This is a genomic window from Rhizobium sp. L43, assembly GCF_002531725.1.
Taxonomy (GTDB): domain Bacteria; phylum Pseudomonadota; class Alphaproteobacteria; order Rhizobiales; family Rhizobiaceae; genus Rhizobium.
Genome location: NZ_NWSQ01000012.1, coordinates 54939 through 170281 on the forward strand (window position 1 = coordinate 54939; position 115343 = coordinate 170281).

Consider the following 115343-nt stretch of genomic DNA (forward strand, 5'->3'; position numbering starts at 1 on the left):
GGCCGTTTCGAACCGAAAGAAACGTGTCTGTGCTGAAGCTCAGAAAGACGCACAGCACGAGCAGTCCCACGAGTGGACCGGTCGCTCCCTTGAGCTTGCTCAACCACGCACCGGAGGAAAGCCTGTGTTCATTGATATCGAGCGCCACCATTGCTCCTCCCTCTGCGTAGGCTTGTATCCGATATTCGTTCAGGAGGGAATAAATATTCACACCTGCTGGAAAATTCATTAACAACTTGCTTTCCGGCTGTCAATAGGATTTGCTCTGGCGTCAGCTGCTGTCAGGCTCGCTTAAGGGCTTGACTAATCGGCTTCTTGTGCAAAAATATTGATGAATGAATATTTATGCAAGAGGAACTCATGGATACGACAGAACTTGAGCGCATCGCCCGCGAAATCCGATTGCGCGATCTTCAGGCGGTCTTCGAAGCGGGCGCCGGCCATATTGGCGGGGAAATGTCGGTCATCGACATTTTGACGGCGCTCTATTTCAGGGTGCTGAATGTCTGGCCGGATCAGCCCAAACATCCAGGCCGCGACAGGTTCGTTCTTTCAAAGGGACATACGGCATGCGCTCTGTATGTGACGCTCGCCAAACGTGGCTTTATCCCGGAGGAGGAGATTTCCACCTTTTTGCAGCCGCATTCGAGGCTGAACGGGCATCCAAATTGCAACAAGGTTCCGGGCGTCGAAACGAATACCGGGCCGCTCGGTCACGGTCTTCCGGTCGCCATAGGAATGGCGAAAGCCGCCAAGCTCTCAGGCGCGAAATATCACACCTATGTCGTCACCGGCGACGGTGAGATGCAGGAGGGTTCCAACTGGGAAGCGATCATGGCGGCCGCCCAGTTCAAGCTCGACAATTTGACGCTGGTCATCGACCACAACAGGTTCCAGCAGGGCGCGGCGCTGGCCGAAACCAATGATCTCGCGCCGCTGCGTCCGAAGCTGGAGGCGTTCGATTGGGAGGTCACCGAAATCAACGGGAACAATATGAGCGAAGTCGTTCCCGCTCTCGAACGCCGGGGGGCAAGACCACATTGCATCGTTGCCCATACCAACAAGGGCCATGGAATCTCGTTCATGCAGGACCGGGTCGACTGGCACCACAAGGTACCGAGCAAGGAACAATACGAAATCGCATTGGCAGAATTGTCGGAGGCCCTGTAATGAACGCGCCAATAAACCCACCCAAGCTTTACGATTGCCGCGATGCATTCGCTGCCACGCTTGAGCGGCTGGCTGCTGAAAACGAAACGATCGTTGCAGTCTGCAACGACTCGGTCGGTTCCTCCAAGCTCGGCGGCTTCAAGTCGAAATTTCCGGATCGCCTCGTAAACGTCGGCATCGCCGAGCAGAACATGGTCGGCGTTGGAGCAGGCCTTGCCAACGGCGGACGTCTTCCATTCGTGTGCGCCGCTGCTCCGTTTCTGACGGGGCGGTCCCTGGAGCAGATCAAGGCCGATATTTCCTATTCGAATGCCAACGTCAAACTGGTCGGCATTTCTTCCGGAATGGCCTATGGCGAACTCGGTCCGACCCATCACTCGATCGAAGACTTCGCCTGGACGCGGGTCCTGCCCAATCTGCCGGTGATTGCACCTTGTGACCGCATCGAAACCGCTGCCGCTGTTGCCTGGGCAGCGACCTATGACGGGCCCTGTTTCCTGCGTCTGTCGCGGGTAGGGGTGCCCGACCTCCTTCCGGAAGGCCATAAGTTCGAACTTGGCAAGGCAAATCTCCTTCGCCAGGGTTCCCAAGTCACCCTTATCGCCAACGGCACTTTGACTCATCGAATTTTGAAGGCTGCCGAAATCCTCGCAGGCCGCGGCATCGATGCCAGAGTGCTCAACCTTGCAACGGTGCGTCCGATCGACGAGGAGGCTATCATCGCCGCGGCGAAGGAAACCGGAGCGATCGTCACGGCCGAAGAACATTCGATCTTCGGCGGGCTCGGCTCCGCGGTCGCCGAAGTGGTGGTCGACAATGCTCCGGTTCCGATGAAACGTCTCGGCGTTCCCGGCGTCTACGCTCCGACCGGCTCGGCAGAGTTCCTGCTCGACGAATTCGGGATGGCGCCGTCCGCAATCGCCGACGCCGCACAGTCGCTGATCAAGCGCAAGTAACCGGGATCGCGTGACCAGCCGGGACGCTTTTTCGTCGTCCCGGCCGGCGCCCGATCTGAGGAGGATGGAATGCGGGCAATTCTGGCAATCGACCAGGGCACGACCAATTCAAAGGCAGTACTCGTTTCCGAAAAGGGAGAAATCGTCGGCAGAGGTTCGGCTCCTGTCGGCATTTCCTATCCGAAGCCGGGCTGGGTCGAACAAGACCCGCGCCGGCTCTACGCATCCGTCTGCGAGGCGATCGACGCCTGCCTGAAGGCCGCCCCCAACGTGGCTGTCGAGGCCGTGGCGATTTCCAATCAGCGCGAGTCGGTCACGGCCTGGGACGCCGACACGGGGGAGGCGCTCGGGCCGGTGGTGAGCTGGCAGTGCCGCCGAACGGCACCGGATTGCGAAGGTCTCATCGCCGAAGGCCACCTTGACCGGGTGCAGGCGCTGACGGGCCTGCCACTGGATCCGATGTTCCCGGGGTCGAAATTCCGATGGCTGCTCGACCGTATTCCGGCCGGACGATCGGTGCGGCTGGGAACGATCGACAGCTGGCTGGTCCACTGCCTGACGGGCGGGCGCCGGCATGCCTGCGATGCTTCCAATGCCGCCAGGAGCCAGTTGTTCGATCTCCGGGAGCAGCGATGGAGCGAGGAACTCGGCGAGATTTTCGGCGTCGACATCGCGCTGCTGCCCGAGGTGCTCGACAGCTCTGCCGATTTCGGCAGAACGCAGGGGTTGCCAGGGGTGGCGGATGGCACTCCCATCATGGCAGCGATCGGCGACAGCCATGCTGCCCTTTTCGGTCACGGTGCATTTAAGCCTGGCGACGGCAAGGTGACCTTCGGAACCGGCTCTTCTGTCATGACGACGCTTGCGCGATTCATTCCCCCACGCAACGGCGTCACCACCACCGTCGCCTGGCGTATCGGGGGAAAGCCGACTTTCGCTTTCGAAGGCAATATTCTCGTCTGCGCCGCCAGTCTGCCCTGGATGGCTGATATTCTTGGCCTTGCTGACGTGGCGGCCCTTGTCGAACTTGCGGCGAGCGCCGAGCCGGGCGGACCCGGCTTCGTGCCGGCATTCGTGGGACTGGGTGCACCCTATTGGAACTCCGACGCCCGTGCCCTGTTCTCGCAGATCAACTTCAACACGACACGCGCGCAAATGGCTCGGTCGGTCACCGACTCCATTGCCTTCCAGGTGCATGACGTGATCGCGGCCATGCGCACACAGAGCGGCGGCGCGCTCGGCGCGCTCTATGTGGATGGCGGACCGAGCCAGAACCGCTTCCTGATGCAGTGTGTCGCCAACCTCATCGACCATCCGGTGATCCAATGCGAAGCACCCGAGGCATCGGCTTTGGGCGCTGCTTATCTGGCGGGGCTGTCACTCGGCTTGTGGAGCGATCTCCACATGGTCGCGGAGCTGCCGCGAAACACGCAAACCTTCGAGCCGCAAGCCGTGGATCGCGCGGTCCTGCTCGATACCTGGAATGATGCGCTCGCCCGCTCGACGTCCCGCGAAACAACGGCTAAAGGTGAATAAAAATTCACTCTGGGATTAGCGATGACTCGCCTCAACGAACTCCGCCTCATTTCAAGGGTCGCCCAGATGTACCATATGGAGGGACGGCGACAGGCGGATATCGCCCAGCATCTTCGCCTGTCGCAGGCGACGGTGTCGCGCATGCTCAAGCGTGCCGAGGCTGAAGACATCGTGCGAACCAGCGTCATCCCTCCCGCCGGCACCTACAGCGAGCTAGAGGGCGCGCTTCGCGAGAAATACGATCTGCCGGAGGCGATTGTCGTCGAGTGCACGGAAGATCGGGACGGCGCCATCATGGCCCGTATCGGAGAGGCAGCGGCTCATCTCCTGGAGGTGACGCTTGCGCCGGGAGAGATCATCGGCGTTTCGAGCTGGAGCCAGACCATTTTCAAGATGGTCGAGAACATTCATCCCCAGAAGAGTGCTCAGGTGAAATATGTCGTCCAGACCCTTGGCGGCATGGGCGATCCTTCCGTGCAGACGCACGCGACGCAGCTGACCACGCGGCTTGCCCGGCTGACCGGCGCCGAGCCGAAACTGCTGCCTGTGCAGGGCGTTACGTCGTCCAGAGAGGCAAAACTTCTGATGCAGGCCGACCCGTTCGTGCGCGAGACGATGGACCTGTTCGGCAGCATAACGCTTGCGATCGTCGGAATCGGAGCAGTCGAACCGTCCGAACTTCTCGCACGATCCGGCAACATCTTTTCGTCTCGCGAACTGTCTGATCTCGCGGAAGCGGGAGCCGTCGGCGATATCTCGCTTCGCTTCTTCGATAAAAACGGCAAGCCGGTCAAGACACCCCTGGATGACCGGGTCATAGGGCTTCCGCTTGAGGATCTCGAACGGGTGGACCGGGTTATTGCGCTTGCCGGCGGATCCAAAAAGACCGAAGCCATCGCCGGCGCGCTCCGCGTGGGGGTCATCGACATGCTGGTTACGGACAAGTTTACCGCGCAGCGATTGATCGACTGACGGGTGGTTTTGCGGGCCTTAATGCGCCGTCCCATCCACGATAACATGATCGTGGTCCATCGAGCATTTCTCCACCCGCGCCTCGACCCTGTAGATCTCGCGCAGCATCTCGGCGGAGTGGGATGACGCTTGCCTTCGCCAAATGGGTGAAGAAGCAGCTAGCGCCTTCGGCCCGCTATCCGCTACTGGACCGGCATCAAGACGATCGAGCCGCTCGGCGGCTATTCCTGCCGGCGCATGAACAACAGCCGGCAGAAATACAATCCGATGTCCGAACACGCCCGTGGCAACCCCATCGACGTCGGCAAATTCGTGCTGAAAAACGGCCACGAGATCGACGTGCTCAAGAAGGGGCTGTTCTCCTACTACGAGGGCCGCCTGCTGAAAGCCGTGCGCACCGACGGCTGCCGGTATTTCAACACCGTGCTGGGGCCGGGCCGGGGAGCAATCCGGAGCATTGGAATCATTTTCACTTTGATTTGCGGTCGCGCAAGGGTGGGAAGATTTATTGTGATTAGGCTGGGTGTGGGAGGCAGGGAGCAGTGTTGAGGGGGGATCCTTCGAGGGATCGCACCTCAGGACAAGTTCTCGCGTCTTGAAGCTTCGGCAAACGAAGCCCATCTTCACCGTTACCTTGCCGAGTTCGATTTCCGCTACAATCGCCGCGCCGCGCTCAAAGTTTCAGATCGTGAACGGGCAGAAGAGGCCATTCGCGGTGCTTCTGGTAAGCGCCTTCCGTATGACCAACCTTACCAAGCCGCTCACGCCTAAGCAGAAAGCGCGGCGACTTATGGTCCTTAGCAAGCGTCAGCGCTTATCAACCGAGGATTGACTCTTTTCATTCTTTGGCTTCCCCTTCGCCCGTTGTTTGGGTGGACGGGTCTTCATCGCATGTCGCAAGGCATTGTCGCGTCGGCGCGCAGTCTCTTCTTCGCTCAACTCTTGCTCAGGAAGGGGCTTTGTTATCATGAGACCGGAACCTTTGTTTCTTGAACGGTGCGAGCAGGTTCAAGTTCTGCTGGAGTCGAACCGTGAGATCGAAATCTTAGACCTCGCTGCACGTCTCAGGCAACTCTTGCTCGATCAGCATTGCTTGGCAGGTGCCGCAAACACAAACAAGGTGAAGCTGCGATTCGAGGTCGGGCACTTCGATGGCGGACCAGACCCTTTTGAGGCCTACGTAACCTTTCGTTCTCTTGAGGATGGAGTTGATCCTCAGACCCGCGCGAGACCCCAAGAACCGCTGCGTCTAAACCTGGATGAGTTCATGGCGCACAAGGTGATGATCGTTTCAGGCGCGGCCATCTCTATAAAGGAAATCATTCGTCACGTTTCAAACGTGGCCGGCGGAGTTCACTACGACCCAAATCCTAAACAAGAATACAAACTACTTCAGGAGGTAGGCCAAATGTTCGGCATAGGCGGGCTTCCGGCGGGCGTTCGCGTATTGAAGGCAATGGCAAGAGTTGCATTGCGCGGATTGCAGCCGCTGATCGATGACGTTCGGAAGCGTCACCCGGCACCCTGACGATATTTTTCTGCCTCCATAGCCGGATAAATCTTACGGACCTGATCCTCCACAATCTATGGAGGTGATGGTGCTGTCCAAGCAGTCTTCACCCCAGCCTCTATCATTTCGGGCGTCATCACAATTCGAGTTTTATCGCGATATTTTCGGGTATCGTTCGTCTCTTCGGTAACTAGGTATATTCTCCTAACTTTGTCACGTATTCCAATAATATAGCAACAAAACGGTTATGCTAAGTAATAAGGATTTAATTCCTTTATTTTCGTTGAAGGAATGGCTAGGCCTAATTATTCTACCTCAGATACGCGAAGAAGATATGGCCGAGACATCGATAGAGTGGACCGACGCATTATGAGTGCCGGCTAGCGCAATGCTGCCTCAGTCATACATAATGCCGCCCGCGATGCGGAATTAGGACAACCCCAACTTTTTCGGCTGAACGCGACCCTGTGAATAAAGACTCCACAAACCAATTAAAAATTGTACATTTCTCTAAGTGCAATTGAATTGGAGCGGGGATGATGCCTGATATTGCGCAGGATAAGGAAGTACCTCTGGAGAAGCCGGTTCCTCCGCCACCAATCGAACAGCCCATTGGAGCTATAGGGTACGCGGTACTTGGTTTTTTGAATCTCTTCGTTGCAATTGCTATTGCAATTGGCATTTTCTACGCAGGACGCCAATTGACGGCTCAGCCGACTATGCATCTCTTTAACTATGTTTTGCTTGCCGTCCTCGGTATAACGACGGCTTTATTCTTGTTTGGCGCGATGCGCTCGGGAGCTGCCCTTACAAGCAAAAAATTGGATACATCCGTGGAGTTGGGCGGCCCAGTCGTCGTTGCCGTGCTGGTCGTAGTGGGAGGCTACTACTTCACAAAGGCGCCAAGCGTCGTGCCCTTAACCTTCCAGCTCCCGCCTGACAGCGCGCTAACTCCGAACCTGTCCTCAGACGTGAAATTGGTGGTCGACCTTCCGGGGAGACGAGAGACCCTGACCTTTAACTCCAACGGAGAGGGTACCATTCAACAGGTGTCCTACGGCGATGTCGGACGTCTGATGCAGATCACTCTCCAATCCAATGAGTATAAATTCGAGAACAACCAGAGAACCGTCGACGTTCCAATACCAGATAATTGGAAGGTCCCGCTAACTTTGATTCATATAAGTGAGGACGAGCGGAAGCAACAAAAGCTGAAGGCTATTTATCTCCAGCTTATCGAAGATATCAACCTTGAGCTCGTCCGCAAGGACGCGATGCTTTTCCCGGCTATCGAAGACTACCTGAATCATCCAAGTGTGCAGGGGTGGGAACGTGTGAAGGTTGCGGCAGGAGATTCCGAGCGACGCATCAACGCATCTTTGGACAAGGAGCTCGAAATCCGCTCAGAATCCGAGCTTATAGAGTCACGCCGCAGAATGGCCGCCTCAATCAACGACGCTCCGGAAGTTAAACTGCAAGGACATCAACCTGTCCTCAACGATCTGTTTCAACAACACCGCCAGCGGGCCGACATCCTAGAAAACATACCGACGGTGATACTACCTAGCCGCGAGCAGGTTATCATGTGGCGCGATCAGATGAAAATCCACTATCTCGAAATGAAGGATATGGTCCGCTCGATGACTGATAAGCCTGAGATTTAACGCTTCCGGTTTCTGAGCCACCGGTTTGATTAGTCCTCAAGGGACAAACCAACCTCCCAAAACCTCAATGCGCCGTCCCATCCACAATCACATGATCATGATCCAGCGAGCATTTCTCCACCCTAGCCTCGACCCGGTAGATTTCCCGCAGCATCTCGGCGGTGACGACATCTCTCGGGGCGCCGCAGGCGCGCATGCGGCCGTTGGCGATGACGAGGACCTTGTCGGCGAAGCGGAGTGCCTGGTTGATGTCGTGGATGGCGATGAGGACGAGCATGCCCTTGGCACGGGCCTGGCGCCGCATGAAGTCGAGGACTTCGACCTGGCGGTGCAGGTCGAGCGCGCTGGTTGGTTCGTCCATCAGCATGATCTCTGGCTCGCGCACCAGCGCCTGGGCGATCGAGACGAGCTGGCGCTGGCCGCCGGACAGCGCGCCGAGATCGCGGAAGGCGATGGCTGATATATCGAGCGCTGCCATGATCTGGTCGATGAAGCGCAGGTCGCTGTCGCCGACGGCCCAGGACTGGCCCTGCTTGCGGGCGAGCAGGATGGATTCGTAGACGGTCAGCACCGCATTGGCCGAAGTATCCTGCGGCATGTAGCTGATGGCGTTTTTCGCCTTCGAGCCCTCGACGACGACATGGCCCGGGCCCTTGAGCAGGCCGGTGATGCGCTTGAAGAGCGTCGACTTGCCGGCGGCGTTCGGGCCGATCACCGCCACGACCTCGCCTGAGGTCATGACAGGTGTCGTCACGTCCTCGACGAAGAGCTTGCGGCCGTGATAGGCGCCGACCGACTGCAACTGAAGCGCTACCATGACCGGCTCCTGTTCGAGAGGATGAGCGAGAAGAAGAAGGGTACGCCGACCAGCGCGGTGATGATGCCGATCGGGAAGACGACGCCGGGGATGATCGACTTCGAGACGATCGAGGTCAGCGACAGCAGCAGCGCGCCCGAGAGGATCGAACCCGGCAGAAAGAAGCGCTGATCCTCGCCGAGGATCATGCGCGCGATATGCGGCCCGACGAGGCCGACGAAGCCGATCGTGCCGACGAAGCTCACGGGGACGGCGGCAAGCAGCGAGACGACGAGCATGGTTTCCAGCCGGATACGGCGGACATTGACGCCGAAGCTGGCGGCCTTGTCTTCGCCGAGGCGGATCGCGGTCAGCGCCCAGGCATTGCGGGCAAAGAGCGGCAGTGCTGCCAGCAGAACGGCAAGCGTCACCCAGATCTTCGGCCAGGTGGCCTTGGTGAGGCTGCCCATCGTCCAGAAGACCACGGCCGACAGCGCCTGTTCGGAGGCCAGATATTGCAGGAAGGCGAGAGCCGCATTGAAGGTGAAGACCAGGGCAATGCCGAGCAGCACCACTGTCTGCACCGAGACGCCGCGGGCCTGCGAGATGAAATGGATGAAGAGGGTGGCGATCAGCGCCATGACGAAGGCGTTGACCGGCACCAGCAGCCCGGCCGCGACAGGCAGAAGCGGAACGCTGGTGACGATCGCCAGCGCCGCGCCGAAGCTTGCCGCCGCCGAAATGCCGAGCGTGAAGGGGCTGGCGAGCGGATTGGCGAGAATCGTCTGCATCTGCGCGCCGGCAACGGAGAGCGAGGCGCCGACGACGATCGCCATCACGGCGACAGGCATGCGGATGCCCCAGACGACGGCGCGGATCTGATCCGAAACGGAGGCGGGGTCAAGGAGGGCGGAGACGACCTCGCCGAGATTATAGCGGGCCGGCCCCCAGGCGAGATCGACGGCGAAGGACAGACAAAGCGCTGCCGTCATGGCAAACAGGATCAGAAGCTTGCGCCGGGCAAGCGCGCGGTAGCGCTCTCCCGGCTTCCACTTCGATCGATCGTGCGGCGATCTCGGCCATCCCGATTTACTGACCGGCCTTGGCGTCGACCCAGTAACCCGGCTGATAGGCGACCGGCAGGAATTTCTCGTGGAATTCCTTGAAGGTGGCATCGGGATCGAGATCGGCAAAGAGGTTCGGGTGGAACCATTTGGCCAGTTGCTGGACGGCGACGAACTGGTAGGGGCTGGTGTAGAACTGATGCCAGATCGCATGGACATTGCCGCCGGCAACCGCCTTGGAACCGGTGAAGGCGGGGTTTTCCATCAGCGTGTTCAGGACCTTGCGGCTGTCATCGAGGGTCGCGGCGGCGTTGGGGCCAACGTTCACATAATCCTTGGCGTTCTTGGTCTGGCTCCAGTTGGAACCGGTGACGACGATGACCTCAGGGTTGGAGGCGACGACCTGCTCGGCGTTGATCGAGCCGGTGTAGCCGGGCAGGAAATCGGAGCCGAGATTGTGGCCGCCGGCCCAATCGACCATCAGGCCGAAATTATCGGGACCGAAGGTGCCGCAGCATTCCACAAGACCGGCGGCGCGGTACATGAAGACGTTGGGCTTCGGCGGATTGGCGGCCTTCAGCCTGTCGGTCACCCGCGCCATCTGCTCTTTCCAGAAGGCGGCGACCGCCTTGGCGCGGTCCTCATGGCCGAAGAGCTTGCCGAGTATCTCCAGGCTCGGTTCGGTATTGGCGAGAATGTGCTCGCGGAAATCGATATAGACGATCTTCACGCCGATGCCGGCGAGCATTTCTTCGAGCTTCACCTCGTCGGCTGCGGTCTTGTTGCCGATCGGCAGCAGCAGCACGTCGGGATGCAGCTTGACGACCGTTTCTGTCTGCAGCGTGCCGTCTGTGAGGTTGCCGAGGAAGGGCAGGTCCTTGCCCTTGGGAAACTTCTCGACATAGGCGTTGAAGCCGTCCTTGTCGGTGGTCCAGAGATCGTTGCGCCAGCCGACGATCTTGGCGAAGGGATCTTCCTTCTCGATCGGTGCTACGGCGTAGAGCATGCGGCCTTCCCCAAGGATCACGCGCTCGACCGGCTTGTCGAAGCTGACTTCGCGGCCTGCCACATCCTTGATGGTGAAGGACTGCGCAAGTGCCGAAAGCGGCATCAAGCCGGCAATCGCAGCCGCGGAAACTGCGAGCATTTTCACGAAATTCATCTGGAAATTCCCCTGACGTCTGAATAATGTCCGCAGGCATAAGAAATATGACTTTATGAATCAAGTTATATGTTTTAGAGCATTTCCAAACTGATGTTGTGCCGGGGTGCCTGCGATGAATTCGATGAATACAAACTACTCCATCCGCGATGAAATTCGCGATTTCTGGTCGGAACGGGCCGCGACCTTCGACCAGAGCGTCGGCCATGAAATCTTTTCGGAAGCGGAGCGCAAAGGCTGGCAGCGGCTGATCAGGAAGCATCTCGGCGAAGGCCAGGGGCGGCCGCTGCTCGATCTTGCTTGCGGCACGGCCGTCATCTCGCATCTGATGCATGATGTCGGCTTCAAGGTGACCGGTCTCGATTGGTCGGATGCGATGCTGGCGCAGGCGCGCGCCAAGGCGAAGAAGCGCGGCACCGATATCCGCTTCGTTTCCGGCGACGCCGAAAACACCATGGAACCGAAGGACAGCTACGACGCCATCACCAACCGGCACCTCGTCTGGACACTGGTGGACCCGGCGTCTGCCTTCAAGGAATGGTTTTCGGTGCTGAAGCCGGGCGGCAGGGTGCTGATCGTCGACGGCAATATGGGCAGGGAAACCTGGGTCAAGGGCCTGCAGAAGTTTTGGACGAAGCTGACCGGCAGGCCGGCGGCGAGCCACATGTCGCCTGAAATGATGGCGCGGCACCAGAAGATCCGCTCGCGCGTGCATTTCTCCAAGCAGATGCCGGCCGAAGCGATTGTCGATCTTCTGCGCGAGGCTGGTTTTGTGGAGATCGTGGTCGACCGCAAGCTTGGCGACATTCATTGGGCGCAGGCGCGCAAGATGCCGTTTTTGCGCGGGCTCGAGCGGTTGGTGCAGGATCGGTTTGCGATTTGTGCGCGTAAGCCTGGGTGATGGGGTGGCGCGGCGTTGCGGCATACCTCTTCTCCCCAGCGGGGAGAAGTGCCGGAGCGATAGCGAGGCGATGAGGGGGTGAGCGGCGAAGCCGCGAATGCACAGAGCGTAAGCGAAGGGCAACATGAAGGTTGTGCCGTGCGGCCCCCTCATCCGACCCTTCGGGCCACCTTCTCCCCGCTGGGGAGAAGAGAAGAGGGAGTTTGCCGCACCGTATCCCGGCCCTTCGCTTGGGCTCAGGGCGTTCGGCCCTGCGATCGATTCACTGGATCGATCGCTCCCCGCTTTGCGGGGACCGGGCCTCACCCACCGGTGACACTCATATGCCTTGCCACCGCCGGACGGTTATGCGTGCGGTCGATGATGAAGTCGTGGCCCTTCGGTTTGCGGGTGATGGCTTCGTCGATGGCGGCGTGGAGGAGGGCGTCGTCTTCGGTGGCGCGGAGGCTCGCACGCAGATCGGCGGCGTCGTTCTGGCCGAGGCACATATAGAGCGTGCCGGTGCAGGTGAGGCGGACGCGGTTGCAGCTCTCGCAGAAATTATGGGTCATCGGCGTGATGAAGCCGAGGCGGCCGCCGGTTTCTTCGACCCTGGCGTAACGCGCCGGGCCGCCGGTGTGGTAGTCGATATCGGTCAGCGTGAACTGCTTCTCCAGATCGGCGCGCAGCTCGGAGAGCGGCAGGTATTGATCCGTACGGTCTTCTTCGATCTCGCCCATCGGCATGGTCTCGATGACGGTCAAATCCATGCCGCGGCCATGGGCGAAGCGCAGAAGCTCCGGCATTTCGGTATCGTTGAAATCCTTCAGCGCCACGGCGTTGAGCTTGATTTTCAGCCCGGCTTTCTGAGCGGCGTCGATGCCTTCCATGACCTTGGCGAAATCGCCCCAGCGGGTGATCCTGCGGAACTTGTCGGGATCGAGCGTATCGAGTGAAACGTTGATGCGGCGCACGCCGCAATCATAAAGCTCCTCGGCATGGCGGGACAGCTGCGAGCCGTTGGTCGTCAGCGTCAGTTCGTCCAGGCCGGAGCCGATCCTCTGGCCGAGCTGGCGGACCAGATACATGATGTTCTTGCGCACCAGCGGCTCGCCGCCGGTCAGCCTGATCTTGCTGACACCCTTGGTGATGAAGGCGGAACAGAGCCGGTCGAGCTCTTCCAGCGTCAACAGATCCTTCTTTGGCAGGAAGGTCATATTCTCCGCCATGCAATAGGTGCAGCGGAAATCGCAGCGGTCGGTGACGGAGACGCGAAGATAGGTGACCGCCCGCCCGAAGGGGTCGATCATCGGGTGTGCATCCGCCACCAGCGGCGATGCATTGCCTATCGTTCCGACTCTGGTGTTCACCTGTTTCTCCGTACTCTCATCAATGTGGGCATATGCTATTGTCGCGTCAAGGGAAACAGCCCGCGCGAGCATGCCAATTTCAGCTTGCGCTGAAAAAGATCAACGCCTACTCCTCGCATGAGAAGAGGACAAAATGATGAGCGATATCTGGCCGAGCGAACTTCGGGTCTCGAAAGACAGGCAGCGGCTGGCGGTGACTTTCAATGACGGCCAGAGCTTCGACCTGTCGGCCGAGCTCTTGCGCGTGCTGTCGCCCTCGGCCGAGGTGCAGGGCCATGGGCCGGGGCAGAAGGTAACGGTGCCGGGCAAACGCAATGTCGCGATTATCTCGATGATGCCGACCGGCAATTACGCGGTCCGGATCGGCTTCGACGACATGCACGATACCGGCATCTACACCTGGACCTATCTACGCGAACTCGGCGAACGGGGCGCTGAGCTGTTTTCCGCCTATGAGGACGAGCTCAGGGAAAAGGGCATGAACCGCGACACGGCGGAGAAGCCGCGCTGACGCTCACGAGCGCGCCGCTATCAGTTTCAATAGACCCATAATTCCAGCCATCGGGGGGCCATATGGCGAAGACGAACGGACAGAACTGGCTGCGCGCCAAGGGCAGCGCCGGCGGCAGCAAGGTAAGCTTCCTCGAACTGTTCTTCGACCTGGTTTTCGTCTTTTCGATCTCGCAACTTTCGCATGCGCTCGCCGCCCACTACACGCCGCTTGGCGCGGCCGAGGCGGCGCTGATGACCTTCGCCGTCTGGTGGGTGTGGATCTTCACCACCTGGGTGACGAACTGGCTCGACCCTGAGAAAATGCCGGTGCGCGGCATGTTGGTGGTGCTGATGATGCTCGGGCTGCTGCTGTCGGCCTCGATCCCCGAGGCCTTCGGCGACAAGGGGCTGCTGTTTGCCGGCGCCTACGTGGCGATGCAGGTCGGGCGCTCGCTGTTCACGACCTATGCGATGACCCGCGTCGACCGCGCCAACACCTTGAATTTCGTCCGCATCACCGCCTGGCTCGTGGCGGCAGGCGTCTTCTGGATCGCCGGCGGGCTGCTCGAGCACGAAGCCCGGCTGATCGCCTGGGTGATCGCGCTCGCAATCGAATATATCGGGCCGGCCGCGGGTTTTGCCGTGCCGGGGCTCGGCCGCTCGAGGCCAAGCGACTGGGATGTTTCCGGCGCACACATGGCCGAGCGCTGCGCGCTCTTCGTCATCATCTGCCTCGGCGAAGCGATCCTTGTTTCCGGCCGCACCTTTTCGGAGCTGCCGTTTTCGGGGCTGACCAGCATCGTCTTCGTCACCGCCTTCATCGGCACGGTCGCCATGTGGTGGCTGTATTTCCGCTTCGGCCACGGCCGCGCCGCCCGCCGCATCGAACATGAAGAGACGCCGGGGAGCTTGGCGCGGCAAGCCTTCACCTATGGGCATATTCCGATCCTCGCCGGCATCATCGTCCATGCGGTCGCCGTCGAGTTCATGTTCTCGCATCCGCATGAGACGGGCAACCTCGGCATCGCCGCGGCGGTGCTCGGCGGTTCCGGCCTGTTCCTGCTCGGCAATCTCTGGTTCAAGGGCGCAACCAGCGGCCAGCTGCCGCTGTCGCATCTCGCCGGCCTCGTTTTGCTGATACTGCTCGCCTTCGCAGCACCCTTCATCGAGATCTATCTGCTCGGCATTCTGGCGACGCTGGTGCTGATCATCGTCGCAGCTTGGGAATACCGTTCGCTGACCGGCACGGCGGCAGCGCCGACGCTGCATTGATCATCAAGCGCCTCGCATCGAACTGGGTTCATACGAGGCGCTTGATGTCTTGGTTTTATGCATGTCGTCCTCCCAAAACCGCTGCACACTTTTGGGCGACATGCATTAATCGTCGTCGCGCAGATCTTTCAGCAGCACGGCGATGATGCGCTCCATCGAAGTGGCGGTCGCCGTGCATTGTTCGATCGGCTCGTCGGAGAGTGTGCGTTCGATAAGATCGGTCTGGATGGCCATCGCCGCCTCGGTCAGCTTGCGGCCCTCCGATGTCAGAGAGAGGCGCAACACGCGCTTGTCGCGTTCGTCGCCGCGCCGCTCGATGAGGCCGCGTTTTTCCATCTGCGGGAGCAGCATGCTCATATTGGAGCGGCCGACCAGCAGCTTGCGCGCCAGCTCCTGCTGCGAGATTCCCTCAAAACGATAGAGATTGACCAGAATATCGAGGTGCGGCGGCTTGATGTCGAGATCGGCCAGCGAGCGGGATAGCGACTGCTGCATCAGCTGGCAGGCGCGCGCCACCGCAATCCAGCTGCGAAAACGCGGATGATCCCAGGGAAGGGATTGATTTTTGTTCATTGTTGTACTTTATTGTTCAGTGTTGAACAGTCTTTTGGATTCTCACTATGGCAAATTTTGCGCTTGAGGTCACCCGCCTCGGCTTCTCCACTTTGCAGGCGGTTTCGCCAGACCTAGCGGGCAGGGTGGCGTTCCGGCTGTTCTGCCGGACGCCGTCGCCGCGGCCGAAGGGAGCAAGGGCGAAGGCGGCGCATGCGGCGGGTGCGACCCGGCTTGCCGACGCTGAACGCTTCACCCTCAAGCTTGCCGGCGGCGCGAAAGCGCATGCCTATCGGCTGAATGGCGGGGCGCGGGGCAAACGCAAGCGCTTCCTGGTGACGCATGGCTGGGGTTCGAGCGCCGAATATATGGTCGCGCTTATTTCGATGCTTTCGGCAACGGGTGCGGAGGTGGTGGCGCTTGATTTTCCCGGTCACGGACGCGCGGGCGGACGCTTCCTGCATATGGGGCTTGCGGTCGGAGCGATCGCCGCGGCAGAGGCGCGCTTCGGCACATTCGATGCGGTTGTCGGCCATTCCTTCGGCGGTGCAGCGCTGATGGTCTCGGCCGCGGGTCTGCTGCCCGGCGTGGCGCCTGTCACCTGCGAGCGGCTGGTGCTGATCGGCGCGCCAAGCGAGATGCACTGGCTGTTTGCCGGTTTCGGCCGGATGATCGGCCTTCGCCCTGCCGCGCAGGCGGCACTCGAGGACAGGGTCCATCGCGTCACCGGCCGGAGACTTGACGAGTTCGACGCCGGCAATACGGTCGGCGCGATCGGCCGGCCGGTGCTCGTCATTCATGCCGAGGACGACAAGGAGGTATCGCCGGCCCATGCCAGGCGTTATGGCGCGGCGGGTAGGAGCGTGCGGCTGTTCTGGGCGAACGGCTTCGGGCATCGGCGCATCGTTGCCGCGGCCCCCGTCCTTGGCGCGATCGCGGCATTTCTCGAAGGAGATCGGGGCGAAGAGGGTGTTTCCGACGAAAACATCAAAAAAGATGCGGAGATCATTCCATTTTTTGAGCTTCCGGCGAGACGCGCGGCATTGTAGCGTCCGCCCGGATATCAGCCGCGGCGGGACGCCTCATGAAAATCATCAGCAGTATTGAAGAGCTCAACACGATCTATGGCGCCGGGCTGTCACCGGCCTCCGTCAGCAAGGTGACGCAGCGGCTGACGCCGCTCTACCGTGAGATGATCGAGATCTCGCCCTTTGCGGCGCTGGCGACCGTCGGGCCGGAAGGGCTCGACTGTTCGCCGCGCGGCGATCTCGGCGGCGTCGTGCGGGTCGTCGACGACGAGACGCTGCATCTGCCGGACTGGCGCGGCAACAACCGCGTCGATTCGCTTTCCAATATCGTGCGTGATCCGAGGCTGGCGCTGATGTTCTTGATCCCCGGCTCGAACACGACGATGCGCATCAACGGTCGCGGCGTCGTCTCCGATGACGAGGCGCTGCTTTCGAGCTTCGTGATGGACGGCAAACATCCGCGCACCGTCGTTGTCATTTCGATCGACGAGGTCTATTTCCAGTGCGCGCGTGCGGTGATGCGGGCCGAACTCTGGAATGCCGAACATTTCGCCGATCCGGCAGGTCTGCCGACGCCGGGGCAGATGCTGAAGGCGGCGACCGGCGATTTCGACCAGGAAACCTACGACCGGGAATGGCCGGGGCGGGCGGCCAAGACGATGTGGTAGGGCGGGGGGTCGAGAGGCGGACACCCACCTCTCTTCCCTCATTCCTGTGCTTGTCACAGGAATCCAGTGCGCCCAAGTCCTTGGGCGCGGAAGACATTTTCACGGTCGCAAAGAGTTATTCACCGCGCAGACGCGCGGTGGCTGGATTCCTGTGACAGGCACAGGAATGAGGGAGCAAGCGGCTACCTCGTCCGTTCCCTCGGACTCCTGGCGGACGAGAGAGCCATCGGCGCGAACCGGACAACAGTCTAAGCCGTCACCTTGTGGTGACAGCGTGCGCACGGCGACCGATTACCCTCACGTCTTATAAATCAGCCAACTCTTGGTGAAATCCTTCTGCATGCCGTCCTGATAGAGGATGGTGCAGTTGCGGCCGGCATTCTTGGCGCCGTAAAGGGCGATGTCGGTCTTGCTGTAGAGCTCCCCGGCATCCTCGGCGCTGGAAGCCATGCAGATGCCGATCGAGACGGTAATCGGGCCGTAGTTCACCCGCGTGCGGGAATTCTTGAACGGGGTCGTTTCCAGCGTCCGGCGGATGCGCTCGGCGATCGCCGTGATTTCCTCTGGTGTATTGCCGTCGATGATGAGAGCGAATTCCTCGCCGCCGGCGCGGGCGACGAAGACGTCGCGCCGGACGTTGCTGCGGATGACGGAGGCGACGGTGGCAAGGATCTTGTCGCCGACCGGATGGCCGTAGGTGTCGTTGATCTTCTTGAAGTTGTCGATGTCGGCGAGCAGCAGCGCCGTCACCGGCCGCATGCCGGGATTGTTGAAGACGGCGGCGAGGCGCTCGTCGAAGGCGCGGCGGTTGGAAAGGCGCGTCAGCGAATCGGTGTTGGCGATACGCTTGTATTCATCGAGTTCCTTGCGAACCTGGTCCATCTCCTGCGAGCGCTGGACAACATCCTCGACGGTGCGTTCGCCATGCGCCATGGTGTCGCCGGTCGCCTGGCTCAAAAGTTCGATGGCGTTTTCGATCAATTCGACGCTGGCATTGCTCTTGGAGGTGATGCGCTTATGAGTCTCGCCGAGCAGCCTTGTATAGCTTTCCAGCGAGCTCTGCTCCTGTCGCAGGATCCGCAACAGGCCATCCAGTTCGCCTGATATGCGCGAATGGGCGTCGTCGAAGACGCGGACCGGGCTGTTGGTGAAATATTTCGCGCCGAGCGCGTCGAGTTCGGCCTGCGTCACCTGAGCGCCGAGGGCTGCAAGTTCCCGAGTGAGCGCCGGATTGGAGCCGATATAGGCCTCGTAGAAGAGTTCGTAATTGCGGGGTATCGGCGCAACGCCCATCGAGCGCATGGCATAGGTGATCTGCCCCGCCACGTCGGGAACCTGCACCTTGGGCGCGACAGCCGTATTCATCCGGCGATACTCCTCATATATTCAAAGGCAATATTCCATTTGGTAGCTTAAATTTCTTGGGAAAAGATTAAAGCGACATATACCAAAGATTACATACGACAACTGCTCCAAGCGCCAATACCTCAAGCAGGCCTATGATTTTCCAAGGAAAAACGTATCTTTGGCGGGACAGTGCATGCTCGTTACGCGGGAGCGTTGTCTGAAAAACTTACAGTTCTTCTCTGCGCCGGGATCATATTCATCTTGTCGACAGTTGGTTTTGGCCGTCTCCTATTTCAGCCTGGGTATCTCAGAATGATAATTTCCAGTGGTAAACTCGACTGCTCTGAGAAAATCAGGGCGTGAGATCATGGAAAGGTCCCCTGCCATTTCTTTCACCATCCTTGCTTTCACCGTCCTCGCCGGCGGGCCCTTATTGCTGGAACATACCGGCCTCTTCACAGGCGCATTCCCGACGGAGATCCTGGCGCGGGTGGATGATGGGAACGTGGTAAGAGCTACCGATAGTCAATAACCACGCAAAATATCGGAAGTGCGTGCCGTGCACCCCCATCCGACCCTTCGGGCCACCGACCGGGGTTGAGCCACGGGTCTCAACCCGTCCTTCGGACCCCCGTTGGGGAGAAGAGGGAACAAGCCGCTTGCTTTTCATTTCCGTAGCGAGGGTGCAGGACGTTGCCTCACAGGCGGATGCAAGGGGGCCACGCGGCACGCCGTTTATTGCCCTTCATCTGCCTTCAATGCCAACATCAAAAAACTACCCCAGGTTGAGCTCCTGGAAGAAATCGTTGCCCTTGTCATCGATGACGATGAAGGCGGGGAAGTTTTCGACTTCGATCTTCCAGACCGCTTCCATGCCGAGTTCGGGATATTCGAACACCTCGACTTTGCGGATGCAGTCCTGGGCGAGGCGGGCGGCGGGGCCGCCGATGGAGCCCAAGTAAAAGCCGCCGTGTTTCTTGCAGGCTTCGCGCACGGCGCGCGAGCGGTTGCCCTTGGCGAGCATCACCATCGAGCCGCCGAAGGATTGGAACTGGTCGACGTAACTATCCATGCGGCCTGCCGTGGTCGGGCCGAAGGAGCCGGAGGCGTAACCGGCCGGCGTCTTGGCGGGACCGGCGTAATAGACCGGGTGGTTTTTCAGGTAATCGGGCATGCCTTCGCCCTTTTCCAGCCGCTCGCGGATCTTGGCGTGCGCCAGGTCGCGGGCGACGATGATCGTGCCGGACAGCGACAGGCGCGTCTTGACGGGATGCCTCGACAGTTCGGCAAGCACGTCGGCCATCGGCCGGTTGAGATCGATGCGCACCGTCGATTCCGACAGTTTCGCCTCATCGATCTCGGGCATGTATTTCGACGGATCGGTTTCCAGCTGTTCGATGAAAATGCCGTCGCGGGTGATCTTACCCTTGGCCTGACGGTCGGCGGAACAGGAGACGCCGAGGCCGATCGGCAGCGAGGCGCCGTGGCGGGGCAGCCGGATGACCCGGACGTCATGACAGAAATACTTGCCGCCGAACTGGGCGCCGACGCCCATCTGCTGCGTCAGCTTGTGAATTTCCTTCTCCATCTCGATGTCGCGGAAGGCGTGGCCGCTGTCCGAGCCTTCGGTCGGCAGCTGGTCGAGATAGCGGGTGGAGGCGAGCTTGACGGTTTTGAGATTCATCTCGGCCGAAGTGCCGCCGATGACGATCGCCAGATGGTAGGGAGGACAGGCTGCCGTCCCTAACGTCAGGATCTTCTCCTTGAGGAAGTCGATCATCCGGTCGTGGGTCAAGAGCGAGGGCGTGCCCTGGTAGAGGAAGGTCTTGTTGGCCGAGCCGCCGCCCTTGGCGACGAAGAGGAATTCATAGGCGTCGGTGCCTTCCTCGTAGATGTCGATCTGGGCCGGCAGGTTGTTCCTGGTATTCTTCTCCTCGAACATTTTGACCGGCGCGAGCTGCGAATAACGCAGGTTCTTCTTCTCGTAGGCATCCATGACGCCGCGGGCGAGCGCCGCCGTATCCTCGCCCTCGGTCCAGACCCTGCGGCCTTTCTTGCCCATGATGATCGCCGTGCCGGTATCCTGGCACATGGGCAGCACGCCGCCGGCTGATATATTGGCGTTCTTCAAGAGATCGTAGGCGACGAAACGGTCATTGTCCGTTGCCTCGGGATCGTCGAGGATCGAGGCGAGCTGCTTCAGGTGGCCGGGGCGCAGCAAATGGTTGATATCGGCGAAGGCGGTTTCGGCCAGCAGGCGGATGCCTTCCGGCTCGACGGTCAGGATCTCCTGGCCCTTGAACGTATCGACCGAGACATGGTCGTCGCTGATCTTGCGATAGGGGGTGGCATCCTTGCCGAGCGGGAAGAGATCGTCAGCCATCGAAGTGACCTTTCTGGTAGGGCGTCGCTAGATTGGAACCGGTCTAAATCCGCCGCGGGGTAAATGCAATCAGGATGCGCCGGAGTCCGGCCGGTTAAGCCGGAGTCGCGCGTGCTGCACCACGCGAAACGGGTGAAACTAGCGTAATCGCCTCGACAAAGACGACTCCAGGTTGCCTTCGGTTCGAGGCCAGTCCATATTCCCGGCAGCGTTAACCTGCCGGGGCTTCAAATGACAAATGCAAAGCCAACTGCTGTCGACGACCTTCTCGTTTTTTTCGAAGACAATTGGATCCGCGGGAATCTGCTCCGCCTCTCCAGCGATCCCGAGGGAGCGGACATGTATGTTCGCTTCGTCAATGGCGTGCGTATCGACGCCAAACATGGGCCTGACCACGAAACGATCATAAGGGGCGAGTACGGAACCTTCAAACTGAAACCTGACGGTCACTTCGAGTACGAGCTGGACTACACGCTCGACGTCGTGAAAAATTTAACGAAATACGATCAGCTCATCGAGAAGCTGAGCTTCAAGATGTCCGATGGCTCAGGGGGCACGGACCTCGGCGTGCTGACCCTTGCGATCGACGGCGTCAACGAAGGCGATAAATACCACGAAATCCTGGATTTCGACGATATGGGCGTCACATCGAGGGCCGATAATTTCTCTCTGCCTGACTATCGCAACTTTGCGCTCTCGGTGAACGGCGGTCACGAATTCACGCTTCTGAACGGGTATGTCTATGATACCATCCCGGGTGTCGACGCCATCACCGAGGACGGTTTCAGCGATACCGTTCTATCGCCGGGTTCTGCGCCCGTAAGCTTGAAAATGCTCAATGGCGGGGAATTCACCTTTCAGAGCGTTTCGATCGCCGAATTGTCGGCAGCGCCCTTTCACCTGACGCTCACCGCGCTGAACGACGGCCAGATCGTCTATCAGCAGGAGCTCGAGGTCACCGGCCCCACTCTCGAGGTCAATCTCGAAGACATCGAAGAAATCCGGTTCGATTTCATGGGCAATTCTGTCGTGATGGACAATTTTTCGCTGTTTGCCTTGCTATAGGCTGGAGGGAGTCGAGGCGTTGCGGCATATCCCCTTCTCCCCGCGAGCGGGGGTCCGAAGGACGGGTCGAGACCTGTGGCTCGACCCCGGTTGGTGGTGGCGGCAGCCGGATGAGGGGCAGCGCGACCTCCCTACTTCGGCCCGATCATCGTCTCCGGACGCACGATCTCGTCATATTCTTCCGACGTCACCAGGCCGCTGGCAAGCGCCTCTTCCTTCAGTGTCGTGCCGTTCTTGTGGGCAGTCTTGGCGATCTTGGCGGCTGCGTCGTAGCCGATCTTCGGGGCAAGTGCGGTGACCAGCATCAGCGAGCGTTCGAGGCCGGCCTTGATATTATCTTCGCGCGCCTCGATGCCGACGACGCAATTGTCGGTGAAGGAGACGGCGGCGTCGGCGAGCAGCTGCACCGACTGAAGGAAATTATAGGCCATCATCGGATTGTAGACGTTGAGCTCGAAATGGCCCTGGCTGTCTGCGAACGTCAGCGCGGCATGATTGCCGAAGATATGGATGCAGACCTGGGTCAGTGCTTCGCACTGGGTCGGATTGACCTTACCGGGCATGATCGAGGAGCCGGGCTCGTTTTCCGGCAGCGCCAGCTCGCCGAGACCGGCGCGCGGGCCGGAGCCGAGCAGGCGGATATCGTTGGCGATCTTGAAGAGGGCGGCAGCCGCCGCATTGATGGCGCCATGGGAAAAGACCATGCTGTCATGCGAAGCGAGCGCCTCGAACTTGTTCGGCGCGGTGACGAAGGGCATGCCGGTGATGTTGGCGATCTCCTGGGCGACCTTTTCGGCAAAACCCACCGGCGCATTGAGGCCGGTGCCGACGGCAGTGCCGCCCTGGGCGAGTTCGCAGAGGCCGGGCAGGGTCATCTCGATACGCTTGATGGCGGAGCCGACCTGGGCGGCGTAACCCGAAAATTCCTGGCCGAGCGTCAGCGGCGTCGCATCCTGGGTATGGGTGCGGCCGATCTTGATGATGTGGCTGAATTCGGTGACCTTCATGTCGAGGGCAGCATGCAGGTGCTTCAGCGACGGCAGCAGGTGATGGGCGATCCGTTCGGCGCAGGCGATGTGCATCGCCGTCGGATAGGTGTCGTTGGACGACTGGCTCATATTGACGTGATCGTTCGGATGCACCGGCTTCTTGGAACCCATGACGCCGCCGAGCATTTCTATGGCACGATTGGAGATCACTTCATTGGCGTTCATGTTCGACTGCGTACCCGAACCGGTCTGCCAGACCACAAGCGGAAAATGCTCGTCGAGCTTGCCGTCGATCACCTCCTGGGCGGCCTCGGTGACGGCTTTGCCGAGGGTAGGGTCGAGTTGGCCGAGCGACATGTTGGCGCGGGCCGCCGCCTGTTTGACGATGCCGAGCGCGCGCACGATCGACAGCGGCTGCTTTTCCCAGCCGATCTTGAAGTTGCCGAGCGAACGTTCGGCCTGGGCGCCCCAATATCGGTCGGCGGCGACGTCGATCGGGCCAAAAGTATCGGTTTCGGTGCGGGTTGCGGTCATCGGCTCAGCCTTCCCTTTACATGCTGTTTTCGGGCATTTTCACAAGATGAGGTCTTATAGGTTGGAAAGCCCGACAAGAAAACCGGATGCCGTGCGAAATATTGAAGATAACAGTCATGTTTGTGCGGGCTTTTCGGCGTGCCTTTTAGGCCACTTTCAAAATTTTATGCGTCCGGGCGTTTTCGCCTCACTGGTCTGGCGGCGAAAATTCGGTAAAAAATTAACTAATAATTTCATAATTTTGTGTGAACTGCTGCGCGGCGCCGTGCAGGATCTCCGTCACACAAAATTGAGTCCGCCGGCGCTGGCGGCGCAGCCCGGTTTCTGATCAAGGAAGGCCCTAGGCTGCTTGAGTTTCGCGGGATTTGATCTGAGAACAGCATGACCGGGACTGGAAGATATATATGACGTTCGTTTTGAAAAGCGCGGCATCCGCATTGGCAATTTCCTGCGGCGTGGCGGTTATGAGTGCCGCACCGGCGCATGCTTATACTCTGATGGACATGCTGCGCGGCGACAGGCAGCGGAGCCAGAGCACCATCTTCATGGATCAGGCGCCCGGCCGTCCGGTGCCGCGCGGCGCCGTCGGCGGTTCGCTCGGCGGGCTCGATCCGGAAGCGCCGCTGCCGAAGGTGAGCGGCCCGCGTTACTACACCTATAAAACCGAAACACTGCAGTTCGTCGATGCCGGCAAGTTCGCCGATCCCGTCGTCACCGGCGCGGTCGCCGACGTTTCGGCAAGCGGCGATGCCAGCGCCGAACCCGCGGTGCAGCGCCGTTTCCTGGCGCAGGCCAAGGTGCGTGCCAATGCGGACGTCGCAAAGGCACTCGAAGCCTATTACAGCGACAGCCGCAATCCGCTCGTCTGGATCGAGGGCAACCAGATCAACGAACGCGCAAAGGCGGCGATGGCGGCACTTGCCGATGCAGCCTCCGTCGGTCTCGATCCTGCTGACTACGCCGTCCAGGCGCCCGATATCGATCCGGCCAATCCCGATCCCGCCTTCCGCGACCGGGCGCTGACGCAGTTCGAGCTCGAACTCTCCGCCAAGGTGCTGGCCTTCGTGCAGGACACTGAGCGCGGCCGCATCGATCCGAACAAGATCTCCGGCTACCACGACTTCCAGCGCAAGACGGTCAATCTGGCGCCGGTGCTGAAGCTTGCCCGCATGAGCCCCGATGTCGGCGCCTACATCGCCAACCGTTCGCCCGATGGCCCGCAATTCCAGGGGCTGAAGGCGGAGCTTGCCAAGCTTCGCGCCGCCGACGGCGGCAATGAGGAGCGAATCGTTGTTTCGCTCGACAAGCTGCTGAAGCCCGGCGAAAGCTCGCCGGAGATCGCCAATATCGTCAAGGCGATCGGCAAGCACGGTTCCGAAACGCTGAAGACCGATCACGCGGCAACGCTTGCTGCTTATGCAGGCAGCATCGACTATTCGCCCGATATCGTTTCGCTGGTCGAGGATTTCCAGAAGGAGCGTGGACTGAAGGCCGATGGCGTCATCGGCCAGGCGACGGTGCGCGCCATGACCGGCGGCGATACCAATGCCTCGAAAATCGACAAGCTCGTCGTCGCCATGGAGCAGGCGCGCTGGCTGCCGGAGGATCTCGGTTCCCGCTACGTGATGATCAACCAGCCGGCCTTCATGGCCTATTACCACAATGACGGCAAGGAACAGCTGTCGATGCGCGTCGTGGTCGGCGGCAAGAACAACCAGACCTATTTCTTCGACGACGAAATCGAGACGGTCGAGTTCAATCCGTTCTGGGGCGTGCCGCAGTCGATCATCATCAACGAGATGCTGCCGAAGCTGCGCTCGGATCCGAACTATCTCGACCAGCTCGGTTATGAGGTCGAGGTGAACGGCCATGCCGTCGCCTCATCAAGCGTCGACTGGTATGGTTCGACCGACAATGTTTCGGTGCGCCAGCCGCCGAGCAGCGACAATGCGCTCGGCGAACTGAAGATCCTGTTCCCGAACAGCCACGCGATCTACATGCATGACACGCCGTCGAAGAGCTTCTTCAAGCGCGACATGCGGGCTCTCAGCCACGGTTGCGTGCGCCTGTCCAATCCGCGCGCCATGGCAGCCGCCGTGCTCGGCACGACGGTCGACGACGTCGCCAAGCAGATCGCCACGGGGCAGAACCATGCGGTGAAAGTGCCGCAGAAGATCCCCGTTTACGTCTCCTACTTCACTGCCTGGCCGAACAAGGATGGCGTGGTGGAATATTTCGACGACGTCTATGGTCGCGACGCCTATGTCGACAAGGCTTTCGACGCGACGAGCAAGGCGCGCGGCGCGCAGATTTGACGTAAGGTTTATTGGGTTTGGAGCGGGCGGTCTTCGGGCCGCCCGTTTTGTTTGGCGGTGTCTGCGTGCAAGAAATAAGAGGAGAGGACCACAATCGCAAAGGCATCGGCCTGGTCGTCTCAGACCGCGACCTTCGCCGCAAATTCCCGCAACAGTCTCTCCACCAGTTCCGGCGTCAACTCATCGTAATGCATAATGATCTTATCCGGATCGAGGCTTGAGACCGGCACATCCGAATAACCAAAGGGCACGGCAATCGACGGGACTCCAGCATTCCTGGCGACGGCGATGTCGTTGATGCTGTCGCCTATCATCACGGTGCGGGCGATGTCGGCGCCGGCGCGGTCGATGGTGCCGGTCAAGTGGCGGGCGTCGGGTTTGCGCACCGGGAAGGTATCGCCACCTGATATGGCGGCGAAATAGCCGGTGAGATCGAGCTTGTCGAGCAGGCCGAGCGCCAGGCTCTCCATCTTGTTGGTGCAGACGGCGAGGCGGTAGCCGGCAGATTTAAGCCGGTCCATCGCGGCGACCAGGCCGGGATAGGGCTCGGTACGGCCGGGCATGTTGCCGGCATAATGAGCGACGAAACGCTCGACCAGCGTCGGCAGGGCGTCGCCTTCGAGCGGATGGCCGCGCAGCCGGCAGGCGCGCTCGATCATCACGCGCGCGCCCTGGCCGACAAGATGGGTGAGGTCGTCATAGCTGACCGGTTCGAGGCTGAGGGCGGCAATCGTGTGGTTCAGGCTCTCGACCAGGTCCGCGTGGGTGTCGAGAAGAGTACCGTCGAGATCGAAGACGATGAGCGCCGGGCGAACGGGAGCAGGGGTCAAGGCTTGCCTCTTTGAGCGATGGGACGTCCTGGGGATAGATCGCCCCAGGAGGACGACGTGTCGTCCTTGGGAATGATCGTTTCTGAGGTAGGCGATCGCGGGCCGGAAAGCAACGTCCTGTGATGGCCGGGGAGGCTGCAGGCATGTGTTTCGGCTTTTCATTTTCCGTGATGATTTTGACTTTCGTTTGCCAGGCGAGCCGTGTAAACAGCACATCCAACGCAATAATTCGGAGCTGGCGGCGCATGGATGCCCGCGAAATGAAGATCAAGGCCGCCGAGGCCGCACTCGCCCATGTCGAAAGCGGGATGCGTCTCGGGATCGGTACGGGCAGCACGGCGGAAGAATTCGTTCGCCTGTTGGCGGAGAAGGTTGCCGGCGGCTTCCGGGTCGAGGGCGTTCCGACGTCGGAGCGGACCGCGCGGCTCTGTGTCGAACTCGGCGTGCCGCTGAAGTCGCTCGATGAACTTCCGGCACTCGATCTGACGATCGACGGCGCCGACGAGGTCGATCGGGCGCTTAGATTGATCAAGGGCGGCGGCGGCGCGCTGCTGCGCGAAAAGATTGTAGCGGCCGCTTCCGAGCGGATGATCGTCATCGCCGACGAGAGCAAGCTGGTCGACACGCTCGGCGCCTACGCGCTGCCGATCGAGGTCAATCCGTTCGGGCTGGTCTCGACGCGGATGGCGATCGAGAAGGTCGCGGCCCGGCTCGGTCTTTCCGGTGAACTCACCCTGCGCCAGTCCGGTGACGGAGAGTTTACCACGGATGGCGGCCATCACATTATCGATGCATCTTTTGGCCGCATTCCTGATGCAGAGGCGCTTTCGAGCGAGCTGAATTCCATACCCGGCGTCGTCGAACACGGGCTCTTTATCAATATGGCGGCACTTGCGATCATTGCCGGTCCTGCGGGTGCGCGCACGCTGCAGGCAAACAGATAACAGGAGCATACACTCATGATGAACATTGCAGGTCTTGGCCGTCTCGCCGCTGCGACCGTCGTTCTTTCCGGGCTTGCCTTCGGCTCCGCCGTCAAGGCGCAGGAGGTCTCCGAGGAGCAGCTGAAGGCGTCTCGCGCGGCGATCGACGCCATCGGCGCCACGGCCCAGTTCGACAACATCCTGCCCGGTCTCGCCGAGCGCCTGAAGGCCGGCCTGATCCAGGATTCGCCGAACTATCAGGACGTCATTTCCTCGACGGTCGACGCGCAGGCGCTAAAGCTGGCACCGCGCCGCGGCGATCTGGAGAAGGAGGCGGCACTCACCTATGCCAAGACCTTCACCGCCGACGAGCTGAAGGCGATCGCCGACTTCTACAATTCCGACGTCGGCAAGAAGCTGCTGCGCGACGGCCCGGTCGCCTCGCGCGAGACGGCGAAGGCTGCCGACATCTGGGCGCAGGGCATTTCCCGCGACCTGGAAAAGCAGAGCAATGCCGAGCTTTCTAAGGTCATCAAGGCGCCGCCGCCGGCAACCGACAGCCCGGCCGCTCCGGCTCCCGCACCGGCTGCCCAGCAGTAAGGCCTACCCCATCAAATTGCGAAAGCCCGGCATCGTCCGGGCTTTTTTGTTATGATGCGGCAAATGCTGTCGGCGAGGATTCAGGTGACTGCAGATATGCCCGATCGTTACAAGGCTGTCCGAGTGCGGATATCCGGCAAGGTCCAGGGTGTCGGCTTTCGCATGTGGACGCGCAACGAGGCGGTACGGCTTGGTTTGACGGGCTGGGTTCGCAATGAAGAGGACGGGGCCGTCGTCGCTTTGATCGCCGGACCCGATGCCGCGATCTCGACGATGATCGAACGTTTCGGCCGCGGGCCTGCGGGGTCATGGGTCGCAGGCGTCGAGACTGAGGCAGCCGAGTTTGAGAAGAACCTGACGGATTTCAGCATCACCGGTTGAAAGCGGCAATCCGCCAAGGATGCGCATCTTAGATGCGGCGGACGCTCAGCCCCAATCCTTCGAGCTCTTGGCCAATTGCCATACGCCCGTTTCATCCGGTTCCACGCGTTTGTTGCCGCGGTAGAAGATCGGCAGTCCTGTTTTCTTGTCCATCGCGAAGCGGCTCGGCGTGAATTTTTCGTCCTCATGGCCTTGGATGGCGAGGCCGAGCGCTTCCTTGAATTTGCCAGCCTTGCACAGGTTGGCGAAGAGAGTTTGATCCATCTTTTGCTCCGGCTTCTGTTCTACTCCGTGGATTGCCTGCCAGCCTGAGGCGACCGGGTCAACCGTTTGCCGGGAAGATTCGGCGAGGGGAACGGGATGAAGCAGGAGTGGGCTTTTGTTTTCAGGGCGATCGCCCCTATATCAAGGGCGTCTTTTCCTGCGATTCCCTTCCGGAGCTCCTCATGTCTTCCTACGACTACGACCTCTTCGTCATCGGCGGCGGTTCCGGAGGTGTGCGCGGCGCACGTGTCGCCGCCTCGCTCGGTAAAAGGGTGGCGATCGCCGAGGAGTATCGCTATGGCGGAACATGCGTCATCCGCGGCTGCGTGCCGAAGAAGCTGTTCGTCTATGCCTCGCAGTTCCATGAGCATTTCGAGGATGCCGCCGGCTTCGGCTGGACGGTCGGCGAAAGCAGCTTCGACTGGAAGAAGCTGGTGGCGGCAAAAGATGTTGAAATCGCCCGGCTGGAAGGCCTCTACAAGAAAGGGCTCGCCGGCGCCAAGGCCGAGATCCTCGAAACGCGCGCCGAACTCGTCGATGCTCATACGGTGCGGCTCGTGAAAACAGGTCAGACGGTGACGGCAAAGACGATCGTGATTGCCACCGGCGGACGACCGAACCCGCATGCAGCCCTTCCCGGCCACGAGCTTTGCATTTCCTCCAACGAAGCCTTTGATCTCGAAGAACTGCCGAAGTCGATCGTCATCGCAGGCGGCGGTTATATCGCCGTCGAATTCGCCAATATCTTCCATGGCCTCGGCGTCGAGACGACGCTGATCTATCGCGGTGCCGAGATCCTGTCGCGCTTCGACGAGGATCTCAGGCGCGGGCTGCACGAGGCGATGGTCGCCAAGGGCATCCGCATCCTCTGCCACGACACGCTGCAGAAGGTTTCTAAGGGTGAGGGCGGGCTCAATCTGGAGGCGCTGAACAACGGCACGCTGCAGGCCGATGTGGTCATGCTGGCGCTCGGGCGCGATCCGAATACCGAAGGCCTCGGCCTCGAAGCGGCCGGCGTCGCCGTCGACGAACGCGGCGCGATTATCGTCGACGAATATTCCCGCACCAATGTCGAGAACATCTATGCGCTCGGTGATGTCACCAACCGGGTACAGCTGACGCCGGTGGCGATCCACGAAGCGATGTGCTTCATCGAGACCGAGTACAAGAACAATCCGACCCGGCCCGACCACGAGCTGATCCCGACCGCCGTCTTCTCGCAGCCGGAGATCGGTACGGTCGGTCTTTCGGAAGAGGAGGCGGGCAAGCGTTACGCCGAGCTTGAGGTGTATCGGGCCCAGTTCCGACCGCTGAAGGCGACACTTTCCGGCCGGTCCGAGCGGATGATCATGAAGCTGCTCGTCGATGCGGCGAGCCGCAAGGTGGTCGGCGCCCATATCCTCGGCCATGATGCCGGCGAGATGGCGCAGCTGCTCGGTATAACGCTGAAGGCCGGCTGCACCAAGGACGATTTCGACCGGACGATGGCGCTTCATCCGACGGCGGCTGAAGAACTCGTCACCATGTATGCGCCGAGCTATCGCATTCGTGACGGGCAGCGCGTCTGACCCCTCTCGGCACGCTCAGCTGGTGATGCGCGGCGCGCGGATAACTTTGAGGAAAAGCGCCTTCATCGCATCGGTGATCCCTTGGGTCGGCGTCACCTCGAAATAGAGGCCGGGCGAGGCGCATTCCTGCATCTTCGTCGGGATCTGGCTTTGGAAGGGGCTGATCCACGTATTATACCAGCTGTTTTTCGGCAGAGGCAGGTAGGTGGTGTAGAGCACTGCGATCCTGATGCCCTTGTCCTTGATCGGCTGGCAGAAAGACGTGTCGATCGGTTCCTGGCAGCGGTTGCCGGTGAGCTTTTTGGTGCAGCCCTTCGGCTTCTCGCTGTCGCCGACGCCGTCCGAAACGAAGAACAGGATTTTCTGCGGGGTCGCCGACGTGCTGCCGTCGCCTGGCGTCGTGATGATGGTTTTCATCTGCGTCAGCGCGTTGTCGAAGCTCGTCTGCTGGTCGTTGTTATAGCCCTGCTTCGGGATCGTCATCAGGTCAACGGCGTCGGTATAGCTGCGCACCTGGTCGAGATCGTCCGTCGGATCGGATATGGTGGTCAGCCTGGCATCTTCGGCCTTGGTGCCGAAGGTATAAACGCCCATGCGGAACTGGTTGTTGGAAACGCGCGTGGACTTCGCAGTCAGCGTCAACTCCTTGGTCGCCTGGCGCACGACGTCGATGCGCATGCTGACGCCGAGCTTCTTGGCAAGATTGTAATAGTTGTTTTTGTTTTCCGTTTCGTGGCAGGCGAAGGCACAGCTATCGCTGGTGTTTTTTTCCATCGTCGCGACGTCGGTCGCGGTGGCGCCGACACCCATCGAGGGGGTGTTGTCGAGCAGGATGTAGAAATCCATGAAGGAGGCGGTCTGGTATTCGGCCGTCGCCGTGCCCGAGATGGTAATCGAATCCCTGCCGAGAACGCGCATGAAGGTGGTGGGCACGGTCGCGTTGAAGGAAACCTGCGAATTCAGTTTGTTGGCGGCCTTGGTGACGTCGATGCCGAGATCCACTTTGACGTCTGTCAGCTCCCCGGACATCTGAGACATGAAGATGCTGCGGGCATCGTCCTTGCCGAGCGAAATCGTGCCGTTGCCGCTCATCGTCATGGCGGCTGCAACCGCGCCGGATTTTTCGGCGATCGAACCGACGGCGGCGGCATCGGCGGCGGCGTAAAGCTGTGTCCGGAGGCTCAGCGCGTGGGCGAAATCCACCGCCAAGCCTGCCGTACCGAGGAGCGGCACCATCAGCAGTGCGGTCATGATACCGAAATTGCCCGAGCGGTCCGCTATGAAACCGGGCAGAAGCATCGCCATGACATGTCCCCACTGTTGAAACCCTTTTGCGGTTTTACATGCAAAGTCTAAAATATAGGGAAATCGACATAGTATATGCTGGTTTAATGGTAGAATTGACGGCTTTTGCTACCTATATGCGAGCTCTCGCCGACGGCGACAGCGCGGGCGATCGAGCTTTGGGTGATTGGCCTTTGCAAGGCCGATCTAAAGGTCTATAAGCCGCCGCAATTCAGGATAGGGGCATCCCGGGGACGGGTGCGAGTGAGGTGAGTGAAATGGCAGAGAATTGGACCCCGAGCAGCTGGCGGCAAAAACCGATCCTGCAGGTTCCGGAATATCCCGACGCAGCCGCTTTGGCGGCAACGGAAGCCACGCTCGCCAGCTATCCGCCGCTCGTCTTCGCCGGTGAGGCGCGCCGCCTGAAAAAGCATCTTGCCAATGTCGCCGAAGGCAACGGCTTCCTGCTGCAGGGCGGCGACTGCGCCGAGAGCTTCGCCGAACACGGCGCCGACAATATCCGCGACTTCTTCCGCGCCTTCCTGCAGATGGCCGTCGTGCTGACCTTCGGCGCGCAGCTGCCGGTCGTCAAGGTCGGCCGCATTGCCGGCCAGTTCGCCAAGCCGCGTTCGTCGAATGTCGAGAAGCAGGGCGATGTGACGCTGCCGGCCTATCGCGGCGACATCATCAACGGCATCGAGTTCACCGAGGAGTCGCGCATTCCGAACCCGGAACGCCAGGCCATGGCCTATCGCCAGTCGGCCGCGACGCTGAACCTTCTGCGCGCCTTCGCGATGGGCGGCTACGCCAATCTCGAAAACGTCCATCAGTGGATGCTGGGCTTCGTCAAGGACAGCCCGCAGGGCGAGCGCTACCGCAAGCTTGCCGACCGCATCAGCGAAACCATGGATTTCATGAAGGCGATCGGCATCACCTCGGAAAACCATCCGAGCCTGCGCGAGACCGATTTCTTCACCAGCCATGAGGCGCTGCTGCTCGGCTACGAGGAGGCGCTGACCCGCGTCGATTCCACCTCGGGCGACTGGTATGCCACATCAGGCCACATGATCTGGATCGGCGACCGCACCCGCCAGGCCGACCATGCGCATGTCGAATATTGCCGCGGCATCAAGAACCCGATCGGCCTGAAATGCGGCCCGTCGCTGCAGGCCGACGATCTGCTGCAGCTGATCGACATCCTCAATCCGGCCAACGAAGCCGGCCGTCTGACGCTGATCTGCCGCTTCGGCCATGAGAAAGTCGCCGAGAACCTGCCGCGGCTCATCCGCGCCGTCGAGCGCGAAGGCCGCAAGGTCGTCTGGTCCTGCGACCCTATGCACGGCAACACGATTACGCTCAACAACTACAAGACCCGTCCCTTCGAGCGGATCCTGTCGGAAGTCGAAAGCTTCTTCCAGATCCACCGCGCCGAAGGAACGCATCCCGGCGGCATCCATATCGAGATGACCGGCAAGGACGTGACGGAATGCACCGGCGGCGCCCGCGCCGTCACCGCCGACGACCTGCAGGACCGCTACCACACCCATTGCGACCCGCGCCTCAACTCCGACCAGGCGCTCGAGCTCGCCTTCCTGCTTGCCGAGCGCATGAAGGGCGGCCGCGACGAGAAGCGGATGGTCGCCAACGGCTGAGATTAGGCCAAAACAGATGATAAAAGCCCGGTTCCGCCGGGCTTTTTGTTGACTGGCCTTGCCCTTCACTCGGCGTCATCCTCGGCCTTGTGCCGAGGATCTGCTGAGCCGTCGGCAGATGCTCGGGACAAGCCCGAGCATGACGAAAGAGGGGTTGGCCGGTTTTGTCGGCTGTCCGATCGCGGGGCGATCCGGGCTTTTTGTTGCTGCACTCAGATGCTGGCCTGAACGCTGTGCAGATTGGCGTAGACGCCGTCCTGCGCCATGAGTTCGTCATGGGTGCCCTGTTCGACGATGCCATCTGCCGTCAGAACCAGGATACGGTCGGCGTGGCGGACGGTCGACAGGCGGTGGGCGATGACCAGGGTGGTTCGACCATTCGCCAGGCTGAGCAACGCCTGCTGCACCGCCCGTTCACTCTCGTTGTCGAGCGCGCTGGTCGCCTCGTCGAAGATCAGGATCTCCGGATCCTTGAGGAAGGCGCGGGCGATGGTGATACGCTGGCGCTGGCCGCCCGACAGCTTGACGCCGCGCTGGCCGATATCGGTGTCATAGCCCTGGGGCAGGGCCATGATGAAGTCGTGCGCATTGGCCGCACGCGCAGCCGCTTCCAGCTCGGCATCGCTGGCATCGGGCCGGCCATAACGCAGGTTTTCCGCCACCGTACCGGCAAACAGGTAGACATCCTGCTGCACCACCCCGACATGGCGCCGGAGCGAGGCCAGCGTCACATCGCGGATGTCGATGCCATCGATCTGGATCGCCCCAGCTTCGACATCGTAGAAACGCGGTATCAGCGCACAAAGCGTGCTCTTGCCGACCCCTGACGGGCCGACCAGGGCGACGAACTCCCCGGGAGCGATGGTGAGCGACAGCTGCTCGAGCACGCGCGGGCCATCGGCCTCGTAACCGAAGGCGACGTTGGAAAAACTGATCTCGCCCCGTGGCGCCGGCATCGGCCGCGCTTCCGGCCGATCGGTGATGTCAGGGGCGATCTCCAGGATCTCCATGGCCCTGACGAAGCCGGTGTAACCCTCCTGCCAGAGGCGCACGAAATTCGCCAGCCGCTGCACGGGATCGACCAGCACGGCGACGCAGAGCAGGAAGGTCAGCATATCCGGCACGGTCAGTTCCGCCGCCAGGATGCGCAGGCCGCCGACGATGATCACCAATATGGTGACGAGCTGGGCGAAGGTTTCGGTGCCGACCGAAAACCACGCTTCGCTGCGGTAGCCTTCGGCGCGGCTTTGCAGGAAGCGCCGGTTCTGCTCGGCGAAGCGTTCGCGCTCCAGTGCCTCGTTGGCGAAGGACTGGACGACGCGGATGCCGGCAAGAGCATCCTCGACGCGTTCGTTGACGGCGGCGATCTGCCGTTTGCTGGCTTCGAGCGCGCGGTTCATGCGCCGGTTGAAATAGAGCGCATAGGCAACCGCCGCCGGAGTGAGCAGCAGGATGATGCCTGCCAATGGCGGATCGATGAAGAACAGCACCAGCATGGCGCCGCCGTATTTGAGTACGGCGATGGAAAGATCCTCGGGGCCATGATGAAAGAGTTCGCCCAGCCACAGGCTGTCATTGGTGATGCGGCTCATCAGCTGGCCGGTGCGCTGGCGGTCGTAGAAGCTGAAGGAGAGCTTCTGGCAGTGCTCGAAGAGTTCCTGCCGCACCGTTGCTTCGATGCGCGCGCCCATGACGTGGCCGCGATAGTCGACAAAGAAGATCGCAACGATCTGGACCGCCAGAACGGCCAGCATAATGCCGCCCATTGCCAGGATCTGTGCGAAGGCCTGCGGCGCGTCGGGCAGCGCCAGAAGCCTGCTGGTGACGACGTTGGCGCAGAGCGGCAGGGCGACCGCGGTGCCGGCGACGAGGATGGCGCACAGCAGGTCCGCCAATAGCAAAGGCAGATGCGGGCGATAGTAGGAGAGAAATTTACGCATGCGCGACCAACGCCGGCGGCGGTCGGCGGCGGGATCGTCGCGGAAAAGGTTCAGGAAGGCGTTATGGCGTCGCGAGCTTTTCCTCGCGCGGGAGAACGAAATATTCATGAAGCTGAATGTCCTTGTGGGGGATTTTTCCTTTCTGTTCGGACAGGGTCGCTCTCATGTCAGTCTCCCGGAGGTTGTATGAATAGATCCGGATTATCGCCGACAATCTCGATCGATTCAACCGGCGATGGGAGGAGATTGCTGAGTGTTGTCGGCAGGCAACAGGGTGGCTCAAGCCAAGTCACCGGCGACCTTCAAGATTTCTGATGATTTTGTTGAGCGGTTTGGATTTGACGACACGAGTGATCGACGGCAACGTTCAGTCATAAAAGGGAGAGCGACCATGACCGAACGGCATACAGGCGGCTGCCTCTGCGGCGCCGTGCGATTTTCGACGACGGCGAAGCCAGGACCCGTGGTCGGCTGCCATTGCTCGCAGTGCCGCCGGCAGACGGGGCTGTATTACGCCGCGGTCAACGTGGCGCGCGCCGCTCTTTCGATCGAGGGCGCTGAAGCAATCCGCTGGTACCGGTCGAGTGAAGAGGCGCAGCGCGGCTTCTGCGCGAATTGCGGTTCCGCATTGTTCTGGCAGGGCGACACATCGGCGGAGATTTCAATCATGGCAGGCGCTTTCGACGAACCGAGCGGGCTTGCCTTCGGCCACCATATCTATTGCGCCGATAAGGGCGATTTCTACGAGATAACGGATGGCCTGCCGCAATATGCGGTGAATCCGACTTAAAGCCTGTCGTATCGGATTGTTATGCGCTTTAAGTTTTTATCTGGTGCATGTCGTTGCCCCAAAACCGCTGCACACTTTTGGGCGACATGCATTAGCCTTTGGCGGCAAGCGCAGCGCTGAGGCGAGCCACATCCTCACGCAGCGCCGTCAGTTCGGTCAGCACGCTCATGTCGATCTTCTGGTGCAGAGAGAGCACTTCGAGTTCGGCCTTGAGATTGACTTCGTAATCCTTGGCGGCCTCGAAGCGATCGCGTTCGGCCTGGCGGTTCTGGGACATCATGATGATCGGCGCCTGGATGGCGGCAAGCATCGACAGGATCAGGTTCAGGAAGACGAAGGGGTAGGGATCGAAGGCGCCGGTCGCCAGGATGATGGTATTGATCAGCGTCCAGACGACAAGAAAGGCGAGGAAGGCGATGATGAAGGACCAGGAGCCGCCGACGCGGGCGATGCCGTCGGCGACACGCTCGCCGAATGAGGCCTTTGCGGAGAAGGCGGCATTGACGTCGGTCGAGATGATCTTGCGCGCGTGCGCTTTCGCCAGCACGTGCTTCTCGATCGCGCCGAGCTCTTCGGCCGGCTTGTCGAAATGATGGTGCACGAAGTTCGAAAAGTTATTCATGGCTGTGTTTCCGATGCTGTCGCTTCCGGCGCAGTATTCCGCTCCGTCTATAAATTGCAATGTGTATCGAGTCCCGCGGCGCTCTGGCGCACCCTTCATAAAAATTTCGTCACTGCCGGGTGGCGCTTTCGCAGCGAACATGTTGCCGTTGCTGAAGCTGCAGGCTAAATAAATGACATGACACAGGAAAACGCTCTCTCTGATATCTTCCGCATCGCCATCGGCCAGTTCAATCCAACGGTCGGCGACGTCGCAGCCAATCTCGCCAAAGCGCGGGAGGCGCGCGCTGACGCTGCCCGGGAGGGCGCACATCTGCTCGTCCTGACCGAGCTTTTCATCTCCGGCTATCCGCCGGAAGATCTGGTGTTGAAGCCGGCCTTCATCCGCGCCTGCTGGAAAGCGGTCGAGAGCCTGGCTGCCGATACCGCCGACGGCGGGCCGGGGGTCCTCATCGGCTTTCCCCGGCAGGACGAGAGCGGGCGCTACAATTCCGTCGCCGTGCTCGACGGCGGCAAGGTGATTGCGATGCGCGACAAGATCGACCTGCCGAATTACGGCGAGTTCGACGAGAAGCGCGTCTTCAATCAGGGCGCCATGCCGGGGCCGGTGAATTTCCGCGGCGTGCGCATCGGCATTCCGATCTGCGAGGATATCTGGGGCGATCTCGGCGTGTGCGAGACGCTGGCCGAAAGCGGCGCCGAGATCCTGTTGTCGCCGAACGGTTCGCCTTATTATCGCGGCAAGGTCGATATTCGCCATCAGGTGGTTCTGAAGCAGGTGATCGAGACGGGCCTGCCGCTGATCTATGCCGCTCAGCTCGGCGGCCAGGACGAACTGGTCTTCGACGGGGCGAGCTTCGCCTTCAACGCCGATAAGTCGCTGGCCTTCCAGATGAGCCAGTTCGAAACCGCGCTTGCAGTGACCACCTGGAAGCGTGGCGAGGCCGGCTGGCATTGCGCCGAAGGGCCGATGGCGCATATCCCTGAAGGCGAGGAGGCCGATTACCGTGCCTGCCTGCTCGGCTTTCGCGACTACGTCAACAAGAACGGCTTCAAAACCGTCGTGCTCGGCCTTTCCGGCGGCATCGACTCGGCGATCTGTGCAGCCATCGCCGTCGATGCGCTGGGCGAGGAGCGGGTGCGCACCGTCATGTTGCCCTACCGCTATACCTCCGAGGATTCGCTGAAGGATGCGGCCGATTGCGCCAAAGCGCTCGGCTGCCGTTACGACATCGTGCCGATCGAAGAGCCGGTGACGGGATTCAGCAGCGCGCTCGCCGGCCTTTTCGAGGGCACGGACAGCGGCATCACCGAGGAGAACCTGCAGAGCCGGGCGCGCGGCGTCATCCTGATGGCGATCTCCAACAAGTTCGGCTCGATGGTGGTGACGACGGGCAACAAGTCGGAGATGTCGGTCGGCTACGCGACGCTCTACGGCGACATGAACGGCGGCTTCAATCCGATCAAGGATCTCTACAAGATGCAGGTCTATGCGCTGTCGCGCTGGCGCAATGGGAATGTGCCGCCGGGTGCGCTCGGTCCTTCCGGCGAGGTGATCCCGCGCAATATCATCGACAAGGCGCCATCGGCCGAACTGCGTCCCGACCAGAAGGATCAGGATTCGCTGCCGCCCTATCCCGTCCTTGACGATATCCTCGAATGCCTGGTGGAGAAGGAGATGGCGGTCGAGGAGATCGTCGCGCGCGGCCATGACGTGGCCACCGTCCACCGGGTCGAGCACCTGCTCTATCTCGCCGAATACAAGCGGCGGCAATCGGCGCCGGGCGTGAAGATCACCAAGAAGAATTTCGGGCGCGACCGGCGCTATCCGATCACCAACCGGTTCCGGGATCGCTGACGAAATCGGATTGCTGACGCAATGAGGATTGCTGACGCAATCGAGATCGCTGACGCGATCGGGATCGCTGACGGTCAAGATTTTGGGGAGGAAACATGCGCAGCTCGGTCGAGATCTATAATGTCAGGACGGGCAGGGCGCGCGAAGTCTGGCAGACGGACAGGCTGGTCGAAGCGCCGAACTTTTCACCTGATGGTTCCTACCTGCTGCTGAACGGCGACGGGCTGCTCTATCGGCTGCCGCTCGATGGCGGCGAGGTCACCAAGGTCGATACCGGCTTTGCCGTCAACTGCAACAATGATCACGGCATTTCGCCCGATGGCACAGAGATCGTCATCTCGGACAAGACCGAATTCGGCAAGTCGGCGATCTATGTCCTGCCGATCGAAGGCGGCACGCCGCGGCTCGTCACGCAAAACCTGCCGTCCTACTGGCACGGCTGGTCGCCGGATGGCCGCCAGCTTGCCTATTGCGGCATCCGCGACGACCTCTTCGACATCTATACGATCTCGGTCGATGGCGGCGCCGAGACGCGGCTGACGCATGGTGAGGGCCGCAATGACGGGCCGGATTATTCCGCCGACGGGCAATGGATCTATTTCAATTCCAGCCGCACCGGTTTGATGCAGATCTGGCGCATTCACCCCGACGGCACCGAGCTGGAGCAGGTCACCTCGGACAATCAGGGCAACTGGTTCGCCCATCCGTCCCCCAAAAACGACAAGGTGCTGATCCTCTCCTACGACCCCTCGGTTTTCGACCATCCGCGCGATCTCGACGTGCGGCTGCAATTGATGGACATGGACGGCGGCAATCTGAAGACGCTGTTCGAGCTGTTCGGCGGGCAGGGCACGATCAACGTGCCCTGCTGGTCTCCTGACGGCGAAGAATTCGCCTATGTGCGCTATTTCCCGGCCGACTGAACGCGGGTCCGGCGCCGCTCGCGGGCGGATTTTGCCAGGTCTTCCAGCACCGCGACCGACATATCCCAGTCGATGCAGCCGTCGGTGATCGACTGGCCGTAGACCAGCGGCTTGCCGGGAACGAGATCCTGGCGGCCGGCGACGAGGTTGCTCTCGATCATCATGCCCTTAATGTCGCTATTTCCGGCGGCGATCTGCGCGGCGACGGACTTGACGACGCGCGGCTGGTTCATCGGGTCCTTGCCGCTGTTGGCATGGCTGGCATCGACGAGGATGCGCGGGGCGACGCCGAGCTTGACGGCTTCGGTCGTGACCGCTGCGATGTCGGCCGCCTCATAGTTCGGCTGTTTGCCGCCGCGCAGGATGATGTGGCAGTCCTCATTGCCTCTCGTCGAGGCGATCGCCGCCTGTCCGTCCTTGGTGACGGCCGGGAAGTGATGCGGCTGCGAGGCGGCCAGGATCGCGTCGAGTGCGACGCGGGCGCTCCCATCGGTGCCGTTCTTGAAGCCGATCGGGCAGGAGAGACCGGAGGCAAGCTGGCGATGGATCTGGCTTTCGGTCGTGCGCGCACCGATCGCGCCCCAGCTGACGAGGTCGGCAATGTATTGCGGCGTGATCGTGTCGAGGAATTCGACGCCAGCCGGAAGGCTCATGGCATTGATGTCGAGCAGCAGGCGCCTGGCAATCCTCAAGCCTTCCTCGATGCGGTAGCTGCCGTCGAGATGCGGGTCGTTTATCAGGCCCTTCCAGCCGACGGTGGTGCGGGGTTTTTCGAAATAGACGCGCATGACGATTTCCAGATCGTCGGAGAAGCGCTGTCGCTGTTCCTGGAGCCGTGCGGCATATTCCCGGGCGGCAACGGGGTCATGGATGGAGCAGGGGCCGATGACGACGGCCAGGCGATCGTCTTCGCCCTGGAGAATTTTATGGATCGCATCGCGATTGCTGGTCACGGTCTCGGTGACAACAGCGTCGCGGTGGATTTCCGCGAGGATATCGGCGGGTTTGGTCAGCGGCGTGATCTCGAGGATTCGCAGATCATCAATGGTATCGGGCACGGTATGGCTCCTGTTTGGTCATACCGGGCGGAACAAAAAAGCCGCCAGGTAGACTAGCGGCTGTTCGGGTTGTCGTCGCGTCGACTTCAGTTACGCATAGACCCGCATCCGCTGGGAGCAGCGGTACCAATAAAATCGCGAGGCGTAGATCGAAGTGGTCGACATCAGGCGTATGTAGCGTCGCAACCGGGTGATGTCACGCAGAATTTGCGGCCTGAAAATCCCGCTCCTGCGGGACCAGCGATCGCTTCCGCAGAGAGGCAAAAAGCATATCGCCCAAAAGCGCGCTGCTTCTGGGCGATATGAACGCAAAGCTGAGATCAGAGAGCGTCGACGGTCACGCCGACTGTGATGGCGCCGATCGGCGTTCCCTTGTCATCTGAAATCGTGACGCTTGCCTGCGACTGCAGCGTCTGGGTCGATTCGTCCTTTTCGATCTCATCGACGAAGACGGCGTCCTTGCCGGCGCCGAAGGATTTCTGGAACTTGCCCTCGTCGCCCTGCCAGTAGTCGGAGGTGGGATCGCTTTGGCCGACATTCAGGCCCTTTGCATCCATGACGAAGATCTCCGCAATCTTGCCGTTGGACGCAGCCTTCTTTTCCTGAAGGAATTTTGACAGCGCATTGCCGAGCACGCCGTCGATCATCGAATGGTCGGAACCATCGACCTCGGCACGCCACTTCTTATCGAGGGCGTCGATATCGGCCTGGCTGAGATTGGCGTTTGCGGCATTCTGTGCCTTGATGGCCTCGATGACGGCGGGGTCGTTCAGCCAGGGTTTTACGTCGCTTGTCACATAGTCGGAGATCGGGGCAAGCTTCGCATCCTGTGCCATGGATACGCCCGTAGTCACGGCAACTGCGGTGCAGGCCAAAAGCAATGCGGTCACAACTTTCTTCATAACTGTTCCCTTCCTGATTATGGGATGTTGAGGAATAAAAGCTTATCGAACGAAGAGGGCGTCAGAACTCTTCCCAGGCACCGGGAGAAGCGGCGACGGCGGCGTTTCCCGTATGTCGCTGCGAAAAGACTCTCTGTTCCGGGCGAGGTTGGTGAATGCCGGGTTGAGCGGGTTTGGGCTGGCTGGCGGCAGAGGCGCCAACGGTGAACCTGCCGGCCGAATCCTGCAGAAGGCGTCCCTGCGTGCGCAACTCCTGGCAGGCCGCGTTGGTCTCCTCGACCATGGCCGCGTTCTGCTGTGTGGCCTGATCCATCTGATTGATCGCGCCATTGATTTCCTGCAGGCCCGTCGCCTGTTCGCGATAGGACTGGACAATCGAAGCGATGCTGTCGCTGATGCGGTTGATCTGCTCCTCGATCTTCAGGAGGGCATCGCCGGTCTCGTTCACCAGCCCGACGCCCGCCGCAACCTCCTGGCCGGATACGTTGATCAGGTTCTTGATTTCCTTTGCCGCATTGGCGGACCGCTGGGCGAGTTCCCGCACTTCCTGCGCGACGACCGCAAAACCCTTGCCCGCTTCACCGGCACGCGCCGCCTCGACGCCGGCGTTCAGTGCCAGCAGGTTCGTCTGGAAAGCGATTTCATCGATGACGCCGATAATGCGGCCGATCTGGCTCGACGAGGTCTGGATCCGATCCATCGCTCCGATCGCGTCGCGTACCACCGTCGCCGAGACATGAGCGCTGCGCTTGGTTTCCTCGACCAGCTTGCCGGCATTTTCGGCCCGCTGCGACGAGGTTCTGACCGTCGTCGTCACCTCATCGAGGGCTGCGGCGGTCTCTTCCAGGGCGGCGGCCTGCTGCTCTGTCCGCCTGGCGAGCTGATCGGCGGAGGAGGCCAGCTCGCTTGAGCCGCCTTCAACCGCGACGGAGGCGGTCTTAATCTCTGTCAGCGCGGCCGCGACCGCCTGGACCATGTTGTTGAAATCCTGCCGCAATTTGTCGAATTCAGGACCAAGATCGGCCAGCTGTATCGAGAAGTCGCCTGCGGCAAGCTTTTCCAATTCATTGGCGAGCGCGGTCATGACCAGCCGCTGAGCGTTGCTCACCTCTTCCGTCAACAGTGCGTTGCGCGCCCGTTCGGCGTCGAACGAGGCGCTCTGCTCGGCAGCGGCCCGCTCTCTTTCGATCTTGGCAATCGCCTCGTTACGGAAAACCTCCAAGGCCCGTGCCAGGAAGCCGATCTCATCGCCATTTTCCCGGTAGGTGATGGGAGAGGCCAGGTCGCCTTTCTGCAAGGCGCTGATTCTTTCGCTGAGAATCCTGAGGGGGCGGCCGACGAGGCTGCGCATGGCGAGAAGAAAAGCGACAACGGCCATGGCGGTGATCGCGAACTGCGTCAGAAGCGAAATCAGGACCTTCTGCTTGACTTCGGCAGCAATTTTTTCGACCGACCAGTTCGTAACGACGTAGCCGGTAGCCTTGCCTGCCTTATCCAGCGGAAGCGGTGCAATGATCGTCACGACGCCGGCAGATATTCCGCCGTCATCGATCGTCGTTTTTTCCGGCTTGGCGCTGAGGCGCTTCGCCAGATCGGCAGGCGCCGGCAAACCGTCAATGCCGTCGCGCGTCCATGTATCGACAGCGGCGGGTTCCGCATTGAAGGCGGCAAATTGAACAAGGTCGAGCGAGGGATCGTCGCGGTACAGCGAATAGGCTTCGCGAACGGCGTTCGCCTTGCCCCATTTCACGCCGCCGGCAGCCAGAGACGCAAACTGCTCCGCATCCTTGGACCAGTTCGCCTTGGCGCCATCGATCAACGCTTTGGTTTCGTACATCCATGTATAGGCGGCAAAGGCGGAAATGCCACAGAGGTTGACGGCAACGATAATCGCCGCCAGCTTGGCTGTCAGAGGCATCGTTTTCAAAAATTGGAACATGCCGCGGGGGCCTCGAAACGCGGCTCAGTCGGATATGCTCTCGACCGGCCTATCAACACGGGCATCCACGCCGGCGGTCGCAGCATGAGCACTCATGCCCATGTCCCCCTTGCGACCCAAAACGCGCAAACGCAGTGTGTATTCGATGTGTGAATAAATCATAAAGTAGAATGGGATGCCGGAGCACACGCGTGTTATTTCGCTATCTCTCAGCTGTTTTCCGCGATCGCATCTTCGGGCTCGGCCTGCCGGTGTTTGCGGCGGCGCGTCGTCAGCTCCGCGCCGGCATCGCGCGGCAGGCGCAGGAAGGTGATGCAGGCCAGCGCCGAAATTGCCGAGACGCTGAAGAAGGCGGTGTGGAAATCCGAAACCAGCAGCCTACCACCATGGAAGCTGCTGGAAATTTCAAGGATGCCACCGGCGATCGCCACACCCATCGCCATGGAGATGCGCTGGGCAACGGCATTGATCGCGGTCGCCTGGCTGCTGTCGGCATCGTCGACATCGCCGAAGGCCATGGCGTTGACGCCCGAGAAAGCCATGGAGCGGAACAGGCCGCCGATCAGCAGGCAGGCCATGATCAGGAACAGCGGCGTTTCGGCGGTGAACAGGCCGTTGATGCCGAGGAAGATCGCCGCCAGCAAGGTGGTGATCGATATGACGGTCCGGAAGCCGAAGGCATTGAAGGTGCGCGAGGCGGCGAATTTGGATACCATCGAGCCGAGCGCGCTGACGAAGGTGACCGAACCCGATTGCAGCGGCGTCAGGCCGAAGCCGAGCTGCAGCATCAGCGGCATCAAAAACGGCAGGGCGCCAAGCCCCATGCGGAAGTTCGAAGCGCCAAGGATCGCCGCCCGGAACAGGGGATAGCGGAACATTTTCGGATCGAGAAGCGGGTGGGCAGCGCGGCGGGTATGCAGGAGATAGAGGAGGCCGGCAAGGATGCCGATCGCCACCGTGACGTAGCCGTAGATGACGGGCACGGCCGGCAGGCTGATCACCGACAGGCCGAAGACGAAGCCGGAAAAGCCGATGCCGCAGAGGAAGAAGCCGGGAAAGTCCATCGGCCGCGGACTGCGCGGCTCGACCGCCGGCAGGAACCGCGTGACGAGGATGATGCCGAGCACGCCGATCGGGACGTTGATCCAGAAGATCCAGTGCCAGGTGAGATAGGTGGTGAGGAAACCGCCGATCGGCGGCCCCATGATCGGGCCGATCAAAGCCGGAATGGTGAGCCAGGCCATGGCATCGACGAGTTCGTGGCGCGGCGTTCCCCGGACCAAAAGCAGGCGGCTGACCGGCGTCATCATCGAGCCGCCGGCGCCCTGGATCAGGCGCGAGACGACGAAGGCCGCGATCGAATTGGAAAGGGCGCAGGCGACCGAGCCGATCATGAAGACGAAGATCGCCAGACGGAAGACATTGCGTGCGCCGAAACGATCGGACATCCAGCCGCTGATCGGAATGAAGATCGCCAGCGCCACGAGATAGCTGGTGACGGCGAGCTTCAGCGCGATCGGCGAGGTGCCGATATCGGCCGCGATCGCCGGCAGGCTGGTGGCGATCACGGTCGAATCCATCTGTTCCATGAACAGGGCGACCGCGAGGATCATGGGCGTGAGGCGGGGCACGGGCGACCGGGATGCTGCAAGGGACTGTATCGTCCATACGCCTTCGGTGGCGATAAGGCCATAGAAACTATCGATGAAAGGGGTTGCCGAACCGCTTCAAACCGACGCGGGGCGGGCGGTGCGCCACTCATTATTGCCCCTTCACTGGCGCTCAGGGCATTCGCAGTTTCACTGCCCACCCCTCAACGGTCTATCGCTACCCTCTCCTCCCTCATTCCTGTGCTTGTCACAGGAATCCAGCCACGGCGCGTCGGCGCCGTGAATGAATCAATACTTCAACGGAAAGAGTCTTTCGCGCCCAAGGACTTGGGCGCACTGGATTCCTGTGACGAGCACAGGAATGAGGGAGGAATGTGTGGCTCCACGTGGTTCCCGATTGCGACATCGGAGCCATCTTGCCGCCACCGCACTTTCCTGAAATAGATGCGCTGTCAGGTGCCCGCCGATGAGGCGGGAGAATCGGGAATCCGGTGCAAAGCCGGAACGTGCCCAACGCTGTAAGGCCGACGCTTGCCGCATCACTACGCCACTGGCTTTTGCCGGGAAGGCTGCGGCAGACGGATGACGCCAAGTCAGAAGACCGGCCTGGCAAGATGGACCCAACCCGCGCGGACGGCGGGCGGTTGCGTTGTTGGGGATTTGACGATGCGACCCTTTGATGAGGATGCCCTTTTGGCGGCGTCCGGTTTTTCGCTGGCCGAACGCGAGGCCGTTTATCACGCGATCATGACGCGGCGTGACGTGCGCAGTCAGTTTCTGCCCGACCCCTTGCCCGAGGATGTCGTGGAGCGGCTGCTGACGGCTGCCCATCATGCGCCTTCCGTCGGCTTCATGCAGCCGTGGAATTTCATTCTGGTGAAAAGTCCAACCGTGCGCGCGCGCATCCAGGATGCTTTTTCGAAGGCCAACGAGGAAGCGGCTTTGATGTTTGAGGGCGAGCGGCGGCAGGTCTACCGTTCCCTCAAGCTCGAAGGCATCGTCGAGGCGCCGCTCGGCATATGCGTAACCTGCGATCCCACCCGCAGCGGCAGCGTGGTGCTGGGGCGCACGCACAATCCCAGGATGGATAGCTATTCCACAGTCTGCGCCATCCAGAATCTCTGGCTTGCGGCCCGCGCCGAAGGGATCGGTATCGGCTGGGTCAGTATCTTTCGCGAGGGTGACCTGAAGAGCATTCTCGGCATACCCGAGCATGTCGAAGTGGTCGCCTGGCTCTGCGCCGGTTTCGTCGACAAGCTCTACGACGAGCCGGAACTCTCCGTCAAAGGCTGGCGGCAGCGACTGCCGCTCGAGGAGCTCGTGTTTCACGACGGTTGGGGACGGAGGGAGCGTTGAACAGCGTCCTCGAACCCGGCTCGGCCTATCGCTGCTGCTGCTGCTGCTGCGGCTGCGGGCCAGGCGTTGCCGGATTGGCAAGGTCGATGGAGCCCTGATCGCCGGCGAGGAATTGCGGGCCGACCTGGCGGACCTTGTTCTGTGTGGGATCGTAAGGACGGTCGGGAACGGATGGCTGCGGCGCGGCAACGGCAGCATCCTTCGCCGGCGGATTGGTACGGATTGATGTGATCGAGCCCTGTTGCGGCGGTTCGCTCAGGGCTTGCTTGCCGCGCATCTCGTCGTAATAGGCGGTGAGATTGCAGGCGCAGGACGTCTTTTCGCCGGGCGAGCGGTTCTTATAGGCAAAAGCGTTCTTCATGGCGCTGTAGGGCGTGCCGGTTGCGACCGAGATCATATTCGAGGCTTCGGTGCTCGTCACGTCACGATAGAACAGCTCGGTCTCGATACCCGGGCACATCTTGGCGCAGGTCTCCGCGTCGCGGCCGAAATCGACCGAAGTGGCGTTCGAGCTGATCGGGAAGAAGCCGCCGTCGCAGCTGCGCACGCACATGGTGCTGACCGGCGAGAGCATCTCGGCCCGCGGCAGGCCGAAACGCGGATCGACCTCTTCACCGCCGCCGAGCGGAATGAAGGTATCGTTGCGCATCGCCTGCTCCTCAATGCTCGGGGCGGGGTCGGCGGCGCTGCGGTCGCTCGGCGCATAGAAGTTTTCGCTGTTACAGCCATTGCTGTCGAGAGCGGCAATCAGTTCGCGGCGCTCGCCATCATCGCGGCTTTGGTCGGCCAACTCGTTGCGGCGGTCCTGGAGATAACCGATATTGTCGATCATGCGGGCTTCGGCCTGCGACAGCTCGGCGCAATAATCGTCATTCTCGCCGCCGATCACGACCATGCTGCCGGAGGTGCAGCCATTGCTGCGCAGTTCGTTGCGGACCTTGCGCAGCTCGAGGTTCTGCTCGGCCATGGCGCTGGCATATTGGCGCGCTTCCGGGCCGTTGCCGTTGCCGATCGATCGCGGCAGGTCGGCGAGGCGGCCGCGCAGATCCTCGCAGACGGCACTCGTCTGCGCGGCGGCCGGCGTCGCGAAGGCAAGGAGGAGGGCAAGAGACAGGTTTCGGCGTTTCACGGCGTCGTCCGGGGTGAGCAAAAAGTCGATCGGTCGATTGCGGCCTCGATCGCCGCGCGTTGTCCCTTAAGGTGTTTCTCTTAATAAGCTTGGAGAAAATCCTAGCGCATTTTCGCGATCTTATCCAGCAGACGCGGGCCATCTTCCGTTAGGGGAGGTCGGGACAGCTTCCTGTTAAATCTGCCTGGACCGTGCCATCTCGGCGCGCATCCAGCTTGAGTCTCCCCATGTGGAGAGCCAGATCATCAGATCGGTGAGCGCGGCGACGACGGGCAGAAGCAGCGCGTGGCCGACGCCGCGCCGTGTCTGGTTCTTCTCGGCTTCCCTGAGGTGAGCCAATTCCTCTTCCTGAATCGAGTCAATAAGGCCGTGAAGCTGCGGGTCACGGGTTTCCAGGAAAGCCAATTGATCCTCCAGATGACGGTGAACCGTGCTTTCAACCGCCTCGGTACAGATCCAGACCATATTGCGCCCACCGAGGGCCGTCAGGAAACCGAGCAGATAGCCTCCGAGGCTCCAGAATGCCATGACGCGGCATGGCCTGGCATTCCTTGAGGGCATTGCGTCGCGAAACAGGCGGCAGTGCTCGATTTCGTCGTCCCGCATGTCACAAAGTGCCGGCACGATGTCAGGAAACAGCCGGCGGGCCATCCAGATCTGTGCCCCGTAGATACGAATTGCGCCGAACTCGCCGGCATGATTGACCTTGAGAATACGACGAACGGTTACGGCGCGATCGCGCTGACCGGCACTGCTTGACGGATTATCCATGATCCACGTTGCCCCACAGTTCCCCGTCGGCAATAGGCACTGTTGCCGCCGCCATCGTCAATGGTTGACACAACCGATGAGGTGCAATTCGAATGTCCGCTTCGGGGCGGGCAGGCAGTCGCAAATCGCGCTGGCGCAGCGAAGGCGAAAAGAGCGGAGAACATGACGAGCATTTCCAACGAGCTTCACGTCCCCGAGACAACAGTCGGAAGATCGGAAGCCCAACACGGCCTCCACCTCTTCGTCGACGGTTGCTACGAACCCGGTTCCGGGCATGGGGGCTGGGCTTTTGTCGCTTATCGCGATGCCGTGGAAATCGCGTGCGGATTTGGTGGCGTCGAAGATTCCGCCAATAATTCGATGGAATTGGCTGCCGTGCTCAAGGCAGTCCTGTGGATCAATAGTGAAGCAACTGATGAAGCCGTCATCGTCTGGTCGGATTCCATCTATGCCGTCAAAGGCTGCAATGTCAGGCGACATATCTGGAAAAACAACGGTTGGAAGAAAAGCAGCCCGAATGGAAATGCCCGGAGCCGAACGATCGCCAATGCGGAACTCTGGAAGGCGGTCGATCTTCAGCTGTCCCGGAACGCCCTGGTGACCATTGCCTGGTGCAAGGGCCATTCCGGCATTGCCGGCAACGAACGCGCGGATACGCTTGCGGATAAAGGACGCCTGTCGTTGCAGGGCGCCCGATAACTGTTGCATATCAACCGGTTGCCGATGCTCGGGACAAGCCCGAGCATGACGAGATGAGGAACCGACTCACGCCGGCTGCGATGCCTCGACAACGGCCAACGCTGCCATGTTGACGACGCCGCGGGAGGTGACCGAGGGGGCGAGGATGTGGGCGGGCAGGGCGGCGCCGAGCAGGATCGGGCCGACATGCAGGCCGTCGGTCATCGACTTGACGACGCCGAGCGTGATGTTGGCGGCGTCGAGGTTCGGGAAGACCAGCAGGTTCGCCTCGTCGTGCAGCGTCGTGTGCGGCATGACGCGTTTGCGCAGCGCCTCGGTGATCGCGCTTTCGCCATGCATTTCGCCGTCGACCTCAAGATCGGGCGCGGCGTCGCGTACGAGCTGCAAGGCATTGCGCATCTTCGTGGCGCTTTCGGATTCGCGTGAGCCGAAGTTGGAATGCGAGACGAGGGCAGCGCGCGGGGTGATGCCGAAGCGGCGGATTTCCTCGGCCGCCAGCACCGTCGACTCGGCGACTTCCTCGGCAGTCGGATTGAACGTGACGTAGGTGTCGGTGAAGAACGTGGCGCCGCGCTGCGAGATCATCAGGCTGAGTGCGGAGAAATCGCGGACATCCTTGCGCTTGCCGATGATCTGGCGGACATCGCGCAGATGCTTCTCATAGCGGCCTTCGAGGCCGCAGATCAGCGCATCGGCCTCGCCGCGCCTCAGCGCCAGCGCCCCGATGACTGTTGTGTTGGTGCGCACGATGGTGCGGGCCGCTTCCGGGATGACGCCGCGCCGGCCGACAAGCGAGAAATAGAGATCGACATATTCGCGAAAGCGCGGATCGTCTTCCGGGTTGATGACTTCGAAATCCTGCAGCGGGCGGATGCGCAGGCCGTAGCGCTTCAGGCGCGTTTCGATGACCTGCGGACGGCCGATCAAGATTGGGTCGGCGAGGCCTTCTTCGAGCAGCACCTGGGCGGCGCGCAGCACGCGTTCGTCTTCGCCTTCGGAGAAGATGACGCGCTTGCGTTCGGCGGCCTTGGCCGCGGTGAAGATCGGCTTCATGACGAAGCCGGAGCGGAAGACGAAGCGGTTCAACTGGTCGAGATAGGCGTCGAAATCCTGGATCGGGCGGCGCGCCACGCCGCTCTGTTCGGCAGCCTTGGCGACCGCGGGCGCAATGCGCAGGATGAGGCGCGGATCGAAAGGCGAGGGGATGAGGTAATCGGGACCGAAGACCGGGGTCTCGCCGGAATAGGCGCGGGCGGCGACGTCGGAGGGCTCCTCGCGGGCAAGGGCGGCGATGGCGCGCACGGCCGCCATCTTCATTTCCTCGTTGATCGTCTCGGCGCCGCAATCGAGCGCGCCGCGGAAGATATAGGGGAAGCAGAGGACGTTGTTGACCTGGTTGGCGAAATCTGAGCGGCCGGTGCAGATCATCGCATCGGGGCGGGCAGCACGGGCGAGATCCGGCATGATCTCCGGCGTCGGATTGGCGAGCGCCATGATCAGCGGCTTGTCGGCCATCTGCGCCAGCAATTCCGGTTTCAGCACGCCGGCGGCCGACAGGCCGAGGAAAACGTCGGCGCCGCCGATGTTTTCGGCCAGTGTGCGGGTGTCGCTCTTCTGGGCATAGACGGATTTCCATTCGTCCATCAGCTCGGTGCGGCCCTCATAGACGAGGCCTTCGAGATCGTGGACCCAGATGTTTTCGCGCTTGGCGCCAAGGATCACCAGGAGATTGAGGCAGGCAAGGGCGGCGGCACCCGCGCCGGAGGCGACGATCTTGATGTCGGAAATGTTCTTGCCGGCGAGTTCCAGGCCGTTCAGGATCGCGGCGGCGACGATGATCGCCGTGCCGTGCTGATCGTCGTGGAAGACCGGGATCTTCATCTTCTCGCGCAGGCGACGCTCGACCTCGAAACATTCCGGCGCCTTGATGTCTTCGAGGTTGATGCCGCCGAAGGTCGGCTCCAGCGAGGCGACGGTCGAGACCATCTGGTCGACGCTTGCGGCATCGATCTCGATATCGAAGACGTCGATGCCGGCGAATTTCTTGAAGAGCACGGCCTTGCCCTCCATGACCGGTTTTGAGGCGAGCGGGCCGATATTGCCGAGGCCGAGGACGGCGGTGCCGTTGGAGATGACGGCGACGAGATTGGCGCGCGAGGTATATTCGGCTGCCATTTCGGGATTGTCGCGGATCGCAAGGCAGGGGGCGGCAACGCCGGGCGAATAGGCGAGTGCCAGATCGCGCTGGTTACCGAGCGGCTTGGTCGCCTGGATCTCCAGCTTGCCGGGGCGGGGATAGCGGTGGAAGAAAAGCGCCTGTTCGTCGAGATCGCCGCTCGTCAGGTTCTTTTCCGTCTTGGACTTTTCCTGGTGATCCATTGCCGCCTCCGTGCACGTCTTTTTTGGAATTCCCTGCATACATCAATCGGCTACGGGGGACAGTATGGAAATGGGGGAAGGGCGAAGTTTTCGTGAGGTGGGCAGAGGGGGTATCCACGCCATGTCCATTCGGCCTTCATGCCAAGCGGCGGCCGCAGCTAGCTAATCCTTTTGGGGAAACTTGTCTGGCGACCGCAACGGGAGCAGGATGCCGCCGCGACGGTGCAGGGCGCCGGTCGCATGGAGGAAATCATGGACAATTTGAACCTGACGACCCTGCAAAGGGGTCAGACAATGGTCAATGACGTGGCCATCGATGCGTTTGCTGCCGGATTTCGCGGCAGTCTCCTGACCAACAAAGATATGGATTACAACGAGGCGCGGGCGATCTGGAATGCGATGATCGATCGGCGGCCGGGCCTCATTGCGCGCTGCGCCGGTGCTGCCGATGTCGTGCGGGCGGTGCGGTTTGCACGCGACAATAATCTGCTCGTTTCGGTGCGTGGCGGCGGGCACGGCATTGCCGGAAATGCCGTTTGCGAGGGCGGTATCGTCATCGACCTGTCGGCGATGAAATCGGTGCGCGTCGATCCGCAGACCAAGCGCGCCAGGATCGAGCCGGGCGCAACACTTGCCGATGTCGACAAGGAAACGCTGGCCTTCGAGCTGGTGCTGCCGACCGGCATCAATTCCACCACCGGCATCGCCGGCCTGACGCTCGGCGGCGGTTTCGGCTGGCTGACCCGCAAATTCGGGCTGACGCTCGACAATCTGCTTTCGGTCGATGTGGTGACGGCCGACGGCGAACTGGTCAAAGCGAGCGAGACGGAAAGGCCCGACCTGTTTTGGGCACTGCGCGGCGGCGGCGGCAATTTCGGCGTCGTCACCTCCTTCGAGTTCAAGCTCAACCCGCTCGCCGCAGAGGTTCTCGCCGGGCTGGTGGTGCATCCCTTTGCCGATGCGGAAAAGGTGCTGAGGGAATATCGGCAGGCGCTGGAAGCGGCACCCGATGAGCTGACCTGCTGGGTGGTGATGCGCCAGGCACCGCCGCTGCCGTTCCTGCCGGCCGAATGGCACGGCAAGGAGATCGTGGTGCTGGCGATGTGCTATTGCGGAGACATCGCGGCGGGCGAACAGGCTGCGGCCAGATTGCGTGCGATCGGAAATCCGATTGCCGACGTCGTCGGCCCGGTGCCGTTTACCGGCTGGCAGCAGGCATTCGATCCGCTGCTGACGCCAGGTGCACGCAATTACTGGAAGAGCCAGGATTTCGCCTCGCTCTCGGATGCGGCAATCGACGTGCTGCTCAACGCCGTGCGCAAATTGCCGGGGCCGGAATGCGAGATCTTCATCGGCCATGTCGGCGGTGCGGCCGGGCGCGTGCCCACTGAAGCCACCGCATTTCCGCAGCGCAGCTCGCATTTCGTCATGAATGTGCATGCGCGCTGGCGGGAGACCGGGATGGACGGAAGCTGCATCGGCTGGGCGCGTGAGCTCTTCGAGGCCACCAAGCAGCATTCGGTCGGCACTGCCTATATCAACTTCATGCCGGAGGACGAGACCGATCGGGTCGAAAGCGCTTACGGCGCCAATTACAGCCGTCTTGCTGAAATCAAGCGGCGTTACGATCCGAACAATCTGTTCCGGATGAACCAGAACGTCAAACCCACGGCGGCCGTGCGGGCTGCCTGAGGGAATGGCGTGAAATCAAGGCATTTGAGCCGCGCGTCGCTTTACGCGCGGCGCGTGGTGATCCGAATGCGCGACGACTGATGTCGTCGGTCGGAGACAATCCGTTCCTTGTCAGCCTTTGGTAAGTTCGATCAATTCCTGCAACAGAACCGTATCGTCGGAAGCGGCATGGTCGTCAGGCCTCAGAACGTGGGCAAGCCATGCTCCGTCCGCCGCCAGGCGAACGATCTCGAGCCGCATTCCGGCGTCGGTTTCGGCGTGTTTGACGAGCCGGTCATCCATCCATTTATGCCAAAGAGATTTGGAGTAGGGGTCGGCAAGCACGGTCATGGTTTGCGCCGACCATGGGCTGTTGTTGAGGGCGCGGTCGGAAAACAGGGTGTTGACATAGGCGCGGGTGAATGTGCCGTGGCCGCCCTTGTCCCTTTCCAGTTCCTGGTCGATCTCTCGGTCGAGGTTTTCCATCATGCCGTCGAACACGGCCTCTATGAGCGCCTGCTTATTGGGGAAGTGGTGAAACAGGCCTCCCTTGGTCACGCCGGCTGCGCTGGCGACCGCCTGCAGGCTGACGGCAGCCAAGCCATGCTCGAGCGCCAGCTTGGTGGCGCAATCGAGAAGAGCCTGCCGCACGATGTCCGGCTGTTTCTTTCTGTTGCGGGGGCTATCTACCAATGCATGACCTGTGTTCGAGATAAGCTTCGCGCCGAGACGGCCCGAGAGGATCAGTATCACTCCCGGGATCGCCGGGCCATGGGAACTTCGAGTATGAGAAAGCTATCATACCAACCGGTAGGTATCTTGCAAAGCGAAAAAAGATCGACTATTTGTCGGTTCAGGAGGCCCGCCGAACGTCATGTCGGCGGGCTGTGCTTTTTTGGACCCCAGCGGGACCATCAGGAAGGCTTATGAATAATGCTTTTTCGTCCGAAATCATTGCGTTACGCGCTGGCCCTGGCGCTGTTCCTCGGCGCCGGCTTGCCGGCTTACGCTCAGGAAGGCGCGATGCCGCCTGCAGCCGTCAGCGTCCTGACGCTGAATGCCCGTCCGGTTCCGGTTGTCAGCGAATTGCCCGGCCGCATTGCCGCAACGCGCGTTTCGGAAGTGCGGGCCAGGGTTTCCGGCATCCTACAGGAACGGGTGTTTGAGCAGGGCAGCCTCGTTCACCAGGGTGACGTGCTTTACCGGATCGATCCGGCGCTGTTCCGGGTGCGGGTGGCAAGCGCCGAGGCAAGCCTCGAGCGCGCCAGGGCGACGCAGCTCAATGCCCGCCAGCAGCTGGAGCGCCAGAAGTCGCTGCGCGACCGCGATGTCGCAAGCGGTATCGAATATGATGCGGCCGCTGTCGCCCTTGCCCAGGCCGATGCCGATGTCGCGCTGGCCCAGGCTGCGCTCGACGAGGCCAAGATCAATCTCGGCTATACCGAAGTCCGGGCGCCGATCACTGGCATCATCGGCGGCGCGCTGGTGACGGAAGGCGCGCTGGTGACGGCCGATGCCGGCGATGCGCTGGCGATGATCCAGCAGATCGACCCTGTTTATGCCGACTTCAAGCAATCCTCCGGCGACCTGCTGGCGCTGAAGCGGGCGGTCGAGAACGGCAGCCTCGCATCGACGGAAGCCGGAAAGGCCGATATCAAGCTCGTCTTCGACGACGGCACGGTCTATGGCGAAGCCGGAAAGCTGCTCTTCAGCAGCGCCAGCGTCGATGCGACGACGGGTCAGGTCACCCTTCGCGGTGAATTCCCCAATCCGAAGGGCGATCTGCTGCCCGGGCTGTACATCCGTGTCCGCATTGAGCAGGCCGTTCGTGAGAAGGCGATCCTCATTCCGCAACGCGCCGTCATCCGCACGGCCGATGGCAAGGCGCAGGTCTATGTCATCCAGGAGGGAGACGTGGCGCAGCCGCGCGACGTCGAACTCGGTCAATCCTCCGGCAATGAATGGGTCGTCGAAAGCGGCCTGTCGTCGGGTGAACGCCTCGTCGTCGACGGCGTGCAGAAGCTGCAGCCGGGCGCAAAGGTTGCGCCGGAAGAATGGCGGGATGGCCAGCTCGCGTCCGGTGACGCCAGGAAGCCGGAGTAGGATCGATGGCACGTTTCTTTATCGATCGCCCGATCCTTGCCTGGGTCTTTGCGATCTTCATCTCCATCGCCGGCCTGATCGCGCTGCCATTCCTGCCGGTCGCGCAATATCCGAAGGTCGCGCCGCCGCAGCTCAGCATCACCACCAGCTATCCCGGCGCGTCGCCGCAGGATATTTATCAGGGCGTCACCCGCCAGATCGAGGAAGAGCTGAACGGCGTCGAGCATCTTTCCTATTTCGAGTCCACGTCGGATACATCGGGCGCGATGACGATCACCGCGACCTTTGCCGCGGGCACCGATATCGACCAGGCTTCCGTCGACGTTCAGAATGCCATCCGCCGCGTCGAACCGCGGCTGCCGCAATCCGTCAAGGATCAGGGCATCACCGTCGAGGAGGCGTCGTCCGGCTTCCTGATGTTCATCTCGCTGACCTCGACGGACGGCAAGACCGACGAGGTGGCGCTCGGCGATTATCTCAACCGAAACGTCATCGGCGAACTGCGCCGTCTCGAGGGCGTCGGCCGCGCGCAGCTGTTTGCTTCGCAGCGGGCGATGCGCATCTGGATCGATCCCGACAAGATGGTCGGCCTGAGCCTCACCGCATCCGACATCAGCGCGGCGATCTCGGCGCAGAATGCCCAGGTGGCGGCAGGCCAGATCGGCGCGGCACCCAATCCGATCTCGCAGGACCTGACGGCGACGGTGCTGGTCAAGGGGCAACTGACCGACATCAAGGAGTTCGGAGACATCGTGCTGCGCGCCAATGCCGACGGATCGAACGTCCGGCTGCGCGACGTCGCGCGCATCGAAGAGGGCAGCGAGAGCTACAGCTTCTCCACCCGGTTGAACGGGCAGCCGAGTGCCGCCATCGCCATCCAGCTGTCGTCGACAGGCAATGCCGTCAATACGTCGAACCTGGTCAAGGCGAAGATGGAGGAGCTGTCACGCTTCTTCCCTGATGGCGTCGAATATTCCGTTCCCTATGATACCAGCCCGTTCGTCTCGGCATCGATCGAGAAGGTGGCGCATACGCTCGCAGAAGCCGTCGCACTCGTCTTCGTCGTCATGCTCATCTTCCTGCAGAGCTTCCGCTACACCATCATTCCGACGCTTGTCGTGCCGGTCGCGCTGCTCGGGACGCTTGCCGTCATGTATGCCGCCGGCTTCTCGATCAACGTTTTGACGATGTTTGCGATGGTGCTGGCCATCGGCATTCTCGTCGACGACGCCATCGTGGTGGTCGAAAATGTCGAGCGGCTGATGGCGGTGGAAGGGCTGTCGCCGAAGGAAGCGACCAAGAAAGCGATGCGGCAGATCACCGGTGCGATCCTCGGCATCACGCTGGTTCTTTCCTGCGTCTTCGTGCCGATGGCATTTTTCCCGGGCTCGACCGGCATCATCTACCGCCAGTTCAGCCTGACCATGGTTGTTTCAATCCTGTTTTCGGCCTTCCTAGCGCTGTCGCTGACGCCGGCGCTGTGCGCGACTTTCCTGAAGCCGATCAAAGGCCATCACGAGAAGAAGGGTGTCGCCAGCTGGTTCAACCGCAATTTCGACCGGCTCACCGGCCGTTATGCCCGCACCGTCGAGGGGCTAGCCAAGCGCTCCTGGCGGGTCATGGCCGTCTATATCGCGCTGGTCGTCGGCCTTGGCTATCTCTTCGTCAATCTCCCGAGCAGTTTCGTGCCGGATGAGGATCAGGGCTTCCTGATCGTCGACGTGCAGGGACCACCGGAGGCGAGCCGCAACCGCACGGTGGCCTCGCTCGAAAGCATCGAGGCGATCTTCAGGAAGGAGCCGGCCGTTGCCAATGTCGTGGCGATCCAGGGCTTCAGCTTCTCCGGGCAGGGACCGAATGCCGCCCTGGTGTTCGTCACGCTCAAGGACTGGGCCGAACGCGGTGCCGGCAATACGGTGCAGGAAATCTCCAACCGCGCCAATATGCAGCTGTTTGCGCTGAAGGACGCCACGTCCTTCGCGCTCTCGCCGCCGCCGATCGAAGGTTTCGGCACGACCAACGGCTTCACCTTCCGCCTGCAGGATCGCGGGGGGAAGGGCCAGGCGGCGCTGAGCGAGGCGGCGGGCATGCTGATCGGCAAGGCATCCGAGAACCCCATCATTGCCGGTATCCGCCCGGAAGGCATGCCTGACTCGGCCCAGTTGGTGCTGGTCATCGACCGCGAAAAGGCCAATACCTTCGGCGTCGCCTTTGCCGACATCAACAGCACGATCACCGCCAATCTCGGTTCGAGTTATGTCAATGACTTCCCGAATTCGGGCCGCATGCAGCGCGTCATCGTGCAGGCGCAGGACAAGAGCCGACTTCAGGCGGAAGACCTGATGAAGCTCAATGTCCGCAATGCAAGCGGTGGCATGGTGCCGCTGTCATCCCTAGCCATCGCCGAATGGCAGAAGGGACCGGCGCAGATCGTCGGCTATAACGGCTATCCCTCCGTGCGCATTTCGGGCGCTCCGGCGCCCGGATATTCGTCGGGCGCGGCGATTGCCGAAATGGAACGGCTGGCTTCGGAACTTCCCGACGGCTTCGGCTTCGAATGGACCGGGCAGTCGCTGGAAGAGCTCAAATCGGGATCGCAGGCGCCGTTGCTGTTCGGACTCAGCATCCTTTTCGTCTTCCTGCTGCTGTCGGGGCTTTACGAGAGCTGGTCGATCCCGCTGTCGGTCATGCTCGTCGTGCCGCTCGGCGTCATCGGCTGCGTGCTTGCGGTGATGAGCCGGGATATGTCCAACGACATCTACTTCAAGGTCGGCCTGATCGCGATCATCGGCCTGTCGGCGAAGAACGCCATCCTGATCGTCGAATTCGCCAAGGACGGCTTTGCAGAGGGGAAATCGCTGATGGAGGCGGCGATCGAAGGCGCGCGTCTGCGCTTCCGGCCGATCATCATGACCTCGCTCGCCTTCACTTTAGGCGTGGTGCCACTGGCGATCGCCACCGGGCCAAGTGCCGCCAGCCAGAATGCCATCGGCACCGGTGTGCTCGGCGGCATGATCTCGGCGACGGTGCTGGCGATCTTCTTCGTTCCGGTCTTCTTCGTCTTCGTGCTGCGTCTCCTGAGGACGAAGCGGCCGGAGATTGTAAACGAGGAGGCTCCGGCCGGGCAGGAACCGGCAACTGTGACGTCGCCGACGTAAGGCGACGGGTCAGCTAAGCTGAAGAGTTGGCGGGTTACCTTGCGTAACCCGCCGGCGACCTATCCGCCGCTCTTCGGCGTGATCGTCACGTCGGCGCCATAGGCATCGCGCAGTTCACCTTCCTGTCCCGGCTGCCGGTCGGCGGCCTGATGCAGCAGGATCGACTCGTAGCCTTGCGAGCGTGTTCCCTCGATAAGGGTGATATCGGCATTTCCAGGGTTGTCGGAGCGCTCGAACCACTCGACGGGGCGGTGCAGAAAATTCATTTCGACCGCCCGGTTGGTGACGCCATGACCGACGATCACGACGTTGTGGTCGCTATTTTCGGCGTAGCGCATCACGGTCTGGAGGAACAGCCGCACCCGCTGGGCCACATCCGCCCGGCTTTCGCCATCCGGCGGCCGCGCGTAGAACTTGCCGCTATTGCTGCGCAGCCTCGCCCATTTTTCGAACTCCTCGGGAAATTTCTGTTTCTGTTCGGCGTGGTCATAGATTTCGGTGAAAAGACCGAAATCCTGCTCGCGCAGCAGATAATCCTCCCTGACATCGCCGACGACGCTTTCCGGCAGGGCCGAGAGCAAGGCATCCTTGCTCTGCCGCGTCCTCAGGAACGGCGAGTACCAGATCTGCAGCCTGCCGAATTCCGCGCTCGGCAACGCCTTCAAATAGGAGGCGATCGCGCCGCCGGCTTCTACAGCCTGGCGATGGCCCCATTGCGTCAGCGGCACGTTGTGATCGCCGAATTGGCGATAGGCCTGTTCGTTGATGTTGCCGAGGGATTCGCCGTGGCGAACGAGAAAGAGACGCATCAGCCATCCCGCATTGTCGGATATGGAATCGCCGTCATCATGAACGCGCTCGATGCGGAGAGCAACATCGCCGCTGCGCGGGGCGGCGGGGATTCTGCCCGCGCGGCGCCAGGCATTCTGCCTGCGCGGGATGAACAGTTTGCGAGGCTTTTCTCCAGCTTGTCATCTTCCTGAAACACGAGTCTGGTTTTGGAAGGTTAAATGAAAGATGGGGCATGAGCCGCAGCTCATGATAGACATGATGGAACCCAGACATTTCCGCACGCTCTTCATTTCCGATGTCCATCTCGGCTCGAAGGCCGCGAAGGCCGATTTCCTATTGGATTTCCTGCGCCACCACGAGGCCGATACGATCGTACTCGTCGGTGACATCGTCGACGGCTGGCGGCTGAAGCGCAGCTGGTACTGGCCGCAAGTCTGCAACGACGTCGTCCAGAAGCTGCTGCGCAAGGCGCGCAAGGGCACGCGCGTCGTCTATATTCCCGGCAATCACGACGAATTCCTGCGCGACTTCCCGGGCATGCATTTCGGCGGCATCGAGGTCGTCGAACGCATGATGCATGATGGCGCCGACGGCAAGAAATACCTGATCCTGCACGGCGACGAGTTCGATGTCGTCGTCCGCAACGCCCGGCTGCTCGCCTATCTCGGCGACTGGGCCTACGATACTGCGATCCGCATCAACATCCTGCTGGCGGCAGTGCGCCGCCGACTCGGCATGCCCTACTGGTCGTTCTCGGCCTGGGCGAAGCTCCAGGTCAAGCATGCCGTCAACTTTATCGGTGAATTCGAGCGTGTCGTTGCCGAGGAAGCCCGCAAAAACGGCGCCGACGGCGTGATCTGCGGCCATATCCATCACGCCATCATCCAGGACATGGACGGCATCCGCTACATCAATACGGGCGATTGGGTGGAAAGCTGCACGGCGGTCGCCGAGCATGAGGATGGCACCTTCGAACTGATCACCTGGCGGGCGCTCGCCAGCGGCGTGCCGGCGATTGCCGCCATCGAAATGCATGACGAGGGCGAACTGGCGCCCCAGGCTGCTTGATTTTGACTGCTTGAATTTTGGCCGCCTGATTTTGGCGTCGGCGCATCCGCGCCCGCGCTCCCACGAATTTAGCCGTTACCGCCAGGCGACAGGCCCAATTTATTTTCTAAAACGTTTCAGGACGGCTATTTCTCGCAATAGTCGCCTCCAGGGCGGTGTGTTAGGACAACGTCGAGTTTTCTTCAGGTCCCCCATGATTCCCGTTCCACATTCTCCGACAGGCGAGGGAGTGCCGCCGCGCTTCCGGCTGCTCAGCGCGCTTTCCTATTGCGCGCCGCTGCTCGTCAACGGCATCGTTCTGCCGTTCTTTCCCGTCTGGCTTGCAACCCACAGCTTCAGCGACCACGAGATCGGCATTATCCTCGCCATACCGATGGTGGTTCGGGTGCTGGTGGCGCCTGTCGTCGCGATGATTGCCGACCGTTTGAAGGAACGCGCCGACGTGCTGCTCTGGTCGGGCGGCCTGTCGCTGCTGACGGCGATCGCGCTCTTCTGGACGACGAGTTTCTGGCCGGTGACGATCGTCTATGCGCTGCAGGGCGCCACTTTCGCGCCCTATCTGCCGGTCGTCGAATCGATCGTCATCTCGGGCGTGCGCCGCTGGGGGCTGGATTACGGGTCGATGCGCGTGTGGGGCTCGATCGCCTTCATCGTCTCGACGCTGGTCGGCGGCCAGCTGATCAGCCGCTGGGGCGGCGAGATGGTGCTTGATATCATGCTGTTCGGCTTTGCCATGACCGTGATCATGGCAATCTTCTGTCCGCGCATCGGGCCGACGCGGCGGCGCGGCCAGCCGGTCAATATTCCAGCCGCCACCGGCAGCGGGTTGCGGGAACCGCACCTGCTGCTGCTGCTGATCGGCGTCGCCATCCAACAGTCGAGCCATGCGGTGCTCAACGCGTTTTCATCGATCTACTGGCACCATCTCGGCTTTTCCGGCATTGAGGTCGGCCTGCTCTGGAGCGCCGGCGTCGCTTCGGAGGTGACGGTGTTCTTTCTGTCGAAGCGTCTCAACCGGCGCTTCAGCGCCTGGACGCTGATCCGCTTCGGTTGCGCCGTCAGCGTCTGCCGCTGGATCCTCTTTCCGATGAATACCGGCTTTGCCGGTTTTTTCCTGCTGCAATGTTTCCACGGCTTCACCTACGCCTTCGTGCATACCGGGGTGCAGCGGCGGATCGTAGCGACGGTGCAGGAGACACAGGAATCCTCGGCGCAAGGCGCCTATTTCTTCTATGTCGGCATGGCGATGGCGCTGATGACGCTCGCATCGGGTTATCTCTATGCCTGGCTCGGCGTCGTCAGCTATTACGTCATGGCGCTGGTGGCGTTCTCCGGCCTCGGTCTCGTCATCTCGGCCTATTACCTTCAGCCCCAGAGCGCGCTTTCGGGCGGAAAGACCAGGGAAGCGGTGTAACGCAGGCCGGGCTCGCGGTCGCGGGCCAGCAGCAGCGCGCCGTCGAGATCGACGAAATCGGCATTCTGGGCGAGCAGCACGGCAGGCGCCATGGCAAGCGAGGTGCCGACCATGCAGCCGATCATGATGCTGAATCCGAGCCGTTCGGCCTCGGTCTTCATCACCAGCGCCTCCGTCAGGCCACCCGTCTTGTCGAGCTTGATGTTGATCGCGTCGTAGCGGTCGGCAAGGCTTGCGAGATCGCCTGTATGATGGACGCTTTCGTCGGCGCAGACGAGCAGCGGCCGGCGGATTTCGGCGAGCATCCCATCGCGGCCGGCCGGCAGCGGCTGCTCGACGAGGGCCACACCGGCTTGCGCGGCAATATGGAGATGGCGTTCCAGCACCGCTTCCGGCCAGCCTTCGTTGGCATCGAGGATGATGGCGGCATCGGGGGCGGCGGCTCGGACGGCGCGGATACGGCTTTCATCGTCGCCGGTTCCGACCTTGACCTTGAGCAGCGCGCGGCCGGCATGTTCGCGCGCCTGCGCGGCCATCACCTCCGGTTCGCCGAGCGAAATGGTGTAAGCTGTGGTGAGCGGCTTCAGCTCGGCAAGGCCGAGACGAGCCGCGACGCTTTCACCCGTTCGTTTCGCTTCCAGGTCCCAGAGCGCGCAATCGACGGCGTTGCGGGCAGCACCCGGCGGCATCGCCGAGAGCAGGTCGTGGCGCGAGATGCCGGCTTCAACCAGCGGACGCGTCGCCTCGATCTGGGCGAAAACGCTCTCCATGGTCTCGCCGTAGCGCCGATAGGGCACGCATTCACCAAGCCCCCGCGCGCCGTCTTCGGTGAGCGTACAGGTGATCACCTCGGCCTCGGTCTTGGCGCCGCGCGAGATGGTGAAGGTCCTGGCAATCGGAAAGGAATTCATCTGGATATCAAGGGTGCGCGGCATTATTGCTGTCCTGCGAGCATGGAAATTGCAGCTTGCTTCTGTATATTGACGCGCCGGGCGCCGAACGATCTGTTCGCGATTCGGCAATGTCGCCGCAAGCCTTGAAAGACATAAGTATCTTGAACGCAGAGAATCGCAACGCTGCCTCGCTTGACGTGGACGACCAGGCCGATGGTTCGGGGCAGCATGTGCGTCTCAGCGGCAATTGGCGCAGCGCCTATATCCATCTCGTGCTGCGCGACTTCGAAAAGCTCCTTCATCAGAAGACCGGCGACCTGACGGTCGACCTCTCGGACATTTCGGATATCGATACCGCCGGAATCTGGCTGCTGTGCCGGCTGAAGAAAGAAGAGGAGGCGGCTGGACGGAGGGTTCGCTTCGAAGGCACCAATCCGCATATCGACGAAATGCTGGCGATGTTTTCCGAGGAGCCGGCCAAACCCGAGCCGGAGCCGCAGGAGAAGGTCTCGCTTGTCGCGCGCATCTTCGCGCCTGTGGGCAGGATGACCTACGACCTCTGGGACAATTTCGCCGCCTCCATGTATATCCTCGGCTCGGCGGTGCGCGGGGCGCAGATGAAGTTCGGTCGCGGCAGCGGCGTTTCGCCGGCCTCGATCGTCAACCAGATCGACCATATGGGCGTTCGCGCCGTTCCGATCATCCTGCTGATGTCGTTTCTGATCGGGGCGATCATTGCCCAGCAGGGCGCCTTCCAGCTGCGCTACTTCGGCGCTGAGGTTTTCGTCGTCGATCTCGTCGGCATCCTGCAATTGCGCGAAATCGGCGTGCTGTTGACTTCGATCATGATCGCCGGCCGTTCGGGCAGCGCGATCACCGCCGAAATCGGCTCGATGAAGATGCGCGAGGAGATCGACGCGCTGAAGGTGATGGGGCTCAACCCGATCGGCGTGCTGATCTTCCCGCGGCTGGTGGCGCTGACTATCGCGCTGCCGCTTCTGACGGTGCTCGCAAATTTCGCCTCACTCGCCGGTGCGGCCGCCGTCGCCTGGGGTTATTCCGGCATCACCTTCGCCAACTTCCTGTCGCGCCTGCACGAGGCGGTGACACTGTCGACGGTGCTCTCAGGCATGATCAAGGCGCCGTTCATGGCGCTTGTTATCGGCATCGTCGCCGCCGTCGAAGGGCTGAAGGTCGGCGGCAGCGCCGAATCGCTCGGCCAGCACGTAACGGCCGCAGTGGTGAAGGCGATTTTCGTCGTCATCCTGATGGACGGGCTTTTTGCGATGTTCTATGCAGCGATCGATTTCTAGCATGGCGGACCGCGTGGACGAGCAATCGAACGAAATCGAGAAAGACGGCGAGGGCAGGGACATCGTGCTTTCGGCGCGCGACGTCACCGTCGCCTTCGGCTCCAAGGTCGTGCTCGACAATCTCAATCTGAATATCTACCGCGGCGAGATCCTCGGTTTCGTCGGTGCTTCGGGCACCGGCAAATCGGTGCTGATGCGCACGGTGCTGAGGCTCTTGCCGCGCCGCTCCGGCACGATCAAGATCCTCGGCCAGGATTTCGACGAACTCGACGAACCGCAGCGCAACGCGCTCGACATGCGGCTCGGCGTGCTGTTCCAGCAGGGCGCGCTGTTTTCGTCGCTGACGGTCAAGGAAAACATCCAGGTGCCGATGCGCGAATATCTCGACCTGCCGCGCTCGCTGATGGACGAACTGGCGCATCTGAAGATTCGCATGGTGGGTCTGGCGGCCGATGCCGCCGACAAATACCCGTCCGAACTGTCAGGCGGCATGATCAAGCGCGCCGCCCTTGCCCGCGCCCTGGCACTCGATCCCGAACTCGTCTTCCTGGACGAACCGACCTCGGGTCTCGACCCGATCGGTGCTGCCGAATTCGATGAGCTGATCGCCAACCTGCGCGATAGTCTGGGACTGACTGTCTATATGGTCACACATGACCTCGACAGCCTGTTTTCGGTCTGCGACCGTATTGCCGTGCTCGGAAAGAAACGAGTAATGGTGGAAGGCACGATCGGCGACATGCTGGCCTATGACGATCCGTGGGTGCAGGCCTATTTCAAGGGTAAACGCGCGCGCTCGATCGTGCCGCAGGACGATGGCGCGCGGCATGGCGTGAGCGGGAAGTGACCGGATAAATGGAAACCAAAGCCAATTACACAATTGTCGGTTTTTTCACGGTGCTGGTGATCGCGGCGGCCTTCGGCTTCGTCTACTGGATGGCCGAATACGGCCGCGGCGGCCCGATGACGGAACTGATCGTGCGTATTCCGGGCTCCGCCAACGGCCTCAGCGTCGGCTCGCCGGTGCGCTTCAACGGCATCCAGATCGGCTCGGTGCAGACATTGTCGATCGATGCCGACGATCCGCAATATTCGCTTGCTTTCACCCAGGTGCGCACCGATGCGCCGATTTACCCCTCCACCAAGGCCGCCCTTGAAATCCAGGGCCTGACCGGGGCTGCATATATAGAGCTGTCAGGCGGCCGCAAGGGCGAGGAAAGCATCCTTCAACATGCGATCGACAATGGCAAACGCGCCGTCATCGTCGCCGATCAGTCGAGCGTCACCAACCTGCTGGCGACCGCTGACAAGATCCTCGATCGCGCCAATGACGCGGTCGGCGAACTCCAGGGCTTCATCCAGGATTCACGTGCTCCGCTGACCGAGACGTTCAAGAATGCCGAGACGTTCTCGGATGCTCTGGCCAAGAATTCCGGCAATATCGACGCCTTCCTGCAAAGCGTCGGTGAGCTCTCCAATACGGTGAAGGCAGTCTCCGGCCGTGTCGATTCGACGCTTCAGGCTGTGGAATCGCTGGTCAAGGCTGTCGACGCACAGAAGATCGACAACATCGTTTCCAACGCCGAGAAGATTACCGCCAATGTCGCCGATGCCTCGGGCGACCTCAAGGGGGCGATCCAGAAGTTCGACCAGACGGCCACCACCTTCAACGATTTCGGCAAACAGGCACAGGCGACGCTCGACCGCGTCGACACGCTCGTCGCCCAGATCGACCCCGCCAAGGTGAAGGGTTCCGTCGACGACATCGCGCAGGCGACCAAGGATGCGCGCACCGCCGTTGCCTCGATCCGCGATGTCGCCGATACGGTTTCGGCCCGCAAGAAAGATATCGACCAGACGATCCAAGACGTCTCGCAGCTTACCAACAAGCTGAATTCGGCTTCGACCCGCATCGACGGCATTCTCATCAAAGTCGATGCGCTGCTCGGAACCGATAACACACAATCGCTGTTCACCGAGGCGCGCGATACCCTGGAATCCTTCAAGAAAGTCGCCGACAACCTGAATGCGCGCATCGGGCCGATCGCCGACAATCTGCAGAAATTCTCGAGCGGCGGCTTGCGCGACGTACAGACGCTCGTCAACGACATGCGCGGAACCGTGAACAATCTGAACGATACGATCACCAATTTCGACCGCAATCCGCAACGCCTGATCTTCGGCGGGGACACGGTCAAGCAATATGACGGCCGGACGCGGCGTTAACTGGGAAGTCAGGGGTAGCCTAATATGGTCGCATCGCATCTGTTGTCGCGCCGTTCTTGGATCAGGGGAACGGTGATCGCGCTGCCGCTGACGGCGCTGATCCTTTCCGGGTGCGGCACCGCGGCCAAGAACGATACCTATGACCTGTCCGCTGCCGTCGATGGCGACGGGCCCGCGGCCAAATCCCGCCAGGTCCTGATCGCCAGTCCGACGGCGCTCAGAGCGCTCGACAGCGAGCAGATCGTCATCCGCGTCTCGTCCTCGGAAATCCAGTATCTGTCGCGGGCGCAGTGGGGCGACAAGCTGCCGCGCATCGTGCAGTCGAAGCTGGTCGAGGCCTTCGAGAATTCCGGCAAGCTCGGCGGGGTCGGCATGCCGGGGCAGGGGCTGGCGATCGATTACCAGGTCGTCACCGATATCCGCTCATTCGAGATCGACGCTTCCAATGGCAATCAGGCGGTGGTCGAAATCTCCGCTAAGATCCTCAACGACCGCAACGGTTCGGTGCGTGCCCAGAAGGTATTCCGCGCCACGGCGCCGGCGGGCGGCGACAATGTTGGCTTCGTCAAGGGTCTCGACCGCGCCTTTTCCACGGTGGTCTCCGAGATCGTCAGCTGGACGCTGCGCTCAATCTGAGATGGCGTTTCGCGACCGCTGCGTCGACATCAAGGGTTGCTGATTTCGAAAAATATTTGGTCCCATCAGAATGGGGCTGCCATCGTATTCAATTTTTTCACGAATTTGTGGAACGCATCATGTTATCGCTGTCAGGAGGCATGCTGCATGGTGGTCGCACGAGTATTCGGAAAGTCGTCATCGGAAGCGCTCCAGCGCGAAAATGCTCGTCTGGCCGCGCTGCAGCAGCTCGACCTTCTCGACACGCCGAGGGACGAAGGCTTCGAACGGATCGTCCGCCTGATAAAGCAGATATTTTCCATCGACATCGGCATCGTATCGCTGATCGATGGGCACCGGCAATGGTACAAGGCCTGCTCCGGCCTGTCGGCCGACGAGGTGTCGCTCGAAGACACGTTCTGCCGCTGCGTGGTGGACTGTGACGAGCCGGTTATCGTCCAGGATGCGACCAAGGATGCACGCTTTTCAAAACATTCCGCGGTGACGGGCGAGGATCATATCCGCTTCTATGCCGGCGTGCCATTGAGGACGAAAGCCGGGCACATGATCGGAACGGTCTGTGCGATCGACCGCCGGCCAAGATCGTTCGGCACCAGAGACCTCAGCATTCTCGAGGAGCTGGCGGGGGCGGCGATGGACCGCATCGAACTCATGCAGTCGGCCGCCACCGACAGCCTGACCGAGGCGATGACGCGGCGCGCCTTCAAGCAGGAAGCTGATCAGCTGATTTCGCTCGCCCTGCGGCACCAGCATGACCTGTCATGCATCGTCTTCGATATCGACCATTTCAAGCGGGTGAACGATACGCATGGACACGCTGCGGGAGACGAGGTTCTCAGGGCGGTTGCATCAATCTGCAGGACGACCCTTCGCGCCGGCGATCTGTTCGGGCGGATCGGAGGCGAGGAATTCGCCGTCGTCCTTCCGCATGTCGATCGGGAAGGGGCTGTCGCCGTCGCCGAAAAACTCAGGGCCGCCATCGCCTCACAGCCGATCCGCGGCGATCATGGCGTTCTCCACGTCACGGCGAGCTTGGGAAGCTCGGCGCTCTCGATCGTCAGCAAGGAGATCGAGACCCTGCTGGCTCAGGCGGATGCCGCGATGTATCAGGCCAAACATGCCGGCCGGAATCGCTGCATATCATGGAGCTCCATTCATGCCGATCACGCCATCGGCGCTCGCCGGCGTGTCCTGGAGGCGGGTTCGATATTCTTCAACGATCGGCGTTCGACCATTGACTGCACCGTCAAATCCATCGGTTCGGAGAGTGCCGGCATTTCGGTCTCCAATACGTCAGGCATTCCTCCGGAATTCATCCTTGCCATCAAAGGCGAAGGGTTCGAAACGAATTGCCGGGTGATTGCGCAAGACCGCCAGCACCTGGAAGTGGCCTTCAGATAAAAATCAGCCTACTTCGTCGGCTGCGTATCCGTCATCGTCGCGCCCGGCTGTTTGCCTGGTGTCGTTGATGCAGTGGCGGTCGAGGACGACGGCAGCGCGCTGTCCAGCAGGCCTGCCATCTTGTCGTCGCGCAGGCTCGCGGTCTTTTCGCCCATGACGACGCCGACGACGCGGCGGCCATCCTTCAGCGCCGAGGTTACGACATTATAGCCTGATGCATCGGTATAGCCGGTCTTGATGCCATCGACGCCGTCATAGCGGTACATCAGGTTGTTGTGGCCGCGCAGCTTCATGCCGCGGAACTGGAAGCCGCGCATCGAGAAGAGCTTGAACTCCTCGGGGAAGTCCCGCATCAGCGAAACGCCGAGGGTTGCCATATCACGCGCCGAGGTGACCTGCTCCGGATCGGGGAGGCCCGAGGGATTCTTGAAGACCGTATTGGTCATGCCGAGCTGGCGTGCCTTGCCGGTCATGACAGTGGCGAAAGCCTGTTCGGAGCCGCCGAGCTGTTCGGCAATCGCCACAGCAGAGTCGTTGGCAGACAAGACGACGATGCTTTCGACCGCTTCGCGCAACGTCACCTGGCGGCCGGCGCCGACGGCGAGCTTGAAGGGCTCCTTGCTCTCGGCATTTTCCGACATGGTCAGCTTCTGATCCCAGGTGAGGCGTCCCTCATGCAGGGCTTCGAAGGCGAGATAGAGCGTCATCATCTTGGTCAGCGATGCCGGATAGTTCAGCTCGTCCTGATTGGATGCTTCGAGCACCTGACCGGACTGCGCATCGATGACGAAACTTGCCTGGCCGGCTTGAGCCAGCGTGAAAGCGCCCATCAGCAAGGCGGAGGAGAGCGCGGTGGCAAGGAGCCGGGAGGTCGTCTTGGTCATCAATTGCAGTCTCTGTCGTTGGGCGGTGCTGTTGGCTTAAACGCAAGCCGATCTAGAAAGTTTGTGACGGAATGAAGGACAAGCGGCAATAAAAAAGGCCTATCCACAGCTGATTCCTTTTGTCTCACCGTCTTCGGTTTTGACAATGCGGCGCATCGCCCTTAGAAAATTCCTCATGAGTATGAAGAGCGCGCCTTTCTTCCGTTATATCAGCACCTGCCTGCAGGTTGCGATTGCGCGCGCTTTTGGCGGACGAGGTCTTCGCGTCCAGCCGTGACGTCAGGGCGCTATCGGCGTCCGGCGCGCTGCTGGACGTAAAGCCCCCTCACCACGTCAATCAAGGTTGCCAGGGAGACAGGCACCGTGCTCAATCTTTATCATGTCAATTCGCTCGTCCATTGGGAGGAGCGCGAGATCCATCTGCGCGACCATATGATCGGCTTCTTCTCGCAAGAGGTCCGCAGTTTTCTGAGATCAGTCAATCCCGCTTGGGATGTGCGAAGGGTCGAGGCGCCGGCGCTGATGCCGCGATCGCTGGTCTCAAACGCCTATTCGAATGCCGATATCTGGGTGCAGGAGCAGCTCTCCGCCGGCGATACCGCGCTGGTGCTGAGACCGGAGACCACGCCGTCGACCTATGCCTATATGCAGCATATTCTCGGGAATCACTCGAAGACGCGGCTGCCGCTCTGCGTCTGGCAGGCGGGTCGGTCCTATCGCCGTGAGCAGGAGCAGCCGACGAAACATATGCGGCTGAAGGAGTTCTGGCAGCTCGAATTCCAATGCGCCTTCACGGCCGACAGCGGCAACGACTATCACGCCGCCTGCCTCGAACCGGTGCGCCGCATGATCGCCTCGCTGATCCATCTGCCGACGCGCATCGTGCCCTCCGACCGGCTGCCGTCCTATTCCGAGGTGACGATGGATATCGAGGTCGACAATGGCGACAAATGGATGGAGGTCTGCTCGATCTCGCGGCGCACCGACTTTCCGCAGCGCTACCGGTCGCAGCCGAAGAAGGGACCTGCTATCGACCACGACGTCCTGGTGCTCGAAATCGCCATCGGTCTCGATCGATGCGTTTACAACTGGGGCATAGCGGCCGATCGGTAGATGGGGAGCCGGGGCCGCATTGCGGTCCCGGTTTTCGCCGCTACAGTTGTTCACGAATTTCCGCAGCACTTTGAATTGCTGCATAATTCCGATTTAAGAAATTATACAGTAGGAGACAGCGTCATGCTGCGAGGGGTGGGATTTCTATGATGCGCTCGGCAATGGTTTTGGTCGTCGGCATATGTGTGCTCGTTTTCCCACCCTTTTCCGCCTTTGCGTCATCCGGACGCTCCGTTCCGCGTTCTCTGGTTCCTCAAATGTTTCTGTATGAGGAGAAACCGGAGAAGGCACAGCCGACGACGGTTCCCGGTTCTGTCACGTGGTCAATCGATATGCGCACCGACGCCAGGGGACATTCCGATCCTGTTATCCAAGCGCACATTGCGGTGCCGAAGCGTCACCTCACTGCAGTGCTGACACTGGAACGGAATGCAGATCCCTCCGTTTCCGCAAGCCACCTCCTTGAATTGTCGTTTCAGATCGCGCCGGGATTTAAGGGAGGTGGAATTTACAGTCTTCGGTCCATGTCAATGAAGGCGACGGAAAGCGATCGCGGTGACACATTGATAGCCGTGCCCGCCAAGGTCACGGACAATCTTTACATGCTGGCGCTCAATGATCTGCCTGAGGCTCGTGCCAAGAACCTTGAACTGCTTGAACGCCAATGGATCGATTTGCCGATTTCCTATCAGGACGGCAAACGAGCACTGCTGACGCTTGAAAAGGGCGCCGATGGTGAACGTGTGTTCAATCAGGCCATCCAGGCTTGGGCGTCAGATGATCTTGCCGGGACTGCTGCCGGCAATGCACAATAGAAGATATCAGCAGTAAACTGGTCTGCGAACTGCTCCGGCCTCTGAGGCTAAGACCGTCGTATCTCCTTGCCTGACGTGCATTCATTGAATAACGGGTGAGCTATGTGATTGTCTTCGGAAAAACGACTGTTGCCCGCGCGCTCGCGAGGCGGCCCTGCTTCCGATGTGATGTCGGCTGTTGCTGCTGGAGCTTTATGAAAAGGCGATATCGGCGGCGGGGCGGATTTCTACCATCGCCTTGCCCGCGTCAAAACCGTCGAGCGTTTCATTGTGGTGGGCGATAATCTCTGAGAAGGTGAGGGTCGCCGTATCGCCGGTGGTGTGACCATCGGCAATCAGCGTCACGTCATATCCGAGGGAAACAGCGCGTCTGACCGTCGTGTCTACGCAGAATTGCGACATGCAGCCGCCGATGACGAGGTGGGTGACCGACTGTTCGTTGAGACGTTCGGTTAGATCGGTCTCGAAGAAGGAGTCGGCGCTCTCCTTGCGGACGACGACCTCGCCTTGTTTCGGTGCGATCTCCTCGCGTAGCGCCCATCCTTCCGTGCCGACGGCCAATCGATGGCCCCTCTCGCCGTCATGTTGCACCAGCACGACCGGCGCGCCTGCCTGCCTCGCCTTTTCCTGGAGTGTTGCGAGCCGAGCGACGGTCTCGTCAAGTGCGGCATCGACACGCGGCTGGCGCTCCGGCGTGGCTTTGCCGGAGAGAATCGCATTCTGCACATCGATGATCAGCAGGGCCTTGGTCATTTTGCATGCCTCACGATGAGGGGTTCTCGGCTACGCCCTTCCGACAAACGAAAGCCGCTCGACAAGTGTGGCGGCGGCTTCCTGTCCAATTCGGTCAAGTACGATCGATGGTTACAAGCAGGCTCAGCCGAGCCTGCCGGCTGCATGGGCGAGCATGGTGTAGACCTTGCCCGTATCCGAGGTGAGGTAGGACTGCGACACGGTCTGGTTCGGGTCGGTGCGGGCGACGTCGGCGAGCAGCTTTTCGAAATCACCGATATAGCGGTCGACGGCGGTGCGGAACTCCGGTTCGCGGTCGTATTTGCGCTTGATCTCATCGAAAGTCTGCTGGCCCTTCAGCGTGTAGAGGCGACGGGTGAAGACGTCGCGCTCGCCGCGCTGGTAACGGCGCCAGAGATCGACCGAGGCGTCGTGATCGATGGCGCGGGCGATATCGACCGAGAGCGAATTCAGCGATTCGACGACGTGGCGCGGATTGCGGCTGTCGTTGCTGCGCGCGGCCGGCGCCGTGGTTTCCGCCGGCCGGGCGGGGGCACGGGCAGACGCCTCGTCGGCGGCCTCCTCACGCGATGCGCCGCGCAGAAGATCGCTGATCCAGCCGCCGCTTTCCGGACGAGCAGGCTCCTGGCGGACTGCTTCCTGGCGAGCGGGGGCAGGCTGCGGGGCGGCGCGCTGAGGGGCGGCAGCAGGTGCTGACGGCGCGATCGTTCCGCGCAGGCCCGTCGCTTCGATCGACGGGGGCGCTACCGGCTGCTGAGGCTGAGCTACGACTTGCTGGGTTACAGCCGGTTGCGCGGCCGGCTGCGTCTGGGCGAGGTTGCGAGCGACGGGCTGGGAGATCTCAAGCTGCTGGCTGGAGCGGCCGACGAGCTGGGAGATATCCTGCAGCGCCTTGATCTGCTCGGCGACGGCCCGGCGCATGGCCGAAGCGCTTTCCTTGGCTTCTTCGGGAAGATCGAAGGCGCCGCGCTTCAATTCGGCGCGGGTGGCGTCGAGCTCGTTGCGGATGTCGGCGGCGGAGCGGCGGATATCATCGGTGGCGCCGGAGAAGCGGCCGACGGCATCGTCGATCGCTTCGCGCAACGCTTCCCGCATGTTCTGGGCGGCGCCGTCGGAAGCGCGGCCGGCTTCGCCGAGCATGCGCTCGACTTCCGACAGCGAGGCCGTCAAACCGCCGCGAATACGGTTGGAGAGATCGCCGGAGCGACGCTCGACATTGGCGAAGGTGCCGTCGATCGTCGTATTGGCCTCGTCGCCGGCGCGGGTGATCGCCTCGCGCATCGTTTCTGCCGCTTCCTGGGCACGCTTCTCGGTTTCGGTGAGAATGCGGCCGATATCGGCCAAGGAGGACTGCACGCCCTGGCGCAGATTGCCGGAGACCTGGTTGGAGCGTTGCTCTGCCCGCTCGAACACGGTCTCGATCATGCCGCCGAGGCCTTGCATGGTCTTTTCGATCTCGGCGGAACGCTGGACGAGGCCGACGGAGAGCGTCTGCAGAGCGCTCTCGCGCTCCTCAAGCGTCGAGGCGAGGTTGGACTGGGCAGCGCCGAGAAGCTGCGAGGCCTGGGTCAGGACCTTGGAGTGTTCGTCGAAGCGGCCGATGATGCTGCCGACCTGTGACAGCGTCTGGCCCGAAATGTCGGAGAGGCGGTCGACCTTGCCTTCGAGCAGCCTGGTCGAGGCCGAGACCATTTCAGCGGCCTTGGTGGCGGAGTCGGCAAAGCGCGTGGTCGTGTCGCCGAGGCGGCCGTCGACGCTGGCCAGTTGCTCGGCGGCGCGGTTCATCATCATCGCCATCGCCGCACTGCTTTCCGACATGCGCTGAACGAGGCCGTTGACGTTGCCGACCAGGCTGTTTTCGATGGCGCTGACGGCATTGGCGACATTTTCGGTGCGGGCGGCAACGGCGCTGGCGAGCGCTTCGTTTTCGGCGCGCAGACGATCGGCGCTGAGGTTGGCGGCGGCGGTGATGCGGGCGGCTGCCTGCTCGCCGGCGTCGGTGTAGCGATCGATGATCGGGCGGGCGGTCTCGTCGAGGATGCGCGTCAGTTCGACCGAGCGGCCTGATAGCATCGAATTGAGGTCGCGGGTGCGTTCTTCGAGCGTCGAGCGGATCGAATTGCCACGCGCTTCGAGCGCTCGGTCGATCTCGGAGAAGGTCGTGTCGATCTCGCGGGCACGCTCCTCGAGATTGGAGCGAATGGCGCTGCTGCGGGCTTCGAGCGCCCGGTCGACATCTGCCATGGTGGCGGAGATCTCGCTGCCGGCGCCCGACAGCGTCGAGCGGATGGCATCGCCGCGTGCTTCCAGCGACTGGCCGGCATCCGACAGCACCTTGGAGATGGCGTTGACCTGGGTGCCGACGACGGTCTCGGCTTCGGCGACCTTGTTGACGATGGCGTTGCCGGCTTCCGAGAAGGTCTGGGCGACGGCAGCAGCCTGGCTGGCCAGCCGGTTCTGGGCTTCGGCGACGCGGGTGACGATCTGCGACGAGCGCTCATCCATCGTGCGGGTGAATTCGTCGCTTTTCGTATTGAGATCCTCAGCGAATTGCTGGCCGGTCCTGCCGAGCAGTTCTGTGGTTCTCGTCGCTTCGCCTTCCATTCCCTGGGCTGCTTCGGCAACGGCGCTGCGCAGCGTCGAGGCGAGGCCGGCGGCCTTGCCTTCGATGGTCCGGTTGACGGCTTCGAGGCCGACAGTCAGCGCGCGGTCCATGGTGGAGAGGCGTTCCTCGATGCGTTTATTGCCGCGGTCGAGGGTTTCGCCGAGGCGCGCCGTGCGGCCTTCGATGGCGCCGGTCATGCTCGTGGCGCGGCTGTCCAGCGTCTCGGCCAGATTGGCGGTGCGGCTGTCGATCGCCTCGGTGAGATTTGCGGCACTGCCTTCGAGCGTCGCCGAGATGCGCTGCGTGGCGTCGTTGCTGAGCGCGCCGAGACGGGAAATGCCGTCGGCGAGCACGCCGGAGAGCTGGCCGCTGGCCGTTTCGACCTTGTCGGCAACGCCGCCGACGCCGTCGCGGATGCGGGTCTCGATCGCGGCAAGACCGGCTTCCACCCGCGATCCGGTTTCTTCAAAACGGCCGGTCAGGCTTTCGACAGACCGATCGAGATGAGCGGAGAAGTTCTGCGTGGAGCTCGAAATCGCACTTGCCGCCTCCTGGAAGCGACCGGCGATCTGGCCGGCGCCGGCATGCATGCGATCTTCCAATGTCTGGGCGCCGGCATCGATTGCCTGGCGGATTGCGGCTTCGCGCTCCTCCAGCGACATCTCGAGCATGCTGACGCTGGTCGCTACCGAGGTGCCGATGCTGGTCGCCTGCTCGGTGAGCGTATCGCTGATCAGCGCGTGGGCCTGGTTCAGCGACAGGTCGATGGCGTTGGCGCGGTCCTCAAGCGTCGTGCGAATGCGTTCATGGGCGGAGTCGAGCCCGCGCTCGATGCGTGCGGCGGCCTCGTCGGCGAGGCCTCCGAGCCGCGCATGGGCATCGGTCAGGCGGCCCTCGATGCGGCCGGTCAAACCGCCGACTATATCTTCGAAGCGGGAGCCGCCGGCATCAAGAACACCGGAGAGGGCAGCGCTATGCTGGGAGAGTGCATTTTCCAGCCGCTGCTGATTATCGGTATAGGCGGTGCGGATCGCATCGGTCTTGTCGGCGAAGGCGCCGGCGACGCGCGTCTCGGCATTGGCAACGGCTTCCATCATCGAGTTGCTGCGGGCTTCAAGGGCGCTGTCGAAGCGGCTCTGGTTATCGTCGAGCGAAATGGCGAGCGCCATGGTCTTTTCGTCGAGCGCATCGGTGAGCCGGTCGTGACTTGCCGTTACGGCGCCGATGATCGCAGCCGTGCGGTGCCCCAAAGATTCCTCGAGGCGGGCCTGGCCTTGGCTCAGCGAGGTGGCAAGGGCGGCGGCCTTCTGGTCGAGCACACCATTGATGCCTTCATGCGTGCCGGAGACCGCATTGATGATCGCATCGGCGCCCGCCGTCAGTGTCTCCTCGAGACGGCTCTGGTTCTCGTTCAGCGAAATGGCAAGCGTCATGGCCCGGTCGTCGAGTGTCTCGGACAGGCGGTCGTGGGTGGCGGTCACCGCACTGAGGAAGGATTCCGAACGGCTCTCCAGCGTGTCCTGCAGGCGGCTCTGACCCTCGTTCAGGGAGGCGGCAAGCGCCGCCGACTTTTCGTCGAGCGTCTGTGAAAGGCGGTCATGCGTGCCGGACACGGATTTGAGGAAGGCTTCGGAGCGCGCTTCCAGCGTCTCTTCGATCCGCGACTGGCTCTCATTGAGCGAGATGGCGAGCGTCATCGCCTTTTCATCAAGCGTTTCGGACAAGCGCTCATGGGTGCCGGAGACGGCGTTCAGCAGGGCTGCGGAGCGGGTTTCGAGCGTCTCCTCGATGCGGGCATGGCCTTCGCTGAGCGAGGTGGCAAAAGCTGCCGCCTTGCCGTCGAGAGTCTCTGACAGGCGGTCATGGGTGCCGGAGACTGCGTTCAGCAGGGCCGCGGAACGGGTTTGGAGCGTATCTTCGATGCGAGCCTGGCTCTCGTTCAAGGACGTGGCAAGCGCCGTCGTCTTTTCGTCGAGGGTCTCGGCAAGACGGTCGCGCGTGCCGGACACGGTGTTCAGCAGCGCCTCGGCACGTGTTCCAAGCGCATCCTCGATGCGGGCATGGCGCTCGTCGAGTGAGGTGGTCAGGGCCGCCGCCTTGCTGTCCAGCGTTTGCGACAGGCGGTCATGGGTGCCGGAGACGGCATTCAGCAGGGCCGCGGAGCGGGTCTCGAGCGTATCCTCGATGCGGGCCTGGTTTTCATTGAGCGAAATGGCGAGGGCCATCGCCTTTTCATCGAGCGTCTCGGACAGGCGGTCATGGGTGCCGGAGACCGCGTTCAGCAGAGCCGCGGAGCGGCTCTCCAGCGTATCCTCGATGCGGGTCTGGCTCTCGTTCAGGGAGATGGCGAGCGCCATCGCCTTTTCGTCGAGCGTCTCGGCAAGACGGTCATGGGTGCCGGAGACGGCATTGAGGATGGCGTCGGAGCGGGTTGCCAGCGCTTCCTCGAAGCGGCCGTGATGGGTGGTGAGCGCCTCGATCAGTGCGCCGCCGCGCTCTGCCATGACGCTGTCGATGCGGCCGTGGGCCGTGCCTACAGCCTCGGTGATCTCAGCCGCACGCGCTGCAAGCACGCCGCTCAGCTCCTCGGCGCGACCGCCGAAGGCAGCGGTCACCTGCTCGGTGCCTTCGGCAACGGCGGTGGTCAACTCAGTGGTGGTGGCGCGCAGCGTGTCGCGGAATTCGGCCGAGCGTGTCTGAAGATTGTTCTGCAGCTCGGAGGTGCCGGATGCAAGCGCCAGCGCGATGTCGGACGTGGCATGCTGCAGTGCCGAGGTCAGTTCGCCGGTGCGGCTGCTGAGCGCGGTGGTGATTTCTTCCGTCCGGGCACCGAGCGTGCTTTCCAGCATTTCATGGCCGGTGGCGAGCGCGGTGGCCAGCGCTAGCGACTGGTCGGTCATCGACGAACCGAGCCGGTCGATGTTGGAACTCAGGATGCCGTCGATCGACTCCGAGCCGCCGGTCAGCGTCTCGTTGATGCGGGCGAGGCTTTCCATCAGCTTGGTATCGAGCGAGCCGGTGCGCTTGTCGAAGGCGCTGGTAAATTCGGCGACGCGTTCGTCGAAGGCCGTCGACAGCTGGGCGACGGTCGTCTGCAGCCGTTCTTCGAAGAAGCCGGAGCGCACGTCGAGATCCATGACGGCGTCGTCGGCGGTGGTCTGCAGGCTCTGGCGGAAGCTTGCGCCCTTTTCGTCGAGCGCGCTGTTCAGCTTCGACAGCACGTCGTCGAGCGTGCCGCCGATGGTGCGTCCGCCCGATGTCAGGCTTTCATTGATCTCGCGGGTGCGGGCGATCAGGATCTCGTTCAGCTGGTGGGTGCGCTCGTTCAGCGCCGCATTCAGCTTTTCGGTGCTGCTGTCCATCGTCGACGCGCGCGTCTCGAACTGGCTGAGCAGTCTTTCGCCATGGTCGTTGAGATTGACGGAGAGTGCTTCGAGGCGGTTGTCGAATTCGGTGGCGAGCGCGAAACCCGATGCGTTCAGGGTCTGCAGCAGGCTGTCGGTCTTGGCGGCGAGCAGGCTGCCCATCGACTGCAGGGCGCTGTCGGATTTTTCAAGGATCGTCGCGGCGCGCGTATCGATCAGCGAGGCGAAGGCTTCGCCCGATGTGGCAAGCCGCACCGCGATCTCTTCGGTCGCAAGCGACAGCTCTTCCTTCAACTGATCGTGGACGCTGCCGATCGAGGTGCGGATGCGGTCGGCATGGTTGACGATCGCCTCACGCTCGGAACCGAGTTCGTGGACGAGACCGCGCACACGCAGCTCATTATCGGCATAGGAACGTTCAAGTGCATTGACTTCGGAATGGACGAGCGTTTCCAGCTCGGAGGCACGCGCGATGGTGCGCTCGATGCCTTCGTTCATGGCCGAGACCTCACGGCGCACGGCCTGGCCGACGGTCATGATGCGTTCGGAGGCGATGGTTTCCGGCTCTGCCAGGCGCAGGGCCACCTCTGCCATGGAACGGGCAGCGTTGCGCATGTCCTGGGCGCGCGCGATCATGATGGCGAAAGCATAGAACATCATCACGGGAATGATGATGCCGACGAGGCCGGCGATGACGCCTGGCAGGGCGACGAGATCGGCGACTGAACGGATCTGCCAGATCTCGGGCGCATAAAGCAGCGACATCAGGCCGAGACCGGCCATGATCCAAAGCACCGAGAAGAGCGTGGCGGTGCGCACCGCCGAGCGGCTGGAGGCGCCGTCGAAGGATTTCAGGATCGAGGCGGGCGTATTGCGGCTGGCATCGTTGGCGGGCGCGAAGGTCGGCCCCCTCGACGCCTGCTCGCCGGCGGCACCGCGGCGGCTGCGGCGTTGCGCTTCGTCCTGGGCCTGCTGGTTACGCGCATTTACTGGATCAGACACATGAGCCTCCGGGGCCTCTGGCGCGTCGCCGCGGCGAGACGGCACGTTATCCTTGCCGAAGTCGATCTGGAGCGCTTCGTCCAATGCCTTGAACGCTTTGTCCTCAATCGACTCGTTATATTTGTTGTTCGCCATTCGGTATGCCTCGTTACATCCGGCCGGTCCGGTAGCACATCCCGGGCTTCCGCCTCACCCGGGAACAACTTTGCCGTTCCAGCCTTCCATCCCAACGACGGACGGATAAGCATGTCATTTCAGAGTAGATAGCCGCTTTTTCAAACGGAAGGTATCAAAACACTACCATTATCCACTCGCTCGGCAAAGGCGCGTACCATAAACCCGCTCCACCAGTATCGTAGTGACACATCTGGGCTCTTCACACAATTAATGAAGGCTTGAGATTCATGGCTCGTTAAACCGTTGTTAACACCTTTAAATCCGCGGCACCGCTTAAAAACCAATAATTTAGGGATATTTAACGGACGTTAACCATATGGCGAGATTTCCGCCCCGAATGTGCCGGAATTTAACGGGATGGCCACCCTCCTGACGCAGAACTGTTGCAACTGCGGACGACAGAGACGGGAGAATTGGCAATGGCAGCTCAGATGGCAGCATTGAACATCGTATTCGAGGCGCCCGATAATGCAAAGGGACCCTGTCCCTCAAAGGTCCGGCCGATCGATCTGGTCCATCTCGCAAAGCAGACGATGGGCGACAAGACGCTGGAAATCGAAGTCCTTCAGATGTTTGCGCGCCAGGCTCGCGCATGTCTGCAGGATATTGCGAGCGGCGAAACCATCCGCGTCGGCGCGGCCGCGCACCGCCTGAAGGGCGCGGCAAGCTCGGTCGGCGCGTTCCGCGTGTCGCAGACGGCTGAGGTCGTCGAGGAAACCGGCGGCGATGCTGGCGCGAGGGCAGCGCTCGGTGCCGCCGTCATCGACGCCGAGAATTTCATCCTGAAGCTCTGCCGCGGCTGATCTCCAAATCTCTTGTTGATGCATGTCGTTCGAACCAGGCCCGTTGTTCCATTGCGGAACCTCGGGTCTTTTTGCGACCTGCTCCATGACGCTTTGAAGACGGCGGGCGAAGGCCCGATCTGCGACGCTATGGCGAATTTCCGCAATGTTGACTGATGCGTCGAATTGTCGGAAGAAAATCCGCCCATCACTTGAAGACCGGAAATAATCCTGATGCCAAAACTTACCATCGTTGCTTTCGACGGCACGCGCTTCGACCTCGACGTCGACCAAGGCTCCACCGTAATGGAGAATGCCGTGCGCAATTCGGTGCCCGGCATTGAGGCCGAATGCGGCGGCGCCTGCGCCTGCGCGACCTGTCATGTCTATGTCGACGAGGCATGGACCGAACAGGTCGGTCAGCCGGAAGCGATGGAAGAGGATATGCTCGACTTCGCCTTCGATGTGCGCCCGACCTCGCGGCTGTCCTGCCAGATCCGCATGAAGGCTGCCTATGACGGGCTCGTGGTGCACGTGCCGGAACGTCAAGCCTAAGCGCGCTGCGCGCTTTGGCCAGGCGTAAGCGCGCTGCGCTTTGCTGACTGAGAATCTGCAGATGTGGATTCCACAAAAAAGACGCCTCGCGCGCTAGAGCGAGCGAGGCGAGGCGGGCGCATTACCTACGGATGAGGGAGGAACATCCGCGGCTTCGGAACGCGCCAGGAGAACCCAGCGATGAAAGTCCAGTTGCCGTAGCTGCACTTTCGAATGTGTTCATATTAACGCGTTCCGGTTGAGTCTGCCAGGATGAAAAATGACCATTCAATCGCTGGGGAGGGCGCTGGTTTCGCACAAGTTTCGTTGTGCAGCTAAGGTTTTTCGCTCGCGTCCCGACTGAAAAAGCCTTATTTTTCGCCGGCTCGGCCGTTGATTCGATTGTTCAGCAATCTCAGCATGCGCTTCTGGAAATTGACCGCCTCGACCCGGTCGAATCGCGCCTGCTGCCGATCGTGCTCTTCTATACCGCGAGCTGATTCGTCGGAGACGAGTTCCTGCATGGCTTCGCAACTGCGCTGTTGCGGCAGCGCGCGAATGGCGCGTTCCATGGCGCGCGCCTGATCGCGGGCGATTTCGGCATGGCGCTCCTCGTGGCGCTTGATATCGCTCGACAGGGCATCCCAGATCATCGACAGCTCCTTGCTGGCGCCCTTGCGGCTGCTCCAGCGCGGCAGGATGATCTGGGTGTGGACCGTGACCTTGACATTGCCAACGCGGCAACGCCCGTTATCCTGGATATAGGTGGCTTCACCGCCAAAGCGGATCTTCGTTGCGCCGGGATGGCGCGCCGAGGAACCGCTCGACGTCGGGCCGCGCCGGCTGAGTTCACGGTCGAGTTCATCGGCGGTTTTGCCGCTGATGCTGAAATAGGAATAGCTTTTCGATGCGATCACTTCTGCTGCCACCGGGCTGCAGACGGAAAGAGCAATGGAAAAGGCAATAGGAAGGACCATATAACGCACTGCAAGCGGCATTCTGAACGCAACCCGTGTTGAAATCGACAGGAGCTTGGGGCATAGCCACCGCAAGCGCAATATCGGATGGCGCTTTTTTCGCGATCAATAGGATAAGTCTGGTGACAGGGTTCGAAGGCAGTTTATGGCGTGTCGGCCATGGCCGGGAGATCGAACTCGGCCGCCGTTCTCTCATCATGGCGATCATCAACGTGACGCCGGACTCCTTTTCCGACGGCGGACGTTTTGAAACCGTCGATGCGGCGGTCGAACAGGCGCTGCGGGCGGTGGACGAGGGAGCCGGGATTGTCGACGTCGGCGGCGAATCGACCCGGCCGAACGCTGCAACCGTCAGCCCTTCCGAGGAGCAGGCCCGCGTGCTGCCCGTCATCGAGGCGCTGCGCGGGCGCACCCGGGCGCTGATCTCGATCGACACCTATCGCGCCGAGACGGCGCGGCTTGCGGTTGGCGCCGGCGCCCATATCGTCAACGATGTGTTCGGGCTGCAGAAGGAGCCCGATATCGCCGACATCGCCGCGGCGACCGGGGCCGGGCTCTGCATCATGCATACCGGCCGCGACAGGGCGAAGCTTCCCGATGTCATTGCCGACCAGGTGCATTTTCTCAAACGGTCGCTTGATATCGCCGCTGCATCAGGCGTCAACCGCGACCGCATCGTGCTCGATCCGGGCTTCGGCTTCGCCAAGGAGACGGGGGAGGAGAACCTGGAGCTGATGGCGCGGTTCTCCGAACTTTCCCGCTTCGGCCTGCCGCTGCTCGCCGGCACGTCGCGCAAACGCTTCCTCGGTACGGTGACGGGGCGTGAGGCGCAAGACAGGGATGCGGCGACGGCTGCATCAAGCGCGCTGCTCAGGCTTCAAGGGGCTGCGGTTTTCCGCGTGCACAATGTCGCAATCAACAGGGACGCGCTCGACATCGCCGATGCTATGCTGAATGCGCGCCAGGAATTCGAGAGGAAGCGGCCGACATGACCACCTACACGATCACGCTGCAGAACTGCGCCTTCTTTGCGCGCCACGGCGTGCATGACGAGGAGGAATTCCTCGGTCAGCGCTTCTTCGTCGATGCCGAGCTCGACGTCGTTGCCGGCGAGGCGCTGGAAAGCGATTCGATCAACGATACCGTCAACTACGGCATTGCCTTCACCGTGATCGAGCAGATTGTCACGGGCAAGCGGCGCTACCTGATCGAAGCCCTGGCGCTTGATATCGCCAAGGGGCTCTGCGAGACATTCCCGCAGGTCCGGCGGGCGAAGATCACGGTGCGCAAGCCGAACGCCCCGGTGCCCGGCGTGCTCGATTTCGTGCAGGTGAGCATTGAACACTTTGCCTGAGGCCGCATTGCAATCCGCCACACTCGGTCTCGGCGGCAATATCGGCGATCCCGTCAAGGCGATGGCGGCCGCACTGCAGCGGCTGGACGAACGGGATGACTGCCGGGTGACGGCCGTCTCGCGGCTCTATCGCACGCCGCCCTGGGGCAAGACGGACCAATCCTTCTTCTTCAATGCCTGCGCGGCCGTTAAGACCACGCTGGAACCTGAGGCTTTGCTTGATGTCTGCCTGTCGATCGAACGGGAGATGAAACGCGAGCGCATCGAGCGCTGGGGACCACGCACCCTTGATATCGACGTGCTGACCTATGGCGACGTCATCCAGGAGGCGCCGCGGCTGGGACTGCCGCATCCGCGCATGACCGATCGCGGTTTCGTGCTGATGCCGCTCGCCGATATCGCGCCGGGCCTGCTCGTCAGGGGCAGGGCGGTCAGCGACTGGCTTGATGATGCCGAGGTCGCCGGCATTGAGGTCGCCGATAACAGTCACGACTGGTGGCGGAACGCCTGAAGCCGCAAAGCTGAAACGGAAAACGGCGGGAGCTCCGCCGCTTCAAGGAAAATCCGGAGATATCGGTTATCTATTGGATGGAGCCGACGGCCATCTCGTCGACCTGGCGGGTCAGCGTCAGGCCGATGACCGGGATCATCTGGCTTTCGACCTTGACCGAAACGGTAACGTTCATCGTCTTGTCGTCGCGCACGCGGGCGATCATCGCGCCGTTCAGCTTGGCGCGGTTGATGCCGACGACGACGGTATCTTCGCTGACGGCGCCGGAGACGACGTCAAGACCCTTGCCGGCGGCGCCGTCGAGGAACTTGCCCTTGTAGCTCGAGCCCGACTGCGAGATGACGGCGGTCATCGGCTGCTTGAAGACACCGACGCGGCAAGTGCCGTCGAGCTTGATGCCGGCGCTGCTATCGCCTGTGGGCTCGCCGATCAGGTTACAGGTGAACTTTGTGCCCTTGTACTTGCCGGCGACGATTTCGCCCGGGCCCTTCCACGAGCCGGCGACGGAATCGAAGAACGCCTTGTCACGGGTTGCGGCCGTGGCTGCCGGAGCGACATCTGCGACGGGAGACAATGCCGCGGCGGCCAGACCGCATATAATGAGAAACTTGCGCGAATACATGGATTTTCCTTGGCAAACACCACTCACGAATTGGCTGCAAGTTTTGCCGAATAATGGTTAATCCTTCCTTTCGATTGTGCCGAAATGCGCGGCGACACAGGGTTTTCGCGCGGCGACAATTTCAAATTATCATCGCTATATCCTTGAATCTGCTGCAAGTATTTCGGCATTACGCAGGGGAAGGTGAAAGCTGCGGAATCGCGTCGTCGATCAAGGATTGTTGTTGCGCGGTGACATGGACGGCGTGAGATCGCCGATAAAATCACCGATTCCCGGCCGCTTCAGGGCGTGGAAGGCGAGCGGGCGGCAGAGATCCATCGCCGCGATTCCAATACGGGCGGTCATCAGGCCGTTGATGACACCTTCGCCCAGCCGGGCAGAGAGCCTGGAGGCAAGCCCATGGCCGAGCACCTGCTGGACGAGGCTGTCGCCGACGGCGATCGAGCCGGTGACGGCGAGATGCGCGAGCACATCACGCAGCAGACGGAACATGCCGAGCGTGCCGGGGCGGCCGCCGTAAAGCTCGGCCATGGCGCGGATCAGGCGCACGGCCTCGTAGAGCACATAGAGCAGGTCGACGACGGCGCGCGGGCTGACGGCGGTGACGATCGAGACGCGTTTCGAGGCGCTGACGATCAGGGCGCGAGCCTTGCGGTCTAGCGGAGCGAGCAATTCACGCTCGGCCAACGCAATCAGATGCGGGGGATCGATAACCTCGCCCTCGGTCGCCTTCAGCGTTGCACGGCCCTTCGATGTTTCGGGATTGCCGGAAAGCAGTGTGGAGAGCTGCGCGACGACGGCGCGGGCCTTGGCCGGCCGGGTTTCAGCAATCGCAGCTTCCGCTTCGGCCTTGATTGCCTGGACGGCGGCAAGGCGCATCATGCCTGCTGTCTCGCGGATGACGAGGGCGAGCACGGCGAGGATGCCGACCGCGAGGACGGCAAGGGCGACATAACCCAGCCAGTCGGCGCGGGTGAAGAGATCGCGGATCAGGCTGTCGGTCCAGAGGCCGAGGCCAAGCGACAGCAGGATGCCGAAGGCGCCGGCGGCGATCTTGCCGAAGGAGGTCCGGCGCTTGCGCGGCGCGGCAACGGGAACTGCGCTCAGATCCCTGTCGGGATTGAGGAAGGGATCGTCCTCATCCGGCGTCACGACGATATGTTCAGAGAAGCTTTCCGGCTTGCGCCGCTCACCTGCCTGGCGGCCGTTGTCGCGCCGCTCGGTGGCCTCATCCTCATAGGTGAAGGCGGCAGGTGGCCGGCGCGGCGGATCGGACGGGGGCTTGCTCATGCGAGACGGTCTCCGAACAGGAACTGCATGGCGCGATCGAGGCGGATATGCGGCACCGACAGCTTGATGCCGCCGCCGGTTTCCTCAAGCTGCGGCGGGCGGAACCGGACGACGTTGACGTCGGGCAGTTGCAGGCCTGGTGCACCCGAGGCAATGCGGTCGAACAGGCTTTCCGGATCCTCCGGCAGGTCGCCGGGGAAGATCGCGGTCTTTTTCAGGCCGTCGAAGCGCTCGGCCCCGATGGTTTCGCCCTCCATCGGCGTGCCGACGATAACAGGCAGGTCATGACCGTCGCGCTTGACAGATGCCTCGCGGGTGGCGCGCACGGAGGCGAGCGCCATGACGTCGATGCCGGCGCCGGCCATGCCGATTCGCTCGATGGCGCGATCGACGAGGCGGCGGGTCAGCGCATCGAGCCGGTCGTGGCTTTCATGGTGGAGATGATCGGCCTTGGTGGCGGCGACCAGCACGCGGTCGATGCGGCGCCCGAGCAGCGAGGAGAGCAGCGAATTGGTGCCGGGGCGGAAACAGGCGAGCACATCGGTCAGCGCCCGCTCCAGATCCTGCACCGCTTCGGGGCCGCGGTTCATCGCCTGCAGTGCATCGACCAGCACGATCTGGCGGTCGAGGCGGGCGAAATGCTCGCGGAAGAAGGGTTTGACGACGACCGATTTATAGGCCTCGTAGCGCCGCTCCATCATCGTCCAGAGCGAGCCGCGGCCGGGACGCGCGTCCGGCGGCAGCGCCAGCGGTGCGAAGGTCAGCGCCGGCGATCCGTCGAGATCACCGGGCAGGAGCAGACGGCCGGGCGGCAAGGTGGAAAGCGAGCGTTCGTCGGCCTTGCAGGCCTTGAGATAATCGGCAAAGGCCATGGCGAGGTCGCGGGCGACCATCTCGTCGGCGCTGGCGTGGATATCGGCAGCACGCGTCAGCGCCAGCCATCCCCGCGACAGTTCGGAACGGACGCCGGATTCGGCAAGCGCGATCGTTTCCTCGCTGAAGGTGCGGTAGTCCTTGCCGAGCAGCGGCAGGTCGAGCAGCCATTCGCCGGGATAATCGACGATGTCGATCGACAGGCGGCCGGGCGAAAACAGCCGGTTCCAGCCGCTGGCGCTCTGATAATCCAGCGTGATTCGCAGTTCCGATATGGCGCGGGTCGAATCCGGCCAGATACGGTCCTTCACCAGCGCGCGGATATGGTCCTCGTACTGGAAACGCGGCACGGCATCATCGGGCTGCGGCTCCAGCCGTACCGCCGAGACGCGACCCGACTGCACCGGCTCGAACAGCGGCAGGCGGCCGCCATGCAGCAGATTGTGGACCAGCGAGGAAATGAAGACCGTCTTGCCGGAGCGGGAGAGGCCGGTGACGCCGAGCCGCACGGTCGGATTGACGAGGCCGCTCGCTCGGTCGGCGAGATTGTCGAGGGCGATGCGGGCGTCATCGGCAAAGGATGTCAGGCGTAGCGACAAGGCGCGATTCCGGTTGGTGACTGCCGGCAATATAGGAAGGGTCCGCCGCCCGCAAAAGAAGAGCAGCGCGAAAGACTTCAGACGACCACGAAATCGGTGAGGCGCCAGGCGGTGGCGGAAGCGTCGTAATCGACGACGGCAAGGCCTGCCGTCGGGAAGCCGCCGGGAAGGGCGCTGACCATCGCCTCATGGCCGATCAGCACCTCCAGCGCCTGCTCCATGGTTGGATTGTGGCCGACCAGCATGACAGCGGCCACCTCCTGCGAATCGACGATCTCGATATAGTTATCAACAGTGGCGTTGTAGAGCGCGTCGACATAACGAACCTCGAGCGAGAGGCCGATTGCCCTATACACCGCATCGGCCGTATCGCGGCAGCGCAATGCCGTCGAGCTGATCAGAAGATCGGGGCGATAGCCTTTGTCGGCGGCCTTGTCGGCGATGATCTCGGCATCGCCAAAGCCTTTTTCGTTGAGCGGCCGGTCGAAATCGCGCTGTCCGGGTTCGGCCCAGGCGGCCTCGGCATGGCGCAGGAGATAGATGCGGTTGGGCGGAGGCAGCGGTACGGTCATGGGCAAATCCAGGATCGGGCGGGTCTTTTCAGTAGCGGTTGCGATTGGCTGCCGTCAATCGCCAGCCGCGCCGCAACTGCCTAAAACCTGGCCGATAACACGGCGTTTTGAAGGCGAAGAGAAAAACGGTGGCCGGAATAACCATGACAAAATAGACCGTTAGCCGAAAATTGTAACAGATTTAAAAATCTGTTTACCTGTCGTATTTGGCTTGAATCGCGACTAGCCCTTGGGATATACACCCGCCAGATGAGATGTTCTTCAGGAGAATCGCGTTGAGTGAGAAGATCGATCTTAGCAATTACGTTCCCTCGGAAGAGGAAGAGTTCATGAACGTAAACCAGCGTGCCTACTTCAGGACCAAGCTGGTTGCATGGAGAAATGATATCCTTAGAGAAGCGCGCGAAACCCTCGACCATCTGGCCGAGGAAAGCGCAAACCATCCCGACCTCGCCGACCGGGCGTCGTCGGAAACCGACCGGGCGATCGAACTTCGCGCCCGTGATCGGCAGAGAAAGCTGATTTCCAAGATCGACGCAGCACTGCAGCGCATCGAAGACGGCACCTACGGCTATTGCGAGGAAACCGGCGAACCGATCGGCCTTAAGCGTCTCGACGCCCGCCCGATCGCGACGCTTTCGATCGAGGCGCAGGAGCGCCACGAACGCCGCGAAAAAGTCTATCGCGACGAATAATGGTTTTCATGCAGACATGAGCAGAACAAGCGCCGCGATCTGATCGCGGCGCTTTTTCGTTGAGCCATCATCCGGTGTACCGGAGAGGAATGTGGCTTCCGCAATTACAGCGGATCTCCTGTCGCCAGAGGTTTCCACGATTGCTCTCGCTCGGCCTCCATGGAGAGGTCGATGACGACAAGGGTGCCATTCCTGATCCGTCGCCGCATGATGTCTGCTCGCTCTGGATCCGTCCGGACCATGCCTTCAGCGTGAAGTGCCTGCAGCCTCGAACGTGAAACCGTCAGCTCGAACGCCAGCAGGCGGTCGAGGCGTGTGCTTGTCGGGAACGGGACCGCCAGTTCGATGGCCAGTCTCGTCCAATTTGCAGCTTCGTGCTGCATCTCCTTTGCGATTTCAAATTCGGCAAACTCATCCACACGCAGCGATTTGTGTCGGAGAGCATCGAGGTTGAAGGTCTCTGCCCGGATCCAGTCCGGATCGTTGGATTGCAGCGCCTCGAGGACTGCAGGATCGATGTCGCGGACATTGCGGCGCTCGAGGATCGGCCGGTTCCATGTCCTTTCGCAGATCAGACATTTGTAGATAAGCCAAGCGTCCAGCTTGCGACCGTTGGCGTTGAGCCGGATCTTGCCGCTGGATTGGAAGGCTCTCAGGCCTCCGCATCCGCCGCATGCAATCCAAGGCTGGGGAGCTGTTTTGGGAATAATGGTCCATCGGACCCGAAGCGTATCGCACATATCGTCTTGGTCTTCCGTTCGGAAGTCCACCAAGATGGTGCGTGAGATAACCCCTGCGGGCGCGGTGTGGCGATGTTGTGGGCGGCTGAAGAGCTGAGACAGCGGAGCTGCACATGGCACGATATAACAATGCCAAACCGGTCTCTCGCCACCACCCGATGAACATGTTCGAATGCCGCCAGCGTGTCGCTATGCGGCAGGGGTGAAACTGGACTGAGACCGGTATTTACTTAGGCAAAATGTAACCTCGAATGCGCCAACGCTCTTCACCCTGACCGATACCAGATGATCGGCATGATGGGGGAGGCCCAGGGCATCCTCGATCTGAAAAGCCGCGGCATTGCGGCTTTTATGCAACTTCATGGTGAAAGCGACGGCGCGGAACCCGACAAGCGCGGGTTTTCTCATTTATCGCGATTGACGCTCATTTCGCCGAAAATCCGGGCGACTTCCTTCTGCAGCTCGGTATCGGCGCCGGTGATGGGAGCAAGCTCTGGATCGCGGCGCGGCAGGTTGCCCGGCTGCGGTACGGCTTGGCGGGGCGCCTGGTTTGCCGGCGCCGGCACGATGCGCTCGGCCGTCAGATTGTTCGACATTTCCTGTTCCAGCACCCGCTGGAAATCATGGCGGATCGCCGCTGCCGACGCATCGTCCTCGGCCGGACCAGATGCGGCGCGCGCGGCGGCCGGCATGGGTTGGACGGGCGGGGTGGAGACCTCGGGTTCGATGCGCTGCTGCGGAAGCACGCGCTGGCGGGCGGCATCGAGGATCTCGGCCGCACTTGCGGTATCGTGGAACGGTGCGGGCTGCGCGGCTGGGGGAGCGATGGGACGTTCCGGCGGGCGCGGGGCGGCAGGCAAGGGAACGTCGCGTTCGGCCGACAGCGGCGCTGTCACAGGGGTCGCCGGAAGAGGGCTGGTGGCCACCGGCGGTGCCACGGCCGGCGGGACAGGCGGTTGGGCTGGCGGTTCGGGGCGCGGGCGCGGCTCTGGCGAAGCCGGAGCGGAGAAGGAAGGCTCGGCGGCCGGCTCGATTCGGGCTGCGCCAAGGGCTGCGATTGGGGCGACGACAGGGGCTGGGGCTGGGGCGCGGGGCGGGGAAACCGGCGGCGTTTCCGGCCGCGCTGGGAATATTGGGCGCTGCTCGACCGGTTGCGGGCGGTTGGCGCTTTCCGGCTGTTCGGCCGCTTCGGGCAGGATGCGGCTTTCGATGACGATATCGCTCGGGCCGCCGATCATGATCAGGTGCTCGACGTCATCGCGGCGCACCAGCACCAGCCGGCGACGGGCATCGACAGCTGCGGCATCCAACACCTGCAGGCGAGGCTGGCGGTTGCGGCCGCCGCGCACAAAGGGCGAGGGCGCCCGGCGGCGGATGACCCAGAGCACGAGGATGAGCAGGAGAAGCGCCAGACCGACGCCACCGGCGGCAAGCAGGAAACGGCTGCCATAAGCTCCGACAACATCATCCAACATAGTCACTCACTCCATTTCGCATTCGGCACATATTGACGACTTTTCCGTTCCTTAGGCAAGGGCCGCCGGTGCTGTCCAGTCACGGGAGAACGCGATTTCGTGTTCCGCTGCTTGGGCCGCCCGGCGATCGTGCTCACGGGCGCCGCGTCGGGCTTCAGGGGCAGATGGCGCTGTTGCCTGTGAATTCAAGCAGTCTTGCCGGCCACCGGTGTTTTTGCCGACGCGGCAAATTGCTAAGAAGGAAAGAGTGCCTGATTCCCGCTTCGTGTTCGTGCTAGGAAGTGGGAGGGGCTTATGTGAGGAATACATGACGAAACCGCGTCAGGCCGACGACTATAACGCACCGCTTGTGGATCGTGGGGGGCGTTCTGGCACGGTTTTGCGCATCCTTCTGCTGGCGCTCGTGCTGATCGCAGCCGCCGGCGGCTTCGTCTTCTTCAAAAAGTCGCTCGACAACGAGATCGTGCTCGGCGGCCTCGGCGTGCTCGCCATGGTCGGCATCTTCTTTCTGGTATCCTCGGTCATCGGCTTCATCGAGGTGATGCCGCAGCGCCAGTCCGACAGCCTGGCGCGCGCATTCCTCAACAGCCACCCCGACGGGACTTTGATCACCGACGAAAAGGGCCGGATCATCTATGCCAACGCCGCCTACGGCGCCCTGACCGGGGCGCGCAAAGCGACCGAGGTGCAGACGCTGGAAACGCTGCTGTCGCGCCACCGCGAATCGAACGAAGCGCTCTACAGGCTGGTCAACGGCCTGCGCGAGGGCAAGGAAGGCCGGGAGGAGTTCCGCCTGCTGCGCGCCGTCGGGCCTGGCAGCAACAGCTCCGGCGCGCATTGGTACCGGCTGAAGGCACGGCTGCTGCAGCCGGAGGAGAGCGGCGGCAGGCCGCTGCAGATCTGGCAGATCACCGACATCACCACCGAGCGCGACGACCAGGAGCGGTTCTTCAAGGAGTTGCAAAACGCGATCGACTATCTCGACCATGCGCCGGCCGGCTTCTTTTCCGCCGGCAGGAAGGGCGAGATTTTCTATCTCAATGCGACGCTTGCCGAGTGGCTGGGTCTCGACCTCACCAAGTTCGTGCCGGGCTCGATGACGATCGGCGACGTCGTGGCAGGCGAGGGGCTGGCGCTGATCCAGTCGGTGCAGGCCGAACCGGGCCTGAAAAAGACCGTGACGCTCGATCTCGACCTGCGCAAGACCAACGGCCAGAGCCTGCCGGTGCAGATCATCCACAGCGTCACCTCGATGCGCGACGGCGCACCCGGCGAAAGCCGGACGATCGTGCTGGCGCGTGAAAAGAGCGATGCCGGCGGCCAGTCCGCTTCGGCCGCCGCCATGCGCTTCACCCGCTTCTTCAACAACACGCCGATGGCGATTGCTTCGGTCGACGGCGAAGGCCGTATCCTGCGGACCAATGCGCCGTTCCTGAAGCTATTCTCCGGCGTCGTCTCGCGCGATGATCTCGAAAAGGCGCCGCATCTCGAAACCATCGTGCAGGAGAGCGACCGGCCTCAACTGGCCGAGGCGCTGGCGGCGGCCAAGGACCGGCAGGGCGATATCGCGCCGCTCGACACCCGCACGCCGACCGATGAGGCTCGCTATTTCCGCTTCTATGTCAACGCCGTCATCGACCAGAGCGACGAGGCGCCTGAGGAGGCGGCAATCGTCTATGCCGTCGAGGTAACCGAGCAGAAGGCGCTGGAAGCGCAGATGGCGCAGACGCAGAAGATGAATGCAGTCGGCACGCTCGCCGGCGGCATCGCGCATGATTTCAACAACGTGCTGACGGCGATCCTGCTGTCCTCCGACCATCTGCTGCTGCAGGCGCGGCCCGCCGATGCCAGCTTCGCCGACCTGATGGAAATCAAGCGCAACGCCAACCGCGCCGCCGTGCTGGTGCGCCAGCTGCTCGCCTTCTCGCGCAAGCAGACGATGCGGCCCTCGGTACTGAACCTGACCGATGTCGTCGGCGACCTGCGCATGCTGGTCGACCGGCTGCTCTCCGGCACCAACGTCAAGCTCGACGTGCAATATGGCCGCGACCTCTGGCCTGTCAAAACAGACCTCTCGCAATTCGAGCAGGTACTGATCAATCTTTGCGTCAATGCGCGCGACGCGATGCCGGAGGGCGGCACGCTGACCCTGCGCACCAAAAACCTGACCGCCGCCGAAGTCTCGGCCTTCAACTATTCCTACATGCCGGCCGAAGACATGGTGCTGGTCGAAGTTGCCGATAATGGCACCGGTATCGCACCGGAGATCATGGACAAGATCTTCGAGCCGTTCTTCACCACCAAGGATGTCGGCAAGGGCACCGGCCTCGGCCTCGCCATGGTCTACGGCATCGTCAAGCAATCGGGCGGCTACATCCAGCCGGAATCCGAAGTCGGCAAAGGCACGACGTTCCGTGTTTTCCTGCCGCGCCACATCCCGGAGCCGGCGGTGGCCGCAGAAGCGGGTTCGATCGACGGCGCCATCGCCGGGGCGGAGGTGCTGCCGCAGCCGGCAACGCCGCAGCAGCCGGAGGACCTGACCGGATCGGCCGTCATCCTTCTCGTCGAGGACGAGGAGGCGGTGCGCCGCGGCGGCAAGCGCATGCTGGAAACGCGCGGTTATACCGTGCACGAGGCGGGATCGGGCGTCGAGGCGCTGAGCATCATGGAAGAACTCGATGGCAAGGTTGACATCGTCGTTTCCGACGTGGTGATGCCTGAGATGGACGGCCCGACGCTGCTGCGCGAGCTGCGCAAGACCTATCCCGACATGAAATTCATCTTCGTCTCCGGCTATGCCGAAGATGCCTTTGCCCGCAACCTGCCACCGGAGTCGAAATTCGGGTTTTTGCCGAAGCCGTTTTCGCTGAAGCAACTCGCTGTTGTGGTGAAGGAGACGTTGGAAGGGTGAGTGGCGCTTGTCGCAGGGTGAGTGTGGGCGTTGTGCCGTGTAAGCCCCCCTCTGCCCTGTCGGGCATCTCCCCCACAGGTGGGGAGATCACAAGCGGCGAAATCCTCCCGTCACAGCAACGTCTCGCCGAGCTGCAACGGATATTTGGTTGGGGGAAGCCAGCGCGTCTAGCCAATCTCCCCACCTGTGGGGGAGATGCCCGGCAGGGCAGAGGGGGGCTTGCCTGGCACCGCCGGCAGCCCGTAGTCCTCATTCACCCAGCGCCACCGCAATCTCAGCCGCCAGCCGCGCATTGTTCTCAACCAGTGCAATATTGGTCTTCAGGCTCTGGCCGTCCGTCAGGTCGAAGATGGTCGAGAGCAGATAGGGCGTTACCGCCTTGCCGGTGATCTCGTCGCGTTCGGCGCTATCCAGCGCCCGCTCGATATAGATCTCCATCTCCTCGCTCGGAATCTCATCAGCCTCTGGCACCGGGTTGGCGACGAGCATGCCGCCGTCGATGCCGAGCTGTTCGCGCACCGTCTGGAAATTGGCGATGGCGGCCGGGCTGTTCAGCGACAGCGGGCTACGGATACCCGAGGAGCGCGACCAGAAGGCAGGGAATTCTTCGCTTTCATAGGTGACGACGGGAACGCCGCGGGTTTCCAGCACTTCCAGCGTCTTCGGAATGTCGAGGATCGCCTTGGCGCCGGCGCAGACGACGATGACGCCGGTGCGGGCAAGCTCCTCGATATCGGCTGATATATCGAAGCTTTCCTCGGCGCCGCGGTGCACGCCGCCGATGCCGCCCGTGGCAAAGACGCGGATACCGGCGCGGGCGGCCGCAATCATCGTCGCCGCGACCGTGGTAGCGCCAGTGCGGCGCTCAGCGATCGCGAAGGCGAGATCAGCGCGCGACACCTTCATCACTTCGGTCGCCTTGGCGAGCTGCTCCAGTTCGCCGGCTTCAAGGCCGATATGCAGCGTGCCGTGAATGACGGCAATGGTTGCCGGTACCGCACCCTGTTCGCGGATGATCGCCTCGACGCTGCGGGCCATCTCGATATTGCCCGGATAGGGCATGCCATGGGTGATGATGGTCGATTCCAGCGCCACGATCGGGGCACCGCGCTGCTTGGCGCTGGCGACTTCCTTGGAATAGGCGATCGGCAGAAGAGGAGAGATGGGCTTGGTCATGGGCGTGTCCTGTGATCGACAGAGCATGATGCCGAAACGTGTGAGCGGTTTTCGGACCACATCATGCTCAACTCTTTAATTCGCCGTTCAATGCAGAATTCTGACCGCGGGAACAAGGGCAAGCGCCTCATTCAACAGATCCGGCGTCAGATTTTCGTTGACGGCGTGCCGCGACTGCACCGTCAGCGTCGCGGCCGCGGTGCCGTGGCGGACGGCTTCTTCGAGCGGCAGGCCGAGCATCAAGGCGGCAATCGTGCCGGCGGCAAGGGAATCGCCGGCACCGGTGACATCGGCGACGGTGTCGGCGATGGGAGGCTGCAGCGTCACGGCCCGACCATCGCATAGTGCGACGAGTTCACGGCGGCCACGGGTGACGACGGCGTTCCTGATGCCGATCTCGTTCAGAAGCGACGGCCAGCCGGCGGCATTCTCCGGCTGCTGCCCAGTCAGAGCTCCCGCTTCTGCCTCGTTCAGGAAGAGGTAGTCTATATCCCCGATGGAGGGTTTCAGCCTGACGACCTTGGCCGGCGAGATGGCGATTGCCGCGGCGGGCTTCGCAAGGGAACGCGCCTTTGCGACGATTGCCGCGATCGTCTCTTCCGGCAGGTTGGCATCGAAAAGAATCAAATCATGGGCGGCGAAGGCCTCGCGCACCCAGCGGATCGACAGACGCCGCGGCACGAAGAAGCGGTAGAGATCCATGTCGGCAAGGGCGATCACCAGATTGCCGTCCTTCTCGATGATCGCCGTATAGCTCGGCGTCTTACGATCGAGGAAGATGAAGGGCCGGTCGTCGATGCCGGAGGCATCGGCAGCTTCACCGACCATCTCACCGATGGGATCGCCGCCACGCGGCGAAATCATCGTTACCTGAAAACCGAGCCTTGCAAGGTTGCGCGCCGCATTGAAACCGCCGCCGCCCGGCTCCTCGAACCAGGTGCCGGGATTGCTGGCGCCAGGCGCCGTCTCGCCGAAGATGCGGCCGCGCCGATCGATATGGGCACCGCCGAGAACGAGAATCTTTTTCTTCATCCGATCCGCTCTCCTGATGCCCGAGGGACGAATCGATACGGTGCGCCCTGCCTCGCCCGAGTCGGCACTTTTGGCCTAAGCCGTTGCTTTTTATTGATAAAACAAATGCAGAACACGTGTCGTTTTACCTTTTTCTTTCAACTGTTTGATCGCCTATTGCGAGAATGGAACAAATAGGGTACAAACTCGACATTGCTTGAGCGGCTTCAATAACCTAAAGGTGGATCGAATGTCTCAGAATTCATTGCGGCTGGTAGAGGACAAATCGGTGGACAAAAGCAAGGCGCTTGAAGCGGCACTCTCACAGATAGAGCGGTCGTTCGGCAAGGGCTCGATCATGAAACTCGGCTCCAACGAGAATGTTGTCGAGATCGAGACGATCTCGACCGGCTCGCTTGGCCTCGATATTGCACTCGGCGTTGGTGGCCTGCCGAGGGGCCGCATCATCGAGATCTACGGGCCGGAAAGCTCCGGTAAGACCACGCTTGCATTGCAGACGATTGCCGAAGCGCAGAAGAAGGGTGGCATCTGCGCCTTCGTCGATGCCGAACATGCGCTCGATCCCGTCTATGCCCGCAAGCTTGGCGTCGACCTGCAGAACCTTCTGATCTCGCAGCCCGATACGGGCGAGCAGGCGCTCGAAATCACCGATACGCTGGTGCGCTCCGGCGCCGTCGACGTTCTCGTCGTCGACTCGGTCGCCGCACTGACGCCACGCGCCGAAATCGAAGGCGAGATGGGCGACAGCCTTCCCGGCCTGCAGGCACGACTGATGAGCCAGGCGCTGCGCAAGCTCACCGCTTCGATCTCGAAGTCGAATACCATGGTGATCTTCATCAACCAGATCCGCATGAAGATCGGCGTCATGTTCGGTTCGCCGGAGACGACGACGGGCGGCAATGCGCTGAAGTTCTACGCCTCCGTGCGTCTCGACATCCGCCGCATCGGCGCGGTCAAGGAGCGCGAAGAGGTGATCGGCAACCAGACCCGCGTCAAGGTCGTCAAGAACAAGATGGCGCCGCCCTTCAAGCAGGTCGAGTTCGACATCATGTATGGCGAGGGCGTTTCCAAGACCGGCGAACTGGTCGATCTCGGCGTCAAAGCCGGCATCGTCGAGAAATCAGGCGCCTGGTTCTCCTATAACAGCCAGCGTCTTGGCCAGGGCCGCGAAAACGCCAAGACCTTCCTGCGCGACAATCCGGATCTCGCCCGCGAGATCGAACTGTCGCTGCGTCAGAATGCCGGCCTGATCGCCGATCGTTTCCTGCAGAACGGCGGACCGGATCCCGATGACGGCGATGCCGCCGCCGAGATGTGAGTTTTTCCGCCAGTCCCTTTGAAAGTCCAAGCCGGCTGCATTCCTGATCAGAATGCGGCCGGTTTTGTTTGTCTGCTGGACAGTGGCGGAGGCGAACGTTAAAAGCCGATGGATTTGTATTTACCTGCCTCCGGCAGCATCGAAGGGCATAGAATGAGCGGCGTGAACGATATCCGGTCGACCTTCCTCGACTATTTCAAGAAGAACGGCCATGAGATTGTTTCGTCGAGCCCGCTCGTGCCGCGCAACGATCCGACGCTGATGTTTACCAATGCCGGCATGGTGCAGTTCAAGAACGTCTTTACCGGTCTGGAAAAGCGTCCTTATTCGACGGCGACAACGTCGCAGAAATGCGTGCGCGCCGGCGGCAAACACAATGACCTCGATAATGTCGGCTATACCGCCCGGCATCTGACCTTCTTCGAAATGCTCGGCAACTTCTCCTTCGGCGACTATTTCAAGGAGAATGCGATCGAGCTTGCCTGGAAGCTCGTCACCGAAGGTTTCGACCTGCCGAAGAGCCGCCTGCTGGTGACTGTCTATTCCGAAGACGAAGAAGCGGCGACGCTGTGGAAGAAGATCGCCGGTTTCTCCGACGACAAGATCATCCGCATCCCGACCTCGGACAATTTCTGGCAGATGGGCGATACCGGCCCCTGTGGCCCGTGCTCTGAAATCTTCATCGACCAGGGCGAGAATGTCTGGGGCGGCCCTCCCGGTTCACCTGAGGAAGATGGCGACCGGTTCCTGGAGTTCTGGAACCTCGTCTTCATGCAGTTCGAGCAGACGGCACCCGGTGAACGCACGCCACTGCCGCGCCCGTCCATCGACACCGGAATGGGTCTGGAGCGCATGGCCTGCATTCTCCAGGGCGTCCAGAGCGTATTCGACACCGATCTCTTCCGCACGCTGACCGGCACCATCGAGGATACGATAGGCGTCAAGGCGGAGGGCAGCGCCAGCCACCGCGTCATCGCCGATCACCTGCGCTCCTCTGCCTTCCTGATCGCTGACGGCGTGTTGCCGTCGAATGAAGGCCGCGGCTATGTGCTGCGCCGTATCATGCGCCGTGCCATGCGCCATGCGCAGCTTCTCGGCGCCAAAGAACCGCTGATGTACAAGCTGCTGCCGACACTGGTGCAGCAGATGGGCCGCGCCTATCCGGAGCTGGTGCGCGCCGAGCCGCTGATCTCGGAGACGCTGAAACTCGAGGAAAACCGCTTCCGCAAGACGCTGGAGCGCGGCCTGTCGCTTCTCTCCGACGCGACTGCGGACCTTGCCAAGGGCGACATGCTGGATGGCGAGACCGCCTTCAAGCTTTACGATACCTATGGTTTCCCGCTCGATCTGACGCAGGATGCGCTGCGCGCCCGCGAGATCGGCGTCGATATATCAGGCTTCACCGATGCCATGCAGCGCCAGAAGGCCGAAGCCCGCTCGCACTGGGCCGGTTCCGGCGAAAAGGCGACCGAAACCGTCTGGTTCGAGCTTAGGGAAAAACATGGTGCGACCGAATTCCTGGGCTACGACACCGAAACGGCAGAGGGCGTCGTCCAGGCGATCGTTAGGGATGGCGCGGTTTCGACCGAGGCCAAGGCTGGCGACAAGGTGCAGATCGTCGTCAGCCAGACGCCGTTCTACGGCGAATCCGGTGGCCAGATGGGCGATACCGGCGTGATCTCGTCCGACCACGGCAAGATCGAGATTTCAGATACGCAGAAGAGGGGCGAGGGCCTGTTCGTGCATCAGGGGACTGTTGTCGACGGCGTGTTCAAGGACGGCGATGCGGTCGTGCTGACGGTCGATCATGCCCGCCGTTCGCGGCTGCGCGCCAACCATTCTGCGACCCACCTGCTGCACGAGGCGCTGCGCGAAGTGCTTGGCACCCACGTTGCGCAGAAGGGCTCTCTGGTGGCGCCGGAGCGCCTGCGTTTCGACGTCTCGCATCCGAAGCCGATGTCGGCCGAAGAGCTGAAAATCGTCGAGGATATGGCTAACGAGATCGTGCTGCAGAATTCGCCGGTTACCACGAGGCTGATGAGCGTCGACGATGCGATCGCCGAAGGCGCGATGGCGCTGTTCGGTGAGAAATACGGCGATGAAGTGCGCGTCGTCGGGATGGGTGAAGGTGTGCGTGGCGCCAAGGCCGGCAAGCCCTATTCGATCGAACTCTGCGGCGGCACGCATGTCGGGGCGACCGGCCAGATCGGCTTGATCCGCGTTCTCGGCGACAGTGCCGTCGGCGCCGGCGTTCGCCGCATCGAGGCCGTCACCGGCGAATCGGCGCGTGAGTATCTGGCCGAACAGGACGACCGCGTGAAGGCGCTTGCCGCCTCGCTCAAGGTACAGCCGGCCGAAGTGCTATCGCGCGTCGAAGCGTTGATGGACGAGCGTCGCAAACTGGAGAAGGAACTGGCTGACGCCAAGCGCAAGCTCGCCATGGGCGGCGGGCAGGGCGGCTCGGGCGATAGCGTGCGCGAAGTCGCCGGCGTCAAGTTCCTTGGCAAGTCGATATCGGGCGTCGATCCCAAGGACCTGAAGGGCCTTGCCGATGACGGCAAGACCAGCATCGGTTCCGGCGTCGTGACGCTCATCGGCGTTTCCGAGGATGGCAAGGCAAGTGCGGTCGTCGCGGTGACACCGGATCTCGTCGACCGTTTCAGCGCCGTTGATCTGGTGCGTGTCGCTTCTGCCGCGCTTGGCGGCAAGGGCGGCGGCGGGCGACCGGACATGGCGCAGGCTGGCGGCCCTGATGGCGCCAAGGCTGAAGAAGCCCTCGAGGCAGTTGCGTCGGCACTTGCCGGCTGGCCATCGGCCTGACGACAGTTTGACATGCGGGCCGGCTGCGAGATCATGGATTTTGCAGCCGGTTTTACTTTCGCAGGAGCCGATCAGTTTCGCGCTTGCAAAGCGAGGCGGCAGGCGAGCCCGGCGAAAACAGTCGCCAGCATATATTGCGGCAGCTTCGGAAAGCGGCTGAGCGAGGCCAGCCGGGCGCGGATCTGGCTTCCGAGAATGATGACGGCGCCATTGACGACGAGGCCGATGCCGTTCAGCACAGTTGCAAGCGCCAGAATCTGCATCGTGATCGAACCGCTTTGCACAGTCACAAATTGCGGAAAGAGGGCCACGACGAAGAGGGCCATTTTCGGATTGAGCAGATTAGTGGCGAGACCTGCAAAGAAGATGCGTCTGCCCGATAGCCGTCTTAGTGTCGATGCCGGCGCAAAGGCGATGCCTTCCGAGCGGATCGTCTTATAGGCCAAATAGAGAAGATAACAGCAGCCGGCCCAGCGCACTGCTTCATAGACAGCGGGCACCGTCATGAAGAGCTGAGAGAGCCCGAAAGCGGCGGCAAGGGCGTGGCAATAGGTGCCGAGCGCGATGCCGGCATAGGTCAGAAATCCGGCGGCGCGTCCCTGGCTGACACTGCGCGAGGCGATCAGTAGCATGTCGGGACCGGGGGTGGCTGTCAGCACCAGCGCTGCGGCGGCAAAAAGCATCAATGTTGAAAAATCCGGCATCAGTCATTCCTTTTGGGTTCGAGCCGGAATTCCGCCTTACGCCGGATTCGTCGAAGGCGCAAGTCAGCAGGATTTGTCAAATCGGAATATGGTTCTCTGCAGTCGATCGAATTGCACGAGGTTTGACATGAACGGCGAAACGGCATGGGCACTTTATGAAAACCGTCTGCGGCGGGTTTCGGCCTATATTCACGACCACCTCGACGAGGAGCTGGATATGGAGCGCCTTGCCGAGATCGCCTGCATGTCGAGCTATCACTGGCACAGGATCTACCGGGCGATTTACGGCGAGACGCTGGCGGCAACCGTCAAGCGGCTCAGGCTGCATCACGCGGCGGGTGAGATCGTTCGCACGGAACTTGCCGTCAGCGAAATTGCCAAACGATCAGGCTATCCCAATCTCCAATCCTTCAATCGCATCTTCAAGTCGGTCTACGGCATGCCGCCGGCCCGGTACCGGAAAGAGGGAAGCCACACAGCCTATGAGCCCTCACCCAACGGAAAGACCAAAGCCATGTTAGACGTTACCATACGCGAGATCGGACCGATCGAGCTGATCGGCGTTGCCCATACCGGTTCCTACATGCAGATCGACAAGGCCTTCGAGACGCTGTTCGGCACGCTTTATGCCCGCGGCCTCGCCAGGCCCGACATGCGGATGATCGGCGTCTATCTCGACGATCCCGACATCGTGCCGGTGGAAAAGCTGCGCTCGATTGCCTGCGTCACGGGCGCTGCCGACGTGCCGGCCGAGGCGCCGTTCGAGCGGCGCACGATCGACGGCGGCGATTATGCCGTGCAGCGCCACAAGGGTCCCTATGGGGATATGCCCAAATCCTATCAGTGGCTCTTTGCCGAATGGCTGCCGAAATCCGGCCGGCAGTTGAAGGACAGACTGATGTTCGAAGAGTATCTCAACAATCCGCGCGAGGTGTCGCCGACCGAGCTTCGGACGGACATTCACATGCCGCTTGTCTGACGGCGGATCTCTCCGGAGCGGCGGTCCGGCCGCCGCCCCGGGTTTAACGCATCAAGCGGCCTGCATCGTCTTGCCGGCCTCGTCGTCCAGTGCATTCGCGCGCTTATAGGCCTCGCGCTCGCTGATGCGGCCGAAATAATCGACGAAGGCCTGGCGCTTTTCGATGCTGCCGAAGCCAAGGCCCCAGCCGACATGCGAACCGACATAGACGTCGGCGGCGGTGAAACGCTCGCCGGTGATGTAGGTCGAGCCGGAGACCGCCATTTCGAGCGTGTTCATGACATCGCCGAAACCGCCGCAGCCCGCCATGCGCAAGCGCTCCGCCGGAATTTCGAAGCCGAGAGCCTTCATTGTCACCGCCGACTCGAGAGGGCCGGCGGCAAAGAACATCCAGCGGTAATAGCGGGCGCGCTCCTCCGGCCTCGGGGCCAGCGCCTTTTCCGGGAAGGTCTCGGCGAGATAGGCGCAGATCGCCGCGCATTCGGTGACGACGGCATCGCCGTGGCGGATCGCCGGCACCTTGCCCATCGGATTGACCGCGAGATATTCGGGCGCCTTCATGGTTTCGCCGAAGGTCAGGAGTTCGGTGCGATAGGGCCGGCCGATCTCCTCCAGCATCCAGCGCGCGATGCGACCGCGCGACATGGGGTTCGTATAGAATACCAGTTCTTCCGTCATGAGATCCTCCTCGTGCTGCCCGCATTCTGCGGCCTTGCCGTGCCGTTCCCCGGAATCAATAGCGCGGCGGGACTTTGTGCAACCCCAGCCCGTTAAAGGGCCTTGCGGTACTGGATGAAACCGGAGCGCTCGGCGATCCTGTCGTAAAGCCGCCGTGCCGTCGCATTGGTTTCATGCGTCATCCAATAGAGCCGGCCTGCACCATTTACGCGGGCGAGATCGGCGACAGCCTCGATCAGCGCGGCACCGGTGCCAAGCCCGCGTTGGCTGTTTTCGACATAGAGATCCTGGAGATAGCAGGTCCATTGCGGCAGCCAGCAGGAACGATGAAAGATCGCATGGACGATACCGACGAGCCGGCCATCATCGTCGAAGGCACCGAGCGCGTGCATCGGTTCGTCGGGATCGTGGAAGCGAGCCCAGGTAAGATCTGTGGTGTCGGGCGGGATGACCACGTCGTAGAAACGCTGATAGGCCTCCCATAAGGGCTCCCAAGCGGCACGGTCGGCGGGTTCAAGCGGTCGCAGGATGGCCGTCATCGGTTCATTCCCCAAATGAAAACGGCGGGGAAATCCCCGCCGTTTCAATCTTATCCCGGAAAGTCCGGCTTACGCCATGGCCTTCTGCAGGTTCTGGTCGATCTTGTCGAGGAAGGCGGTGGTCGAGAGCCACGGCTGGTCGGGGCCGATCAGGAGCGCCAGGTCCTTGGTCATGAAACCGGATTCGACGGTGTCGACGCAGACCTTCTCGAGCGTTGCGGCAAAGCGGGCAAGCTCGGCATTGTCGTCGAGCTTGGCGCGATGGGCGAGGCCGCGGGTCCAGGCGAAGATCGAGGCGATCGAGTTCGTCGAGGTTTCCTGGCCCTTCTGGTGCTGGCGGTAGTGGCGGGTGACCGTGCCGTGGGCGGCTTCGGCTTCGACGGTCTTGCCGTCGGGCGTCAGCAGCACCGAGGTCATCAGGCCGAGCGAGCCAAAGCCCTGGGCGACGGTGTCGGACTGGACGTCGCCGTCATAGTTCTTGCAGGCCCAGACGTAACCGCCCGACCACTTCAGCGCCGAGGCGACCATGTCGTCGATCAGGCGGTGTTCGTAGGTGATGCCGACTTCCTTGAACTGATCCTTGAATTCGGTCTCGTAGACTTCCTCGAAGATGTCCTTGAAGCGGCCGTCATAGGCCTTGAGGATGGTGTTCTTGGTCGACAGGTAAACCGGCCACTTGCGCATCAGGCCGTACATCATCGAGGCGCGGGCGAATTCGCGGATCGATTCGTCGAGATTGTACATGGCCATGGCAACGCCGGCGCCCGGCGCATTGAAGACTTCCTTCTCGATGACGGTGCCGTCTTCGCCGACGAACTTGATCGTCAACTTGCCCTTGCCGGGGAACTTGAAATCGGTGGCGCGGTACTGGTCGCCGAAGGCATGGCGGCCGACGACGATCGGCTTGGTCCAGCCGGGAACCAGGCGCGGCACATTCTTGCAGATGATCGGCTCGCGGAAGATGACGCCGCCGAGGATGTTGCGGATCGTGCCGTTCGGGCTCTTCCACATTTCCTTGAGGTTGAATTCCTTGACGCGGGCCTCATCCGGCGTGATCGTCGCGCACTTGATGCCGACGCCGTATTTCTTGATGGCGTTGGCGGCATCGACAGTCACCTGGTCGTTGGTGGCGTCGCGGTTTTCGACCGACAGGTCGAAATAGTCGATGTCGAGGTCGAGATACGGATGGATCAGCTTATCCTTGATGAGCTGCCAGATGATGCGCGTCATTTCATCGCCGTCGAGATCGGCGACGGGATTGGCGACCTTGATCTTGTTCATGTATCTGCCTCGTTCGAGCTTGAAGGGGGACGGGGGTCCCGGGTGGGTGACGTGATGAGGAGCGCTATAGCATTGTGAACCGGGAACGCAAAGCTGCAACGGGTTCGAGAATGCGTTTTTGCCGGCATTGCCAAGCGCTGAAATCCGGCTAGTGTCCGCCTTGATTTGCCCGCCCGGAACATTCGACCATGAAGACAATCGCCGTTGTTATCGCAAGCCTTATCGCCTTTTCAGGCACCGCCCGTGCGGCCGATGCCACCGCGCCCGTGAAGGAGATCATGGACGCGACTAGGAGCAACTGGGCCGACAACAACGGCGACTGGACCGACATCTTCGATGCGAGCCGGCTCGCCCGTCTCTACAGCAAGGATTTCGTCGCCAAGTACCAGGCCGCCGCGCAATTTCCCGCGGTCGATGACGATGGCATATCGCCGTTCGACTACGACGTCATCGTCAACGGTCAGGATGCATGCCCGCTGGAGGATTTGACGATGGCGGCGGCGCCTGTGGTCAACGGGACGGCTGAGGTGGTCGTGCGCTTCAAGAAATCCGCCTGCTCGGATGCGCCCGATGCCAAGGACTATACGACCGTTCGCTTCGAGGTGATCGAAGAAGGCGGTACACCAGTGATCGACGATATCGTCAGCGAGAATATCGAGACGCAGGGCCGTGATTCCCTGAAGGCGACGATGGCGCTGATTGCCAAGGGCCAATAGGCGCGCGACATTCGATCGATATCGGGGAATCGATCCCGGGCGATTGTTCCGATCGGTTCTGCGATGGTTTGATTTCCGCTCTTGCGGCGGTATCTGTCGATCCTTTCGTGGCATGAGGGCTCCCGCATTTGTTTTCCGGTTTTCAGCTTCGCGACTGGCTGCTTGCCAACGATCCGGCGCTTTCGCGCCTGCGCATGGCCTCGCGGGTGACGCTGACGATCGTCCTTTCGTTCTTGATCCTGCTTACCATCCACGCCCTTATTCTGCCGCTGCCGACCTCGGCTTTTGGCCTCGGCATCGTGCTGTCGATCGAAGGAGGGATCGCCGTGCGCGACAAAGGCAATGCGCGCCAGCTGGTGACGCGGCTCTTCGGTTGTGTCGCAAGCCTTGCCGTGGTCGCCGTTGCGGCGGGGCTCGAGGATAGCCGCTTTCTCTCCGATCTCGTCTTCCTGGTGGTGATCGCGCTTGCATCGGCGGCACGGGTGGTCGGGCCGCGCGGTTTTGCCATCGGCATGTTCGCCTTCACCTCCTATTTCATGGGCGCCTATTTCCGGCCTTCGCTGGTCGATCTGCCGGAGGTGGCAATCGGCCCCGTCGTGTCCGTGCTGGTCGGTCATCTGGTGCGGGCGGTGCTCTTGCCTGATGATTGGCGGCGTGACCTGCTTCGCTCGCTCGAAAGCGTCAGGGGCCGGATCAACCAGATCCTCTTCAAGCTCGCGGCGTTAGCCGGCCGCGCGGAGATCGGCGAAGCCGACCGGCAGGAACTGCGCCAGTTGGAAGACCGGCTGAAGGAGGTGGTGCTGATGGCGGAGACCTTCATCCCGCGCCCGCCGGCCGGCGTCTTCGACGGTGCCGCCGACCCTGCCGCCGAGCTGGCGATCCGGCTTTTCGATGCCCATCTTGCTGCCGAGAGCGCGATCGTGCTGAGTTTCCAGAGCCCGCCGCCTTTTGCGCTCGTCCATGCCGTGATCGAGGCGGATGCGGCGGAGCTTGCAAGATTTGAGGGAATGGCGGAAGCCATCAAGGACCAGCCGCAGGGCGAAACCGTGCGGGCGCTGCTCTGGCTCGGCGAGGCGCGGCAGCAACTGACGCAGGCGATCGACGAGGGGCAGGCTTCCGGTTTTTCCGGCATCGATACGATCAACGACACCGCGCAATCCCAGCCGATCGACTTTTCATTCGGCAATCCGCTGCTGCGCTCGGCGCTGCAGATCACGCTCGCCTCGGCAATCGCCATGGGCTTCGGGCTGCTCTTGTCGCGCGAGCGCTGGTTCTGGGCCGTGCTCGCCTCTTTCCTCGTCTTCACCAACACAAACTCGCGTGGCGATACGGCGATGAAGGCGCTGTCGCGCTCGCTCGGCACGGTGTTCGGGATTGCGATCGGCCTTGGGCTGGCGACGCTGATTTCGGGCAAGCCTGATGTCGCCATTCCGGCCGCCGCCGTCTGCATCTTCCTGGCCTTTTATTTCCTGCAGGTCTCCTACGCGACGATGACCTTCTTTATCTCGATCGTGCTCTGCCTGGTCTACGGCATGACCGGCGTGCTGACGCTCGATCTGTTGAAGCTGCGCATCGGCGAGACCGTGATCGGCGCGGTCGCCGGAACGGCGGTCGCCTTCGTCGTTTTCCCCACGCGCACGCGCGGCGCGCTCGATGCTGCAGTCGCGCGCTGGTTCCAGGCGCTGCGCGAGTTGCTTGGCGCGCTCGGCGAGGGCAAGAGCAGTTTCGAACTGATTGCGCTGTCGCAGAAGATCGATGCCTGCTATCGCGATGTGACGGTGGCGGCGCGGCCGCTCGGCTCCTCCTGGTCGGTGGTGACGCGGCCCGGCCAGATCCGACAGACGCTGGCGATCTTCCTGTCCTGCACCTATTGGGCGCGTATTTTGGCGAAGAGTTACGAAACGCCGGTTGCTGGCGACAATCTGAACAGGCTGATCGCGGCGGATCTGGCGCTGATCGACAACGCCGCGCCGCGCGGTTCGGCTTGTTTCCTGATCAAGCGCAAGGCATCACGGACAACGGGACGACACCTGCCCCTGTTGCGGGAGGGCGCGAGACTTGGGCTCGAAATGATCGGTTCGGCGCTGGAAAGGCTCTATCCGCAGGCCGATGTCTTGCCGTTTTCAGCGGGCGAGGCTATTGCGCGCTCGAAACAGGGATAAGACCATGGCAGGCACGAACAGCGAGCGTCAACTTCTGGCCGAAGGGCCGGCCATCATTCTGGTCGAGCCGCAGATGGGTGAGAATATCGGCATGGTGGCGCGCGCCATGGCGAATTTCGGCCTTGCGGAACTGCGCCTCGTCAATCCGCGCGACGGCTGGCCGAACGAGAAAGCATTGGCGACCGCCTCCAAGGCCGATCACGTGATCGAGGCGACGAAGGTCTACGACACGCTGGAACAGGCGGTTGCCGACCTCAATTTCGTCTATGCGACAACGGCGCGCGAGCGCGACGGGTATAAGCCGGTGCGTTCGCCCGTCATCGCCGCCGAGACGCTGCGGGGGAAATTCCGGGTGGGCGAGGGCACCGGCATCCTCTTCGGACGCGAGCGCTGGGGGCTGACCAACGAGGAGGTGGCGCTTGCCGATGAGATCGTCACCTTTCCGGTCAATCCGGCCTTCGCCTCGCTGAACATTGCCCAGGCCGTGCTGCTGATGTCCTATGAATGGATGAAATCGGGCATGGAGGATGCCGGCGCCGTGCCCTTCCAGGCGATGGGACAGACGCCTTCCACCAAGGAACAGCTCTTCGGCCTGTTCGACCAGCTGGAAGAGGCGCTTGATGCGCGTGGATATTTCCATCCTGCCGGGAAAAAGCCGAAAATGGTCGACAATCTCCGTGCTGTTCTATCCCGCCGGGCTTTCACGGAGCAGGAAATCAGCGTGTTGCGCGGCGTCATCTCCTCCCTCGACCGCTTCTCGCGCAAGAGCCCGCGCGGCGGCAGGTTCCCGACAGCGGCCAAGGAAACACCGCCAGATGACAGCGACGACGCGTGAGCTGAAACCCATTCTTCTCTTTGATTCCGGCATCGGAGGGCTGACCGTGCTGCGCGAGGCGCGTGTGCTGATGCCCGAACGCGGCTTCATCTATGTCGCCGACGATGCCGGCTTTCCCTATGGCGGCTGGGAGGAGCAGGCACTTAAAGAGCGGATCATCGGGCTTTTCAGCAAACTGTTGGCGGATCACGATCCCGAGGTCTGCATCATCGCCTGCAACACCGCCTTCACGCTCGTCGGCGCGGACCTGCGCGCCGCCTTTCCGCAGATGACCTTTGTCGGCACCGTGCCGGCGATCAAGCCGGCGGCGGAGCGCACGCGGTCAGGCCTGGTCTCGGTGCTCGCTACCCCCGGCACCGTGAAGCGGGCCTATACCCGCGACCTCATTCAGTCCTTCGCCCAGCAATGCCATGTCCGCCTTGTCGGCTCAGAGAACCTTGCGCGCATGGCGGAGGCCTATATTCGCGGCGATGCCGTCTCCAACGATGCCGTGCTTGGCGAAATCGACCAATGCTTCGTCGAGAAGGATGGTCAGAAGACCGATATCGTCGTGCTCGCCTGCACCCACTATCCTTTCATGGCCAATCTTTTCCGCCGGCTCGCGCCCTGGCCGGTCGACTGGCTCGACCCCGCCGAAGCGATCGCGCGCCGCGCCCGCACGCTGGTGCCGCTGGTCGCCGATGCCGTGCATCCTGACAATTTCGACTTCGCGGTCTTTACATCAGGCCAGCAGGATTTCGCCACCCGGCGGCTGATGCAGGGGTTTGGCTTGCGGGCGTAGCTCGGCGAAGGGGTGCGCGATGAGGGCGCCGGATTATCTTCTCGGATGATGCCCGGAATTGTCCTGTGGGTTGGCGAAATCCGGTCCTGAAAGATAGCGCATTCTTTGATAGACGGGGCGATGCCGTTTCGGAAGAATGGCGCTTCGTTCATGTGAGTCTCTTCGCCGCGAGGATCAGCATTGCAGGTTGGCATCGATATGGGATTGGCGTCCGGCAGCCCGGCGACGCTCGATATCGAGGAGCTGCTGGCGACCCGTCTGCTCGTGCAGGGCAATTCCGGATCGGGCAAGTCGCATCTGCTGCGCCGCCTGCTCGAGCAATCGGCGCAATGGGTGCAGCAGGTCATCATCGATCCCGAGGGTGATTTCGTCACCCTCAGCGACAGGTTCGGTCATGTCGTCGTCGACGGTGAACGCACAGAGGCGGAGCTGGCGGGCATCGCCAACCGCATCCGCCAGCATCGCGTTTCCTGCGTGCTGACGCTCGAGGGCCTCGATATCGAGCAGCAGATGCGCGCCGCCGCGGCTTTCCTCACCGGCATGTTCGATGCCGATCGAGAATATTGGTATCCGGTTCTCGTTGTGGTCGACGAGGCGCAGATGTTTGCGCCGTCGGTCGGCGGCGATGTTTCGGAAGATGCGCGCAAGATGTCTCTCGGCGCGATGACCAACCTGATGTGCCGCGGCCGCAAGCGCGGCCTTGCCGGCGTGATCGCGACTCAGCGGCTTGCCAAGCTCGCCAAAAACGTCGCGGCCGAGGCCTCGAACTTCTTGATGGGCCGCACCTTTCTCGATATCGACATGGCGCGCGCCGCCGACCTACTCGGCATGGACCGGCGCCAGGCCGAGATGTTCCGCGATCTCAAGCGCGGCAATTTCGTCGCTCTCGGACCGGCGCTGTCACGCCGGCCTCTGCCGATCCAGATCGGCGCAGTGGAGACCTCGGCGCGTTCGTCCAGCCCGAAGCTGATGCCGCTGCCGGATGCGCCTCAGGATGTCGAGGACCTGATCTTCACGCCCGATCCGGAGGAATTCCAGCGCCCGCTCGTGCGCCGCGCGCCGCCGGCGCCGCGGCCGACGACCGACATTCTGGCCGAGCTCTCGCGCTCGACGCCGGCGGCATCGGCAGCACCTGCCGAGGCGAGGGCGAGCCAGGTGGAAGTCTCCGCCGAGGAGCGGGAAGAGCGCCTTGCCGGCGTGCTTGCCGAAATCCTCGATGATCCCACCTCCGCCTTCCGCACCGATTCGGTGCTCTACCAGGATTTTCTCGTGCGGTTGCGCATGCGCCGCGTACCGGGACCGCCGATTGCGCTGCCGGATTTTCGCCGGCGGGTGGCGATCTCGCGTTCCGGCGTTGATGCGGCAACGGCCGCCAGCGATGCCTGGGCAACGGCGCTGTCGCTGTCGTCAGGCGTCACCGACGATCTGCAGGGCGTCTTCCTGATGCTCGCCAAGGCCGCCGTCTGCGGCGAGGCGTGCCCGTCGGATGCCCGCATCGCCCGCGCCTACGGCACCCATTCCGCCCGCCGCGCCCGCCGTCTGCTCGGCTATTTCGAGGAGCAAGGGATCGTCGTCGTGCACACGGATTTCTCCGGCAAACGCATCGTGGCGTTCCCCGACATGAATTGCCAGACGGCGCCTGGCGACGCCAACGCGCCCGATACGGGCGATCAGCCGCTGGCGGCGGAATAGTGGCGCTATTGGGCTTTGGCGCTGTTGACATTTTCATGACGGACCTCTAAAGACCGCGCCAAGCACCGGGCAGCAATGTCCGGTGTTTCATTTGACATGTCCCGTGGATCGTTCCTGTTCGCTAACCGGAACATCCTGTCAGATCTCGGCAGAGATCAGAGGAGGGCGTGTTTCCTTCGTGCGGTTTGGCAACAAACCGTCATAAACCTTTGAAAGGAAATACGATGAGCAAGCGCGAATCGTCCAAGTACAAAATTGACCGCCGTATGGGCGAAAATATCTGGGGTCGTCCGAAGTCCCCGGTGAACCGCCGCGAATACGGCCCGGGCCAGCACGGCCAGCGTCGCAAGGGCAAGCTTTCGGACTTCGGTGTGCAGCTGCGCGCCAAGCAGAAGCTCAAGGGCTATTACGGCGACCTGCGTGAAAAGCAGTTCCGCGCGATCTTCGCCGAAGCCGACCGCCGCAAGGGCGACACTTCTGAAAACCTGATCGGCCTGCTGGAATCGCGTCTCGATGCGATCGTCTATCGCGCCAAGTTCGTTCCGACGGTCTTTGCTGCCCGTCAGTTCGTCAACCATGGCCACGTCACCGTCAACGGCGTACGCGTCAACATCGGTTCCTACCGCTGCAAGGCCGGCGACGTCATCGAAGTTCGCGAGAAGTCGAAACAGCTCGTGACCGTTCTGGAAGCCGTCAGCCTCGCCGAGCGCGACGTTCCCGACTATATCGAAGTCGATCACCACAAGATGGTCGCCACCTTCGGCCGCGTTCCGACGCTCAGCGACGTTCCGTTCCCGGTCGTCATGGAACCGCATCTGGTCGTCGAATTCTATTCGCGTTAAGAAGAACCAGGCGTTTTTGCTTTTGGAAAAGCCGCTCTTTCGGGCGGCTTTTTTGTTATCCGGAGAGAAGCGATGGCGGATTTGCAGGCGACCCTCGATAGCATCTACACCGATATCCTGCCAAGGATCGGTGAGGGTAAGGTCGCCGACTATATTCCCGAGCTTGCCAAGGTCGATCCGCGGCAGTTCGGCATGGCGATCGTGACCGTCGACGGCAAGGTCTACCGTGTCGGCGATGCCGACATCGCCTTCTCGATCCAGAGCATATCCAAGGTCTTCATGCTGACGCTGGCGCTCGGCAAGGTCGGCGAAGGCTTATGGAAGCGCGTCGGGCGCGAACCGTCCGGATCGGCTTTCAACTCGATCGTCCAGCTCGAGCACGAGAGCGGCATCCCGCGCAATCCCTTCATCAATGCCGGCGCGATTGCCGTCAGCGACGTCGTCATGGCCGGCCATGCGCCGCGCGAGGCGATCGGCGAATTGCTGCGCTTCGTACGTTATCTTGCCGATGACGAATCGATCACCATCGACGACAAGGTGGCGCGCTCGGAGACCCAGACGGGATATCGCAATGTCGCGCTCGCCAATTTCATGCGCGCCTACCGCAATCTCGACCATCCCGTCGACCATGTGCTCGGCGTCTACTTCCATCAATGCGCGCTGTCGATGAGCTGTGAGCAGCTGGCGCGCGCCGGGCTGTTCCTGGCGGCGCGCGGCAGCAATCCGATGACCGGCCATTCGGTGGTCTCCCCGAAGCGGGCGCGGCGCATCAACGCGCTGATGCTGACCTGCGGCCATTACGACGGCTCGGGCGATTTCGCCTATCATGTCGGCCTGCCCGGCAAGAGCGGCGTCGGCGGCGGCATCTTCGCGGTTGCGCCCGGCATCGCCTCGATCGCGGTGTGGTCGCCGGGGCTCAACAAGGTCGGCAATTCGCAGCTCGGCGCCGTGGCGCTGGAGATGCTGGCGGCGCGCACCGGCTGGTCGGTTTTCGGCGAATGAGACTGTGTTGGCGAAGGGCTTTCTGCTAAGGCAAGCATGAATCTTCGATAGGACGAAGCAATGAATATCGCAGGCGACATCGCCGATGACCTGGAAAGCGGCGAAGCCGACAGCGGCATCGGCCATGCGCTGTTTGCCGATGCACCGCGCTCCGTCTCCTTCAACAAGCTGCGCAAGCGGTTGCTGCGGCAGGTGCGCCAGGCCTTCGACGATTTTGACATGCTGAAGGGGCAGAAGCGCTGGCTGGTCGGCCTTTCCGGCGGCAAGGATTCCTACGGGCTGCTGGCGCTGCTGCTCGATCTGCAATGGCGCGGACTGCTGCCGGTTGAGCTCGTGGCCTGCAATCTCGACCAGGGTCAGCCGAACTTTCCAAAGCACGTGCTGCCGGATTATCTGACCAAAATCGGTGTGCGCCATCGGATCGAATATCGGGATACCTATTCGATCGTGAAGGAGAAGGTGCCGGAAGGCGTCACCTATTGTTCGCTCTGTTCGCGGCTGCGGCGCGGCAATCTCTACCGTGTTGCCCGGGAAGAGGGTTGCGATGCGCTGGTGCTCGGCCACCACCGCGAGGACATTCTCGAAACCTTTTTCATGAATTTCTTCCACGGCGGGCGGCTTGCCTCGATGCCGGCGAAACTTCTGAACGACGAGGGCGACCTGATGGTGCTGCGGCCGCTCGCCTATGCCGCCGAGGATGACCTCGCAAAATTCGCCGCCGCCATGCAGTTTCCGATCATCCCCTGCGATCTCTGCGGCTCGCAGGACGGGCTGCAGCGCAATGCGATGAAGGATATGCTCGCCGATATCGAGCGGCGCATGCCGGGACGCAAGGACACGATGCTGCGGGCACTTTCGCATGTGAACCCGTCGCATCTGCTCGACCCGAAACTCTTCGACTTTTCCACCCTTGGTGTCACCGATCCTTCATGAAAAGCCGGCTAAGCAGGCTGGCTATTGCATGAGAACAGGAATTCGCATGACAATTTCAGATCAGGATATTCTCTTTCTCGGCGACTGCGTCAAGGAAGCGGCGCAAGCCGAGATCATGCCGCGTTTCCGCAATCTCGGCACTGCCGATGTTTCGGAGAAGACTTCGGCAATCGATTTGGTGACGCAGGCAGATGTGCTTGCCGAACACCGGATCACCGCGGCGCTGAGAGAGCGCTTTCCCAAAGCACTTGTCGTCGGCGAGGAGGCCTATGATGCCGATCGGTCCGTCGTGCCGGCACTTGCCGATGCCGAGCTCGCCTTCGTCATTGACCCTGTCGACGGGACGTTCAATTTCGCCGCCGGGCTTCCCGTCTTCGGGACGATGTTGGCGGTGACGATCAAGGGCGAGACGGTCGCCGGCATCATTCACGATCCCGTCCTCGGCGACACGGTGACGGCGATCAAGGGAGCGGGCGCCTTCCTGACGCGGCAGGATGGGCAATCGAGCAAGCTGAGGGTGGCTGAGCCTGCCGCCTTGAACCAGATGGTCGGCGGCATCTCATGGGGCCATATGGACGACCCGGAGCGCTCGCGCATCTGCGCCAACATGGCGAAGATCAGGATGACCTTCGCCTTCAACTGCTCGGCCTATGAATATTGGATGGTCGCCTCCGGCAAGCTGCATTTCATCGGCCATGCGAAGCTGATGCCCTGGGACCACCTGGCCGGCGTGCTCGCACACCAGGAGGCCGGCGGCCATACGGCGAAATTCGACGGAACGCCCTATCGCCCCGGCGAGACGACGGGCGGCATCATCTCCGCGCCCGACAGGGAAAGCTGGCAGATGATCCGGCGTGAGATCGTCGGCATCTGATGTGAGGCCCTTCCCAGAAGGCCGGACCGAAAGGATTTGACATGACTGCGACTGTCGACGTGACCGTTCTTGCCGATTTGCTGCGCCGTGCGGCGAAGGCGGAGATCCTGCCGCGGTTCCGCCGGCTCGGCCAGGATGACGTGCGTGCCAAGAGCGAGGCGACCGATCTCGTCACCGAGGCCGACGAGCAGGCCGAGCGGATGATCAAGGCGGAGGCCGAGCGGCGCTGGCCGGGCGCGCTGTTTCTCGGCGAAGAATCTGTTGCGGCCGAACCTGATTTGCTCGGCAGGCTCGCAGATGCCGATCTCGCCATCATCGTCGATCCGGTCGACGGCACGTTCAATTTCGCCGCCGGCATCCCGGCCTTCGGCGTCATGGCCTCCGTCATATCAGGCGGTGAGACCATTGCCGGCATCATCTATGATCCGATGGGCGACGACTGGGTAATGGCGGAAAAGGGCGGCGGCGCCTGGCTGCGGCGGCCGGATGGCGAAGCGCGGCGATTGCACACGGCCGAGCCGGTCGCGCTAGACCAGATGGTCGGCATGGCCTCCACCGGCTACCTGCCGCAGGAGAAGCGGGCAGAGATCCTCGGTAATCTCGCCAAGGTCCGCTTCCTCACCAATTACCGCTGCGCCGCCCATGAATACCGCACCTTTGCCGGCGGCCATGTGCATTACCTCATGTACAACAAGCTGATGCCCTGGGACCACCTCGCCGGCACGTTGATCTCGCAGGAATCAGGTGCCCATGCGGCCCGTTTCGACGGCTCGCCCTATCTGCCGCACCATCTCGACGGCGGGCTGCTGATTGCCCCCGACAAGGCTTCGTGGGACGTGCTGCGTCGCGAGGTCTTTACCGTCTGAAGACATGAAAGCCGGCCGCATAGTTCGGATTTTGCGGCCGGTCTCTGCGCAAAGAATTCTTTCACGGTTAGGACGCCGGCTTGTTTCGCCCGTCACCGCGGCTCAGCCGTAGAGCTTTTCCATCAGGAAGTTTTCCAGGCTTTGGCCACGCTTCTCGACGATTTGCTTCTTTATCACGCGAAACCCTCTGCGCTCGAAAAACGGTCGGGCGGTTCGGCTGGCTTCCGTATAAATTCGGCTGAATCCCAGCTTCAGGCCTTCCTCCTCGACCCGGCTCAGTAGGTGGCTTGCAATTCCGAGCCCCTGAAATTCGGGGTGAACGAACATCATGTCCAGGCATCCGTCGCTGGTCAGATCGGAAAAGCCTACAGGCCTTCCCCCAATTTCTGCGATCCAGGCAGGCCTGCTTATTCTTCGCTCGGCCCATAGGCTGCGGTCTTCCACCTGTGCCCAAGCTTCTATCTGAGCTGGCAAATAGTGTTTGGAGGACACCTCTCGAATGGCGCGCAGGAAAATTTCGATCGTCGCGTCCGCGTCGCCCGGTGCATAAGGCCTGACCAGAATTCGCTCATCCATCGGGAATGCCTTGAACCGGCCCAGCGGGCCTGCTTCAGAAATGCGCCGCACCAGGATCGAGCTGCGGGCTGTCGCCGGGATGGGTGAAGAGCTTGCCGTTCTCTGCCCAAAGCGTGGCTGCGATGGTCAGCAGACCGAAAATCGCAAAGCCGCCGAAGAGCGGCTGGACCGTGCCGTTGAACATCTGGCCGACCAGGCCGCCGAGGATGGTGCCGAAGGTCGTCGAGACGAAGCCAGTGATGGCGGTCGCCGTGCCGGCGAGGTTGCCCATCGGCTCGAGGCTGATGGCGGTGAAATTGGTGGCGATCAGGGCAAACATCATCAGCACGACGGTGAAGATGCCGTAAGCGATGGCGAAATCCGGCTTGCCGGCCAGCGAAATGATAAGGCCGATAGCCGACAGCGCCGTGAAGATCAGCAGGGCGGCGTGCGAGATGCGGCGCATGCCGAATTTGCGGACGAAGAAACCGTTGGCGAAATTGGCGACAGCGATGCCGCCGGCGGTGGCGGCAAAGGCGATCGGCAGCCAGTCGCCAAGGCCATAGACCTCGCCGAAGACCTGCTGCACCGAAATCACATAAGCGCTGATGACGCCGGTGAACATGGTGAGGCCGATCATGTAGCCGCAGGTGATGCGGTTGGTGAGCACGGTCTTGAAGCCGTCGACGACAGAGCCGACCGAAAGCGGCAGCCGCTCTTCCGGCGGCAGCGATTCTTTCAGCCTGAGAAGAGCCCAGACGAACAGGATGGTGGCGATGACGCCGAGCAGGATGAAGATCCAGTGCCAGTTGGCATAGAGGATGATCAGTTGGCCGACGGAGGGGGCAACGATCGGCACGATCATGAAGACGATCATCACATAAGACATGACACGGGCCATTTCGCGGCCGCCGAAGCAATCGCGCACGATCGCCATGGTGGTGATGCGCACGGCCGCACCGCCGACACCTTGGATGAAGCGCATGATGAGCAGCATTTCGAAGCTGCCGGTTGCTGCCGCGGCAAACATTC

Annotated in this window: 97 protein-coding genes, 4 pseudogenes and 1 riboswitch (2 of these 102 cut by a window edge); of the genes and pseudogenes, 58 read left to right on the forward strand and 43 right to left on the reverse strand. The window is 61.8% G+C overall.

What is annotated here, in order from left to right; translation table 11 throughout:
* On the reverse strand, window positions 1–151 hold the start of the coding sequence (locus tag CO667_RS17095; RefSeq protein WP_097619495.1) for an ABC transporter permease. It extends 830 nt beyond the left edge of the window; only the first 151 of its 981 coding nucleotides appear in the window; the start codon lies at window positions 149–151; its stop codon lies off the left edge, out of view.
* Between the two features lie 209 nt (window positions 152–360).
* Between CO667_RS17095 and CO667_RS17100 the strand changes: the two genes are divergently transcribed.
* The 4 genes from CO667_RS17100 to CO667_RS17115 all read left to right on the forward strand — a co-directional run bounded on the left by CO667_RS17100 (window position 361) and on the right by CO667_RS17115 (window position 4634).
* Window positions 361–1170: a transketolase gene (locus CO667_RS17100; protein ID WP_097619645.1), complete on the forward strand. Its 810-nt coding sequence runs from the start codon at window positions 361–363 to the stop codon at window positions 1168–1170.
* Window positions 1170–2126, forward strand: a complete 957-nt coding sequence (locus tag CO667_RS17105) for a transketolase family protein (protein ID WP_097619496.1) — start codon at window positions 1170–1172, stop codon at window positions 2124–2126. The genes CO667_RS17100 and CO667_RS17105 overlap by 1 nt, the downstream gene beginning before the upstream one ends.
* Before the next feature lie 69 nt (window positions 2127–2195).
* Window positions 2196–3662, forward strand: a complete 1467-nt coding sequence (locus CO667_RS17110) for an FGGY-family carbohydrate kinase (RefSeq protein ID WP_097619497.1) — start codon at window positions 2196–2198, stop codon at window positions 3660–3662.
* 21 nt (window positions 3663–3683) lie between these two features.
* Window positions 3684–4634 (forward strand): sugar-binding transcriptional regulator, encoded by a 951-nt coding sequence (locus tag CO667_RS17115; protein WP_097619498.1) that lies wholly within the window; start codon window positions 3684–3686, stop codon window positions 4632–4634.
* Window positions 4635–4652: 18 nt separating this feature from the next.
* Here the strand turns inward: CO667_RS17115 and CO667_RS34875 are convergent.
* Window positions 4653–4751: pseudogene (locus CO667_RS34875) on the reverse strand (ABC transporter ATP-binding protein); the annotation flags it as partial.
* A gap of 5 nt (window positions 4752–4756) precedes the next feature.
* On the opposite strand from CO667_RS34875, the pseudogene CO667_RS17120 reads away from it, so the two are divergent.
* The 4 genes and pseudogenes from CO667_RS17120 to CO667_RS17135 all read left to right on the forward strand — a co-directional run.
* A pseudogene (locus CO667_RS17120) lies at window positions 4757–5152 on the forward strand (extensin family protein); the annotation flags it as partial.
* Window positions 5153–5246: 94 nt separating this feature from the next.
* A pseudogene (locus CO667_RS17125) lies at window positions 5247–5405 on the forward strand (IS1595 family transposase); the annotation flags it as partial.
* A 196-nt stretch (window positions 5406–5601) separates the two neighbouring features.
* Entirely contained in the window at window positions 5602–6162 is a 561-nt protein-coding gene (locus tag CO667_RS17130; RefSeq protein ID WP_097619499.1) for a hypothetical protein, read from the forward strand.
* 521 nt (window positions 6163–6683) lie between these two features.
* Window positions 6684–7808 carry a hypothetical protein gene (locus CO667_RS17135; protein ID WP_143540726.1) on the forward strand — a complete coding sequence of 375 codons (1125 nt, stop codon included), beginning with the start codon at window positions 6684–6686 and terminating at the stop codon, window positions 7806–7808.
* Window positions 7809–7872: 64 nt separating this feature from the next.
* Here the strand turns inward: CO667_RS17135 and CO667_RS17140 are convergent, their stop codons facing one another.
* From CO667_RS17140 to CO667_RS17150, 3 genes and pseudogenes are all read right to left on the reverse strand, one after another.
* Entirely contained in the window at window positions 7873–8625 is a 753-nt protein-coding gene (locus tag CO667_RS17140) for an ABC transporter ATP-binding protein (RefSeq protein ID WP_097619501.1), read from the reverse strand.
* A pseudogene (locus CO667_RS17145) lies at window positions 8619–9687 on the reverse strand (iron ABC transporter permease). The gene CO667_RS17140 and the pseudogene CO667_RS17145 overlap by 7 nt, the downstream one beginning before the upstream one ends.
* A gap of 6 nt (window positions 9688–9693) precedes the next feature.
* Window positions 9694–10830 carry an ABC transporter substrate-binding protein gene (locus CO667_RS17150; protein WP_097619502.1) on the reverse strand — a complete coding sequence of 379 codons (1137 nt, stop codon included), beginning with the start codon at window positions 10828–10830 and terminating at the stop codon, window positions 9694–9696.
* Between the two features lie 115 nt (window positions 10831–10945).
* Here CO667_RS17150 and CO667_RS17155 point away from each other — a divergent pair, with 115 nt between their 5' ends.
* Window positions 10946–11731 (forward strand): methyltransferase domain-containing protein, encoded by a 786-nt coding sequence (locus CO667_RS17155; protein ID WP_097619503.1) that lies wholly within the window; start codon window positions 10946–10948, stop codon window positions 11729–11731.
* A gap of 302 nt (window positions 11732–12033) precedes the next feature.
* On the opposite strand, the gene moaA is transcribed toward CO667_RS17155, so the two are convergent.
* Window positions 12034–13080 (reverse strand): GTP 3',8-cyclase MoaA, encoded by a 1047-nt coding sequence (gene moaA / locus CO667_RS17160; protein WP_097619504.1) that lies wholly within the window; start codon window positions 13078–13080, stop codon window positions 12034–12036.
* Between the two features lie 136 nt (window positions 13081–13216).
* Between moaA and CO667_RS17165 the strand changes: the two genes are divergently transcribed.
* Window positions 13217–13591: a DUF971 domain-containing protein gene (locus tag CO667_RS17165; protein WP_097619646.1), complete on the forward strand. Its 375-nt coding sequence runs from the start codon at window positions 13217–13219 to the stop codon at window positions 13589–13591.
* A gap of 62 nt (window positions 13592–13653) precedes the next feature.
* Window positions 13654–14844, forward strand: a complete 1191-nt coding sequence (locus CO667_RS17170; protein WP_097619505.1) for a low temperature requirement protein A — start codon at window positions 13654–13656, stop codon at window positions 14842–14844.
* Between the two features lie 105 nt (window positions 14845–14949).
* Here the strand turns inward: CO667_RS17170 and CO667_RS17175 are convergent, their stop codons facing one another.
* A complete protein-coding gene (locus CO667_RS17175; protein WP_097619506.1) occupies window positions 14950–15417 on the reverse strand; it encodes a MarR family transcriptional regulator in 468 nt (155 codons plus the stop codon).
* A gap of 47 nt (window positions 15418–15464) precedes the next feature.
* On the opposite strand from CO667_RS17175, the gene CO667_RS17180 reads away from it, so the two are divergent.
* Both CO667_RS17180 and CO667_RS17185 read left to right on the forward strand, forming a co-directional pair.
* A complete protein-coding gene (locus CO667_RS17180) occupies window positions 15465–16445 on the forward strand; it encodes an alpha/beta fold hydrolase (RefSeq protein ID WP_097619507.1) in 981 nt (326 codons plus the stop codon).
* A 35-nt stretch (window positions 16446–16480) separates the two neighbouring features.
* A complete protein-coding gene (locus CO667_RS17185) occupies window positions 16481–17092 on the forward strand; it encodes a pyridoxamine 5'-phosphate oxidase family protein (protein WP_097619508.1) in 612 nt (203 codons plus the stop codon).
* A gap of 297 nt (window positions 17093–17389) precedes the next feature.
* Here CO667_RS17185 and CO667_RS17190 read toward each other — a convergent pair whose 3' ends face one another.
* A complete protein-coding gene (locus CO667_RS17190) occupies window positions 17390–18457 on the reverse strand; it encodes a GGDEF domain-containing protein (RefSeq protein ID WP_097619509.1) in 1068 nt (355 codons plus the stop codon).
* Between the two features lie 757 nt (window positions 18458–19214).
* Window positions 19215–20822, reverse strand: coding sequence for a fumarate hydratase (locus tag CO667_RS17195; protein WP_097619510.1), 1608 nt, complete (start codon window positions 20820–20822; stop codon window positions 19215–19217).
* Window positions 20823–21053: 231 nt separating this feature from the next.
* Between CO667_RS17195 and CO667_RS17200 the strand changes: the two genes are divergently transcribed.
* A complete protein-coding gene (locus CO667_RS17200; protein WP_097619511.1) occupies window positions 21054–21887 on the forward strand; it encodes a VCBS domain-containing protein in 834 nt (277 codons plus the stop codon).
* 131 nt (window positions 21888–22018) lie between these two features.
* On the opposite strand, the gene fumC is transcribed toward CO667_RS17200, so the two are convergent.
* Window positions 22019–23410, reverse strand: coding sequence for a class II fumarate hydratase (fumC, locus tag CO667_RS17205; RefSeq protein WP_097619512.1), 1392 nt, complete (start codon window positions 23408–23410; stop codon window positions 22019–22021).
* Between the two features lie 61 nt (window positions 23411–23471).
* On the opposite strand from fumC, the gene CO667_RS34880 reads away from it, so the two are divergent.
* Together CO667_RS34880 and CO667_RS17210 are read left to right on the forward strand one after the other, a co-directional pair.
* The gene (locus CO667_RS34880; protein ID WP_143540728.1) at window positions 23472–23738 is read left to right on the forward strand and encodes a hypothetical protein; all 267 of its coding nucleotides are present in this window, start codon (window positions 23472–23474) and stop codon (window positions 23736–23738) included.
* Between the two features lie 76 nt (window positions 23739–23814).
* Window positions 23815–25725, forward strand: a complete 1911-nt coding sequence (locus tag CO667_RS17210) for a L,D-transpeptidase family protein (RefSeq protein WP_097619513.1) — start codon at window positions 23815–23817, stop codon at window positions 25723–25725.
* A gap of 119 nt (window positions 25726–25844) precedes the next feature.
* Here CO667_RS17210 and CO667_RS17215 read toward each other — a convergent pair whose 3' ends face one another.
* Window positions 25845–26555, reverse strand: coding sequence for an HAD family hydrolase (locus CO667_RS17215; protein ID WP_097619514.1), 711 nt, complete (start codon window positions 26553–26555; stop codon window positions 25845–25847).
* Between the two features lie 245 nt (window positions 26556–26800).
* Between CO667_RS17215 and rpiA the strand changes: the two genes are divergently transcribed.
* The 3 genes from rpiA to CO667_RS17230 all read left to right on the forward strand — a co-directional run bounded on the left by rpiA (window position 26801) and on the right by CO667_RS17230 (window position 28459).
* Window positions 26801–27499 carry a ribose-5-phosphate isomerase RpiA gene (gene rpiA / locus CO667_RS17220; RefSeq protein ID WP_097619515.1) on the forward strand — a complete coding sequence of 233 codons (699 nt, stop codon included), beginning with the start codon at window positions 26801–26803 and terminating at the stop codon, window positions 27497–27499.
* Window positions 27500–27514: 15 nt separating this feature from the next.
* A complete protein-coding gene (locus CO667_RS17225; protein WP_097619516.1) occupies window positions 27515–28078 on the forward strand; it encodes a DUF2059 domain-containing protein in 564 nt (187 codons plus the stop codon).
* Window positions 28079–28174: 96 nt separating this feature from the next.
* Window positions 28175–28459 (forward strand): acylphosphatase, encoded by a 285-nt coding sequence (locus tag CO667_RS17230; protein ID WP_097619647.1) that lies wholly within the window; start codon window positions 28175–28177, stop codon window positions 28457–28459.
* Between the two features lie 45 nt (window positions 28460–28504).
* On the opposite strand, the gene CO667_RS17235 is transcribed toward CO667_RS17230, so the two are convergent.
* Complete coding sequence (locus CO667_RS17235; RefSeq protein ID WP_097619517.1) at window positions 28505–28723, reverse strand: hypothetical protein; 219 nt, start codon at window positions 28721–28723, stop codon at window positions 28505–28507.
* Between the two features lie 182 nt (window positions 28724–28905).
* On the opposite strand from CO667_RS17235, the gene gor reads away from it, so the two are divergent.
* On the forward strand, window positions 28906–30291 hold the full coding sequence (gor, locus tag CO667_RS17240; RefSeq protein ID WP_097619648.1) for a glutathione-disulfide reductase: 1386 nt from the start codon (window positions 28906–28908) through the stop codon (window positions 30289–30291).
* 15 nt (window positions 30292–30306) lie between these two features.
* Here the strand turns inward: gor and CO667_RS17245 are convergent, their stop codons facing one another.
* Complete coding sequence (locus tag CO667_RS17245; protein ID WP_097619518.1) at window positions 30307–31596, reverse strand: VWA domain-containing protein; 1290 nt, start codon at window positions 31594–31596, stop codon at window positions 30307–30309.
* Between the two features lie 257 nt (window positions 31597–31853).
* On the opposite strand from CO667_RS17245, the gene CO667_RS17250 reads away from it, so the two are divergent.
* Window positions 31854–33227, forward strand: a complete 1374-nt coding sequence (locus tag CO667_RS17250; protein ID WP_097619519.1) for a 3-deoxy-7-phosphoheptulonate synthase class II — start codon at window positions 31854–31856, stop codon at window positions 33225–33227.
* A 212-nt stretch (window positions 33228–33439) separates the two neighbouring features.
* Here CO667_RS17250 and CO667_RS17260 read toward each other — a convergent pair whose 3' ends face one another.
* Window positions 33440–35275: an ABC transporter ATP-binding protein gene (locus CO667_RS17260; RefSeq protein ID WP_097619521.1), complete on the reverse strand. Its 1836-nt coding sequence runs from the start codon at window positions 35273–35275 to the stop codon at window positions 33440–33442.
* Window positions 35276–35558: 283 nt separating this feature from the next.
* Between CO667_RS17260 and CO667_RS17265 the strand changes: the two genes are divergently transcribed.
* On the forward strand, window positions 35559–35957 hold the full coding sequence (locus tag CO667_RS17265) for a GFA family protein (RefSeq protein ID WP_097619522.1): 399 nt from the start codon (window positions 35559–35561) through the stop codon (window positions 35955–35957).
* Between the two features lie 91 nt (window positions 35958–36048).
* On the opposite strand, the gene CO667_RS17270 is transcribed toward CO667_RS17265, so the two are convergent.
* Window positions 36049–36579, reverse strand: a complete 531-nt coding sequence (locus tag CO667_RS17270; protein ID WP_097619523.1) for a DUF1003 domain-containing protein — start codon at window positions 36577–36579, stop codon at window positions 36049–36051.
* Window positions 36580–36756: 177 nt separating this feature from the next.
* On the opposite strand from CO667_RS17270, the gene CO667_RS17275 reads away from it, so the two are divergent.
* Both CO667_RS17275 and CO667_RS17280 read left to right on the forward strand, forming a co-directional pair.
* Entirely contained in the window at window positions 36757–38436 is a 1680-nt protein-coding gene (locus CO667_RS17275) for an NAD+ synthase (RefSeq protein WP_097619524.1), read from the forward strand.
* 95 nt (window positions 38437–38531) lie between these two features.
* Complete coding sequence (locus CO667_RS17280) at window positions 38532–39359, forward strand: TolB family protein (protein WP_097619525.1); 828 nt, start codon at window positions 38532–38534, stop codon at window positions 39357–39359.
* Here CO667_RS17280 and CO667_RS17285 read toward each other — a convergent pair.
* The 4 genes from CO667_RS17285 to CO667_RS17300 form a co-directional block, all read right to left on the reverse strand.
* Window positions 39341–40417: a 3-deoxy-7-phosphoheptulonate synthase gene (locus CO667_RS17285; RefSeq protein WP_097619526.1), complete on the reverse strand. Its 1077-nt coding sequence runs from the start codon at window positions 40415–40417 to the stop codon at window positions 39341–39343. The genes CO667_RS17280 and CO667_RS17285 overlap by 19 nt on opposite strands.
* Before the next feature lie 320 nt (window positions 40418–40737).
* Window positions 40738–41319, reverse strand: coding sequence for a hypothetical protein (locus CO667_RS17290; RefSeq protein WP_097619527.1), 582 nt, complete (start codon window positions 41317–41319; stop codon window positions 40738–40740).
* Window positions 41320–41380: 61 nt separating this feature from the next.
* Entirely contained in the window at window positions 41381–43258 is a 1878-nt protein-coding gene (locus CO667_RS17295) for a HAMP domain-containing methyl-accepting chemotaxis protein (protein WP_097619528.1), read from the reverse strand.
* Window positions 43259–43467: 209 nt separating this feature from the next.
* A complete protein-coding gene (locus tag CO667_RS17300) occupies window positions 43468–44871 on the reverse strand; it encodes a DHA2 family efflux MFS transporter permease subunit (protein WP_097619529.1) in 1404 nt (467 codons plus the stop codon).
* 434 nt (window positions 44872–45305) lie between these two features.
* Window positions 45306–45493, forward strand: a riboswitch (cobalamin riboswitch).
* A 41-nt stretch (window positions 45494–45534) separates the two neighbouring features.
* On the opposite strand from CO667_RS17300, the gene bluB reads away from it, so the two are divergent.
* Window positions 45535–46224 (forward strand): 5,6-dimethylbenzimidazole synthase, encoded by a 690-nt coding sequence (gene bluB, locus CO667_RS17310; RefSeq protein WP_097619531.1) that lies wholly within the window; start codon window positions 45535–45537, stop codon window positions 46222–46224.
* Between the two features lie 25 nt (window positions 46225–46249).
* On the opposite strand, the gene CO667_RS17315 is transcribed toward bluB, so the two are convergent.
* Window positions 46250–47353 carry a DUF2865 domain-containing protein gene (locus tag CO667_RS17315; RefSeq protein WP_097619649.1) on the reverse strand — a complete coding sequence of 368 codons (1104 nt, stop codon included), beginning with the start codon at window positions 47351–47353 and terminating at the stop codon, window positions 46250–46252.
* 174 nt (window positions 47354–47527) lie between these two features.
* Window positions 47528–48124, reverse strand: coding sequence for a demethoxyubiquinone hydroxylase family protein (locus CO667_RS17320; RefSeq protein WP_097619532.1), 597 nt, complete (start codon window positions 48122–48124; stop codon window positions 47528–47530).
* A 162-nt stretch (window positions 48125–48286) separates the two neighbouring features.
* Between CO667_RS17320 and CO667_RS17325 the strand changes: the two genes are divergently transcribed.
* Window positions 48287–48823: a ribonuclease H gene (locus tag CO667_RS17325; RefSeq protein ID WP_097619650.1), complete on the forward strand. Its 537-nt coding sequence runs from the start codon at window positions 48287–48289 to the stop codon at window positions 48821–48823.
* A 66-nt stretch (window positions 48824–48889) separates the two neighbouring features.
* Here CO667_RS17325 and CO667_RS17330 read toward each other — a convergent pair whose 3' ends face one another.
* Complete coding sequence (locus CO667_RS17330; protein WP_097619533.1) at window positions 48890–51202, reverse strand: NADP-dependent malic enzyme; 2313 nt, start codon at window positions 51200–51202, stop codon at window positions 48890–48892.
* Between the two features lie 252 nt (window positions 51203–51454).
* On the opposite strand from CO667_RS17330, the gene CO667_RS17335 reads away from it, so the two are divergent.
* Window positions 51455–52894 (forward strand): FAD-binding oxidoreductase, encoded by a 1440-nt coding sequence (locus CO667_RS17335; RefSeq protein WP_097619651.1) that lies wholly within the window; start codon window positions 51455–51457, stop codon window positions 52892–52894.
* A gap of 111 nt (window positions 52895–53005) precedes the next feature.
* Here CO667_RS17335 and CO667_RS17340 read toward each other — a convergent pair whose 3' ends face one another.
* Entirely contained in the window at window positions 53006–53566 is a 561-nt protein-coding gene (locus CO667_RS17340; protein WP_097619652.1) for a TetR/AcrR family transcriptional regulator, read from the reverse strand.
* Window positions 53567–53806: 240 nt separating this feature from the next.
* On the opposite strand from CO667_RS17340, the gene CO667_RS17345 reads away from it, so the two are divergent.
* Together CO667_RS17345 and CO667_RS17350 are read left to right on the forward strand one after the other, a co-directional pair.
* A complete protein-coding gene (locus CO667_RS17345; protein WP_097619534.1) occupies window positions 53807–54976 on the forward strand; it encodes an efflux RND transporter periplasmic adaptor subunit in 1170 nt (389 codons plus the stop codon).
* Between the two features lie 5 nt (window positions 54977–54981).
* Window positions 54982–58134, forward strand: coding sequence for an efflux RND transporter permease subunit (locus tag CO667_RS17350; protein ID WP_097619535.1), 3153 nt, complete (start codon window positions 54982–54984; stop codon window positions 58132–58134).
* 59 nt (window positions 58135–58193) lie between these two features.
* Here the strand turns inward: CO667_RS17350 and CO667_RS17355 are convergent, their stop codons facing one another.
* Window positions 58194–58943 carry a phosphoglycerate mutase family protein gene (locus CO667_RS17355; protein WP_097619536.1) on the reverse strand — a complete coding sequence of 250 codons (750 nt, stop codon included), beginning with the start codon at window positions 58941–58943 and terminating at the stop codon, window positions 58194–58196.
* 208 nt (window positions 58944–59151) lie between these two features.
* Here CO667_RS17355 and CO667_RS17360 point away from each other — a divergent pair, with 208 nt between their 5' ends.
* On the forward strand, window positions 59152–59994 hold the full coding sequence (locus CO667_RS17360; protein WP_097619537.1) for a UDP-2,3-diacylglucosamine diphosphatase: 843 nt from the start codon (window positions 59152–59154) through the stop codon (window positions 59992–59994).
* A gap of 193 nt (window positions 59995–60187) precedes the next feature.
* Entirely contained in the window at window positions 60188–61408 is a 1221-nt protein-coding gene (locus CO667_RS17365) for an MFS transporter (RefSeq protein ID WP_097619538.1), read from the forward strand.
* Here the strand turns inward: CO667_RS17365 and dgcA are convergent.
* Window positions 61360–62343 (reverse strand): N-acetyl-D-Glu racemase DgcA, encoded by a 984-nt coding sequence (gene dgcA, locus CO667_RS17370; protein ID WP_097619539.1) that lies wholly within the window; start codon window positions 62341–62343, stop codon window positions 61360–61362. The two genes, CO667_RS17365 and dgcA, sit on opposite strands and share 49 nt — an antisense overlap.
* 86 nt (window positions 62344–62429) lie before the next feature.
* On the opposite strand from dgcA, the gene CO667_RS17375 reads away from it, so the two are divergent.
* The 5 genes from CO667_RS17375 to CO667_RS17395 all read left to right on the forward strand — a co-directional run bounded on the left by CO667_RS17375 (window position 62430) and on the right by CO667_RS17395 (window position 67877).
* Window positions 62430–63614, forward strand: coding sequence for an MlaE family lipid ABC transporter permease subunit (locus CO667_RS17375; RefSeq protein ID WP_097619653.1), 1185 nt, complete (start codon window positions 62430–62432; stop codon window positions 63612–63614).
* Between the two features lies 1 nt (window position 63615).
* Complete coding sequence (locus CO667_RS17380; RefSeq protein WP_097619540.1) at window positions 63616–64461, forward strand: ABC transporter ATP-binding protein; 846 nt, start codon at window positions 63616–63618, stop codon at window positions 64459–64461.
* Between the two features lie 8 nt (window positions 64462–64469).
* Window positions 64470–65840 (forward strand): MlaD family protein, encoded by a 1371-nt coding sequence (locus CO667_RS17385; RefSeq protein WP_097619541.1) that lies wholly within the window; start codon window positions 64470–64472, stop codon window positions 65838–65840.
* A gap of 24 nt (window positions 65841–65864) precedes the next feature.
* Window positions 65865–66476: an ABC-type transport auxiliary lipoprotein family protein gene (locus CO667_RS17390; RefSeq protein ID WP_097619542.1), complete on the forward strand. Its 612-nt coding sequence runs from the start codon at window positions 65865–65867 to the stop codon at window positions 66474–66476.
* Window positions 66477–66623: 147 nt separating this feature from the next.
* The gene (locus CO667_RS17395) at window positions 66624–67877 is read left to right on the forward strand and encodes a sensor domain-containing diguanylate cyclase (protein WP_097619543.1); all 1254 of its coding nucleotides are present in this window, start codon (window positions 66624–66626) and stop codon (window positions 67875–67877) included.
* 8 nt (window positions 67878–67885) lie between these two features.
* Here CO667_RS17395 and CO667_RS17400 read toward each other — a convergent pair whose 3' ends face one another.
* Window positions 67886–68761, reverse strand: coding sequence for a D-alanyl-D-alanine carboxypeptidase family protein (locus CO667_RS17400; RefSeq protein WP_097619544.1), 876 nt, complete (start codon window positions 68759–68761; stop codon window positions 67886–67888).
* Window positions 68762–69124: 363 nt separating this feature from the next.
* On the opposite strand from CO667_RS17400, the gene CO667_RS17405 reads away from it, so the two are divergent.
* On the forward strand, window positions 69125–69874 hold the full coding sequence (locus tag CO667_RS17405; RefSeq protein WP_097619545.1) for an aminoacyl--tRNA ligase-related protein: 750 nt from the start codon (window positions 69125–69127) through the stop codon (window positions 69872–69874).
* Between the two features lie 161 nt (window positions 69875–70035).
* Window positions 70036–70689, forward strand: coding sequence for a hypothetical protein (locus tag CO667_RS17410; protein WP_245433149.1), 654 nt, complete (start codon window positions 70036–70038; stop codon window positions 70687–70689).
* A 192-nt stretch (window positions 70690–70881) separates the two neighbouring features.
* Here the strand turns inward: CO667_RS17410 and CO667_RS17415 are convergent, their stop codons facing one another.
* Together CO667_RS17415 and CO667_RS17420 are read right to left on the reverse strand one after the other, a co-directional pair.
* A complete protein-coding gene (locus tag CO667_RS17415; RefSeq protein WP_097619547.1) occupies window positions 70882–71442 on the reverse strand; it encodes a cysteine hydrolase family protein in 561 nt (186 codons plus the stop codon).
* 123 nt (window positions 71443–71565) lie between these two features.
* A complete protein-coding gene (locus tag CO667_RS17420; RefSeq protein WP_097619548.1) occupies window positions 71566–78549 on the reverse strand; it encodes a hypothetical protein in 6984 nt (2327 codons plus the stop codon).
* A 461-nt stretch (window positions 78550–79010) separates the two neighbouring features.
* Here CO667_RS17420 and CO667_RS17425 point away from each other — a divergent pair, with 461 nt between their 5' ends.
* Both CO667_RS17425 and CO667_RS17430 read left to right on the forward strand, forming a co-directional pair.
* The gene (locus tag CO667_RS17425; RefSeq protein WP_097619549.1) at window positions 79011–79394 is read left to right on the forward strand and encodes an Hpt domain-containing protein; all 384 of its coding nucleotides are present in this window, start codon (window positions 79011–79013) and stop codon (window positions 79392–79394) included.
* A gap of 213 nt (window positions 79395–79607) precedes the next feature.
* Entirely contained in the window at window positions 79608–79928 is a 321-nt protein-coding gene (locus CO667_RS17430) for a 2Fe-2S iron-sulfur cluster-binding protein (RefSeq protein WP_085737415.1), read from the forward strand.
* 350 nt (window positions 79929–80278) lie between these two features.
* On the opposite strand, the gene CO667_RS17435 is transcribed toward CO667_RS17430, so the two are convergent.
* Entirely contained in the window at window positions 80279–80905 is a 627-nt protein-coding gene (locus tag CO667_RS17435) for a DUF922 domain-containing protein (RefSeq protein WP_097619550.1), read from the reverse strand.
* A 101-nt stretch (window positions 80906–81006) separates the two neighbouring features.
* Here CO667_RS17435 and folP point away from each other — a divergent pair, with 101 nt between their 5' ends.
* The 3 genes from folP to folK are packed head-to-tail and all read left to right on the forward strand — an operon-like array spanning window position 81007 to window position 82749.
* Complete coding sequence (gene folP, locus CO667_RS17440) at window positions 81007–81876, forward strand: dihydropteroate synthase (protein ID WP_097619551.1); 870 nt, start codon at window positions 81007–81009, stop codon at window positions 81874–81876.
* A complete protein-coding gene (gene folB, locus CO667_RS17445) occupies window positions 81873–82238 on the forward strand; it encodes a dihydroneopterin aldolase (protein WP_097619552.1) in 366 nt (121 codons plus the stop codon). The genes folP and folB overlap by 4 nt, the downstream gene beginning before the upstream one ends.
* The gene (folK, locus tag CO667_RS17450; RefSeq protein WP_179874169.1) at window positions 82231–82749 is read left to right on the forward strand and encodes a 2-amino-4-hydroxy-6-hydroxymethyldihydropteridine diphosphokinase; all 519 of its coding nucleotides are present in this window, start codon (window positions 82231–82233) and stop codon (window positions 82747–82749) included. Before folB ends, folK begins: the two co-directional genes overlap by 8 nt.
* A 70-nt stretch (window positions 82750–82819) precedes the next feature.
* Here folK and CO667_RS17455 read toward each other — a convergent pair whose 3' ends face one another.
* From CO667_RS17455 to CO667_RS17470, 4 genes are all read right to left on the reverse strand, one after another.
* Window positions 82820–83371, reverse strand: coding sequence for a hypothetical protein (locus tag CO667_RS17455; protein WP_097619554.1), 552 nt, complete (start codon window positions 83369–83371; stop codon window positions 82820–82822).
* Between the two features lie 210 nt (window positions 83372–83581).
* Window positions 83582–84661 carry a TIGR01620 family protein gene (locus CO667_RS17460; RefSeq protein ID WP_097619555.1) on the reverse strand — a complete coding sequence of 360 codons (1080 nt, stop codon included), beginning with the start codon at window positions 84659–84661 and terminating at the stop codon, window positions 83582–83584.
* A complete protein-coding gene (locus CO667_RS17465; RefSeq protein ID WP_097619556.1) occupies window positions 84658–86133 on the reverse strand; it encodes a YcjX family protein in 1476 nt (491 codons plus the stop codon). Before CO667_RS17465 ends, CO667_RS17460 begins: the two co-directional genes overlap by 4 nt.
* Before the next feature lie 77 nt (window positions 86134–86210).
* Complete coding sequence (locus CO667_RS17470) at window positions 86211–86705, reverse strand: histidine phosphatase family protein (RefSeq protein ID WP_097619557.1); 495 nt, start codon at window positions 86703–86705, stop codon at window positions 86211–86213.
* 275 nt (window positions 86706–86980) lie between these two features.
* Here CO667_RS17470 and dksA point away from each other — a divergent pair, with 275 nt between their 5' ends.
* The gene (dksA, locus tag CO667_RS17475) at window positions 86981–87400 is read left to right on the forward strand and encodes an RNA polymerase-binding protein DksA (protein WP_003569003.1); all 420 of its coding nucleotides are present in this window, start codon (window positions 86981–86983) and stop codon (window positions 87398–87400) included.
* Window positions 87401–87504: 104 nt separating this feature from the next.
* Here dksA and CO667_RS17480 read toward each other — a convergent pair whose 3' ends face one another.
* Both CO667_RS17480 and CO667_RS17490 read right to left on the reverse strand, forming a co-directional pair.
* Complete coding sequence (locus tag CO667_RS17480) at window positions 87505–88140, reverse strand: DUF1062 domain-containing protein (protein ID WP_097619558.1); 636 nt, start codon at window positions 88138–88140, stop codon at window positions 87505–87507.
* A 404-nt stretch (window positions 88141–88544) separates the two neighbouring features.
* Complete coding sequence (locus CO667_RS17490) at window positions 88545–89621, reverse strand: flagellar biosynthetic protein FliO (protein ID WP_097619560.1); 1077 nt, start codon at window positions 89619–89621, stop codon at window positions 88545–88547.
* A 301-nt stretch (window positions 89622–89922) separates the two neighbouring features.
* On the opposite strand from CO667_RS17490, the gene CO667_RS17495 reads away from it, so the two are divergent.
* The gene (locus tag CO667_RS17495; protein ID WP_097619561.1) at window positions 89923–92526 is read left to right on the forward strand and encodes a PAS domain-containing sensor histidine kinase; all 2604 of its coding nucleotides are present in this window, start codon (window positions 89923–89925) and stop codon (window positions 92524–92526) included.
* Window positions 92527–92775: 249 nt separating this feature from the next.
* Here CO667_RS17495 and CO667_RS17505 read toward each other — a convergent pair whose 3' ends face one another.
* Complete coding sequence (locus CO667_RS17505; RefSeq protein WP_097619562.1) at window positions 92776–93702, reverse strand: pseudouridine-5'-phosphate glycosidase; 927 nt, start codon at window positions 93700–93702, stop codon at window positions 92776–92778.
* Between the two features lie 87 nt (window positions 93703–93789).
* Window positions 93790–94734, reverse strand: a complete 945-nt coding sequence (locus CO667_RS17510; RefSeq protein ID WP_097619563.1) for a carbohydrate kinase family protein — start codon at window positions 94732–94734, stop codon at window positions 93790–93792.
* A 229-nt stretch (window positions 94735–94963) separates the two neighbouring features.
* On the opposite strand from CO667_RS17510, the gene recA reads away from it, so the two are divergent.
* Entirely contained in the window at window positions 94964–96052 is a 1089-nt protein-coding gene (gene recA, locus CO667_RS17515) for a recombinase RecA (protein ID WP_003586201.1), read from the forward strand.
* 153 nt (window positions 96053–96205) lie between these two features.
* Window positions 96206–98872, forward strand: a complete 2667-nt coding sequence (alaS, locus tag CO667_RS17520) for an alanine--tRNA ligase (protein WP_097619564.1) — start codon at window positions 96206–96208, stop codon at window positions 98870–98872.
* A gap of 71 nt (window positions 98873–98943) precedes the next feature.
* Here the strand turns inward: alaS and CO667_RS17525 are convergent, their stop codons facing one another.
* Window positions 98944–99576, reverse strand: coding sequence for a LysE family translocator (locus tag CO667_RS17525; RefSeq protein WP_097619565.1), 633 nt, complete (start codon window positions 99574–99576; stop codon window positions 98944–98946).
* Between the two features lie 127 nt (window positions 99577–99703).
* Here CO667_RS17525 and CO667_RS17530 point away from each other — a divergent pair, with 127 nt between their 5' ends.
* On the forward strand, window positions 99704–100555 hold the full coding sequence (locus CO667_RS17530; protein ID WP_097619566.1) for an AraC family transcriptional regulator: 852 nt from the start codon (window positions 99704–99706) through the stop codon (window positions 100553–100555).
* 51 nt (window positions 100556–100606) lie between these two features.
* Here the strand turns inward: CO667_RS17530 and CO667_RS17535 are convergent, their stop codons facing one another.
* The 3 genes from CO667_RS17535 to CO667_RS17545 all read right to left on the reverse strand — a co-directional run bounded on the left by CO667_RS17535 (window position 100607) and on the right by CO667_RS17545 (window position 103053).
* Window positions 100607–101233: a glutathione S-transferase family protein gene (locus tag CO667_RS17535; protein WP_097619567.1), complete on the reverse strand. Its 627-nt coding sequence runs from the start codon at window positions 101231–101233 to the stop codon at window positions 100607–100609.
* 92 nt (window positions 101234–101325) lie between these two features.
* Window positions 101326–101772: a GNAT family N-acetyltransferase gene (locus CO667_RS17540; protein ID WP_097619568.1), complete on the reverse strand. Its 447-nt coding sequence runs from the start codon at window positions 101770–101772 to the stop codon at window positions 101326–101328.
* Window positions 101773–101841: 69 nt separating this feature from the next.
* Entirely contained in the window at window positions 101842–103053 is a 1212-nt protein-coding gene (locus CO667_RS17545; RefSeq protein ID WP_097619569.1) for an NADP-dependent isocitrate dehydrogenase, read from the reverse strand.
* 188 nt (window positions 103054–103241) lie between these two features.
* On the opposite strand from CO667_RS17545, the gene CO667_RS17550 reads away from it, so the two are divergent.
* From CO667_RS17550 to CO667_RS17595, 10 genes are all read left to right on the forward strand, one after another.
* A complete protein-coding gene (locus CO667_RS17550) occupies window positions 103242–103769 on the forward strand; it encodes a hypothetical protein (protein ID WP_097619570.1) in 528 nt (175 codons plus the stop codon).
* 128 nt (window positions 103770–103897) lie between these two features.
* Window positions 103898–105931, forward strand: coding sequence for an FUSC family protein (locus CO667_RS17555; RefSeq protein ID WP_097619571.1), 2034 nt, complete (start codon window positions 103898–103900; stop codon window positions 105929–105931).
* A 4-nt stretch (window positions 105932–105935) separates the two neighbouring features.
* A complete protein-coding gene (locus CO667_RS17560; protein WP_097619572.1) occupies window positions 105936–106766 on the forward strand; it encodes an RNA methyltransferase in 831 nt (276 codons plus the stop codon).
* Complete coding sequence (gene murI, locus CO667_RS17565) at window positions 106747–107547, forward strand: glutamate racemase (protein WP_097619573.1); 801 nt, start codon at window positions 106747–106749, stop codon at window positions 107545–107547. Before CO667_RS17560 ends, murI begins: the two co-directional genes overlap by 20 nt.
* A gap of 180 nt (window positions 107548–107727) precedes the next feature.
* Entirely contained in the window at window positions 107728–109239 is a 1512-nt protein-coding gene (locus CO667_RS17570) for an ATP-binding protein (RefSeq protein WP_097619574.1), read from the forward strand.
* A gap of 224 nt (window positions 109240–109463) precedes the next feature.
* Window positions 109464–110081 (forward strand): 30S ribosomal protein S4, encoded by a 618-nt coding sequence (rpsD, locus tag CO667_RS17575; RefSeq protein WP_097583955.1) that lies wholly within the window; start codon window positions 109464–109466, stop codon window positions 110079–110081.
* 72 nt (window positions 110082–110153) lie between these two features.
* Window positions 110154–111083, forward strand: a complete 930-nt coding sequence (locus tag CO667_RS17580; RefSeq protein WP_097619575.1) for a glutaminase — start codon at window positions 110154–110156, stop codon at window positions 111081–111083.
* 60 nt (window positions 111084–111143) lie between these two features.
* Window positions 111144–112016 carry a tRNA 2-thiocytidine(32) synthetase TtcA gene (ttcA, locus tag CO667_RS17585; RefSeq protein ID WP_097619576.1) on the forward strand — a complete coding sequence of 291 codons (873 nt, stop codon included), beginning with the start codon at window positions 111144–111146 and terminating at the stop codon, window positions 112014–112016.
* A 46-nt stretch (window positions 112017–112062) separates the two neighbouring features.
* Window positions 112063–112890, forward strand: coding sequence for an inositol monophosphatase (locus tag CO667_RS17590; protein WP_097619577.1), 828 nt, complete (start codon window positions 112063–112065; stop codon window positions 112888–112890).
* A 41-nt stretch (window positions 112891–112931) separates the two neighbouring features.
* A complete protein-coding gene (locus tag CO667_RS17595) occupies window positions 112932–113756 on the forward strand; it encodes an inositol monophosphatase family protein (protein WP_097619578.1) in 825 nt (274 codons plus the stop codon).
* 102 nt (window positions 113757–113858) lie between these two features.
* Here CO667_RS17595 and CO667_RS17600 read toward each other — a convergent pair whose 3' ends face one another.
* Together CO667_RS17600 and CO667_RS17605 are read right to left on the reverse strand one after the other, a co-directional pair.
* Window positions 113859–114332: a GNAT family N-acetyltransferase gene (locus CO667_RS17600; RefSeq protein WP_097619579.1), complete on the reverse strand. Its 474-nt coding sequence runs from the start codon at window positions 114330–114332 to the stop codon at window positions 113859–113861.
* A 34-nt stretch (window positions 114333–114366) separates the two neighbouring features.
* Window positions 114367–115343, reverse strand: partial view of a multidrug effflux MFS transporter gene (locus CO667_RS17605; RefSeq protein WP_097619580.1) — the 3' portion only. The gene runs 304 nt beyond the window's last position; only the last 977 of its 1281 coding nucleotides appear in the window; its start codon lies beyond the right edge, outside the window; its stop codon occupies window positions 114367–114369.

Excerpts from the sequence above, each read along its gene's own strand:
- CO667_RS17100 (WP_097619645.1), top strand. The coding sequence starts at position 361 with ATGGATACGACAGAACTTGAGCGCATCGCCCGCGAAATCCGATTGCGC.
- CO667_RS17105 (WP_097619496.1), top strand. The coding sequence starts at position 1,170 with ATGAACGCGCCAATAAACCCACCCAAGCTTTACGATTGCCGCGATGCA.
- CO667_RS17110 (WP_097619497.1), top strand. The coding sequence starts at position 2,196 with ATGCGGGCAATTCTGGCAATCGACCAGGGCACGACCAATTCAAAGGCA.
- CO667_RS17115 (WP_097619498.1), top strand. The coding sequence starts at position 3,684 with ATGACTCGCCTCAACGAACTCCGCCTCATTTCAAGGGTCGCCCAGATG.
- CO667_RS17130 (WP_097619499.1), top strand. The coding sequence starts at position 5,602 with ATGAGACCGGAACCTTTGTTTCTTGAACGGTGCGAGCAGGTTCAAGTT.
- CO667_RS17135 (WP_143540726.1), top strand. The coding sequence starts at position 6,684 with ATGCCTGATATTGCGCAGGATAAGGAAGTACCTCTGGAGAAGCCGGTT.
- CO667_RS17140 (WP_097619501.1), bottom strand. The coding sequence starts at position 8,625 with ATGGTAGCGCTTCAGTTGCAGTCGGTCGGCGCCTATCACGGCCGCAAG.
- CO667_RS17150 (WP_097619502.1), bottom strand. The coding sequence starts at position 10,830 with ATGAATTTCGTGAAAATGCTCGCAGTTTCCGCGGCTGCGATTGCCGGC.
- CO667_RS17155 (WP_097619503.1), top strand. The coding sequence starts at position 10,946 with ATGAATTCGATGAATACAAACTACTCCATCCGCGATGAAATTCGCGAT.
- CO667_RS17165 (WP_097619646.1), top strand. The coding sequence starts at position 13,217 with ATGAGCGATATCTGGCCGAGCGAACTTCGGGTCTCGAAAGACAGGCAG.
- CO667_RS17170 (WP_097619505.1), top strand. The coding sequence starts at position 13,654 with ATGGCGAAGACGAACGGACAGAACTGGCTGCGCGCCAAGGGCAGCGCC.
- CO667_RS17175 (WP_097619506.1), bottom strand. The coding sequence starts at position 15,417 with ATGAACAAAAATCAATCCCTTCCCTGGGATCATCCGCGTTTTCGCAGC.
- CO667_RS17180 (WP_097619507.1), top strand. The coding sequence starts at position 15,465 with ATGGCAAATTTTGCGCTTGAGGTCACCCGCCTCGGCTTCTCCACTTTG.
- CO667_RS17185 (WP_097619508.1), top strand. The coding sequence starts at position 16,481 with ATGAAAATCATCAGCAGTATTGAAGAGCTCAACACGATCTATGGCGCC.
- CO667_RS17190 (WP_097619509.1), bottom strand. The coding sequence starts at position 18,457 with ATGAATACGGCTGTCGCGCCCAAGGTGCAGGTTCCCGACGTGGCGGGG.
- CO667_RS17195 (WP_097619510.1), bottom strand. The coding sequence starts at position 20,822 with ATGGCTGACGATCTCTTCCCGCTCGGCAAGGATGCCACCCCCTATCGC.
- CO667_RS17200 (WP_097619511.1), top strand. The coding sequence starts at position 21,054 with ATGACAAATGCAAAGCCAACTGCTGTCGACGACCTTCTCGTTTTTTTC.
- fumC (WP_097619512.1), bottom strand. The coding sequence starts at position 23,410 with ATGACCGCAACCCGCACCGAAACCGATACTTTTGGCCCGATCGACGTC.
- CO667_RS17210 (WP_097619513.1), top strand. The coding sequence starts at position 23,815 with ATGACGTTCGTTTTGAAAAGCGCGGCATCCGCATTGGCAATTTCCTGC.
- rpiA (WP_097619515.1), top strand. The coding sequence starts at position 26,801 with ATGGATGCCCGCGAAATGAAGATCAAGGCCGCCGAGGCCGCACTCGCC.
- CO667_RS17225 (WP_097619516.1), top strand. The coding sequence starts at position 27,515 with ATGATGAACATTGCAGGTCTTGGCCGTCTCGCCGCTGCGACCGTCGTT.
- CO667_RS17230 (WP_097619647.1), top strand. The coding sequence starts at position 28,175 with ATGCCCGATCGTTACAAGGCTGTCCGAGTGCGGATATCCGGCAAGGTC.
- CO667_RS17235 (WP_097619517.1), bottom strand. The coding sequence starts at position 28,723 with ATGGATCAAACTCTCTTCGCCAACCTGTGCAAGGCTGGCAAATTCAAG.
- gor (WP_097619648.1), top strand. The coding sequence starts at position 28,906 with ATGTCTTCCTACGACTACGACCTCTTCGTCATCGGCGGCGGTTCCGGA.
- CO667_RS17245 (WP_097619518.1), bottom strand. The coding sequence starts at position 31,596 with ATGGCGATGCTTCTGCCCGGTTTCATAGCGGACCGCTCGGGCAATTTC.
- CO667_RS17250 (WP_097619519.1), top strand. The coding sequence starts at position 31,854 with ATGGCAGAGAATTGGACCCCGAGCAGCTGGCGGCAAAAACCGATCCTG.
- CO667_RS17260 (WP_097619521.1), bottom strand. The coding sequence starts at position 35,275 with ATGAATATTTCGTTCTCCCGCGCGAGGAAAAGCTCGCGACGCCATAAC.
- CO667_RS17265 (WP_097619522.1), top strand. The coding sequence starts at position 35,559 with ATGACCGAACGGCATACAGGCGGCTGCCTCTGCGGCGCCGTGCGATTT.
- CO667_RS17270 (WP_097619523.1), bottom strand. The coding sequence starts at position 36,579 with ATGAATAACTTTTCGAACTTCGTGCACCATCATTTCGACAAGCCGGCC.
- CO667_RS17275 (WP_097619524.1), top strand. The coding sequence starts at position 36,757 with ATGACACAGGAAAACGCTCTCTCTGATATCTTCCGCATCGCCATCGGC.
- CO667_RS17280 (WP_097619525.1), top strand. The coding sequence starts at position 38,532 with ATGCGCAGCTCGGTCGAGATCTATAATGTCAGGACGGGCAGGGCGCGC.
- CO667_RS17290 (WP_097619527.1), bottom strand. The coding sequence starts at position 41,319 with ATGAAGAAAGTTGTGACCGCATTGCTTTTGGCCTGCACCGCAGTTGCC.
- CO667_RS17295 (WP_097619528.1), bottom strand. The coding sequence starts at position 43,258 with ATGTTCCAATTTTTGAAAACGATGCCTCTGACAGCCAAGCTGGCGGCG.
- CO667_RS17300 (WP_097619529.1), bottom strand. The coding sequence starts at position 44,871 with ATGATCCTCGCGGTCGCCCTGTTCATGGAACAGATGGATTCGACCGTG.
- bluB (WP_097619531.1), top strand. The coding sequence starts at position 45,535 with ATGCGACCCTTTGATGAGGATGCCCTTTTGGCGGCGTCCGGTTTTTCG.
- CO667_RS17320 (WP_097619532.1), bottom strand. The coding sequence starts at position 48,124 with ATGGATAATCCGTCAAGCAGTGCCGGTCAGCGCGATCGCGCCGTAACC.
- CO667_RS17325 (WP_097619650.1), top strand. The coding sequence starts at position 48,287 with ATGACGAGCATTTCCAACGAGCTTCACGTCCCCGAGACAACAGTCGGA.
- CO667_RS17330 (WP_097619533.1), bottom strand. The coding sequence starts at position 51,202 with ATGGATCACCAGGAAAAGTCCAAGACGGAAAAGAACCTGACGAGCGGC.
- CO667_RS17335 (WP_097619651.1), top strand. The coding sequence starts at position 51,455 with ATGGACAATTTGAACCTGACGACCCTGCAAAGGGGTCAGACAATGGTC.
- CO667_RS17345 (WP_097619534.1), top strand. The coding sequence starts at position 53,807 with ATGCTTTTTCGTCCGAAATCATTGCGTTACGCGCTGGCCCTGGCGCTG.
- CO667_RS17350 (WP_097619535.1), top strand. The coding sequence starts at position 54,982 with ATGGCACGTTTCTTTATCGATCGCCCGATCCTTGCCTGGGTCTTTGCG.
- CO667_RS17355 (WP_097619536.1), bottom strand. The coding sequence starts at position 58,943 with ATGCGTCTCTTTCTCGTTCGCCACGGCGAATCCCTCGGCAACATCAAC.
- CO667_RS17360 (WP_097619537.1), top strand. The coding sequence starts at position 59,152 with ATGGGGCATGAGCCGCAGCTCATGATAGACATGATGGAACCCAGACAT.
- CO667_RS17365 (WP_097619538.1), top strand. The coding sequence starts at position 60,188 with ATGATTCCCGTTCCACATTCTCCGACAGGCGAGGGAGTGCCGCCGCGC.
- dgcA (WP_097619539.1), bottom strand. The coding sequence starts at position 62,343 with ATGCCGCGCACCCTTGATATCCAGATGAATTCCTTTCCGATTGCCAGG.
- CO667_RS17375 (WP_097619653.1), top strand. The coding sequence starts at position 62,430 with ATGTCGCCGCAAGCCTTGAAAGACATAAGTATCTTGAACGCAGAGAAT.
- CO667_RS17380 (WP_097619540.1), top strand. The coding sequence starts at position 63,616 with ATGGCGGACCGCGTGGACGAGCAATCGAACGAAATCGAGAAAGACGGC.
- CO667_RS17385 (WP_097619541.1), top strand. The coding sequence starts at position 64,470 with ATGGAAACCAAAGCCAATTACACAATTGTCGGTTTTTTCACGGTGCTG.
- CO667_RS17390 (WP_097619542.1), top strand. The coding sequence starts at position 65,865 with ATGGTCGCATCGCATCTGTTGTCGCGCCGTTCTTGGATCAGGGGAACG.
- CO667_RS17395 (WP_097619543.1), top strand. The coding sequence starts at position 66,624 with ATGGTGGTCGCACGAGTATTCGGAAAGTCGTCATCGGAAGCGCTCCAG.
- CO667_RS17400 (WP_097619544.1), bottom strand. The coding sequence starts at position 68,761 with ATGACCAAGACGACCTCCCGGCTCCTTGCCACCGCGCTCTCCTCCGCC.
- CO667_RS17410 (WP_245433149.1), top strand. The coding sequence starts at position 70,036 with ATGGTTTTGGTCGTCGGCATATGTGTGCTCGTTTTCCCACCCTTTTCC.
- CO667_RS17415 (WP_097619547.1), bottom strand. The coding sequence starts at position 71,442 with ATGACCAAGGCCCTGCTGATCATCGATGTGCAGAATGCGATTCTCTCC.
- CO667_RS17420 (WP_097619548.1), bottom strand. The coding sequence starts at position 78,549 with ATGGCGAACAACAAATATAACGAGTCGATTGAGGACAAAGCGTTCAAG.
- CO667_RS17425 (WP_097619549.1), top strand. The coding sequence starts at position 79,011 with ATGGCAGCTCAGATGGCAGCATTGAACATCGTATTCGAGGCGCCCGAT.
- CO667_RS17430 (WP_085737415.1), top strand. The coding sequence starts at position 79,608 with ATGCCAAAACTTACCATCGTTGCTTTCGACGGCACGCGCTTCGACCTC.
- CO667_RS17435 (WP_097619550.1), bottom strand. The coding sequence starts at position 80,905 with ATGCCGCTTGCAGTGCGTTATATGGTCCTTCCTATTGCCTTTTCCATT.
- folB (WP_097619552.1), top strand. The coding sequence starts at position 81,873 with ATGACCACCTACACGATCACGCTGCAGAACTGCGCCTTCTTTGCGCGC.
- CO667_RS17455 (WP_097619554.1), bottom strand. The coding sequence starts at position 83,371 with ATGTATTCGCGCAAGTTTCTCATTATATGCGGTCTGGCCGCCGCGGCA.
- CO667_RS17460 (WP_097619555.1), bottom strand. The coding sequence starts at position 84,661 with ATGAGCAAGCCCCCGTCCGATCCGCCGCGCCGGCCACCTGCCGCCTTC.
- CO667_RS17470 (WP_097619557.1), bottom strand. The coding sequence starts at position 86,705 with ATGACCGTACCGCTGCCTCCGCCCAACCGCATCTATCTCCTGCGCCAT.
- CO667_RS17480 (WP_097619558.1), bottom strand. The coding sequence starts at position 88,140 with ATGTGCGATACGCTTCGGGTCCGATGGACCATTATTCCCAAAACAGCT.
- CO667_RS17495 (WP_097619561.1), top strand. The coding sequence starts at position 89,923 with ATGACGAAACCGCGTCAGGCCGACGACTATAACGCACCGCTTGTGGAT.
- CO667_RS17505 (WP_097619562.1), bottom strand. The coding sequence starts at position 93,702 with ATGACCAAGCCCATCTCTCCTCTTCTGCCGATCGCCTATTCCAAGGAA.
- CO667_RS17510 (WP_097619563.1), bottom strand. The coding sequence starts at position 94,734 with ATGAAGAAAAAGATTCTCGTTCTCGGCGGTGCCCATATCGATCGGCGC.
- recA (WP_003586201.1), top strand. The coding sequence starts at position 94,964 with ATGTCTCAGAATTCATTGCGGCTGGTAGAGGACAAATCGGTGGACAAA.
- alaS (WP_097619564.1), top strand. The coding sequence starts at position 96,206 with ATGAGCGGCGTGAACGATATCCGGTCGACCTTCCTCGACTATTTCAAG.
- CO667_RS17525 (WP_097619565.1), bottom strand. The coding sequence starts at position 99,576 with ATGCCGGATTTTTCAACATTGATGCTTTTTGCCGCCGCAGCGCTGGTG.
- CO667_RS17530 (WP_097619566.1), top strand. The coding sequence starts at position 99,704 with ATGAACGGCGAAACGGCATGGGCACTTTATGAAAACCGTCTGCGGCGG.
- CO667_RS17535 (WP_097619567.1), bottom strand. The coding sequence starts at position 101,233 with ATGACGGAAGAACTGGTATTCTATACGAACCCCATGTCGCGCGGTCGC.
- CO667_RS17540 (WP_097619568.1), bottom strand. The coding sequence starts at position 101,772 with ATGACGGCCATCCTGCGACCGCTTGAACCCGCCGACCGTGCCGCTTGG.
- CO667_RS17545 (WP_097619569.1), bottom strand. The coding sequence starts at position 103,053 with ATGAACAAGATCAAGGTCGCCAATCCCGTCGCCGATCTCGACGGCGAT.
- CO667_RS17550 (WP_097619570.1), top strand. The coding sequence starts at position 103,242 with ATGAAGACAATCGCCGTTGTTATCGCAAGCCTTATCGCCTTTTCAGGC.
- CO667_RS17560 (WP_097619572.1), top strand. The coding sequence starts at position 105,936 with ATGGCAGGCACGAACAGCGAGCGTCAACTTCTGGCCGAAGGGCCGGCC.
- murI (WP_097619573.1), top strand. The coding sequence starts at position 106,747 with ATGACAGCGACGACGCGTGAGCTGAAACCCATTCTTCTCTTTGATTCC.
- rpsD (WP_097583955.1), top strand. The coding sequence starts at position 109,464 with ATGAGCAAGCGCGAATCGTCCAAGTACAAAATTGACCGCCGTATGGGC.
- CO667_RS17580 (WP_097619575.1), top strand. The coding sequence starts at position 110,154 with ATGGCGGATTTGCAGGCGACCCTCGATAGCATCTACACCGATATCCTG.
- ttcA (WP_097619576.1), top strand. The coding sequence starts at position 111,144 with ATGAATATCGCAGGCGACATCGCCGATGACCTGGAAAGCGGCGAAGCC.
- CO667_RS17590 (WP_097619577.1), top strand. The coding sequence starts at position 112,063 with ATGACAATTTCAGATCAGGATATTCTCTTTCTCGGCGACTGCGTCAAG.
- CO667_RS17595 (WP_097619578.1), top strand. The coding sequence starts at position 112,932 with ATGACTGCGACTGTCGACGTGACCGTTCTTGCCGATTTGCTGCGCCGT.
- CO667_RS17600 (WP_097619579.1), bottom strand. The coding sequence starts at position 114,332 with ATGGATGAGCGAATTCTGGTCAGGCCTTATGCACCGGGCGACGCGGAC.